Source organism: Paenibacillus sp. GCM10023252, from assembly GCF_042653305.1.
In the GTDB taxonomy this organism is placed as follows: Bacteria; Bacillota; Bacilli; order Paenibacillales; family Paenibacillaceae; genus Pristimantibacillus.
Map to the genome: position 1 here is coordinate 115,343 of NZ_JBHSHW010000003.1, position 115,343 is coordinate 230,685.

General features: G+C 54.5%; 98 protein-coding genes, 2 pseudogenes and 1 riboswitch (1 of these 101 cut by a window edge). Of the genes and pseudogenes, 69 read left to right on the forward strand and 31 right to left on the reverse strand.

Annotation, left to right across the window (positions count from 1 at the left end):
• The first annotated feature begins 102 nt into the window (after positions 1 to 102).
• The 4 genes from ACFO9Q_RS03155 (at position 103) to ACFO9Q_RS03170 (ending at position 2,136) form a co-directional block, all read left to right on the forward strand.
• Positions 103 to 474, forward strand: a complete 372-nt coding sequence (locus tag ACFO9Q_RS03155; RefSeq protein WP_379178588.1) for a GNAT family N-acetyltransferase — start codon at positions 103 to 105, stop codon at positions 472 to 474.
• Between the two features lie 456 nt (positions 475 to 930).
• A complete protein-coding gene (locus ACFO9Q_RS03160; RefSeq protein ID WP_379178590.1) occupies positions 931 to 1,347 on the forward strand; it encodes a DoxX family protein in 417 nt (138 codons plus the stop codon).
• Positions 1,348 to 1,390: 43 nt separating this feature from the next.
• On the forward strand, positions 1,391 to 1,720 hold the full coding sequence (locus ACFO9Q_RS03165) for an ArsR/SmtB family transcription factor (protein WP_379178592.1): 330 nt from the start codon (positions 1,391 to 1,393) through the stop codon (positions 1,718 to 1,720).
• Positions 1,717 to 2,136, forward strand: a complete 420-nt coding sequence (locus ACFO9Q_RS03170; protein ID WP_379178594.1) for an SRPBCC family protein — start codon at positions 1,717 to 1,719, stop codon at positions 2,134 to 2,136. The genes ACFO9Q_RS03165 and ACFO9Q_RS03170 overlap by 4 nt, the downstream gene beginning before the upstream one ends.
• 187 nt (positions 2,137 to 2,323) lie before the next feature.
• Here ACFO9Q_RS03170 and ACFO9Q_RS03175 read toward each other — a convergent pair whose 3' ends face one another.
• On the reverse strand, positions 2,324 to 3,919 hold the full coding sequence (locus ACFO9Q_RS03175; RefSeq protein ID WP_379178596.1) for a DUF5050 domain-containing protein: 1,596 nt from the start codon (positions 3,917 to 3,919) through the stop codon (positions 2,324 to 2,326).
• A gap of 463 nt (positions 3,920 to 4,382) precedes the next feature.
• On the opposite strand from ACFO9Q_RS03175, the gene ACFO9Q_RS03180 reads away from it, so the two are divergent.
• The 4 genes from ACFO9Q_RS03180 to ACFO9Q_RS03195 all read left to right on the forward strand — a co-directional run bounded on the left by ACFO9Q_RS03180 (position 4,383) and on the right by ACFO9Q_RS03195 (position 6,013).
• Positions 4,383 to 4,805, forward strand: a complete 423-nt coding sequence (locus ACFO9Q_RS03180) for a DoxX family protein (RefSeq protein ID WP_379178598.1) — start codon at positions 4,383 to 4,385, stop codon at positions 4,803 to 4,805.
• A gap of 87 nt (positions 4,806 to 4,892) precedes the next feature.
• Positions 4,893 to 5,222, forward strand: coding sequence for an ArsR/SmtB family transcription factor (locus ACFO9Q_RS03185; RefSeq protein ID WP_379178601.1), 330 nt, complete (start codon positions 4,893 to 4,895; stop codon positions 5,220 to 5,222).
• Positions 5,219 to 5,638, forward strand: coding sequence for an SRPBCC family protein (locus tag ACFO9Q_RS03190; protein ID WP_379178603.1), 420 nt, complete (start codon positions 5,219 to 5,221; stop codon positions 5,636 to 5,638). Before ACFO9Q_RS03185 ends, ACFO9Q_RS03190 begins: the two co-directional genes overlap by 4 nt.
• A gap of 24 nt (positions 5,639 to 5,662) precedes the next feature.
• The gene (locus ACFO9Q_RS03195) at positions 5,663 to 6,013 is read left to right on the forward strand and encodes a DoxX family protein (protein WP_379178605.1); all 351 of its coding nucleotides are present in this window, start codon (positions 5,663 to 5,665) and stop codon (positions 6,011 to 6,013) included.
• 56 nt (positions 6,014 to 6,069) lie between these two features.
• Here ACFO9Q_RS03195 and ACFO9Q_RS03200 read toward each other — a convergent pair whose 3' ends face one another.
• Positions 6,070 to 7,980, reverse strand: a complete 1,911-nt coding sequence (locus ACFO9Q_RS03200; RefSeq protein WP_379178607.1) for a copper amine oxidase N-terminal domain-containing protein — start codon at positions 7,978 to 7,980, stop codon at positions 6,070 to 6,072.
• A 244-nt stretch (positions 7,981 to 8,224) separates the two neighbouring features.
• On the opposite strand from ACFO9Q_RS03200, the gene ACFO9Q_RS03205 reads away from it, so the two are divergent.
• Positions 8,225 to 8,698: a 3D domain-containing protein gene (locus ACFO9Q_RS03205; RefSeq protein WP_379178609.1), complete on the forward strand. Its 474-nt coding sequence runs from the start codon at positions 8,225 to 8,227 to the stop codon at positions 8,696 to 8,698.
• A 142-nt stretch (positions 8,699 to 8,840) separates the two neighbouring features.
• Positions 8,841 to 8,940, forward strand: a riboswitch (purine riboswitch).
• Between the two features lie 60 nt (positions 8,941 to 9,000).
• Positions 9,001 to 10,299: an NCS2 family permease gene (locus ACFO9Q_RS03210; RefSeq protein WP_379178611.1), complete on the forward strand. Its 1,299-nt coding sequence runs from the start codon at positions 9,001 to 9,003 to the stop codon at positions 10,297 to 10,299.
• A gap of 413 nt (positions 10,300 to 10,712) precedes the next feature.
• Here the strand turns inward: ACFO9Q_RS03210 and ACFO9Q_RS03215 are convergent, their stop codons facing one another.
• Together ACFO9Q_RS03215 and ACFO9Q_RS03220 are read right to left on the reverse strand one after the other, a co-directional pair.
• The gene (locus ACFO9Q_RS03215; protein WP_379178613.1) at positions 10,713 to 12,923 is read right to left on the reverse strand and encodes a glycosyl hydrolase family 8; all 2,211 of its coding nucleotides are present in this window, start codon (positions 12,921 to 12,923) and stop codon (positions 10,713 to 10,715) included.
• Between the two features lie 261 nt (positions 12,924 to 13,184).
• Entirely contained in the window at positions 13,185 to 13,697 is a 513-nt protein-coding gene (locus ACFO9Q_RS03220; RefSeq protein WP_379178615.1) for an SRPBCC domain-containing protein, read from the reverse strand.
• Positions 13,698 to 13,930: 233 nt separating this feature from the next.
• Here ACFO9Q_RS03220 and ACFO9Q_RS03225 point away from each other — a divergent pair, with 233 nt between their 5' ends.
• Entirely contained in the window at positions 13,931 to 14,572 is a 642-nt protein-coding gene (locus ACFO9Q_RS03225; protein ID WP_379178617.1) for a copper amine oxidase N-terminal domain-containing protein, read from the forward strand.
• 94 nt (positions 14,573 to 14,666) lie between these two features.
• Here ACFO9Q_RS03225 and ACFO9Q_RS03230 read toward each other — a convergent pair whose 3' ends face one another.
• Positions 14,667 to 14,864 carry a hypothetical protein gene (locus tag ACFO9Q_RS03230; RefSeq protein WP_379178619.1) on the reverse strand — a complete coding sequence of 66 codons (198 nt, stop codon included), beginning with the start codon at positions 14,862 to 14,864 and terminating at the stop codon, positions 14,667 to 14,669.
• 42 nt (positions 14,865 to 14,906) lie between these two features.
• A complete protein-coding gene (locus ACFO9Q_RS03235) occupies positions 14,907 to 16,625 on the reverse strand; it encodes a hypothetical protein (protein ID WP_379178621.1) in 1,719 nt (572 codons plus the stop codon).
• A 169-nt stretch (positions 16,626 to 16,794) separates the two neighbouring features.
• Here ACFO9Q_RS03235 and ACFO9Q_RS03240 point away from each other — a divergent pair, with 169 nt between their 5' ends.
• Positions 16,795 to 17,619 (forward strand): protein-glutamine gamma-glutamyltransferase, encoded by an 825-nt coding sequence (locus ACFO9Q_RS03240; protein ID WP_379178623.1) that lies wholly within the window; start codon positions 16,795 to 16,797, stop codon positions 17,617 to 17,619.
• Here ACFO9Q_RS03240 and ACFO9Q_RS03245 read toward each other — a convergent pair.
• On the reverse strand, positions 17,609 to 19,306 hold the full coding sequence (locus tag ACFO9Q_RS03245) for a PucR family transcriptional regulator (RefSeq protein ID WP_379178625.1): 1,698 nt from the start codon (positions 19,304 to 19,306) through the stop codon (positions 17,609 to 17,611). The genes ACFO9Q_RS03240 and ACFO9Q_RS03245 overlap by 11 nt on opposite strands.
• Before the next feature lie 222 nt (positions 19,307 to 19,528).
• Here ACFO9Q_RS03245 and ggt point away from each other — a divergent pair, with 222 nt between their 5' ends.
• From ggt to ACFO9Q_RS03285, 8 genes are all read left to right on the forward strand, one after another.
• Positions 19,529 to 21,130 (forward strand): gamma-glutamyltransferase, encoded by a 1,602-nt coding sequence (gene ggt / locus ACFO9Q_RS03250; protein WP_379178627.1) that lies wholly within the window; start codon positions 19,529 to 19,531, stop codon positions 21,128 to 21,130.
• A 31-nt stretch (positions 21,131 to 21,161) separates the two neighbouring features.
• Positions 21,162 to 21,716, forward strand: coding sequence for a chromate transporter (locus tag ACFO9Q_RS03255; protein ID WP_379178629.1), 555 nt, complete (start codon positions 21,162 to 21,164; stop codon positions 21,714 to 21,716).
• Positions 21,717 to 21,793: 77 nt separating this feature from the next.
• Positions 21,794 to 23,251 (forward strand): amidohydrolase family protein, encoded by a 1,458-nt coding sequence (locus ACFO9Q_RS03260; protein ID WP_379178631.1) that lies wholly within the window; start codon positions 21,794 to 21,796, stop codon positions 23,249 to 23,251.
• Between the two features lie 18 nt (positions 23,252 to 23,269).
• Positions 23,270 to 24,568 carry an ABC transporter substrate-binding protein gene (locus ACFO9Q_RS03265; protein ID WP_379178633.1) on the forward strand — a complete coding sequence of 433 codons (1,299 nt, stop codon included), beginning with the start codon at positions 23,270 to 23,272 and terminating at the stop codon, positions 24,566 to 24,568.
• Positions 24,569 to 24,678: 110 nt separating this feature from the next.
• On the forward strand, positions 24,679 to 25,560 hold the full coding sequence (locus tag ACFO9Q_RS03270) for a branched-chain amino acid ABC transporter permease (RefSeq protein ID WP_379178635.1): 882 nt from the start codon (positions 24,679 to 24,681) through the stop codon (positions 25,558 to 25,560).
• Between the two features lie 28 nt (positions 25,561 to 25,588).
• Positions 25,589 to 27,526 carry an ABC transporter permease subunit gene (locus ACFO9Q_RS03275; protein ID WP_379178637.1) on the forward strand — a complete coding sequence of 646 codons (1,938 nt, stop codon included), beginning with the start codon at positions 25,589 to 25,591 and terminating at the stop codon, positions 27,524 to 27,526.
• A complete protein-coding gene (locus ACFO9Q_RS03280; protein ID WP_379178639.1) occupies positions 27,513 to 28,229 on the forward strand; it encodes an ABC transporter ATP-binding protein in 717 nt (238 codons plus the stop codon). Before ACFO9Q_RS03275 ends, ACFO9Q_RS03280 begins: the two co-directional genes overlap by 14 nt.
• A 21-nt stretch (positions 28,230 to 28,250) precedes the next feature.
• Positions 28,251 to 29,417 carry an amidohydrolase family protein gene (locus ACFO9Q_RS03285; RefSeq protein ID WP_379178641.1) on the forward strand — a complete coding sequence of 389 codons (1,167 nt, stop codon included), beginning with the start codon at positions 28,251 to 28,253 and terminating at the stop codon, positions 29,415 to 29,417.
• Positions 29,418 to 29,553: 136 nt separating this feature from the next.
• Here the strand turns inward: ACFO9Q_RS03285 and ACFO9Q_RS03290 are convergent, their stop codons facing one another.
• Positions 29,554 to 30,774, reverse strand: coding sequence for an SHOCT domain-containing protein (locus ACFO9Q_RS03290; RefSeq protein ID WP_379178643.1), 1,221 nt, complete (start codon positions 30,772 to 30,774; stop codon positions 29,554 to 29,556).
• 148 nt (positions 30,775 to 30,922) lie between these two features.
• Between ACFO9Q_RS03290 and ACFO9Q_RS03295 the strand changes: the two genes are divergently transcribed.
• On the forward strand, positions 30,923 to 31,237 hold the full coding sequence (locus ACFO9Q_RS03295) for a thioredoxin family protein (protein ID WP_379178645.1): 315 nt from the start codon (positions 30,923 to 30,925) through the stop codon (positions 31,235 to 31,237).
• Positions 31,238 to 31,664: 427 nt separating this feature from the next.
• Here ACFO9Q_RS03295 and ACFO9Q_RS03300 read toward each other — a convergent pair whose 3' ends face one another.
• From ACFO9Q_RS03300 to ACFO9Q_RS03310, 3 genes are all read right to left on the reverse strand, one after another.
• On the reverse strand, positions 31,665 to 32,360 hold the full coding sequence (locus ACFO9Q_RS03300; protein WP_379178647.1) for a class F sortase: 696 nt from the start codon (positions 32,358 to 32,360) through the stop codon (positions 31,665 to 31,667).
• A 75-nt stretch (positions 32,361 to 32,435) separates the two neighbouring features.
• Complete coding sequence (locus ACFO9Q_RS03305) at positions 32,436 to 33,815, reverse strand: copper amine oxidase (protein ID WP_379178649.1); 1,380 nt, start codon at positions 33,813 to 33,815, stop codon at positions 32,436 to 32,438.
• 85 nt (positions 33,816 to 33,900) lie between these two features.
• Positions 33,901 to 34,782, reverse strand: a complete 882-nt coding sequence (locus ACFO9Q_RS03310) for a hypothetical protein (RefSeq protein ID WP_379178651.1) — start codon at positions 34,780 to 34,782, stop codon at positions 33,901 to 33,903.
• Between the two features lie 284 nt (positions 34,783 to 35,066).
• On the opposite strand from ACFO9Q_RS03310, the gene ACFO9Q_RS03315 reads away from it, so the two are divergent.
• Complete coding sequence (locus ACFO9Q_RS03315; RefSeq protein WP_379178653.1) at positions 35,067 to 35,444, forward strand: hypothetical protein; 378 nt, start codon at positions 35,067 to 35,069, stop codon at positions 35,442 to 35,444.
• A gap of 61 nt (positions 35,445 to 35,505) precedes the next feature.
• Here ACFO9Q_RS03315 and ACFO9Q_RS03320 read toward each other — a convergent pair whose 3' ends face one another.
• The gene (locus tag ACFO9Q_RS03320; RefSeq protein ID WP_379179160.1) at positions 35,506 to 36,426 is read right to left on the reverse strand and encodes a DNA ligase; all 921 of its coding nucleotides are present in this window, start codon (positions 36,424 to 36,426) and stop codon (positions 35,506 to 35,508) included.
• Positions 36,427 to 37,265: 839 nt separating this feature from the next.
• Complete coding sequence (locus ACFO9Q_RS03325) at positions 37,266 to 37,757, reverse strand: hypothetical protein (protein ID WP_379178655.1); 492 nt, start codon at positions 37,755 to 37,757, stop codon at positions 37,266 to 37,268.
• Between the two features lie 227 nt (positions 37,758 to 37,984).
• Between ACFO9Q_RS03325 and ACFO9Q_RS03330 the strand changes: the two genes are divergently transcribed.
• Together ACFO9Q_RS03330 and ACFO9Q_RS03335 are read left to right on the forward strand one after the other, a co-directional pair.
• The gene (locus ACFO9Q_RS03330) at positions 37,985 to 38,689 is read left to right on the forward strand and encodes a MerR family transcriptional regulator (protein WP_379178657.1); all 705 of its coding nucleotides are present in this window, start codon (positions 37,985 to 37,987) and stop codon (positions 38,687 to 38,689) included.
• Positions 38,690 to 38,880: 191 nt separating this feature from the next.
• Entirely contained in the window at positions 38,881 to 39,057 is a 177-nt protein-coding gene (locus ACFO9Q_RS03335; protein WP_379178659.1) for a hypothetical protein, read from the forward strand.
• Positions 39,058 to 39,123: 66 nt separating this feature from the next.
• Here ACFO9Q_RS03335 and ACFO9Q_RS03340 read toward each other — a convergent pair whose 3' ends face one another.
• On the reverse strand, positions 39,124 to 40,392 hold the full coding sequence (locus tag ACFO9Q_RS03340; protein ID WP_379178661.1) for an MFS transporter: 1,269 nt from the start codon (positions 40,390 to 40,392) through the stop codon (positions 39,124 to 39,126).
• Between the two features lie 272 nt (positions 40,393 to 40,664).
• Here ACFO9Q_RS03340 and ACFO9Q_RS03345 point away from each other — a divergent pair, with 272 nt between their 5' ends.
• Both ACFO9Q_RS03345 and ACFO9Q_RS03350 read left to right on the forward strand, forming a co-directional pair.
• Entirely contained in the window at positions 40,665 to 42,449 is a 1,785-nt protein-coding gene (locus ACFO9Q_RS03345) for a stalk domain-containing protein (protein ID WP_379178663.1), read from the forward strand.
• A 63-nt stretch (positions 42,450 to 42,512) separates the two neighbouring features.
• A complete protein-coding gene (locus ACFO9Q_RS03350) occupies positions 42,513 to 43,664 on the forward strand; it encodes a hypothetical protein (protein WP_379178665.1) in 1,152 nt (383 codons plus the stop codon).
• 114 nt (positions 43,665 to 43,778) lie between these two features.
• Here the strand turns inward: ACFO9Q_RS03350 and ACFO9Q_RS03355 are convergent, their stop codons facing one another.
• From ACFO9Q_RS03355 to ACFO9Q_RS03375, 5 genes are all read right to left on the reverse strand, one after another.
• The gene (locus ACFO9Q_RS03355) at positions 43,779 to 44,810 is read right to left on the reverse strand and encodes a hypothetical protein (RefSeq protein ID WP_379178667.1); all 1,032 of its coding nucleotides are present in this window, start codon (positions 44,808 to 44,810) and stop codon (positions 43,779 to 43,781) included.
• A gap of 320 nt (positions 44,811 to 45,130) precedes the next feature.
• Complete coding sequence (locus ACFO9Q_RS03360; protein WP_379178669.1) at positions 45,131 to 45,433, reverse strand: helix-turn-helix domain-containing protein; 303 nt, start codon at positions 45,431 to 45,433, stop codon at positions 45,131 to 45,133.
• The gene (locus ACFO9Q_RS03365; protein WP_379178671.1) at positions 45,414 to 45,605 is read right to left on the reverse strand and encodes a YvrJ family protein; all 192 of its coding nucleotides are present in this window, start codon (positions 45,603 to 45,605) and stop codon (positions 45,414 to 45,416) included. The genes ACFO9Q_RS03360 and ACFO9Q_RS03365 overlap by 20 nt, the downstream gene beginning before the upstream one ends.
• Positions 45,606 to 45,611: 6 nt before the next feature.
• Positions 45,612 to 46,205, reverse strand: coding sequence for a hypothetical protein (locus ACFO9Q_RS03370; RefSeq protein WP_379178673.1), 594 nt, complete (start codon positions 46,203 to 46,205; stop codon positions 45,612 to 45,614).
• Positions 46,206 to 46,635: 430 nt separating this feature from the next.
• A complete protein-coding gene (locus tag ACFO9Q_RS03375) occupies positions 46,636 to 47,535 on the reverse strand; it encodes an AraC family transcriptional regulator (protein WP_379178675.1) in 900 nt (299 codons plus the stop codon).
• 297 nt (positions 47,536 to 47,832) lie between these two features.
• Between ACFO9Q_RS03375 and ACFO9Q_RS03380 the strand changes: the two genes are divergently transcribed.
• From ACFO9Q_RS03380 to ACFO9Q_RS03410, 7 genes are all read left to right on the forward strand, one after another.
• The gene (locus ACFO9Q_RS03380) at positions 47,833 to 48,999 is read left to right on the forward strand and encodes an LLM class flavin-dependent oxidoreductase (protein ID WP_379178677.1); all 1,167 of its coding nucleotides are present in this window, start codon (positions 47,833 to 47,835) and stop codon (positions 48,997 to 48,999) included.
• A 19-nt stretch (positions 49,000 to 49,018) separates the two neighbouring features.
• Positions 49,019 to 50,305, forward strand: a complete 1,287-nt coding sequence (locus ACFO9Q_RS03385) for an ABC transporter substrate-binding protein (protein WP_379178680.1) — start codon at positions 49,019 to 49,021, stop codon at positions 50,303 to 50,305.
• Positions 50,306 to 50,309: 4 nt separating this feature from the next.
• A complete protein-coding gene (locus ACFO9Q_RS03390) occupies positions 50,310 to 51,182 on the forward strand; it encodes a carbohydrate ABC transporter permease (RefSeq protein ID WP_379178682.1) in 873 nt (290 codons plus the stop codon).
• Positions 51,183 to 51,200: 18 nt separating this feature from the next.
• On the forward strand, positions 51,201 to 52,016 hold the full coding sequence (locus ACFO9Q_RS03395) for a carbohydrate ABC transporter permease (RefSeq protein WP_379178685.1): 816 nt from the start codon (positions 51,201 to 51,203) through the stop codon (positions 52,014 to 52,016).
• Between the two features lie 1,270 nt (positions 52,017 to 53,286).
• Complete coding sequence (locus tag ACFO9Q_RS03400; RefSeq protein ID WP_379178687.1) at positions 53,287 to 53,772, forward strand: hypothetical protein; 486 nt, start codon at positions 53,287 to 53,289, stop codon at positions 53,770 to 53,772.
• Positions 53,773 to 53,876: 104 nt separating this feature from the next.
• A complete protein-coding gene (locus ACFO9Q_RS03405) occupies positions 53,877 to 55,037 on the forward strand; it encodes a Gfo/Idh/MocA family protein (RefSeq protein ID WP_379178689.1) in 1,161 nt (386 codons plus the stop codon).
• A 93-nt stretch (positions 55,038 to 55,130) separates the two neighbouring features.
• Positions 55,131 to 55,565: a hypothetical protein gene (locus ACFO9Q_RS03410; RefSeq protein WP_379178691.1), complete on the forward strand. Its 435-nt coding sequence runs from the start codon at positions 55,131 to 55,133 to the stop codon at positions 55,563 to 55,565.
• A 131-nt stretch (positions 55,566 to 55,696) separates the two neighbouring features.
• Here the strand turns inward: ACFO9Q_RS03410 and ACFO9Q_RS03415 are convergent, their stop codons facing one another.
• Positions 55,697 to 55,954 carry a hypothetical protein gene (locus ACFO9Q_RS03415; protein ID WP_379178693.1) on the reverse strand — a complete coding sequence of 86 codons (258 nt, stop codon included), beginning with the start codon at positions 55,952 to 55,954 and terminating at the stop codon, positions 55,697 to 55,699.
• A gap of 128 nt (positions 55,955 to 56,082) precedes the next feature.
• On the opposite strand from ACFO9Q_RS03415, the gene ACFO9Q_RS03420 reads away from it, so the two are divergent.
• On the forward strand, positions 56,083 to 60,525 hold the full coding sequence (locus ACFO9Q_RS03420) for a sugar-binding protein (protein WP_379178695.1): 4,443 nt from the start codon (positions 56,083 to 56,085) through the stop codon (positions 60,523 to 60,525).
• A gap of 89 nt (positions 60,526 to 60,614) precedes the next feature.
• On the opposite strand, the gene ACFO9Q_RS03425 is transcribed toward ACFO9Q_RS03420, so the two are convergent.
• The 3 genes from ACFO9Q_RS03425 to uvsE form a co-directional block, all read right to left on the reverse strand.
• Positions 60,615 to 60,983 (reverse strand): hypothetical protein, encoded by a 369-nt coding sequence (locus ACFO9Q_RS03425; RefSeq protein ID WP_379178697.1) that lies wholly within the window; start codon positions 60,981 to 60,983, stop codon positions 60,615 to 60,617.
• Between the two features lie 667 nt (positions 60,984 to 61,650).
• Entirely contained in the window at positions 61,651 to 63,081 is a 1,431-nt protein-coding gene (locus ACFO9Q_RS03430; RefSeq protein ID WP_379178699.1) for an MFS transporter, read from the reverse strand.
• A gap of 130 nt (positions 63,082 to 63,211) precedes the next feature.
• Positions 63,212 to 64,159: a UV DNA damage repair endonuclease UvsE gene (gene uvsE, locus ACFO9Q_RS03435; protein WP_379178701.1), complete on the reverse strand. Its 948-nt coding sequence runs from the start codon at positions 64,157 to 64,159 to the stop codon at positions 63,212 to 63,214.
• A gap of 41 nt (positions 64,160 to 64,200) precedes the next feature.
• Here uvsE and ACFO9Q_RS03440 point away from each other — a divergent pair, with 41 nt between their 5' ends.
• Complete coding sequence (locus ACFO9Q_RS03440) at positions 64,201 to 64,374, forward strand: hypothetical protein (protein WP_379178704.1); 174 nt, start codon at positions 64,201 to 64,203, stop codon at positions 64,372 to 64,374.
• A 91-nt stretch (positions 64,375 to 64,465) separates the two neighbouring features.
• Here ACFO9Q_RS03440 and ACFO9Q_RS03445 read toward each other — a convergent pair whose 3' ends face one another.
• Positions 64,466 to 65,476 (reverse strand): LacI family DNA-binding transcriptional regulator, encoded by a 1,011-nt coding sequence (locus ACFO9Q_RS03445; protein ID WP_379178706.1) that lies wholly within the window; start codon positions 65,474 to 65,476, stop codon positions 64,466 to 64,468.
• Positions 65,477 to 65,728: 252 nt separating this feature from the next.
• On the opposite strand from ACFO9Q_RS03445, the gene ACFO9Q_RS03450 reads away from it, so the two are divergent.
• The 4 genes and pseudogenes from ACFO9Q_RS03450 (at position 65,729) to ACFO9Q_RS03465 (ending at position 71,083) form a co-directional block, all read left to right on the forward strand.
• The gene (locus tag ACFO9Q_RS03450; protein ID WP_379178708.1) at positions 65,729 to 67,852 is read left to right on the forward strand and encodes a glycogen debranching N-terminal domain-containing protein; all 2,124 of its coding nucleotides are present in this window, start codon (positions 65,729 to 65,731) and stop codon (positions 67,850 to 67,852) included.
• A 59-nt stretch (positions 67,853 to 67,911) separates the two neighbouring features.
• The gene (locus ACFO9Q_RS03455) at positions 67,912 to 69,237 is read left to right on the forward strand and encodes an ABC transporter substrate-binding protein (RefSeq protein WP_379178710.1); all 1,326 of its coding nucleotides are present in this window, start codon (positions 67,912 to 67,914) and stop codon (positions 69,235 to 69,237) included.
• Positions 69,238 to 69,326: 89 nt separating this feature from the next.
• A pseudogene (locus ACFO9Q_RS03460) lies at positions 69,327 to 70,239 on the forward strand (carbohydrate ABC transporter permease).
• Between the two features lie 13 nt (positions 70,240 to 70,252).
• Positions 70,253 to 71,083: a carbohydrate ABC transporter permease gene (locus ACFO9Q_RS03465; RefSeq protein ID WP_379178713.1), complete on the forward strand. Its 831-nt coding sequence runs from the start codon at positions 70,253 to 70,255 to the stop codon at positions 71,081 to 71,083.
• A 62-nt stretch (positions 71,084 to 71,145) separates the two neighbouring features.
• Here the strand turns inward: ACFO9Q_RS03465 and ACFO9Q_RS03470 are convergent, their stop codons facing one another.
• Entirely contained in the window at positions 71,146 to 71,895 is a 750-nt protein-coding gene (locus ACFO9Q_RS03470) for a peptidylprolyl isomerase (protein WP_379178715.1), read from the reverse strand.
• A 285-nt stretch (positions 71,896 to 72,180) separates the two neighbouring features.
• Between ACFO9Q_RS03470 and ACFO9Q_RS03475 the strand changes: the two genes are divergently transcribed.
• Positions 72,181 to 75,408: an Ig-like domain-containing protein gene (locus ACFO9Q_RS03475; protein WP_379178717.1), complete on the forward strand. Its 3,228-nt coding sequence runs from the start codon at positions 72,181 to 72,183 to the stop codon at positions 75,406 to 75,408.
• Positions 75,409 to 75,450: 42 nt separating this feature from the next.
• On the forward strand, positions 75,451 to 77,385 hold the full coding sequence (locus ACFO9Q_RS03480) for an Ig-like domain-containing protein (protein ID WP_379178720.1): 1,935 nt from the start codon (positions 75,451 to 75,453) through the stop codon (positions 77,383 to 77,385).
• Positions 77,386 to 77,743: 358 nt separating this feature from the next.
• Here ACFO9Q_RS03480 and ACFO9Q_RS03485 read toward each other — a convergent pair whose 3' ends face one another.
• Positions 77,744 to 79,852 (reverse strand): molybdopterin-containing oxidoreductase family protein, encoded by a 2,109-nt coding sequence (locus ACFO9Q_RS03485; RefSeq protein ID WP_379178722.1) that lies wholly within the window; start codon positions 79,850 to 79,852, stop codon positions 77,744 to 77,746.
• A gap of 177 nt (positions 79,853 to 80,029) precedes the next feature.
• Here ACFO9Q_RS03485 and ACFO9Q_RS03490 point away from each other — a divergent pair, with 177 nt between their 5' ends.
• Positions 80,030 to 80,266, forward strand: a complete 237-nt coding sequence (locus ACFO9Q_RS03490) for a DUF6953 family protein (protein WP_379178724.1) — start codon at positions 80,030 to 80,032, stop codon at positions 80,264 to 80,266.
• A 51-nt stretch (positions 80,267 to 80,317) separates the two neighbouring features.
• Here the strand turns inward: ACFO9Q_RS03490 and ACFO9Q_RS03495 are convergent, their stop codons facing one another.
• The 4 genes from ACFO9Q_RS03495 to ACFO9Q_RS03510 form a co-directional block, all read right to left on the reverse strand.
• Positions 80,318 to 80,788, reverse strand: a complete 471-nt coding sequence (locus tag ACFO9Q_RS03495; RefSeq protein ID WP_379178726.1) for a hypothetical protein — start codon at positions 80,786 to 80,788, stop codon at positions 80,318 to 80,320.
• Between the two features lie 451 nt (positions 80,789 to 81,239).
• A complete protein-coding gene (locus ACFO9Q_RS03500) occupies positions 81,240 to 82,232 on the reverse strand; it encodes a 2,3-diaminopropionate biosynthesis protein SbnB (protein ID WP_379178728.1) in 993 nt (330 codons plus the stop codon).
• 242 nt (positions 82,233 to 82,474) lie between these two features.
• Complete coding sequence (gene sbnA, locus ACFO9Q_RS03505) at positions 82,475 to 83,497, reverse strand: 2,3-diaminopropionate biosynthesis protein SbnA (RefSeq protein ID WP_379178731.1); 1,023 nt, start codon at positions 83,495 to 83,497, stop codon at positions 82,475 to 82,477.
• Positions 83,490 to 84,728, reverse strand: a complete 1,239-nt coding sequence (locus ACFO9Q_RS03510) for a hypothetical protein (RefSeq protein WP_379178733.1) — start codon at positions 84,726 to 84,728, stop codon at positions 83,490 to 83,492. The genes sbnA and ACFO9Q_RS03510 overlap by 8 nt, the downstream gene beginning before the upstream one ends.
• 147 nt (positions 84,729 to 84,875) lie before the next feature.
• Between ACFO9Q_RS03510 and ACFO9Q_RS03515 the strand changes: the two genes are divergently transcribed.
• The 6 genes from ACFO9Q_RS03515 to ACFO9Q_RS03540 all read left to right on the forward strand — a co-directional run bounded on the left by ACFO9Q_RS03515 (position 84,876) and on the right by ACFO9Q_RS03540 (position 90,508).
• The gene (locus ACFO9Q_RS03515; RefSeq protein WP_379178735.1) at positions 84,876 to 85,697 is read left to right on the forward strand and encodes a YheC/YheD family protein; all 822 of its coding nucleotides are present in this window, start codon (positions 84,876 to 84,878) and stop codon (positions 85,695 to 85,697) included.
• Positions 85,698 to 85,959: 262 nt separating this feature from the next.
• The gene (locus tag ACFO9Q_RS03520) at positions 85,960 to 86,091 is read left to right on the forward strand and encodes a hypothetical protein (RefSeq protein ID WP_379178737.1); all 132 of its coding nucleotides are present in this window, start codon (positions 85,960 to 85,962) and stop codon (positions 86,089 to 86,091) included.
• Positions 86,088 to 87,884 carry an alpha-L-rhamnosidase C-terminal domain-containing protein gene (locus ACFO9Q_RS03525; protein WP_379178739.1) on the forward strand — a complete coding sequence of 599 codons (1,797 nt, stop codon included), beginning with the start codon at positions 86,088 to 86,090 and terminating at the stop codon, positions 87,882 to 87,884. Before ACFO9Q_RS03520 ends, ACFO9Q_RS03525 begins: the two co-directional genes overlap by 4 nt.
• 214 nt (positions 87,885 to 88,098) lie before the next feature.
• Positions 88,099 to 88,923 carry a basic amino acid ABC transporter substrate-binding protein gene (locus tag ACFO9Q_RS03530; RefSeq protein ID WP_379178741.1) on the forward strand — a complete coding sequence of 275 codons (825 nt, stop codon included), beginning with the start codon at positions 88,099 to 88,101 and terminating at the stop codon, positions 88,921 to 88,923.
• 151 nt (positions 88,924 to 89,074) lie between these two features.
• Positions 89,075 to 89,731 (forward strand): amino acid ABC transporter permease, encoded by a 657-nt coding sequence (locus ACFO9Q_RS03535; RefSeq protein WP_379178743.1) that lies wholly within the window; start codon positions 89,075 to 89,077, stop codon positions 89,729 to 89,731.
• A 51-nt stretch (positions 89,732 to 89,782) separates the two neighbouring features.
• Positions 89,783 to 90,508: an amino acid ABC transporter ATP-binding protein gene (locus ACFO9Q_RS03540; RefSeq protein WP_379179162.1), complete on the forward strand. Its 726-nt coding sequence runs from the start codon at positions 89,783 to 89,785 to the stop codon at positions 90,506 to 90,508.
• Positions 90,509 to 90,512: 4 nt separating this feature from the next.
• On the opposite strand, the gene ACFO9Q_RS03545 is transcribed toward ACFO9Q_RS03540, so the two are convergent.
• The gene (locus ACFO9Q_RS03545) at positions 90,513 to 91,319 is read right to left on the reverse strand and encodes an alpha/beta fold hydrolase (RefSeq protein ID WP_379178745.1); all 807 of its coding nucleotides are present in this window, start codon (positions 91,317 to 91,319) and stop codon (positions 90,513 to 90,515) included.
• A gap of 991 nt (positions 91,320 to 92,310) precedes the next feature.
• Between ACFO9Q_RS03545 and ACFO9Q_RS03550 the strand changes: the two genes are divergently transcribed.
• From ACFO9Q_RS03550 to ACFO9Q_RS03650, 21 genes and pseudogenes are all read left to right on the forward strand, one after another.
• Positions 92,311 to 93,075, forward strand: a complete 765-nt coding sequence (locus tag ACFO9Q_RS03550) for a YveK family protein (protein WP_379178747.1) — start codon at positions 92,311 to 92,313, stop codon at positions 93,073 to 93,075.
• Positions 93,059 to 93,739 (forward strand): CpsD/CapB family tyrosine-protein kinase, encoded by a 681-nt coding sequence (locus tag ACFO9Q_RS03555; RefSeq protein WP_379178749.1) that lies wholly within the window; start codon positions 93,059 to 93,061, stop codon positions 93,737 to 93,739. The genes ACFO9Q_RS03550 and ACFO9Q_RS03555 overlap by 17 nt, the downstream gene beginning before the upstream one ends.
• 75 nt (positions 93,740 to 93,814) lie before the next feature.
• Positions 93,815 to 95,659 (forward strand): polysaccharide biosynthesis protein, encoded by a 1,845-nt coding sequence (locus ACFO9Q_RS03560; RefSeq protein WP_379178751.1) that lies wholly within the window; start codon positions 93,815 to 93,817, stop codon positions 95,657 to 95,659.
• 6 nt (positions 95,660 to 95,665) lie between these two features.
• Positions 95,666 to 97,141, forward strand: coding sequence for a flippase (locus tag ACFO9Q_RS03565; RefSeq protein ID WP_379178754.1), 1,476 nt, complete (start codon positions 95,666 to 95,668; stop codon positions 97,139 to 97,141).
• A complete protein-coding gene (locus ACFO9Q_RS03570; RefSeq protein WP_379178756.1) occupies positions 97,138 to 98,430 on the forward strand; it encodes a polysaccharide pyruvyl transferase family protein in 1,293 nt (430 codons plus the stop codon). Before ACFO9Q_RS03565 ends, ACFO9Q_RS03570 begins: the two co-directional genes overlap by 4 nt.
• Positions 98,427 to 99,593 carry a glycosyltransferase family 1 protein gene (locus tag ACFO9Q_RS03575; protein ID WP_379178758.1) on the forward strand — a complete coding sequence of 389 codons (1,167 nt, stop codon included), beginning with the start codon at positions 98,427 to 98,429 and terminating at the stop codon, positions 99,591 to 99,593. Before ACFO9Q_RS03570 ends, ACFO9Q_RS03575 begins: the two co-directional genes overlap by 4 nt.
• A complete protein-coding gene (locus tag ACFO9Q_RS03580; protein WP_379178760.1) occupies positions 99,583 to 101,091 on the forward strand; it encodes a hypothetical protein in 1,509 nt (502 codons plus the stop codon). The genes ACFO9Q_RS03575 and ACFO9Q_RS03580 overlap by 11 nt, the downstream gene beginning before the upstream one ends.
• 484 nt (positions 101,092 to 101,575) lie before the next feature.
• Positions 101,576 to 102,532, forward strand: a complete 957-nt coding sequence (locus ACFO9Q_RS03585; protein ID WP_379178763.1) for an acyltransferase — start codon at positions 101,576 to 101,578, stop codon at positions 102,530 to 102,532.
• Between the two features lie 52 nt (positions 102,533 to 102,584).
• A complete protein-coding gene (locus ACFO9Q_RS03590) occupies positions 102,585 to 103,835 on the forward strand; it encodes a glycosyltransferase (RefSeq protein ID WP_379178765.1) in 1,251 nt (416 codons plus the stop codon).
• Positions 103,832 to 104,878 (forward strand): NAD-dependent epimerase, encoded by a 1,047-nt coding sequence (locus ACFO9Q_RS03595; RefSeq protein ID WP_379178767.1) that lies wholly within the window; start codon positions 103,832 to 103,834, stop codon positions 104,876 to 104,878. Before ACFO9Q_RS03590 ends, ACFO9Q_RS03595 begins: the two co-directional genes overlap by 4 nt.
• A gap of 44 nt (positions 104,879 to 104,922) precedes the next feature.
• Positions 104,923 to 105,972: pseudogene (locus ACFO9Q_RS03600) on the forward strand (glycosyltransferase family 4 protein); the annotation flags it as partial.
• An 84-nt stretch (positions 105,973 to 106,056) separates the two neighbouring features.
• Positions 106,057 to 106,665 carry a sugar transferase gene (locus ACFO9Q_RS03605; RefSeq protein WP_379179164.1) on the forward strand — a complete coding sequence of 203 codons (609 nt, stop codon included), beginning with the start codon at positions 106,057 to 106,059 and terminating at the stop codon, positions 106,663 to 106,665.
• Positions 106,666 to 106,743: 78 nt separating this feature from the next.
• Entirely contained in the window at positions 106,744 to 106,905 is a 162-nt protein-coding gene (locus ACFO9Q_RS03610) for a hypothetical protein (RefSeq protein WP_379178769.1), read from the forward strand.
• Positions 106,906 to 106,907: 2 nt separating this feature from the next.
• Positions 106,908 to 107,546 (forward strand): acetyltransferase, encoded by a 639-nt coding sequence (locus ACFO9Q_RS03615; protein WP_379178771.1) that lies wholly within the window; start codon positions 106,908 to 106,910, stop codon positions 107,544 to 107,546.
• A 1,143-nt stretch (positions 107,547 to 108,689) separates the two neighbouring features.
• Positions 108,690 to 109,856 (forward strand): DegT/DnrJ/EryC1/StrS family aminotransferase, encoded by a 1,167-nt coding sequence (locus ACFO9Q_RS03620; protein WP_379178773.1) that lies wholly within the window; start codon positions 108,690 to 108,692, stop codon positions 109,854 to 109,856.
• Complete coding sequence (galU, locus tag ACFO9Q_RS03625) at positions 109,843 to 110,745, forward strand: UTP--glucose-1-phosphate uridylyltransferase GalU (protein WP_379178775.1); 903 nt, start codon at positions 109,843 to 109,845, stop codon at positions 110,743 to 110,745. Before ACFO9Q_RS03620 ends, galU begins: the two co-directional genes overlap by 14 nt.
• Before the next feature lies 1 nt (position 110,746).
• Positions 110,747 to 112,090 (forward strand): UDP-glucose 6-dehydrogenase TuaD, encoded by a 1,344-nt coding sequence (tuaD, locus tag ACFO9Q_RS03630; protein WP_379178778.1) that lies wholly within the window; start codon positions 110,747 to 110,749, stop codon positions 112,088 to 112,090.
• Between the two features lie 152 nt (positions 112,091 to 112,242).
• Positions 112,243 to 112,989 carry a hypothetical protein gene (locus tag ACFO9Q_RS03635; protein WP_379178780.1) on the forward strand — a complete coding sequence of 249 codons (747 nt, stop codon included), beginning with the start codon at positions 112,243 to 112,245 and terminating at the stop codon, positions 112,987 to 112,989.
• 98 nt (positions 112,990 to 113,087) lie between these two features.
• A complete protein-coding gene (locus tag ACFO9Q_RS03640; protein ID WP_379178782.1) occupies positions 113,088 to 113,516 on the forward strand; it encodes a hypothetical protein in 429 nt (142 codons plus the stop codon).
• A gap of 100 nt (positions 113,517 to 113,616) precedes the next feature.
• The gene (locus ACFO9Q_RS03645; RefSeq protein WP_379178784.1) at positions 113,617 to 114,030 is read left to right on the forward strand and encodes a helix-hairpin-helix domain-containing protein; all 414 of its coding nucleotides are present in this window, start codon (positions 113,617 to 113,619) and stop codon (positions 114,028 to 114,030) included.
• A 784-nt stretch (positions 114,031 to 114,814) separates the two neighbouring features.
• A protein-coding gene (locus tag ACFO9Q_RS03650; protein ID WP_379178786.1) for a methyl-accepting chemotaxis protein crosses the window boundary here: on the forward strand, positions 114,815 to 115,343 show its 5' end (the start). Its footprint extends 1,004 nt past the window's final position; the window shows 529 of its 1,533 coding nt (coding positions 1-529); the start codon lies at positions 114,815 to 114,817; the stop codon falls past the right edge of the window.

Below are 115,343 nucleotides of genomic sequence, written 5' to 3' on the forward strand. Positions count from 1 at the left end.
GGAGAGGGGCGGCAGGGATAGCGCGGGTTGGGGGCCTGCGTCATGCGTTGGCCGTTCGGGTAAGTAGAGGGCATACAAGAGATTCACAGGAGGTGCATGAACATGAGTCATGATACTCAGCATAATGAGCCGGAAGTGAAGGAAGAGATTATCGCGCAGAAGCAGGGCAACAGCTATGAGCTGATTGGCATCGGCGGTAAAATTGGTGAGATTACGTACCAGATGGTGGACGTCGACACGTGGATTATTGACCATACGTTCGTGGACCCTCGCTACCGGGGACGGAACCTGGCGCGCCAGCTGCTGGACTTCGTGGTGGACGAGGCGCGTGAGAAGGGACGCAAGATTATTCCATCCTGCTCCTACGTGCTGGCTGAGTTCAAACGCAATCCTGACAGGTATGGGGATGTGTGGCTTCGGGATTCGGGTGCGGAGTATGCCGATCCGTATAGCTCGAAGGGCGTGGGTTCTTAAGCCGTGGGAAGTCAGGCTGGGGAATAACATGCCGCAGCCTTCGAACCCCACAAGGGCGCGAATGAATAGATGGATATGCGGATTAAGCTAGACTAAGCTTCAGTACTCACGTGCTGGGGCTTTTTTGTTTGCCGCCATTAGGCTCTGTTTATGCTCGAAGAATCTCTTTTTCTCCTTTTGGACACTATCCCCTTCACTCAGTACCAACATTCTGAGCGAAGGGGATAGTGGAGCAAAGGAGCCCAAAAGCCGCACCACTCCTAGACTTAGACCAGATGGAGATTCGTTTCAAGATCTTTTTTTGTACTGGCTATTAAATAAGCTATTGACAGGACACCTAATGGTGTCATATTATAAACATGTCACCAAACGGTGTCTTATTAAAGCGAGTACGAGTCAACTAGGATAGTCCTTAGTCCAATGGAAGCAACTTGAAAAATAAAAGGAGGAATTAAAATGAGTACAATGATTGGTACGGAGAGAGCCGCAGGGAGAGCAGCAACAGGGTCGAGGAAGAAAGTCATTACCTACTGGGCAGTAACCGGATATTTCGCAGCTGCCCTCACCATGAGTGGAATTGGCCAGCTGGTGCCCCTCGAAGGGAATGTTGAGTTAGTAGCGAATATAGGCTACCCTGAATACATCCTGACGATTCTCGGGATATGGAAGCTGCTGGGGGTTATCGCCATCGTCATGCCAGGTGCTCCTCGGCTCAAGGAATGGGCATACGCAGGGTTCTTCTTCTTAATGACGGGTGCCGCTTTATCCCATATTATTGCAGGGGACAGCGCATTTGCGATTATCCTTCCGCTTGCCTATGCTGCATTAACGATCACCTCTTGGGCGCTGCGGCCGAGCAGCCGCAAGCTCTAGGGGGGTGATCCACTACTGACTAAGATCGATTAGAGGGGTTGCTATGAGCGAGAACAACCAGGACCGGGATGTGTTTGCCGCCATTGCAGATCCGACCAGACGCAAGCTGATGCGTCTGATTGCAGAGGCTCAGGAGATTCCGCTCCATGAATTAACATCACAGTTCGCGATGGGCCGCACAGCGGTATCCAAGCATCTGACCATCCTCAAGGAAGCGGGGCTCGTGCTTGATCGCAAGGTCGGCCGAGAGACGCGATATCGACTGAATGCATCACCGCTTGTAGAAGTAGAAGACTGGGTCTCTTTTTACCGCAAGTTCTGGACGGCCAATATGCTGCGCTTGCAGCAACTATTAGAGGAGGAAGAAGAATGAGCTTAACCTTAGATCTAGATTTCCAGTACAACACAACGGTAGAGAAGCTGTGGTCCGCGATTACCGATTCCAAGAAGCTGGCGAAGTGGGTGGTCAACATCCAGACGGACAAGGCGATGGACAATAACTTCGAGCCTGTTGTAGGATACCAGTTCCAGTTCCGTACGGAGCCGTCGGAGTATTGGGATGGTGTCATTGAAGGAGAAGTGCTGGTCGTGGATGAGCCGAACCGCTTGTCGTATACGTGGGCCAGCGGGTCAGAGAAGCATACGATTACTTGGACGCTGCAGGAGGTAGAGGGCGGTAAGGTCAACCTTCATCTGGAACAGACCGGCATCTCGAATGCTCCAGCCCTTAATGGAGCGAAGTACGGCTGGACCAAGTGGAGCAGCGAGCTTGATAAGGTATTGGCTTAATTATCGTTGCAAAACAAAGGAGAGCCCCACGCTAAGGGCTCTCCTTTGTTTCCTCTACTGCTATTCAGATTTTTTTACTGGAAATCTTAACACCGTTTTTAGCTTAGACGATTCCGTCTTACGGGGATCAGCGCTTCAGTTGCCAGAGCTACGATCTCCCATTAACAATATTTGCTTAATCTTGTCGTCAAAAATGAATAAATTTCACCGTTGAATCCTTGGAGGATTGGAGTAACACTTGATCGTCAGACATAAGTATGTGCGAGATCGGATCTGCCACTTTCACTAACAGGCTGCCTGAACCGTCTAGCACAACGACTCCGTTGTTGCCGCCAAGCTGACCTATAAGCCGGTTGTTCACCACTTGTACGCTGGTGACCGGCGTTGTCCATACGAGCTTATCTTCCCCGTCCGAATCGACCTTGTATAGCGCGAATTTATTTCCTTCTATCTTGGTTGTGTAGAATAGATTGCTTTCAATATGGCCAAACCATGACACAGCATGCTCTGACAGCTTGGTTTCATTCGTCCCGTTCAATGTAGAAGAATATAACGATTTGTTTTCGTCTTTAACATAGTAGAGCTTGTTATCCATTATCCAAAACCAGCTTACGCTTGTATCGAGGATTTTGTAGCTTTTATTTGTTTTGAGGTTGATTTTTAGAATTTTATTTATGTCCTTCTGACCGACTGAAGCCAGCACATAGACATCGTCTCCGATGACGGTAGTGGAGGAATCGGGGGCATAAGACTCGCCGCCGTTATAATTGGCATGTACACCATACCTCCCGTCGGAATCTCCGACACGCTTACTGTTCATCATGTCTTGCCCCGGAGGCCATATAGACAAGTTTCCGCCTTCGAACGCCGAAGTTCCTTGACGGATAATTAGTGTGCCATAAGGCGTGTCACGGAAGTCAAGAAAAGGTCCTTCGTGCATCAACTTCGTTGTCCCATCGTTCCCGATTTTTACGTAGAAGTCGCTCCCCGTAACACCTCCCCCGAGATGATAGGTATACCATAACGTGTTCTCGCGGATTTCAAAGGAAAATGGTCCAATCAAATCAGAGTCTCTGCGACTATCTGCGTGATCATAGGAATATATTTTTTGCTTGTTGGATGGCTGCTTCACAGGAGCACGGTATACATGGTTTGTTAGGTATGTAGTCTCTACGTAATAGTAATACCCCTTGAAAAGGACGACATCGTTCTCTAGCGCAAACGTAGGTAAGTCAACCTTGTCCACCTGCGGGTTATGGGAGGTGATGCTAAGTCCACTGGCAGCATTCCACTTATAATCCCATCCGAATTCGTCATGGGCGTACCGCCAGGTCAGCGGGAAATATCTAACGTTCCGAAAGCTCAATAACGGATATTGCTCCTTAGCGTTATTAATGACCTTGCCATTGACTGTGACGGCTGTTGTGGAGATCTGGGCAGAGTAAGATGTCGCATTGCGGCCCCCGGCCTTGTTAGGCTCATAGAAAGAAGTTACCTTGCTCTGCTTAATACTTAGACCAGCTGTCGGCGACCAATCCGTTTCTAATCCAAGAAGCCTGGTATCGTTCCAGGTCATTGGAATATAGGTAATATCACGATACACCAGCAGCGGATATTGCCGGTAGCGATTGTCAACCGTATGACCATTCAGACTCACCTTGAAAGCGGGCAGTGATACCTTTACACTTTCATCTTTGGCTTGAATTTGTCCTGTAGGTACCAGCAAGCTTGCAAAAAACGAAAAGGCCAGCGTGCATAAAATCCATCGTTTGCTTTTCCTCATACTCAAATCATCTCCTATCTTATTACTTTAAACGCAGGTTTTCACAAAAAGTTGTAGTATCTTGGGATGTCTTATTCCAGTTACCCCACCCCCACAAGTACCTTCAGAAGCTCGTATGGACCTTCGTCCAGCAATATGGGCAGGCGGTATGAGACGCGCAAGGACATCAGACTAAGCTTCAGTACTCACGTACTGGAGCTTTTTTGTCAATTGCCATTAGGCTCGGGCGCGCCTTTTCTTCTTTTGGACACTATCCCCTTCCGTCAGTAACAAGTTTCTGAGCGAAGGGAATAGTGAAGCAACGGAGTGCGATAGCCGCATCAATACTGGGGATAAGACCAGATCGAGGAATCGTCTCAGCGTTGTGCTGAATAAATTTATTAAAAGCTGTTGACAGGACACCTAATGGTGTCGTATTATAAAAGTGTCACCAAATGGTGTCCAATAGATGGGAGGAATACAAATGACAACGTCAACGATACTGAATTCGGAGAATGCCGTAGAAAAAGTTAGAACAGGGTCAAGAGGGAGAACGATTGCCTACTGGACGGTTACTGGGTTTTTCGCAGCCGCCCTCACTATGAGCGGAATTGGTCAGCTGGTGCCGCTCGAAGGAAATGTTGTATTGGTAGAGAATCTAGGCTACCCTGAATACATCCTAGCGATTCTCGGAATATGGAAGCTGCTCGGAGTTATCGCCATCGTCATTCCAGGTGTTCCACGGCTTAAGGAATGGGCCTACGCAGGGTTCTTCTTCTTAATGACAGGTGCCGCTCTATCACATGTGCTTGCAGGAGACGACGCATTTTCCATTATTCTTCCTCTTGCCTATGCTGCATTAGCGATCACCTCGTGGGCGCTGCGCCCGCAGAGCAGAAGGCTATAGGGGATGATTAAGTTAACGGCTGTCCCTTCCGCACATCATGAGAATCTATGACAGAACATTAATAAGTTAGAGGGGTTGCTATGACGCATGAGTGATAACAACCAAGATCGGGATGTGTTTGCCGCCATTGCAGATCCGACCAGGCGCCAGTTGATGCGTCTGATTGCTGAGGCAGATGAGATTCCGCTTCATGAATTAACATCACAATTTGCTATGGGCCGCACAGCGGTATCCAAGCATCTGACCATCCTCAAGGAAGCGGGGCTCGTACTCGATCGCAAGGTCGGCCGCGAGACGCGTTATCGTCTGAATGCATCACCGCTTGTAGAAGTGGAGGGCTGGGTCGCTTTTTACCGCAAGTTCTGGACGGCCAATATGCTGCACTTGCAGCAACTATTAGAGGAGGAAGAAGAATGAGCTTAACCTTAGATCTAGATTTCCAGTACAACACAACGGTGGAGAAGCTGTGGTCCGCGATTACGGATTCCAAGAAGCTGGCGAAGTGGGTGGTCAACATCCAGACGGACAAGGCGATGGACAATAACTTCGAGCCGGTTGTAGGTCACCAGTTCCAGTTCCGTACGGAGCCGTCGGAGTATTGGGATGGTGTCATAGAAGGAGAAGTGCTGGTCGTGGATGAGCCGAACCGCTTGTCTTATACGTGGTGCAGCGGGTCGGAGAAGCATACGATTACTTGGACGCTGCAGGAGGTAGAGGGCGGTAAGGTCAACCTTCATCTGGAACAGACCGGTATCTCGAATGCTCCAGCCCTTAATGGAGCGAAGTACGGCTGGACCAAGTGGAGCAGCGAGCTGGGTAAGGTACTGGCTTAATTGTAATCAGGAGAGGGGATCCATATGATTATTCTATTCACAATTTTGCAGAGCTTCCTGCTCGTCTCCATGGGCTTCGGCGGCGGCAGCAAGCTGGCGGGTGCGAAGAGCTTCGTTGACATGTTCGAGGAGATGAAGCTGCCGCAATGGTTCCGAGTGGTGACTGGAATCGTTCAATTAGCTGGCGCAGTCGGACTCGTCGTTGGATACTGGAATGCGATAGTGGCTGTATGGGCAGCCATCTGGATTGGGGTTACGATGCTCGTAGCTGTCCTTCTTCACTTCAGAGTGAAGGACCCTATTGGCAAGTCGGTACCGGCTATCATTATTACGTTGATTGCTGCGGCTCTAGTTGTTGTGTATCAAGCATTATGATAAAAAAAGAAGGAGAGCCTCCTGTATAGCGGGCTCTCCTTCTCTTCGTATGAATGTCACTGCCAATGCTTCACTTCCCAGTTCAGCTGAGCCTGGAGGCGATGCTTCTTAAGCTCAGCCTCTGGCAGGGCTGGCGGAGTGGTGCCGTCCGTTACCGTGTCAATAAGGACAAGTCGGGACGGGGCATTCCAGCCTACCTTGCCGCCCAGCGCTTCAGCTGCGAAGCGAAGCGGGACGTAGGTGCGGCCATTGGTCAACTGGGCCGGCACGCTTAGCGGGTAGGCCTTCCCATTAATGATCGCGGTCTTGCTGCCAATGGTAAGCACGATGTTATTGCTATCGGCCGATGCGGTTACCTTGCGGCTCTTGGCATCCCAAGTGAAGGTCGCGCCAAGGCTCTGCAGCAGCTCGCGGAATGGCATGAGCGTAGAGCCATTCTGGAGTATAGGCTCATCCTGGAGGTTCAGCAGCTTGCCGTTCAACACCACCGCGGCCTTATACATAATCCGCTTCGGCGAGGAGATGATATCGTTCAGCCAGTCGCTTGCTGGCGGGATGGGCTTGGTTACAGGTTCGGCTAGGTAGTTCCACCACTTCACTTGGTAGGCATCGAGGTAAGGAGGCTGGCCGGTGTAAAATAGCGGGGTATCAGGTTTAATTGCAATTCTATAGACCAGCCTTATCCCATCCTTCCCCCCATCTTCGTATCGAAGATCAATATCATACATAGAGAGAAGCAAGCGCTTGGCTCTCTCTTGAGAGATAGCTGGCTTGGCAGACACAGGGATAGTTCGTTTATTCAAGTAAGGTGAGAAACTTAAAAGCTTCCCTGTCACCGCATCAACCATCATGTCGACATATTCATAGGATATGAGAATTCCATCCGCTATTCGGACATATCGGAAATTATAGTAATTAGAATAATTGCCCTTATTAAATACCAAATAGGATGATTCCATCGACAATTGTGTATCGTAACCAGGCAGCTTCTGCTGGAGGTAGTGGAGCGCATTATTGCGAGCCGTCTTCTCGTCAATGGCAGGTTTGGTAACGAGCAAGTATTGCTCTTGGGTAAGGGAAGTATTTTTAAGCACGAGCTTACCGATAGGCTTTCCTAGAGGTTCTCTGCGCTCCGGCTTAGGCTTATACTCGCCAATCCATGTCCCGGTAATGGCATCAATACTACGATCTCTAAGAGATTCTAACGACCACACAAGTGGTGGAGTTAAGTTCTGCTCCATAACAGCCGAGTAGAACAGCTCTGGCTTCACCTGATCGAATACATAATTCCTGACTTGCTCTAACGGGACGGGTTTCACTTGACTCGGAGCCTTAACTTCAGACCATGAGGCGTAATAGCCTTCTAGCTTCCCTGTTACTCGGTCCACATATCCGGTAAAAAGAGGCTGATAAAAATCATAACGAATCCCATTCAAAGTTTTACTAATCTTAATTTTATGTAGGGATTGGTCTTCAAATCGGGTTTCATACTCAGTCTCCGGATTGGAATCGATTGTCCGCTCCAAGGAAGTAAGCCAAAGCTGCTCGTCCATGAACTCTTCTACGATAGTTGTTGCCTCTGCCTTGCTGACCTTCTCATTCTTAATGTCGAACACCTGTTGAGCCTGCCGCTTGTCCCACTTCTTGTCCACGTAGAACCAAGCTAGAGCACCATCGTCCTTTTTTACATTAACTTGTCCTTGATATATCAGCTCTTGTGCAGTATTCTTCTCCGCAGAAGCGAACGACACCTTCCATCCGACCCCGATGGCCTCCACCTTCGTCACCTTCGATCCATCCAGCAGGAAGCCAAGCTCCTTCACACGGGCAATCGCCTCATCCTTGTTCGCAATGATACTCTCCTTGTTGGCGGCGTCACCCCCAACAGCTGTTTCCGCGGACACAACGTGAGCCCCGCCTCCGCCGACCGCGATGATCATGACCATAAGCAGCTTTATCAGCTTCATCTGATTCCTCCTAATAAGGATATTTTTTCCTATGCTATGTAGACGCAGATAGATGACTAAGGTTGCGATTCTGCCCCAGTATATCGGCCTCACCTTATCCGTCTCTCACGGCTAGGAAGTTTAACTTCATTGGAATAGGTGTAATAGTTCTAGATACGCTTGCGGCGTGTGGACCCCGTTGATTCTGCACGAGGGTCGTTATCCGTAATCGAAAGGGACGATTCCTATTACAGAGATCATACTTATGTTCTTCTACCTATTCATGCATCCGAACGAGCCAGCTACTCCTCCTTATAAGGCGGCACTGCCCCATGTGGCCGCTGCCGCGATGACAGATTCGAAGCAGGCCCCGATTGTCCTGAGAAGGAATAATTCGGCTAACCTTAAGCCTGTACAACTAGCGAGTAAGCCAGCTGCACCGAAGCAGCATACATTCGTAGTAACTGCCTATTCCCTCGGGGACGGCTATACGCCCAGCCATGGGATAACCGCTAGCGGTGAGCGGGTGAGAGAGGGACGAACGCTTGCCTGCCCGAAGTCGATGCCATTCGGCACGAAGGTGTACCTGCCTAAGCTTAAGCATACCTATACCTGCACGGACCGAGGCGGGGCTATTAAGGGTAAGCGCCTGGATATCTATATGGAAGAGATAAGCGAAGCCTTAGTGTTCGGCCGGCAATCCTTGCAGGTCGAGATCATACACGGGTCCAAGAATTAATTTCACCAATAGCTTTGACCTTCTTGAAAAGCGAACATTTATTATTATTTTTCATATAAAGTTCGCCTATAACCCGATTTTTCTAACCAAATGCATTGACATGCCGCCATTCTTCGCTTATTCTAGCTAAGGTCAACCAATTAACCACATCAACTATTCACTTCGTATATCCTCAAGAATACGGTTTGAGGGTCTCTACTAGGAGCCAAAGAATCCTAACTACGAATATAGGACACGTGTATCTACACATCCTATGGGGTAGTTGGGATTTTTTACACTCAGGTAGATGGAGGCAGGGCATTATGGATAAGTTATTCAAGCTAACCGAACGGGGGACGACGGTCCCTAGAGAGATTATGGCGGGAGTCACGACGTTCCTCACGATGGTCTACATTGTCATTGTGAATCCAGGCATTCTGAGCGAGGCGGGCATGGACTTTCATGGCGTGTTCATCGCGACTGTGCTGGCCAGTATATTAGCTACCTTGATTATGGGGCTGGGGGCGAACTATCCGATCGTCATCGCACCGGGGATGGGGCTTAATGCGTACTTCGCGTTCAGCGTCGTCGGCGGAACCGGCGTCACATGGCAGACCGCGCTTGGAGCGGTGTTCGTTGCAGGCGTGCTGTTCGTGCTCCTATCTCTAACATCCTTCCGCTACATGCTTCTGGATGCCATCCCTACTTCCCTCAAGCACGCGATTACCGCGGGCATTGGCTTGTTCATTACCTTCATCGGTCTGCAAAATGCGAAAATCATCGTCGCTTCCCCCTCTACGCTGCTCACGCTGGGCAAGCTGTACGAGCCGATGACGGCGCTGACGATTATCGGACTCATTATCTCTCTCATCCTCATGGCTTATCGCGTGCGAGGCTACCTATTCGTAGGGATGCTGATTACCGCGGTGCTTGCCCTGCTGATGGGGGAGATGAAGCTGCCGGAGACGTTCATCTCGCTGCCGACCGGCCTTGCCTCTACCGCCTTCCAGATGGATATTGGCGGCGTGTTCTCGAACGGGCTGTATGCGGTGATCTTCACCTTCCTGCTCATTACCTTGTTCGATACGACGGGGACGATGCTGGGGGTGGCGGAGCAGGCGGGCCTGCTGAAGGACGGCAAGTTCCCGCGCTCCCGCGGGGCGCTGCTGGCTGATGCAGTAGGAACGACGACGGGTGCGGTGCTTGGAACGAGTCCAACCTCTGCTTACATTGAATCGAGTGCAGGGGTAGCGGTTGGCGGACGGACAGGGCTGACGGCGGTGACGGTAAGTGCGCTCCTGGCGCTGACGCTGTTCTTCTCTCCGGTCGTATCGGTGCTTGCCAGCATTCCGGCCATTACGGCTCCGTCGCTGATTATTGTAGGATTCTTGATGATCAATGTCCTTCGCAAGATCGACTGGAACGACCTCGAGGTCGCCTTCCCCGCGTTCCTCATCGTCGTGCTTATGCCGCTGACGTACAGCATCGCAACGGGCATCGGCATTGGCTTCATCGTGTATCCGGTGCTGAAGGTCGTCCGCGGCAAGTGGCGGGATGTCCACCCGATCTTCTATCTGTTCGCCGTGCTGTTCTTCCTTCAGATTGTGTTCTTTAGTCACTGAAGTTATATTGAGAAGAAATAACATGTTCGGACACGGAAGAACCGTGCTGACAGAGTGGACCTTACGAAGGGTCTGTTCTGTCCGGCGCGTTTTTTTCTGTTGTACCGTTGAGGAGGAGAATGAGATGTACGCACCAGTAACACCCCGATGGAATCAAGAAGGATCTAGCAGCCTATGAGCCGGAACTTAAGGTATTGCTGCAGGATCTGTGGGGGCCAATCGTTAACTATGACTTCACGGAGTTGAGGGGAGGCTGCCCTATACCGACGAAGAACTTAGGATATGCGATGGTGGTGCATACAACAGGACAATCAGCATGTATCGAGATATAAACTTGAAAACTCCCTCAAGGTCATATGACCTCGAGGGAGAGACTTACTTTCAACCTTCAGCAATTATAAGCACAGTTACACTTACGTCGTTTCTATTTCTTGCGTCTTTGTGTCATAAATGTAGCTTTCCTGCGTATTGCCTGCCGAGTCTTTTGCTATCACCTTAATGGAATATTCCGTATTGGACTGCAGGTTCGTCAAGGTGAACGCTGTGCTCGTAATTGGTTGTGCATTGACCTTCTGAGAGCCAATATACACATCGTAAGTTACTGTTCCAGATGGATTATCATCTGTTGATGCATTCCAAGCAAGTGCGATGCTGGTATAGGACGTGCTAGTTGCCCTCACATAGGAAGGTCTTGACGGCTTCGTGGTATCCGTTGTTGTCGTTGACGTTGTGAATACATCACTTGTAGAGGAATTACCTGTTTTATCTATTGCGACAATTTTGAAGTTGTACGCTGTCGCTGGCTGCAGATTTTTTATAACAAAGTCGCCTGGGTAATAGACCTTTGCCGTATTGACCTTGACGTCATTCATATACACATCATAAGCGATATCATTAATCGTATCGTTGTCTGCAGGTCGGCTCCACTTAAGTGTAATGCTCGTTAAGGACCTGGCTTGAGCCGTTATTCCAGTCGTCTTCGGCGGCGCGGTCGCATCTGCTGCAGTCGTGCCTATGATCTGGTTACTGGACGTACGGTTGCCTGCTAGATCTCTTGCTCTCACCGTATACGTATGAGATGTTCCAGGGCTCAAGTATTCCAGCTTAAAGGTTGTCGCAGATGTTACAACGAAGAGCTTGCCATCTCTCATGACTTCGTACACGACTTGTCCTTGATTATCGGTTGCTGCACTCCATGTTAGCTGCAGCGTGTTCAGTGTCGGATTCGTAGCCGTTACATTCGTAGGCTGCGTTGGTGGTATTGTGTCCGTCACTGGAAGCGGTACAGGCAAGGTGTTGTTCGGATAAGGAGCATAATCGTACAGGTTAGGCATGTTGCCAGTCAGCACCAGCATGCTCATCATCATCACCGCATCCTGATAATAGCCGCCCGGCCAATCTGAGGTTGGCTCCAGATTGCGTAAGTAATTGTACAAGAGATCGAGTGATGCTTGATTGGATGAGTCAACCATAGCTGCAACGGCCATCGGTCCAACCATATTACGAGGTGAAGGAGAAGCAGTTCTGACCGTACCGTCAATGTTATATGTCATTGCAACTGTAGCGGGGTTGCCGTTAATGGCCGTCATGAACCACTTGACATTGCGGTCTGGGAAGTCATGGGCTAGAGTATCGTTGGAAGTGCCGTTCCACAGGAAGTCTTGACCTACTCGCCATGGCAGGCGGCTTGGATCGAAGCCGTAGCTTGTTGAGTTCGAATCCGGTCCACTCGGACCTGTATAGGTAGGAACACCTGTTGATGACAACACCCATTTATAGGGAACCAACCCGGTTTGAGGATTCAAGTTGTAGAAGTGATTGAACATGCCGTACGCGGCATCCTCGGCTTTCTCCCAACGTTGATCTCCTGTTATTTCACCGAACAAGTTGAACCAGCCCGGAATTTCATAGGAGCTGATGACGGATGTAATCGCTGCTTGGCTCTGCTTCACGATATAAGACGGCTTATAGATCAGGAATTCCATAATATCTTTAATAATGAGTTTTGCTTCTTCCAGGTAATTAATCGCTCCGTCGCTGCCCCACTGTTTATGAGCCATTAAGAGGGAGATCGCAACGTCCAGATCCCCGTCTGGAGCGGAGTATGGATCGATGCTGTTGCCATCCTTGTCTATCTTCCAGCCCATGAAGTTATAACCCGGGGAGAGCCCGCGCTTGTAGTAGTGGAACAACCCGTCGAAGTCGCTTCGGGCGCTGTTGTTAGGATTCGCCATATAGACACTGATGAGCATGGCGAACCCCATGCCTTCCGAGCAGGTGCCGTTCTTATAGGTGGAATCATAGGAGCGAATACGGACTTCTCCCGGTTGTGTGCCTTCGGTTGTGATATACAAGTCATGCCACTTGGTATACATGTTCAGCATGTCCCGATTAAGCGTATCGCGACTCAAGCTGGGCATAATGCCATGCGGATACGATACGTTATGAGGGAATGGGTACTGCTCGCTGCCAGAGGACAGGTTAGTACTTACAGCAGCCGAAGCATTGGCTGACACGCTCGGAGTATGGTGTCCGTATGAAGCAGATGTTAGAACGATGGCGGTCACGACGGAGCAAGCCATCCATTTTGACACTTTCGTGAACTTCGATTTTGTAGTTAGCATTGATACAACTCCTTTTAGCGATTTTTATGATGACTGCTATTACGTAACGGAGCTCTCCCTTCTCATTAAAATAGAAGCGCTTACATTTATCACTCATCCAACATACCCCATTTCTCGTTTATCCGAATATAATATAGTTTTAAGATTCAAGTAGTTCTTTTAAGATGTTTGGTTTATAGTGAGTCAGCTCAGATAGTCATATAAAAAGCACCCCGTCTATACATCTTAGGGGTGCTCACGTTCATGATCGATTACTTAATCTTAACCCTGCTTAGCAGCCAGGTACTCCGACAGGCGGTCCCAAGTCTCGGTGATGCCTTGCTCCATGCCCATATCGATAACCTGCTGGAGAGCTTCCTTCGAGTCATACTCGGAGCGGCTGACTAGCTTCGTCTGACCGTCGTGCTCGAGGAATAGCATGGACACCTTCGTAGCCGGAAGGTCTGCGTTGACCGTGCCTTCAGCATCGGAGAAGTAATCGGTGTAGTCAATCTTCTCAGCTTGAACGATCTCTTGGTAGATGCCCTTGCCCCATGACTCATAGCCGAAGAAGTCGCCTTGGCCCTCATCCACACACTTCATACAGTAATGCCAGATGCCGCCTGGGCGGAAGTCGACGTTGCAGATGGTAAGCTCCCAGCCGCGCGGCCCCCACCAATGCTTAAGATGCTCGGCTTCAGAGAATACTTGGAAGACAAGCTCGCGCGGCGCTTGGAACACACGCTCCAGAATTAGGGTCTGTCCTTCGATACGGGATACCATGGAAGTAGACATAATAACATTCCTCCTCGATAGGTTGGGTTAGGCTGCTTCATTTCTGAGTAAAATATACCACTACGAGAATATTCCTGTCAAGGAATATAAATAATAATGTTTTGCTAAGATGTTTTGAGGAGGGCAGAGTCGGTAGGGGTGACCTGGCTTGCAACTTTTCACAGTGAATGTGAGTCATAGATACGAGACAGCATCACCATAAGCTAATCCACACCAACAAAGGAGCTAACCCGATGAACAAGGATACATGGAAAGGCCTGGTCGCAGGCGCAGTGGGCACCGCGATGTTAATGGCAGCAGGATCCGCTCTAGCTGCACCCGTCACGCAAAAAATCAATGCCGTCTACAGAGACATCAAGGTCATCATCCATGGGGAGCAGGCGGCTATGCCGACGGTGAACGGGAAGAAGGTGGAGCCCTTCATCAACAATGGGACGACCTATCTGCCCTTAAGAGCCGTAGCCGAGGCACTCCACTATGACGTCACTTGGGACGAGCAGAACAATCAGATCAGCATTAAGGATAAGAATCGGTATGAAGTTGCTGGGATTGATGATCCGAAGGCATTCGAAGCCTTCTACTCCGAGGTGCAGAAGCTGGTCGCGGCGGGAGAGAAGAGCAAGGTGGCAGACTACGTCAAGTATCCGCTAAGTGTGTACAAGGACGGCAAGGCAACGGTCTATGAGACGAAGGAGCAGTTCATCGCAGGCTACGACGACATTATGACGGACAAGGTGAAGCAGGCGCTAGCCGGTCAGAAGGCCGAAGACACATTCGTGAACTACAAGGGTGTCATGGTCGGCGACGGCGAGATCTGGTTCAATGTATCGCCATCGGGCCCGCATAAGTTCTACATCTACAGCATTAATCATTAACATGGTTGAAAAAGGGCTGTCCAGTCGATTTTCCGACTCGAGGACAGCCCTTGCTTGGTGTTGGCCTTAAGTACCAAACAAATGGGTAGAAAATCTATTTTTTTTGTAGACTTAACTTAATCAAGGAATATGTAGCATACAGCATCATTAGATATCCGACTAAACCTAATAAATAATCCATAATCGCACCCAACTCTCGAGTTATATCAATAGAGAGAACTATAGGAGTAGGTGAAGAGATCAAAAGGTATCCGACAATAAAAATCGCTAAAAGCAAAACAATTCTTTCCATAAGGGTACTCCTCCAAGTGAAAAATAGGTCTCAACCTGAACTCTATCGACGATAGCTCTCCCAATCTATCAGCCTTCCATTCACCCGTGCATCAGCCGATAGGGCTCCATACACAGCACCAGAGGTGCGCAAATGAAGCTTGTTCCCACGAAGACTAGTGTACTCCACTTCTACACCGGCAGCCCCGTCAACCTGCTGGAACACAGCAGGCGCCTTCCGGCTAGCCGCTGCGAATGCTTCCAGACTATCCACACCAAGTGCAGCCGCTTCCTCTGCGTGCAGCACCTCCACGACAACGCCGCCCGCTATACCCCGGCTGCTCACGAGCAGACCTCCAGCTTGCACCTTCACTTCATAGGGCAGCATCAGCTGCACGGACCAATACACCCCGCCCGCGAAGCCGTACAGCGCTCGCTCCTCATATTGCCAGTCGCCAAGCGGCAGGATGCCGCGAATCTCACCTTCGCTAGGCAGCGGGTACAGCGCCATCACGACATTCTCGTGCAGCAGCACCTCACAGTACTCGCTCTGATGGCGAGGATCGCCGTCCCATGAACCGTCGCCCGGGTTGAAGAAGTACCCCTGATTGCCAGATCCGCTCACCACGGCATCCAGAGGCAGCGTAATGTCCCAGCGATGCTGCTCATTATCGAACTCGGCTGCCCGCTCCCACATGCCGCCAACCGCATAGTGCTCCGTTATATACACATAACTGTGATGAGGGGAGCCAAGCAGCCCATCACCCGCCAGCCGAGGCACGAGCTTCTTCACTTCCACAGGCACCACCTCACGGCTGAGCGCCTTGCGGCGAGCAAGCTCCGGCGCTTCATAGAAGAGGAAGCCGGCATATTCCGTCCGCGGCATGGCAGCCGGCAGAGCGAAGTTGCCGAATTGCACATAATCCAGCAGGACGTTCGCATCCCGCGGAATATCATGCCCTTGGCCGCGGGAGTGAGGGCCAGCCCATGCTCCTCCCAGATAATAGTCGGAGCGTTCCTCCCACAGGAGATCCAGCAGCTCAGCTAACACAGCGCGCAGCTCTGACCCTTCCTCGGCCAGCTCCCATGCGCAGGTATAAGCCTGCACCCAATGCCAGAACCAAGGCAGCGAGCCATATTCCAGCATGCCATTCTCCTTCGTGAAGGCCAGCGTAGCGCGCAAGCTCTGCAGCCCGTCCTCCAGCAGCTCGGCATCCGCATACAACTGCCCATAGATGAGCTTCGCTGCGGTATACTTCGCTTCATGGTGATTGTACTGCTTGAGCGGCTTCCGGTAGTAGCCGCTCTTGTAGGCGTGATGAAGCGCGGTCTCGAAGGCGGAGCGGAGAGTCTCGTCCATTACAGCTCCATATTGCTTGTACAGGTAGACCATTAACAGCCCCATCAGCTCGACGGGGAGCGTGTTGTAAGGTGCTTCCGCAAGAGATGGCTCCAGGCGCAGCGGCCAGTGGCCGTAGGTGCTGCTCTCCGGGTTAACGTCCTGCAGGCGAAGCACCTCTAGCAGAATAGAGGAGGCAGCTCTCTTCGCTGCCTCGCGGTCCTCGCTGATAGAGGGCGAAGGTTCATCTTGCAGAGCGGCGGCAGCCAGCAGATAAGAGGCGTAGTAGAAGTTGTCGCGGATGTCATGATGGAACCACAGCTTGGAATCTAGCAGCGGCAGCTGGACAGCTGCTGCCGCGATTCGGTTCACTACTTCCTGTCGACGAAGATGATAGTCTGCCGGCATTGAAGATATGGAAGGCTTGGAAGGCAGGTTAGGCATGAGAGAGAGACACTCCTTTGGTTTAGGTATGATTTTCCATTGCTATTAGCTAGCTTCTATTCTATCGCTTAACCGCGCTGCTGCCTACAGCCCGGAAGCACCAACCAGCACCGCCTCACGTACAATGACCTATAGCCTCGCACCTTATGCCTATAACGGAGGAATGACCGTGATACTCATAGCAGGCAGTGATGCCGCGCAGCAGCTCGGGCAGCTGTCCCTAAGTCCGCTCGCCAGACAGATTCTCATGGATAAGCAGCAGAGCCCGTTCGTCTACAACTTCCCGTCCGTGGATGCGCTCCTATTCGAGCTCAACATGCGCAGCCATATCGTATCCGCCGCTCAGGCATTGAACGAGAGCGGAGCCACCTTCGCCAACTATCGGGAGTCCCGCGCTAACCCTAGATACTGGATTACCGAGCGCAATGGCGGCTTCCAGATGCGGCCCGACGTCACTGCGGCGGATGCCATCAATGACTTCTTCCGCAGCGGTCCGATGTATGCCTTCGAATGCTCGGCGGCCGTACTCATCGTCCTGTACAAGGCCGTCCTCGATTCCATTGGACCTGCGATGTTCAATCGGTATTATAGCAATATCTATCTCTACGATTGGAATTATGACAACGATCTTCGCCTGATCTCCACCGACCGCAATCCGCAGAACTTCCCCGGCGACATCCTGTACTTCCGCAATCCCGACCACCATCCGGCCGGTCCTGAGTGGCAGGGGGAGAACGTCATCGACATGGGAGGCGGCTACTACTACGGTCATGGCATTGGCATTACGACAGCACGGGACATTATAGCTAAGCTCAATGAGATGAGGTTCCCCGGCAGCCGCAGATCGGCGTACTTGACCAGGCAGGTCGTCTATCCGGACTTCGAATACTTGCGCCAGCTGTCGATGGGTGTGGGCGGGACCGGCACGAGGAAGATATACGCAACCCAAGATAGTGCCATTGCAGCCATCGGTTCGAAAATCTTCATCCGCTAACACCCGGCATCCCCGTCATAAGCAGAGCCAGACGAATGCGGAGGGAGATGGCCGGGGCATGAAGCTCCTGGCCGAACAGCTGCCGGCACTTGTCGAGCCGGTAGATGACGGTGTTGCGGTGCAGGAACAGCTGCTTCGAAGCGGCTGCAATGCTGCATTGCTGGTCGTAATACGCCTGCAGCGTGCGCAGCAGCTCGGCGCGTTCCTTCGGCTCCAGGACTTCGAGCGGGAGGAACGTATCCGACACGAAGGTGTGCAATTCCGCCGGGCTGATTAACCGGAACAGGTCGGTCAGCTCCCTCCCGTGATACGGCTGGGCGAATCGGCGCTTGCCGGCTTGGTAGCCGAATTCCAGCGCTTCGGCTGCTTCGCGGCAGGTAAGAGGGATGTCGAGCAGCTGCTCGACCTGCTTGCCGATTCCGAAGGAGATGCTGAGCCCGTGCAGCCGATACACCTCCTCTCCTATGGAGAGCAGTGTCTCGGAGAGCGAATGCCCGGATATCGGCGGGTCGAGGAGCAGGAGGATGACGGAATGGTTCTTGACGAAGCGGATACAAGGCAAGCCGTGCTTCTCCAAGGCAGGCTTCATCAGATCGTACAGCAGCTCCCGCTCGGAGAGCCGGTACTCCTCGCTGCGATGGCGGAGCGAGGCGGCAGCGGTGCCGTTAGAGGCAGAGCTGGCGGCCAGCTCGCCTGCAGGGCCGGCACCGGCAGGGGCGGGGTCTTCGCGTACGGTGACGCAGACGATCTCCTCGCTCCCGGTCAGGCCGTAGCGCCGTCCCTGATGGAGCAGCTCATGCTCCGAGGTGAAGACGCCTTCGGTCAGATTGGAGAAGTACTCATTCTTATATCGCCGGGAGCGCTCGCGGACGGCCTGCCGCTTCAGCATCTCGAAGCGGATGACATTAACAGCCTGCTCGACGGCTAGCAGCGGCAGGCTCTGCTCGTCCGCGTCCAGGGAGAAGGCGAGGAGGACGCCGTGCAATTGTATGGAATGAATCGGATAGACGAGCAGTGAGCTTCCTCTTAGCATTGGAGGGACAAGCAGTCCCAAGGTGAAGGGAGAGGGGGATGGATAGTGAAGCGGCAGCAGGTCCGTCAGGTGCTGCTTCATGCCCCTCAGCGGCTCGCTGCTGAAGTGGACAGACTCGGCTACCGGCGACAGCTTCGTGTCGAGCAGCAGGACGGGCTGGCCTAGCAGCTCGGACAGCGACTGTGTCATCTCGGGCAGACCCTGGCCGCGCAGGACGAGGCTTGTGAATTGACCATGAATATCAAGTGCGAATCGCAGCTCCTCGGTCTTCTGCTCCAGTATGACCGTCAGAGACTGATGGACAGTATCCCCGAGTGACTGCTGTCTTGCTGTCAGTTCAATAATAGGGAAGGAGAGGCGGTCGGCCTCTGCCATGACGATGTCTGGAATGGCATGGATGAATCGATTCGTCTTCACAGCGAGACCCGCGCAGCCAATCTCATCCATGGCACAGATGAGGGCAAGCATGGCCTGGGGGTCATCTCTTAGGAAGTAAGCATTCGTGAGCAGCAGCTCGCTGGGCTTCACGAATTCAATAATATCAGGTGCATCCATAATGTTCACGGATTGGACAACCCGTCCCAGCCCTTCTCTGCCAGCTGCAACGCGACAGCCTGTATAGGCAGGTATTTGCAGCAATTCCCCGATGTTCATGATCTGCCTCCTCCCACCTATTGCGTCATGTTAAGTGACATTAATTAGTGTAACTCGTATCATTTCCTGAAGTAAAGAGCTGTGTATGTTTAGGTTAACTAACATAGTCTGCTTTTTTCATACATAATGACTAATGACAATTACGCATCCCGGCTCTATGATGAGACTATTAGATCAAGATTGTTAGATATACTCACATTAACCGGATGAAGGAGTAGGCCTATGCACAATATTATGCCGCTCGGCTATCAAGCGATGGTCACTTCCCCTCACCATACAGCCAGTGCGGTTGGAAGCGCGATTCTGCAGCAGGGTGGGAATGCCTTCGACGCGGCGGTCGCCGTCAGCGCCGTGCTCGGCGTGGTCTATCCGCATATGACGGGCCTGGGCGGAGACAGCTTCTTCCTCCTCTACCCGGCACATGAACATAGGGTCATTGGGTATAACGGGAGCGGGAGAGCAGGCCGGAACGCTTCACAAGCTCATTACGAGGACAGAGGGCTGACGACGATCCCGGATCGTGGGATGGCCAGTGTGCTGACCGTGCCAGGGATGGTCGACGCCTGGTGGAACGTATGGAGCCGCTATGGCAAGCTTCCGTGGAAGCAACTACTCGAACCGGCTATACAGTATGCCGAGCAAGGCTTCCCCATTACGCGGAATCTGCATTATTGGATGATGAAGGACGAGACTCTGCTGCGTGCGGATGCCGGTCTGCTGGCAATCTGTACGAATGCGGAAGGCCGGCTGCTGGAGGAAGGCGAGCGGCTCATCCAGCCGCAGCTTGCGGAGACGCTTAGACTGATCGCGGATGGCGGGAGGGATGTTCTCTACACAGGGTCCATTGCCCTCTCCCTTGCGCATTCGGTTCAGCAGGCCGGCGGTCTGCTCACTGAAGAGGACTTCGCCGAGCATCGGGGGGAATGGGTGCAGCCTATCTCTACGAGGTACCGGGGGGCGGATGTCTATCAGATGCCTCCGAACTCGCAGGGCTTCTCGGTACTCATGATGCTGAACATTCTGGAGCATAAGAAGCTTCATGAGGTATCTCGGCATTCCGCCGAGTTCTACCACTTGGCAGCGGAAGCGGTGAAGGCCGCCTTCCGTTATCGGGACCGCTATCTGTCCGATCCGGCCTTCGTGCAGATTCCGGTGGGGGAGCTGATCAGCAAGCCGCTTGGGGCAGCGCTGTTCAAGGAGCCATCCTTCCATGCCTACCAGGCGGGAGCCTTCGAGTCCATGGCAATGGGGCAGGATACAGCCTATGCAGCGGTGGTGGATCAGGAAGGCAATGCGGTGTCGTTCATTCAGAGCCTGTACTATGACTTCGGCTCGGGCTGTACGGCAGGGGATACGGGCATTATTCTGCAGAATCGAGGATCATTCTTCTCCCTGCAGCCGGGCCATCCGAATGCCCTCATGCCTGGCAAGCGCAGCTTCCATACGCTCATGCCCGGCATGGTGCTGCGGGGCGGCAAGCCGTGCCTGCTGGCAGGAACGCAAGGGGGCGAAGGGCAGCCGCAGACGACGCTGTCGCTGCTGACCGGCGTGCTTGATTACGGCTGCAATATACAGGAGGCGATTGCTCTGCCTCGCTGGGTGTACGGCCGAACGTGGGGAGAGGACAGCGATACGCTGAAGCTGGAGAACCGGGCGCTCGATCCCGGAGCAGCTGGGCAGCTGCAGTCATGGGGGCATCAAGTGGAGCTGCTGCCTGCATGGAGCAGCGCAGTAGGGCAAGCGCAAGGCATACAGATTAGTCCGGATGGCGTGCTCGGCGGCGCGGCCGATCCGAGAGGCGACGGCCTTGCCATTGGATGGTAGCACATGAGCGAGGCGCGAGGAGGAAGCAGGAATGAGTAAGGATCTATGGGAGCTGTTCGTTGGATTCGGCCGATCCACCCTCATCGGGTATGGAGGAGGGCCGTCCATCATACCGCTCTATGAATACGAGACTGTGGAGCATTACCGTTGGATGGGCCAGGAGGAATTCGGGCAGGCACTCGCCTTCGGCAATGCGCTCCCTGGACCGATTGCTACGAAGCTAGCTGCTTATATCGGCTACAAGACCGCGGGATGGCTCGGCGCGGCGGTAGCGCTCAGCGCGGTGGTGCTGCCTACCGCTCTGCTCATGATCGTGCTCGTCTTCGTCATGAATAAGCTGCAGAAGAACCCCTATATTCAAGGGATGATTAAGGGGGTGCAGCCGGTCATCTTCGTCATGCTGGCAATGCTTGCGTATGACTTCGCCAAGTATGCCTTCGGCAAGGGCCCGGGTGTACTGCCCTATCTGCCTTTTGTCATTGGAGCCGCCTTCTTCGTCTCCGTGCAATACCTGGGCTTGAATGCGGTATGGGGCATTCTTGGGGCGCTCATTATAGGTGCAGTGTTCATGCGCAGCGGCGGTTGAGGCGGTCATTGGCCAAGAGCGGGGCTGAGAGATAGGGCTGTTAAGAGGAAAAATAAGCAAGGGAGGAGGGTTGATACATGGACTTAATTATTCATCATGCTAAGCTTCCAGGCCGCGAAGGGCTGTACGCCATCGGTGTCTTGGATGGGGTCATTGCCCGGCTGGAGCAGACACAGCAAGGAGACGGCTGGTTGGAAGGAGCACAGCCAGCTGGAGGCTTGACGGACCATCCAGGCATGGCTGGCTCGCCAAGCGAAGCGGGCAGATTGAGCGCTGCGGACTGCATGAGCGCCATGGGCAGCTTGAATACTGCGGACATCATGAGTGAAGCGGACCGTGTTCATTGGCCGGAGGCAAGCAGCGTGTTCGATGCAGAGGGTGGACTGCTCCTGCCGGGCTTCGTCGAGCCGCACATCCATCTGGACAAGGCGGAGCTGCTCGGCCGGATGCCATCGGATGCGGGCTCGCTGCAGGAAGCGATCCGAATGACGGCGGAGATGAAGCGAGGCTTCACCCGTGAAGACATCCGGCAGCGGTCCCTGTCCGTGCTGAACCGGGCGATTCGCAGCGGCGTTACCCATATGCGCTGCCATGCCGAGGTTGACCCGATCCTCGGGCTCACCGCCGTCGAGGCTGCGCTTGAGCTGAAGGAGCAGGTGAGAGAGCTGCTCGATCTGCAGGTGGTCGTATTCCCGCAGGAGGGCATTATGGCAAGTCCCGGAACAGCCGAGCTGATGGAGGAAGCGCTGCGGATGGGCGGAGATGTCGTTGGCGGCATCCCGTATCAGGATGGGGATGCGGCGGCGCATATCGAGCATGTATTCAGCTTGGCGCAGCGGTATGGGAAGCCGCTCGACTTCCACGTAGACTTCTCCGACCATCCGGAGCAGCTGGACATTCTGACCATTGCGGATCGTACGATTGCAGCTGGTATGGAAGGCAGAGTTGCAGCGGGTCATGTGACCTCGCTCGGTTCGGTGCCGTTGGAAGCCGCGGCAAGGGCAGCAAGCCTTATTAGCCGAGCTGGAATTTCCGTCATGTGCTTGCCGCAGACAGATCTGTACCTAGGCGGGCGCGGCGACAAGGAGCATCCGAGGCGCGGACTGACGCCGGTGAAGCTGCTCCAGGAGCACGGTGTGAATGTCGTCATTGGGGTGAACAATGTGCGCAACCCGTTCACGCCGTTCGGTACCGCAGACCCGCTCGAGGCGGGATGGCTTCTCGCCTCAACCGCCTACATGGGCAGTGATGAGGACGCGAGGCGGGTGCTTCATATGCTGACTCACGGGGCGGCACAGGCAATAGGAGCAGAGGAATACGGGGTAAGGCTTGGCGCGAATGCAGATCTCGTCCTGCTTCCGTCTCGGGACGAGCGGTCAGCGCTGCTGGACCGGCCGGCGCGCCGCGCGGTGTGGAAGCGAGGTCGGCTCACCGCAGAGACGATTGTTCAATCTTATACTTACGGGCTGGGACGACAGGCACAAGGGGCAGAGATGCCCGAACGACAGGCCGAGCCAATCTATATACAACCATAGGACAGGAGTGGAGAGAGAATGAGAGAGATCGGAATGCGCAGGGGATTGAAGTGGCATGGCTTAGTTGTAATGATGGTCCTCATGCTGGCGGCAATGGGGCTGTCCGCATGCGGCAGCAATGAAGGGACGGGGGCGAACAATACGCCGGCTGCGACGGACGGCGGCAATGCAGGTGGTAGTAAGGAAGGGAATAAGGACGCAGGCAAGGATGCGGAGGCAGCTGAGCCGATTCGGATCGGGATGTCTACGGAAGCGACAGGTGATAATGCGATGAACTCCGTCAACCTGTATCAGGGCGTACAGATCGCAGTGGACCACGTAAATGCGGCAGGGGGCATCGACGGCCGCAAGATCGAGCTAGTCGTTAGAGATACCGAGCAGAATCCAACGCGAGGCATCAGCATTATCCGCGACTTCGGTCAGAAGGAGAAGGTGCTTGCTGCAATTGGAGGCTTCTACAGCACGGTAATGCTAGCCCAGTCGCCTCTTATTAAGGAAGAGAAGTTCGCGTTCATGGTCGCGACGTCCAATGTTCCGGCTTCGGTCGAGAGCGGAATGCCGTACACGTTCGGCGTGAGGATGAATGCGAATATTACGGCGAAGTATGCTCTTTCTTTTATCAAGGAGCAGTGGGGGACAACTAAGGTAGCGATTCTCCATGAGAATGGCGGGTATGGCAAGGGTGCGGCGGCGGCGATGACGAAGGCGCTGGAGGAAGAAGGGCTGAAGCCGGTGGCGGTGGAATCGTTCGACAATGCCAAGGATAAGGACATGACGGCACAGGTGAACAATGCGAAGAAGGGCGGCGCGGAGGTCATCTACCTGTTCGGCCAAGGGGCGGGCAACGGCTACGTGCTGCAGGCGATGAACAAGCTGGGCTGGAAGGTGCCGATTGTCGGCGAGAATGGGATGGCGAACAAGGGTGTGCAGGAAGTCGGCAAGGAGCTGGCGGAGGGCACGTATGCCATTCAGACGGCGAACTTCAATGTCGAGCAGACGAGAGAGCCGGCGGCCAAGTTCCTAGAGGACTTCAAGGCGAAGTTCGGCCATATCCCGACGACGTTCGCCTCTGCTGCACAAGGATATGACGGGGCGATGATGCTGTTCCAAGCGATTGGGGATGCAGAGCTGTCGGGTGATCTGGCGAAGGATCGTGAGGCGGTCCGTGATGCGCTTGAAGCGGTTGGTCCGTACAGCGGAGTCATTAAGGATTGGGATAAGGTGTTCACACCTGACAATCATGATGCTATTGATGTGAATTCCTATCTGATGTGCATCTGGAAGGACGGCAAGCTGGTCGTCTCTGACGTTCAGTAAGGTGGGATGATTGGTTGCAGAGTGAAGCGTGAAGCAAGAAGCGTGAAGTGAAGCGTAAGTGAAGAGTGAAGCATGAAGTGAAGCGTAAGTGAAGAGGAAGGGGGAAGACCATGTCGCTTATCTTGCAGCTAGTAGTCAGCGGTCTGGCGGTTGGCTGTCTCTATGCGCTGATCGCCCTAGGGTACAGTCTTACGTACGTGGTGAACGGCACCCTTAATATGTCGCAGGGCCAGCTCGTTATGCTGGGAGGGGTGCTCACGTTCACGATGGCGGAGCTGTGGCACCTGCCCTTCCTGATTGCGGCGCTGCTAGCGGCGGTCAGCGTCGGGCTGCTCAGCATACTCGTGGAGCGGCTGGCGATACGGAAGTTCGACAAGAATGCGAACGCGGTGGAATGGGTGCTCAGTACGATCGCGGTCGGCATCATCATTCAGGATCTATCGCTCTTCGTCTTCGGGCCGGATGAGCGGGTCACGCCTTCACCGGTCGGCGAGGAGATTCTGCGAATTGGGGGAGCGGGCATCTATTGGAAGGAGCTCGTGTTCCTTCCGGTCGTTGCCTTGCTGCTGGCGGGGCTGCTGCTGTTCTACCAGCGCTCCCATTGGGGGCTGTGGCTCCGGGCAACGGCAGATAATCGGACGGCCGTCGAGATGATGGGCGTCAGCAGCAACCGTGTCGTCATGACGGCCTATGTGCTGAGCGGTCTGCTCGCGGGAATCGGCGGAGCGATGCTGTCCACCAGCTATGCTGTATCCGTCGATATCGGGCTGCCGCTGGGGCTGAAGGCCATCTCGGTCGCAATCTTGGCGGGCGTCAATAACCCGAAGGGAATCGTCATCTCCGGCCTCGCACTCGGCGTGGCGGAAGCCTTAATCGCACAATATATATCGACGGACTTCAGAGAGATGTTCGTATACGGCCTTGTCATCCTCATTCTCTATTGGAAGCCGATGGGGCTGTTCAACCGCAGGACGACCATAGTCAAGGTCTAAGCCAGGAGCTAAGGAGGGCATTATCATCATGTTCAGAGCAATCCTAACCAAAAGCAGGCCTGACAGCCTGCGAATGCCAGCCCGGCCGGGCTCCGCGCGGCTCGCGGCAGGGGCAGGTGCAGCCCTGCTGCTGGCGGCGGCTCCGCTGGTCGCGGATGTGTATTACCTCAATCTGCTGTTCATGATTGGCATCTACGTCATGACCTGCACGGGGCTGAATATCCTCGTTGGCTACTGCGGCATCGTGTCCATCGGCCATGCCGGCCTCATGGCGGCGGGAGCTTATGTGTCGGCGATCCTGACGACGAATCATGGCTTCAGCTTCTGGTTGGCGGCGGCGGCTGGCGTTGCGGTATCTCTTGTTGTGGGAATTGTAATTGCCATTCCGACGATTCGTGCTGGAGGTGTCTACCTCTCGATGATTACGATTGCCTTCGGCATCGTTGTGAGCGAAGTGCTCATGCGGTGGGACAGCTTCTCCGGCGGGCCGCTTGGCATCTCCGGCATTCCGAAGCCGGCTGTGGGAGGCTACACCTTCACGCTGACAGGAATGTACGAGCTTGTCCTCTTCCTTGCCGTCATCTCCCTGTTGGTCATGCGGAATCTGAGGCGGTCATCGTGGGGGAGAGCAATGATGGCGTCCAAGGAGAATGAGATTGCCGCAGCGTCACTGGGCATTCGCAAGCTTCCAGTTCAAGCGGCAGGCTTCGCGCTGAGTGCGGTGCTGGCCGGTCTGGCCGGGGCTTGCTACGCTCATGCGAACAGCTACATCTCGCCGGACACGTTCCACTTCCAGACCTCCGTTCAGCTGGTGCTGATCGTTATCCTCGGTGGGGCGGGACGGCTGATTGGTCCGGTCATCGGAGCGGTCATCCTAGTCTTCCTGCCTGAGCTGCTGGATATGGAGAAGCTGCGGCTCGCACTCTATGGCGCGATCATGTTCATTGTGCTGTATGTGATGCCTAAGGGTATTGCGGGCACCATTGCGGATGTCGCGGTGGTATGGGTGCGCAAGCGGTATCCGAATGGATTGTCTGGAGGAAGCTGGATTGGCCGTGGCCGAGGTGAACGTGGTGGCGGTGACGGTGGTGTTCGAGGTGGAAGCAGCGTTGTTCGGGAGCGAGGTGCGGGGCTCACTGGTCAGGGAGCTTCAAGCTCTTACCAAGGACCACCTCTAGTTGGTGCGAAGGGGAAGATCTCCTTGACAGCAGCCCGCGTAGATATGCGGTTCGGCGGACTGCATGCGCTCCGACAGGTGAAGCTGGATGTGAAGCCTGGAACGGTTCATTCGCTTGTCGGCCCGAATGGAGCCGGCAAGACGACGATGTTGAATGTCATCTCCGGCTTATATACACCTAGCGGAGGTGAATTCTTGTTAGACGGAGCTCGTTATGCTCCGCGCTCCTTGTCTCATGCATCGGAGCTGGGTATTGCACGGACGTTCCAGCATTCGCGGCTTTTCAAGGAGTTGACGGTGCTTGAGAATGTGATGACGGGGATGAGCTCCTCTGGCAATCTGGCGGCCTCCTTGCTGCGGACACCTGCTGTGCGGCGGCGGGAGCGGGAGATGCTTGCCCGAGCGCATGCTTATCTCGATCTAATCGGATATACGGGAGAACGGCGGGCAACCGCAGATCAATTGCCTTATGGTTATCAGCGCCTTGTTGAGATTGCTCGTGCCCTTGCGTCCTCGCCCCGTCTGCTGCTGCTGGACGAACCGGCAGCCGGCATGACGTCGGAGGAGATTGAGCAGCTAGAGAGTGTGCTGCGCAAGCTGCGAGCGCAAGGCCTGACGATTATACTGATTGAGCATCATATGGACTTCGTGCAGCGGGTGTCGGATACGATTACGGTGCTGGACTTCGGAGAAGTAATCGCGGACGGCAAGCCGCAGGACGTCATGAGCCATCCGCGTGTCATTGGAGCCTATCTGGGAGAGGAGGCGGCAGTACATGCTGACCATTGAGAATCTTGAGGTTCGTTACGGCGCCGTGCAAGCGGTGAAGGGAGTCAGTCTCGAGCTGCGCCAGGGCGAGACCGTTGCGGTCATCGGAGCCAATGGCGCAGGGAAGTCATCGCTGATGCAGGCCGTAGCAGGGTTAGTGAAGCCCGCGACTGGAAGGATTATATATGATGGGAAGGCGATTGGCGGCTGGCCTGCCCACCGCGTATCGAATGCCGGAATCTCGCTCGTGCCGGAGCGCCGAGAAGTATTCGGCTCGCTGACCGTCACGGAGAACCTGCGCATGGGACTGAAGACGGCCATCGGCAAGGTGCGCGGTGCCGCCTTCGAGCAAGAGCTGCAGCGTGCGTTCGACCGCTTCCCGCGGCTGGAGGAGCGACGCAATCAGCTTGCGTATACGCTCAGCGGCGGCGAGCAGCAGATGCTCGTGCTGTCCCGTGCCCTGATGAGCAAGCCGAAGCTGCTCTTGCTCGATGAGCCGTCGCTGGGGCTCGCGCCGATTATTGTGGCAGAGCTGTTCACCGCGATTGAGGGACTGAAGCAGGAAGGGGTCACCATTCTGCTTGTCGAGCAGCTCGCGCACAAGGCGCTTGCCGCAGCCGATCGGGGGTACGTCCTCGAGAACGGTCACCTCGTCATGGAGGGTCCGGCACACAAGCTGATGGAGGATAAGCGGATGATTCAGGCTTATCTTGGCGCATCGTAGATGGGGAGGATGATTACGTTCATGAGTGGGATTGGGTATGTGAGAAGAGTGCGCATCGGGAGTGAGTTGTACTCGCTAGCCATACAGGAAGGCAAGTTCGCTGAGATCGAACGAAGTGATGCTCCGCTGGCCGCGGGCGAGACAGGTTGGGATGCTCAAGGATTGTTGTACACTCCAACTATGGCGGATATGCACTGCCACTTGGATAAGCACTTCATCGGAGAGGGGTGGCGATCCCGCAAGCGGATTGACACCTTGCCTAACCAGCTTCGTCGGGAGCAGGAGCTGCTGGCCGAGCTGGAGGGCGATGTTGCCTCCCGTGCTCGCACGCTGCTCAATCGTATGCTGTCTTACGGCACGACCCGGGTTCGTACCCATGTGGATGTAGACCCTGACATCGGGCTTCGTCATCTGGAGGCGGTACTCCGCGTGCGTGAGGAATATCGGGATCGGATGGACATCGAGATCGTAGCCTTCCCGCAGCAAGGACTCATACGATCAGGCTCGATGGCAGTCATGCGTGAAGCAATGGGGATGGGGGCGGAGTACGTGGGAGCGGTTGACCCAGCTGGGCTGGATCGGTCGCTTGAGCCTTGTCTGGATGGGGTGTTCGAGCTGGCTTCGGAATATGATGCTGGCGTTGATATCCATCTCCATGACCCAGGGCATCTCGGTCTCTATACGATTGACCGTATTGCAGATTACACCGTGCAGTCCGGCAAGCAGGGGCGGGTCGCGGTTAGCCACGCTTGGGCTCTCGGAGAAGTAGGCGAGGGGGAGATACGCGGACTGGCGCCTAAGCTTAGCGACAGCGGCGTGGCGATTATTACGAGCGTCCCGATCGACCGCCAGATGCCGCCGGTTGCTCTGCTTGATGAGCTTGGTGTGCAGGTGATGCTCGGCACGGATAACGTGCTCGATGCTTGGTCCCCCTTCGGCAGCGGGGACTTGCTGGAGCGGGCATGCCGGCTTGCGGAGCGCTCCTATTGGGTGGAGGACGAGCAGCTGCTAGGTGCTTACCGCTATGCCTCTGCGGGTTCCACCGTACCGAGCGTTGGAGAGGCAGCGACCTTCATGCTGGTGGAGGCGATGAACTTGCAGCATGCGGTTGCCGCTCCTCCTGCACGGGAGTGGGTGTTCTATGGTGGGCGTCCGGTTGCCGGGCGGAAGTACGAACAATCCTGTTGAAAATAAGCCGAAAAAGCTCAGTCGGAAAGACTGGGCTTTTTCGGCCTTTGCATATAGGAGCGAAGCTAACGGTTGGGTGTTCGTCCGGGGTTCATGTACAGCCTCGCTCGGGAAGGTTAAGCTCGTTAACTATTAACTATACGGCATCGCCGTTGGTTGGAGCAGTGGTGCTGCTGTCAGGAGCTGCAGTGCCGCTGCCAGCGCCTTCGTCTGGCCCACCGCCGAACGGGCCGCCATGCCCGTGGTGGCCATGATGACCGCCGCGTCCTCCGCCAGGTCCACCTGCAGGACGCTTGAACTCACCATTCACGATATCCTTCGCTATCGTATCCAGCTCGGCCTTGCGCGTATCATATTCCGCTTGCGTGAGCTGGCCTTCGGCTAGTCTGGCGTCGAGGTCAGCCGTTAGTGTCTTCTTCACCTGAGCGGTGACGGTTGCGACAGCAACCTTCTTAACACCTGCGAGGTCGGCTAGAGACTTGCCGGAGTGAAGGGCCTCCGCCAGCTCATCCGCGGTCAACCCGAGCAGCTTCGCTAAGTCATCATCCTTGAAAAGCATAATTGGACCTCCCTTGCCGAGCTTGCCTCCGCCCTTGCCGAAGCTGCCGCTTCCGATAAGCTTGTCATTCACGACTGCGGAGGCCCAAGTGGTTATGTTCTTAAGCGCAGCATCATACTCGGATTGCGTCAGCTTGCCCGCCTTCAATTGCTCGGCTAACGAATTCTTAATAGCCGCGGCTTCGAGGTCGATGACCTTCTGCACGGCGACACCCTTCTCAGCTGCCAGATCGGAGAGGGACTTGCCAGATTGCAGGGCTGTCTTCAGCTCTGCTTGGGTTAAGCCCAGCAGCTTGGCTATGTCTGAATTGGTAAGTACATCTGCTTCGAACGGGCTATGTCCGGGTGCCATATCCTTGCGGAAGGCATGCTTCTTCGGAGTAGTATTCACCAAGGTCTTCGCAACCTCAGCTAACTTGGCCTTCTGCGCGTCATACTCGGACTGCGTCAGCTTGCTATCCTTCAGTCTCTGGTTCAGCTCAGCCGTCAGCAGCTTGACTTCCAGATCGATGACCTTCTGTACAGCGACACCCTTCTCACCAGCCAACTCGGCAAGTGACTTGCCTGACTTCAGTGAGGTATGCAGCTCCTCTTCCGTTACGCCCAGCAGCTTCAGCAGCTCCTCGTTCTGGAACGTGGTGCGAATGATGTCCTTACCACCCCCGCCTCCTCCGAAGCCGAGGTGTCCGGATAGCTTCTGCACCGTCTCGGCGGCGTTCACCTGGCCGGAGAGGAGCAGTCCGCTGCTGACCGTTACGGTTAGGGCGAGGACGCTTGCTGCCCATAGGGATTTTCTCATACTAATCTGCCTCCTTCATGGATCTATCTGGTAACACAACCATAGGATAGCCGGACAAGATGAAGCGAACCTGAGCCGAAGCTGAGAGTTGGTTGAATGCCGGGGCAAGGGTCCTGTATACTTGGGGCAATGAGGAGTGAAGCGGAAGATGGCTATTCAGGAGATTGGGGAAGACGAGTGGTTGAGAATGGTGCGGATTGGGCAGGGGAGGGATGCGATTCTGTTCTACACCCCATTCTGCGGCACCTGCAAGGTCGCCGAGCGGATGCTTGAAGTGGTGACGGCACTGCCCATTGGTGCGACGCTGTACCGGATGAACATCAACTTCGCTCCGCGGCTGCGCGACAGCTGGCAGATTAGGAGCGTTCCGTGTCTCGTGCTGCTGCAGGGCGGCAAGCCTCAGCGCTTCGAATACGCGATGCGTTCGGTGGATTATCTGTATGGATTGTTGAAGGAGGAGTAAGGGCGGCGGGTGTGCCCTACGCGAGCGACTTAACAAGGAGAATCCTTGTTAAGTCCGCAGTTGGTGGGCGAGCTAGCCGACTTAACGGGTAGAATCCTCGTTAAGTCGCGAAGGAGTGCCGAGCCTGGCCTGATTGTAGCAGCTTAACAAGGAATAACCTTGTTAAGTCCGCCATTAGAGGGCGAGCTAGCCGACTTAACGGGTAGAATCCTCGTTAAGTCGCGAAGGAGTGCCGAGCCTGGCCTGATTGTAGCAGCTTAACAAGGAATAACCTTGTTAAGTCCGCCATCAGAGGGCGAGCCAGCCGACTTAACGGGTAGAATCCTCGTTAAGTCGTTAGGAACGGCCGAGGTGAGAGCTTGTTTACCCAATGAAAACCACAACCAAGGCGAATGATATCTCGTCCTGCTTGGTTGTGGTTTTTTGTTTACTTCTTCAATTCTGTGTAGACAACAAGCCGCTCATCATGCGTCTTGGCCTCTCGATTGAACTCTCCTGTGCAGGTGATCAGATTAAGCTGACTCTGGTAGGAGAAGCCGAAGATATCCTCCATCGGCGCAGCTTCCCTTGGGTAACTCTCTATCTGTTGGACGATGAAGGTAAGTCTCTTGCCGTGCACATCTTCTACTATCACTTCATCGCCCTTCTCGAGCTGATCCAGCTTGTAGAAGACAGCAGGCCCCGTCTTGCTGTCTACATGTCCTGCTATTACCGCATTGCCGCGGTCCCCCGGCTTCGTGCCCGGCTCGAACCAGCCGACTCCGTCCATAGAGGCTGGGACACCCATCTCTCCACTCGCTGCGGTGCCCACCTGTTCGACGTCTGCCTTGACCCCGATTGCAGGAATCTCCAGCACCGCCGGAACGATGCCAAGATTCGCTTCCTTCAGCACAGCGGGAGGGGTTAGCGGAGTTGGGCTGGGGCTCGGGCTCGGTAAAGGGATGGTTGCATTAGCAGCATTAGCAGAGGTGTCTCTATCTTCCCCGGTTGTTGGCGCGGTTGTCGCTGCCGTTGCCTGCGGCCGACCAGACCCGCCAACGTTAGGATCGGCAGCGGAGGAGGAACAAGCCGATATCGTCACTAATAGAATCGCTAGCAGTAAGGTCCAAGTGGCCTTCCTCAATGCCCATCCACCTCCCATTCTGTGTCTGTTGCATCATGATGGAGGTCCGAAGGGGCGGCCCCCTTCGGGCGCTGATTATTTATTAGTAACCTTGCGACGGATAACGAGGAAGGACAATAAGGAAGCCATCGCAATCGCAAGGAGGGAGGCTGTTAGCCAGCCGTTGCCTTCGGCAGCTTCGTCACTCATGCCGCCGAGTCCGGTTCTTGGCATCTGAGCAGGCATCTTGCCCGCGAACTTATCCGGAAATTGATCTACGATGGCGCTAGTTAAGCCTAGGCCTACTCCGAACATATGCGCATAGGACTCACGCAGCGTTGGATACACCTTCGCATAATCCTTCGCTGTATAGCTGTTGAAGGCGAGCAGGAGCTCGTCGACGTGCACCTTCAACCCAGCCTCTAGATCAGCAGCCTTGAGGCGGCCTTCGGTTGCGGTATCAAGGAACTTCGCTTGCTCGACGCGGTATTCGTCCAGCTCCTCGAGGGCCTTCTTCTTGGCGGCTTCATCCATCGCACCGCTTGCCTTCACGTAGTCGACGAAGTAGCCAATATGAGAGCTCCAGATCTTCTTGAACGCTTCGCCGCCTTCCTTGCCATAGACGGAACCGACTGCTGCGGACAGTTCATCGGTGTTCTCGTTCAGCGCACCGGCAGAGGCTTCGAAGTCCTTAGCCCCGTCGATACCCTTCTGCATCGCCAGGACGGCTAGTGCCGCATGCTCGGAGAGCAAGTGATTCAGGTCTGCTCGCAGGTCAGCGGCTGGTGTGTCTACGACCTTCTTGTCGAACTTATCCGGGAACTGGTCGGTAATGGCCCAAGACAGCCCCTTGCCGACCCCGTACATATGATGAATCGCTTCGCGGACGCTGTCATACGCCTTGTCATAATCACCAGCCACATAGTTGTCAAAAGCCCACAGAAGCTGGTTGATATGCACCTTCAAGCCTTCCTCCAGCTCCTTCGCCTTCAGGCGGCTGCCTGTAGCGGTATCAAGGAAAGCGGCTTGTTCTGCGCGATACTCATCTAGCTCGGCAAGCGCGGCCTTCTTGGCCGTCTCGTCCTTGGCTGCCGTTGCCTTCACATAGTCGACGAAGTAGCCGATATGGGAGCTCCAGATCTCCTTGAACTTGCTGCCGGCCTCGTTGCCATAGACGGAAGCGACCGCCTTGCTCAGGTCTTCCGTGTTCTGATTCAAGGCGCCGGCTGCGGCTTCGAAGTCGCCCTTGCCGTCAATGCCCTTCTGCATCGCAACAACAGCTAAGTAAGCATGCTCGGATAGCAGGGCATCGAGTGCAGCGCGAAGGTCGACGGCTTTGTTGGACACCTCGGCTGGACCCTTCACAGCCATGGTGTGCCCGCTGGCGCCATGGTCATGGGCGCTTGCCAGTCCTGCTGTCGGGAGTAGTAGGGCGACGCTCAGCGGGATGGCGATGATGGTTTTTTTGATTTTCATACGATATACACTCCTCTACGATCTTGGTTATGGGTTAGTCATGGAGTGTCACGTAGAAGGCGAGGAGTTGGATCACATGTGTGGATTAAGAAGTTGGAGGAACTTGGATGCGGGCGCGGGCGATGATGGCGGTAATCTTCAGCTCAAGGTTGTAGATGCTCGTCTTCTTCGCGCTGATCTGCTTGGAGTAGGTCGTGAGGAGGGAGAAGGAATGAAGGGTGCTGGCGGTATCCCCCTTCTTAATAACCTGTCCGAGATACCTGGCTTCGGAGGTGAGGAGCTTGGTGGCGGCGCTGGCTGCACTCTTCTCGGCCTTAATCTGGATATAGATCGGATCGACTTCCTCCAGAGTTGCTCTGATGCGGGCGATGAGCTTGTTCGCACTGTCCTTGGCGGCCGTCAGGAGAGCTTCCTTGCTCCGAATGTCCTGACGGGCGAGCTGAACGGCGATACGTGTCAGGTCTAGCTGCGCATTCACGTAAGCGGTCAACTCCTTGCTCTTCGCCAGCCTGGCGACCTTGAGCTGCTGATTAAGCGACGCATAGTGCGCGAACAGCGTCTTGTACTTCTCCTTCGTCTGATTCACTTGCGCCTGCAGCTTGGCAATCTTAGCGGCGTCGATGAGCTTGATGTCCTTGCGGAGCAGCACAATCGCTTCCTCATTGCTGTAATGTAGCTTAGTCCCGCGAGTCTCCCACTCATCAATCTGCTTCTGCAGCGTGAGCAGCTCGGCGTGGGCATTCCGCAGCTTGTCCGCGGTCTGCTTGTCTGCGGCCCCAAGCATCTTGGTGAACGCCGTCTCGGTCGCAGCGGTAATGACGAGCGGTGAGGCGCTTGCCGAGATGGGGGAGAGCAGGGTGGTTAGAGTGACGGTGATGGTCAGCAGGAGCAGCACAAGGGTGTTGCAGGGACGGGTGGTGAAGGTTGTTAAGGTACGGGTAATGAAGGTACGGCGGTTGGTCATCATGAAGCGGTATTCCTCCTTAGAGTGAGTTATGCAATCCGCATACAACGGCATACAACATAAAAAAAGCACCCAGCAAGACAGGCCTCTCGGCCGTATCTTACGGGTGCTTCCGTCGTAAGTAGAATGCAAGATTTGGTTGATGTGTTCTAGGATACCTGATGGGAGGAGAGGGCGTCAAGCGAACAGATCGTTAGGTTTTGCTGTAGCTGTGCTGTATTCATTATGGTAAGGTAGGGATACCAGTCAACTGGAGCTTACTCTATATTTTAGGAGGTGTTATCCAGTTGCGAAGCCTACTTAACTCTGTTGGATATCTATTGTGGTCAGCCGCCCTGATTGGACTGTTGTTCGTTGCTTCCAGTGTGGAAGCGAGATTAACGGAGGTGTGGGAGTTCAATCCTGATACCGCGAACTTGCTGTTGCTCAGCAAGCTGCTGTACTTTGTCTTAGGCATCTTTATCTCCGTACTATTCATCCGAGGAAGGAAGCTGCAGCTTAATCTGCCCTTGCTCCTCTTCGCCTTCCTGCCCGTACTCATCGTTGCAATCTTCTCAGAGTGGTACTTGCACGAACTCATCCCCCGCAGCATCTCGTCGCTTGTTGCCGGGTTCCTGCTCTTATTCCTCTTCAGTGCGAAGCGGGGAGATAGTCCAACGGCTTAGCCTTGCAAAAAAAAACACCCAGCAAAATGGCCTATCTGCCGTTACTTGCGGGTGCTTTCCCTCACACCCAGGGTAGGCGGCAATCCTCAGGCGCCACTCCGACTAGCGCCTGAATAGAGGGCTGGCGCAGCGAGCGGCCTTCCTGCCAGCGCCATTCACTGTACTGCACCTTCACCGTGTGCAGTGGCTGCACCCAGTGGGCATCCTTGTAGCGGTCAGGCCGCTTCGCAAAAGGCCGCTCCGCCGCAACAGTCGGCGCCAGCAGCTCCGTCAGCCCCCGCCACTCTGCAGCGGTTAACCGGCCCGTGCCGGTGTGGCCGATGTACCACAGCTTGCCCTCGGCATCATATTGCCCGAGCAGCACGGCGTTCACGATCCCGTCCCGGAGCGTGAAGCCGCCGATGACGGCGACTGCGTCTCCGTAGTTTTTCACCTTGAGCCAGCGCTTGTCCTTCCCGTCCAGCACATAGGTGCTCCGCAGGTCCTTGCACACGATACCCTCCATGTCCTGCTGCTTCACCACGTTGAACAGCGCTTCCCCATCCGGATGGCTGGGTGCCAGCTGTACCAGTGCCGAAGGCCGAATCACCTCCTGCAGCAGCTGAAGCCGCTCCGACAGCGGCCTGCCCGTCACCCACTCCCCGTCCAAGTACAACAGATCGAACACCATATACGTCACCGCCACCGCCTGCCGAGCTTCCTTCACCCGGTCCAACCGCTTAATGAGATCCCGCCGCATCACCTCGTGAAAAGAAGGCCGCCCATTCGCCCCCAGCGCAATGACCTCCCCATCCAAAATGACCGAATTCGCGCGGCAATACGCGCTCACATCCAGCAGCTCCGGATAGTGATGCGTGCGCTCATTAAGCTTACGGTTGAGGAGCCGCGTCGCCGCCTCATTATGGTAAGTGAGAATTCGCGTGCCGTCCCACTTAATCTCATATCGCCAATAGTCCTGCTTCGGTATGGTGTCACTGCTCATCGGCTCGAACGGAATAATCGGCTCGAGAGGCAGCGGGGCAGACTTTAAGTTCACCGGAAAGTTCACCTCATTAATAACTGATGTTACTTAGGATTAACGGAATGAAGGAAGCGTAAACGACTTGTGTGGCAGGATGTTCGTTTTCATGAGGTTTTTCCACTGCAATCTAGAGGATGCTAGTACTTCGTACAAGAGTGGTCTAGTTCATCGGGCTGTAGTGGCTATTAAATATATCGGAAGCTTCCACTTGTGCTAGGTAAGGTTAGTTGAAGAGGGCGGAGAAGCTTGCTTGGCTAGCCTGTGAAGCATGCGAAGGGTGCTGATGGTGCAGGCTTGTGGGGCGATGGGCGTTGAACGCAAGTGTGGTTAATTGACTACGCCCAGGCAGATCATTCTACAGATCAGCGCGCAGAGGAGGCCAAGCGAGATAGAGGTCAAAAAGACCTCTATCTGAGCGATGTAGCCGAGTTTGAGTGAAATAGAGGTAAAAAGTACCTCTAATTGAGCGAAGTAGCAGAGTTTGAGTGAAATAGAGGTAAAAAGTACCTCTAAATGAGCTGAGCAGCTGGGTTTGAGTGAAATAGAGGTAAAAAGTACCTCTAAATGAGCTGAGTAGCTGGGTTTGAGTGAAATAGAGGTAAAAAGTACCTCTAAATGAGCTGAGTAGCTGGATATGAGTGAAATAGAGGTAAAAAGTACCTCTAAATGAGCTGAGTAGCTGGGTTTGAGTGAAATAGAGGTAAAAAGTACCTCTAAATGAGCTGAGTAGCTACTCTACGCTCCTCCTCAGCGCTGCACTGCTCGCGCTACGCGCTGCTCCCTTGTGCCAGCGCGAGCACTCACTTCTTCCGCGGGCGCTTCCGAGCCACGAGTACCCTGATCAGCACTAGTCCGCCGACGATGAGGGTATGCACATACGTCCATTCCTGCTCCGATTCACTACTCACCTGGTCCAGAGCCTTCATATCGTTGCCCGCCTTGCTAATCAACTTGTTGCCGCTGCATAGGTCCGTGTGCTCGACTCCCTTGTGGGCGTAGGTGTAGACAAGATACTTCTTCCCCTCTTCGAACTCTGTCCCGCACATACCGAAGAACCCGCTATGCACATAGCCGCCTGACGGATCTCCCTTCCACACCTTATCCACCTTGAAAATATTCCCGCCCTCAGCATCTCTGCTCACGACCGTCCCCGTAAATATAGCGCTTGCACCCTCATATCGTTCCTCTACACTCGCAGGCCCGCAGCTGCACGCATACACTCGATCCGCACTGCCAGTACTCAGCGACAACCACACGAGGACTATAACTAGCGAAGCCAACCATTTTTGCACAGCAGTCCCGCCTCTCCATCATCTCATTGATACAGTATACGAGGGATGACTTCAAATGTTGAGCGTTCTGTGTAGATAAGGTTCATGATATTTGCCCAGCCCGAGGCCAGAAAATATAGAGAAAACCACTTTATTTAGCGAATAGGCACTACCTTTGTCACCCTTGCAGGGACGAGCCTCCGCGGCAGCGAATACCCTATAACCAATCTACCTGTGAGGTGATTCTAATGAGTGTTGTGAAGACAAGGGAAGCAGCGGAGATGCTCGGCGTCAGCCAGACGACGATTAAGCGCTGGGCGTCAACTTATCCTCATTCGTTCTATAAGGATCCGAACGGTCATTATCTATTCAGCGACGAAGGCTTGGAGCGGCTCGTGCATATTAAGGAGCAGATCGACAAGGGCAAGACGATGGACCAGATCGAGCTGCCAAGTCTCGGGATGTCGCAGGCACAGCCAATGCCCCAGGCACAGCCGCACTCGGCACAACCGCAGGCACAGCCAATGCCCCAGGCACAGCCGCACTCGGCACAGCCGATGCCGCAGTCACCGTCCACGCTGCAGCAACAGCCGAGCCAACAGCTGCATCACCCCAGCGCGCAGCCCCAGCAGCAAGCGGCGAAGCTTGAGGCGGCAGCTTCCAGAGAGGAGACCTCGCCCCCTCCATCGAACGGTGAAGTAGAGGAGCTCATGGCTCGCATTCGGCAGATGGAGCTGCTGATCGACCAGAAGGCGAATGAGGTTGTGTCTATGCAGGTGCTGCAGCATCGCAAGGAGCTCGATGAGATTCGCAAGACCGTCGAGCAGATCGCAGCCTGTATCGAGACGCTCCAGGGCCAGCAGCCCATGATGCCGCAAGCAGAGGCGGCCGGGCAGAATAGCGGGCTGGATACGCGGGCTCGCAAGCGGGGATTTTTTAGAATTTTCCAATAGTGGATGGGAGGTCTATTCTCGGGCATGAGGGAGGAAGATTGCGAATCTCCTCCAATAGGTCTGACTAATCGCTAATCATCCTGGAACATTCCGGATAATCAGGTCTGAGCCGATTAGCCCCTTCAAGCAAGGTGCTCTATACTTAGAGGAGACTAAGAGAGACCATACTTGGAAGCAGGGAGAGGACTTACTTGACTTACACAGAATTGCTGGGACGCAGAAGCGAGATCTTGAAGAGGAATATCGGCAAGATGATTGTACAGGACAACCAGACGGGACTAGGCGGACAAGAGAGCCTCTTCCTCCAGCGGATGATTCGTGAGCTGCATCAGACTGAGCATGAACTCCAAGCGAGCCGATCCAATTAGACTACTGTGTGTGAAAAACATCAAACAAGGGCCACCCTGCTGCAAAACGGGGTGGCCCTTGTTATGTCATGCTTCGCCCTGCTCTTGCGAAGCCTCCGTGACAGCAGCCGGCATTCCGGCTTCGACCAGCGGCTTGCTGCGAATGAAGAAAATAGACAGGATAACGATGAACAATCCGGTCACGATGAGCAGCCATTCAATCTCAATAATATCCGCTAATGGGCCGAACAGCAGCATGCCGAGAGGCATCATCGACGTCGAGATCATACCGAATACACCGAATATGCGCCCCATGTAATTCTCGTCAACCTTCTCCTGCAGCAGGACGGTTGATGGGGTGCTGAATATCGGAATGGCCACTCCGAATACGGCCATTACCGCTAAGTAGATCCAGAATACGGGGACGATGCCTAGAGCAATGGTGCAGAGACCCATCATCAAGGTCGCGATGGTCATCGTATAGATTTTGTTACGGAAGCCGCCCCAAGATGCAATGAACGCTCCGCCTGCCATCATGCCTACAGAGAAGGCAATCTCAATAGCGGTCAGTCGCCAGTAATCATCGCCGAAGCTTCGGGTCACTTGCAGCGGGGTTAGGAAGGCTGCCGGTGCCATGAGCAGGAAGAAGATCGCAAGGAACAGGAAGAACGGCTTAAGGAAGCTATGGGTCTGAATGTAGCTTATGCCCTGTCGGAAGTCGTCCATATAGCTGGTCGTCTGCTGCTCAGCCGCCTTCTGATGCCGAGGGATTCGCAAGAATAACAATAGGATCAAGATTGCAATGAGCGCCGTTCCTACATCAATGAAGAAGATGGTCTCTATAGAAGCGACGGTGAGCAGTGTCGCACTGACAATAGGGGCAACGAACATCATGAGAGCTTGGAGGCTTCCGTTAATGCCGTTAATTCTAGTCAACTGCTCCTCGGGTACAATCTGGGGCAGGATCGCTCCGACCGCAGGGGTCTGTATGCCTGCTCCGAGCGCTCGAACGGCAGCAATGGCGAATAGCAGCCATAGCTCGTCATATCCGAGCATGAAGGTAATGGCGAGAAGCAGCGTAACGGAAGCGATCATGCCATCTGCAATCATAATGAGGAGCTTGCGATTGTAACGGTCCGCCCATACCCCTGCGAACGGGGACAACAGGAAGGTCGGGACGAATCCGCATATAATAAAGATAGCCATCATTAACCCTGACTTAGTAGTAAGCGTTACGTGCCACATAATCGCGTACTGAACCAGGGAGGAACCGAATAGGGAGAAGACTTGTCCGCTCAGGAAGAGGGTAATATTTCTTTTCCAATGCGGTTTTTCTAATTCAACGGAAGTTGTCATCTCTTACTCCTCTCCTACTGTATGTTCTATTATTCATTTATTACCTAATTCGAGGGTTTGAATGCAAACCCTGTTTGCTTGCTAATATTTAGGTCTAAGCTATTACTAGGTCTTTACCATTTCTTAACCTGTCACAGATTAGTAACATTTTCCCAGACAAGGGTGCAACTTTCTCGCAGGGATGACGTCTAACCAACGTAACGGAATATGGAAGAGCATCTGATATCATCCATCCCGCTAATAAACCAGTCAAGGGAGTAGAGAATACGCACATGATGTCCTTACACGCAAGCAAGAAGCTGATTGCCCTCATGCTAACGTTCCTATTGCTGCCGCTCGGAGCAGTGGCACAAGCGGTTGAAGAAGAAGAAGGGATCACCTCTGGTACCACTTACGTTGTGTTCTATGTCGACAAGCAGGATGCATTCCTGAATGGGGACCAGGTTAAGCTGGATGCAGCACCCGTCATTAAGAATGGCAAGACCTTCGTCCCGGCCAAGTTCCTCGGCGATGCCTTCGGCATGAAGGTGGAATGGATCGCGGAGAAGCAGCAGATTGAGATGGAGACACCGAAGTACAACATTATGCTGGATCTGAAGAACAAGTCAGCCTTCGTCAACGGCTACTGGTTCAAGCTTGATCAAGTGGCAACCATTGTGAACGGCCGCCTTATGATTAAGCTGACCTGGCTGTCCGATTATATGGATGCTACATACACGTACAACAATGAACTGAGAAGGATTGATGTCCTGCACGTCCGTCAGCCGTCAGGCGTCTACAACCCGGAGCTTGGCAATTCAAGACCGGTTGCGAAGTTCACCTTCGCTAAGCCCAGCTACCAGATCGGTGAGCCGATCAAGTATGTCGATTTGAGCTACGACCCGGATGCCGAGGGGCTGAAGTATGAGTGGGTCGGGAAGGAAGAGGCTTTTTTCAAGGCGGGTACTTACCCGATTACACTTAAGGTGTCCGATAAGAATGGCAATGTGAGTTCTCCCTACACTCGGCAGCTGGTTATCGAGGATAAGATCTACCTGAGCAAGGTAGAGTATCCGATCTACACGAAGCCGGTAGGCGGCTACATTAAGACGGATTGGAATACGCTGTACGGCAACTATCTGGATCTGCCTCAAGTGCCGAAGCAATCTGTCACGGAAGACAAGTCCCGCTCGCTCCTGCTAAGCGACAGCCCGGAGACGTTCAAGGAGCTGGGTATTCTGTATCAGGATAGTGTAGAGGGCAAGAGCCGTCTGTACGCGAATCATCAGAACGGGATGGACAAGAAGGTATCCTTCGCGATCCTGGCTAAGAATGAGACCGACGAGCCGGTCACGATCCGCACGACTAACAAGGGTGAGGTATACCCAACGATCTATGCGCATCTGATGGGGAGCGAGGGAACGGTAGACTTCCTACTGAACGACCCTGTTAGTGAGCGAATGACGATTCCGCCAGGCGAGACGTTCATCTACAAGCAGTTCCCTGACTTCTACCCGGCTCAAGGGGTTAACGTCATCTACGATGTAGAGACGGACGGCCAGGTGCAGTTCACCTTCGCTGTAGGGGATAAGGTATCCAAGGATATGCTCGACCTGCCGAAGCTGCCGTTCAACGGCCATATTCGCGGAACCTTCCCAGTGACCGGCTTCGACTGGAAGCTGGATCTGTCGGATAAGGCGATGCAGAAGCCACTGAGACTGGTCATTGGTGATGGCAAGAGTGATCTGTTCCAGCCGGGATACGATCCGCTCCGCGGTATGGAAGTGGTGAATCCAGGCAACTACGGCACTGTCTATAAGATTCACTCTGACAAGCCGCGCCGGATGGCGATTATGCTGCTAGCCAAGGGCGGCCCGTTCCGTGGTCCGTTCAAGATTAATGGCGACATGCGGATGACACCGGATTCTGGTGTATTGACAGCCTTTGATGGCATGATTATCCTTGCCAAAACAACGGGCAACGAAGATAGCTTAGATATTGAGTTCAGCCCTCCAGCTGGCTCGGCGTTCCCGATTAATTTAATTTTCTACCCGCTGGATGAGCGGGCGGATCAGTAATTGTAACTGAGGCATCACCGAATGTGGGTGGTGCCTTTAATTTAAATACAAGGAGAGCTGATTATGAACAAAAAAATGGTCCTAGCGCTAGCTTGCGGAGCAGTTGTAACTTTTGCTACAGGAGCTATTGCATCGCCGAAAATTCAAGCTGTTCTCTTCCCTAGTACGATTAAGGTGCACAAATATATGGGTGCCAACGAGATTGGTCAAACAGATGGAGAAGTCATCAATTATAACAAGAGAGTGTATGTACCTCTTCGCACCTTCGCACAGGCTATGGATGCAACCATTAGTTATGAGCCCCCGACGAAAAACAAACTTCCTCGTATTGATATTTACTCCAATCAACAAGATGATCCTATTCAGCTTTCAGAAAAGGAACTGAAGTATTCAGATCCAGATAATTATGTAAGTATCGGATACTTAGAGTCGTCGGGAGTAACCCCAGATATTCTGGATAGAGGGGTAATAAAGTTCCATAAAGATCTTAAGAATAAAAGGATTCTTATTACATCCCTTAATAAAGATGGGGGAACCACCATCTATAATTCACATTACGTATATATTCACCAAGAGAATTCGAGTCCGCCTAAAGCAGGTGATATTCGGTCATTTCGGACCAACTTAATGATGAATGAGTCTACTGCTTCCTATCAAATTTCTGTTATTGATAATTCTATGAAATGGTCATGGCCAGACTTTGATACAAATCAAAATGGGGGATCACCTATGGCATTTGACTTTAGTCTTGATAGCAGAGAATTGGAACATAAGGGTGAAAGTTCTCTCTATCCTATGATACCAGCAGATGTACCAAAGGATTCCTATGTAAATCAATATGCAGGACAAATCCGTCAAGGCAACATATTTACTATGAGTATGGTTGCCATTCATACTGCTAGTAACCCAGCTAAATATGAATCATTTCCAATTGAGCTAGTAGTGAGTAGAGTTCATGCTGACCGTAGTGAAACGGAGGTCTATCGCAAAAAGATAACAACTATTTCTGGCCTATGGAAACCATTTGATGCTAATACACCTAGAGAAATAAAATGGGATATGATGGGCAAAAATGGGAAGCCTCTTGCAGTAGGAACTTATAGTATTTATTGCAAGATTCCAAATACCGTCAACTATACGATCGAGGGTCAAACGAAGAAACAAAGCTTCCAGCCTTTTGTGAGGTTTTATAATTATATAGTTCAAATTGTGTAGACCTAAGGTAGCGCTACAAGAGATGTACATCAACATATTATAATGAAATGTAGACACCGATCTCGATGGAGATCGGTGTCTTTTAATTTATGTGATCTTATATACAATTTACTCTTAAGCCATTCTAGCGCCAATAACGAATGGTGTAGACGATACTGCAGGAATGACCAAGAAAAAGCTTACCGTCACCTCAGAGTTGGCTGGAACACTACCAGTGTCAATCATATCAACGTAAGTGTTACCTGCTTTCCATTTGTATGAGAGTGATACACCTGCCATATTAATTAGTGGGAATGAAAACCCTGGTCCGGTTTTACCCATATATATTTTAAAATTCTTAGCTGTAGAATAAGTGTTTTTAACTTTTAAGGTAACAGCCATTTGTTGCCCATATGAACCATGGTTAAGACCTGAGCATACTCCTGCAGGATCTGTAATATATACAAGATCATCTGTACCAAAGACACCAGGATAATCAGTAGAACCGCAGATTTGGTATGCAACTCCATTAACACTATCTGAAGGAGAAATTGCTGCCAGGCTGATGGTGTTGTAATACGTTGGCCCCTTTCCCCTACGCATAGTGGCAGATTTTTTTGCTGCATACCCTGTTGCTCCAATATAACTATTAACCCATGCAACATCGTAGAATGAGGCTGATGCTGCTGCAGATGTGCTGTTATTTGTTACATTCGTTTTAGCTATAATACCAAAGTTATTGCCAGTATTAATATTTTGCTGGAACAGCACACCGAATGATGTTGGGTTAATCACTACAGGAGCTTGGGTAACGGTTCCCGAGAAGTAGTCTAACCAAGCGCTGGAATCACTATCCCCAGAGGCGTTTGTTATTCCATGATTGCTTGAAGTCACTTTAATAGCAAAATTATTTGGGTTATAGACTAACAAGGCATGTTTTAAAGGTGCGCCAGTCGTATTATGATGCCATAGATACACAAACCCTGCACCGCTAACAGTATCTTTATTTAGCCATTTCCCTGCATCCACCAAGTCAGTGCTATCAACAGCTTCTGGGTTATCTGAGAAAAATACGTAACCGCCGCCTTTTGATACTGTACTTGTTCCTTTGCTTGCCCACTCTGGTGATCGAGATACTGCCGTGCTTCCTGTAATTAATGATGCCATTTATACCACTCCTTTTTTCTTAAGCTTGTTGCTTAAGTTATATCTATAAAGTGAACTTGAAAGTGAAAATAACAACCTTCTGAATTTAAGACAAGTAAAAAACAACAAAGGATTCCTACTTTGAGGCCTGCCCAAGGTAAGCCTTGAGGTCGGGTGGCTTTCGCTTGCCCACAATTTACTTAAAAAACCCGTAATAGACCGAAAGTCAAAAATGGCGATGCAGGGATAGCCCTCCTAGCATCGCCATTTTTCGTTTTTTGCTAACTATTCCATTTAGCGAGCTGTCTCCTTAAGTGAGCATACCTACTTTTGAGACAGCCTCATTGAGTCTTAAACCAATTATAGGCTTCAGTTGATTCGGCTACAGCCTGCAGCTTCTCATCATCAACTTCAATTAGCATCTGACAAAAAGAAGAAAAATTTGGAATGTGCTTTAAATCATAGGACATAATTTTTTGAATAAGAAGTTCAACAATGTTTTGTTTTAAATCATCCCTGTTATCATACTTAACCTTGTTTTGTGCATTTCTAATTAATGGAGTTATCGTTAAGAGAATTTTACTCATCGCTTCTTTGTCACCCTGCTGGGCTCTTAATACTAAATCAAATATTTCTTCTTCCATTAACCTCTTCATCCTTTCTGTTATTTGCTACTTCGATTAATCTCGTAATAGTGTCTGTTAAAATGTCTAGCTTCTTCTCAAAGCGAGTAAGCAGATAGCCGGTAAGGACTATTGGAAAGCCAACCTGACTTATAGCAGTTACTACAAAAGAAACCGTTTGTGAGCTATCCAATTGGAATCATCTCCTTTCTGTCATATATATTTTCAGCTTACGTAATGCTAGATTTCTTGTTTTGCCGATTGCTTGTGGTGATACCTTAATCATTTTTGCAATCTCATTATCTTGAAAGGAGAGTGCATAACAAAGGGTAGCTATAATCTTTTGTTTTTCAGTAAGTAATTGAAAGGCTTCTTCTAAAAGTGAATTTGTGAAGGATTCTAAGAAATACTTAGGATCTGCATTGATTGAACCTTCCTTGTAGGAACTATGCTTACTCTCTAATGAGTCTTTTAGAGTAATTCCGTTTTCAGAAATGGGCTTATCAAGAACAAGAAGAGACCTAGTATCGTATTTCTGTAATGCTCTCTGCTGTCCTATGGTATAAAACTTAATTGTCGATGACACATAGTTTATAAAACGGATGCGAAAATAATGTCTAAGAAATTTTTCCTCGATTTGTTTCTGTGCATCTGAATTACCGTCAGAGGCTAATATTAAAAGTTCGATATGAACTCCATCTTGGAAAAAGCTTTGAATGATACGATCGGAGAATATCCTTTTCTTATTCTTTTTGTATTCTTGGAAAATTCTTATTTGTTCAGCAGTAAGCATAGAACCACTCCTTCTTCTACTTATGTCTTTATTAAGTGAAAGTATTAAGTAAAAAATCAACCAAAATAAGAACACTTGTTCCTAAATCATTTGTTTTGAAGAATTTATACGATCATATGTTCGTATATTGTAGCACATAAATCCCTCACTTAGGAACAAAATGTAGTTGATTTAACGGTGGTTAAAGAATAGAGATGATAAGGAGGGGGGGGTAATCATTTATGTATCACGTCTAACTTGGAAACAAGATTAAAGGCCACTATATTACTGACTACAGTAAACTGTATTTTTTAATAAGTCGGGAGTTTATTCGTGCGAGGCTATCCTACTTTTCTTACTATGCATTCTTCGCGAAGCCACTGCCCTTGCGAGTATTAACGCTGGGAACGGTGTTGACACACCATTCCCTCAATAAAGTATAAACGCAACTTCAATGCTCGGAGTAGGATGAACCAGAATGGGAAGCCTCATGCAGCAGTAACCTATAGTGGGAAGGCGTCTTGCCCGTATGCTTCTTGAACGCCTTGGAGAAGGTGGGCAGGTCGCCGAATCCGACGGAGTAGGCAATTTCGGCAAGCTTGTAGTCGGTGCTCGCAAGCAGCGCGATGGCTTCGTCCATCCGCAGACGCTGCAAATATCTCATGGGCGATATTCCGTATGTCTTGTTAAATTCCTTAGTGAAATGGGCGCGGTCGATTCCGACGAAACGGGCGGTTCCTTCGATTGAGATGCCGTCCGCGTAGTGCAGGTCCAGGTAGTCCTTGCCTTTCTCTAGCCATTCGGCCGCCGGGGAGTCCCGCTCCAAGCCGGTGTCATCGCCTCGAGTTAATGCGGCGAACAATTGGTAGAGGAAGCCGAGCCGAGACAGATCCGTGTGGTCATGTCCACTGCCGGATACATGTTCGAAGAATCGCTCCATCGTCTCGACCGCTTCCTTCGTCACTCTGCCCGCCTCATAGGGATGCTGCGGCGACAGGCCAACCTTCTCCATGAGCCCGAGCGCGTGCTTGCCATCCAGCGTAAGAAATACTTTGCGCAGCGGCAAGTTCGGCACCGTGTAGTATTCGTGCGTGACCTTGGGGAACAGGCCGAACAGATCGCCGGGCTTGAGCGGATAATTGCGTCCCCCTTGCAGGAACATGCCCTCACCCTCTAGCACCAACACCAGATAGTAATAGGGAGAGGTGCCTGGACCCATATGATAGTTAGGTTTGGCTATCGTGGCACCTAGACGAATCGGCCAGGCTGGACCTGATTTCTCGATAGCTGACGGCGTGAAGTAATGGATTTCAAGCAGCTCGTGGTGATCCTCTCTTGTCGGATTAAACAAGGCCCGTTCCCCCTTTTTTGAATCTATTCTATCGCCAACTCCCCCATAAAACAATCGCTTATCTATTCTCTTACACACAAAATGACAAATCATTCTCCCAACGAATTGACATAGACATCCGGTATCCGATTCGATTATGATGCCAATAACAGATTAATCCGATTAAATTTGTTGGCTATCTACCGGACGACCGGAGAAGCAACGACGAAGCGCAATGCCACGACAGGCATGGCTTTGTTGTTGCTATTTTTTTATGCAGGCTACTAGGGCAATGAGGCACATGAGGAGACGATCATAATGAGCATAACAAGCATAGCAAGTGAAGTGGAATTCGGGTGGTTCATTCCGACTAACGGAGATGGCGAATTCGTCGGTGTGCCGGTGGAGAGAGAGCCGTCACAGCAATATTTCGTGGATGTCGCCAGAGCAGCCGAGAAAGCGGGCTACGAGTTCGCCTTGATTCCCGCGGGAGGCGATTGCTGGGACGGCTGGATCGTAGGCTCATGGGTGGCGTCGGCAACGACGCGGCTTAAGCCGTTGGTCGCTATGCGGCCAGGCTTAATTACGCCGGTGCTTGCGGCTAGAATGGCCGCGACGCTCGACCGGATGTCTGGAGGCAGGGCACTTGTCAATGTAGTCACGGGCCATTATCCCATTGATCTCAAGGCGACGGGTGATCCGCTTCACGGCAGCCATGACGAGCGTTACGAGAGAACCAGAGAATTCCTGGAAGTCGTGAAGGGCGTCTGGCATCACGAGGGTGGCTACGCGAACGGCTATACCTTCACCGGCAGCCACTACCAGGTCGAAGGAGGAGTCTGCTTGCCCGCGCCCGTGCAGAAGCCGCATCCGCCGCTATACTTCGGTGGCAGCTCGGAGGCGGGTAAGCGCGTCGCTGCGGAAGCGGCAGACGTATATCTCATGTGGGCGGAACCGCTGGATTGGATCAGCGGACAGATAGCGGAGATGGAAGGCTACCTCAAGGAGCTAGAAGCACGGAAGGGCATCAGGCGTCAGTTGAAATATGGGATTCGCGCACAGCTAGTTGTGAGAGAGACAGAAGAGGAAGCTTGGGCGGCGGCATGGCGCATTCTGAGCAAGGCCGATCCTGAGAAGGTGACATCCAGAGAAAAACTTCACGCAAATACGGACGCAACGAACCAGAAGAGGCAAATGGACTTGTGGCAGCAGTCGCAGCAGAACGATTATGTAATTGGACCCAATCTATGGTCAGGGTTATCCGCTATTCGGGGCGGCGGCGCGGTCGCGTTCGTGGGAACGCCGGAGCAAGTGTCGGACCGGCTTCTCGAGTTCATCGACGGAGGTGTTACCTCCTTCATTCTGTCGGGCTATCCGCATCTGGAGGAGGCCGAAATATCGGGAAGATTGCTGCTGCCGCTAGTGAAGCGGAAACTGTCGGAGAGAAGGCCCGGGCAGCAGCAAGGTATCGTACCAACTATATAAGCATACGGAGGTCATAGAAATGAAACCATTATTCCAAACATCCAAAATTGCGTTGCTAGCGGTCACTGCGCTGCTCGTTACGATGCTGGCTGCATGCGGCTCGAACGAAGATACAGTGGAAGAGACGAATCAAGGGAATTCAGGCACCAAAGATCCCGTTACAATTAGCTTCGTGCACTGGCGCGGGGAAGATCAAGCCGTCCTCGATGTCATCATCGACAAGTTCGAACAGGAGCATGAGGGCATTAAGGTGGAGACGCAGGTATTCCCATCTGACCAGTACCAATCTACGGTGCAAGCGAAGCTGCTCGACGGCTCTGTAGGCGATGTGTTCACTTCGTTCCCGGGCTCGCAGTTCGAGGCGATTGCCAAGGCAGGACTGTTCACGGATCTGTCAGACTCGTCATTCGTCGGTGCCTTCCAGCCGTCCCTCATCAAGGCAGGGCAGAAGGACGGCAAGCAATTGGCGATTCCGTATCAGCTCGTCTACAATATTCCGATCTACAACGTGGCGCTGTTCGAGAAGCACGGCATTGAGGTGCCGAAGGATTGGGAGGGCTTCCTTGCTGCGGCAGAGAAGCTCAAAGCTGCCGGCCTCACGCCGATTGCGTTCGCTGGCGCAGACATCGGGCCGGGCCAATTCATGAACCCGATGGTCATGAACAATGCTCCGGATGAAGATATCTTCGTCAAGCTGCAAGCGGGCGAGACGAAGCTGACCGAGGATTGGTGGGTGAAGACCCTGTCACAGTTCCAAGAATTGAACGATAAGGGCTACTTCCAGAAGGACGCGCTCGGCACGAAGGCCGACGCCGCCAACGCATTGTTCATTCAGGAGAAGGCGGCTATCTTGGCCAGCGGTTCGTACCAACTAGCGGGCAATAAGGCGAGCAACCCGAATCTGCGTCAGAAGCTTCTAGCGCCGATTACCGTTCCGGCCGATCAAGCTGTGTTCGAGGGCATTCATACGACAACGTATATGCTGGCCGTCAATGCTAAGTCGAAGCATCCGGAGGAAGCGAAGCAGTTTATTGAGTTTCTGAGCCGTAAGGATATCGCCTCGGAATACGCCAACGGTACCGGACAGAACGTTACGGTCAAGGATGTGGCGTATACAACGGAAGAGCTTCAAGCGGTGTCCGAGTGGACGGCTAAGAAAACCCGCTTCCAGCCGCGCTTCACCATTACGAACGCAGAGGTACAAAAGGCTGTGCTGAGCTCCATCCAGGCTGTTCTCGGGGGAACCGATCCGCAGAAAGCGGCGAAAGATGCGCAAGCGATCGTCGATCAGCAGATAGGGAAATAACCGCATGAAGAATTGGCTGAAGCTTCTGCCCTTCTGGGTGCCGGGATTGCTATTGTACGCCGGCCTGTTCATCTACCCTACGATTACCGGCTTCTATTATTCGTTCACCAACTGGGACGGCTTATCGCCGTCCTATCAGTTTATCGGCTTAGAGAACTACGTGACCGTCTCGCAAGACATTGTCTTTCAGAAATCGCTGATCAACAACTTGAAGTTTATGGTCGCGGTTGTGCTAAGCCAATCCGTTATCTCGCTCTTGCTGGCGGTGCAATTGACGAGACAATCGAAGGCCATCGTGGCACTCCGGGCACTGTATTTCCTTCCGACCATTCTATCGTCTGTGTCCGTAGGCTTTATCTGGACGTTCATATACGATCCAACGCTAGGTTCGTTGAACGGGTTGCTCGAACTAGTCGGCTTGTCCTCCTGGACGCATAATTGGATTGGCGATTCCACAATTGCCATCTTCTCCATCGCGGCCGTGCAGGCATGGGCGCATATTGGGCAGATGGTCATTCTATTCGTTGCCGGCCTGCAGTCGATTCCGAAGGAGCTGCTGGAATCGGCTCGGCTCGACGGGGCTGGCCGATTGGGTTTGTTCTTCCGCATTACCTGGCCGCTGCTGGCGCCTGCCGCCGCAATCGTTGTGTCGTATACGACGATTCAGTCATTTAAGGCTTTTGATCTTGTATTCACGATGACGGGCGGTGGTCCCGCCTACTCAACCGAGATCCTGTCGACCTACATTTACAGCTCGGCGTTCATGAGCTACACGTTCGGGAGAGCGGCGACGGGATCCGTCTTCTTCCTTGCGCTGATCTCGTTCATCACGTTCCTGCAGTTCCGCCTGCTGCGAACGGACCGAATATCCTACTAGCAGTCGGAGGTAACTGGCATGGTAATCAGATTGTTCGGCCGGCTCTTGCTGGTCGCCTTTGCGCTACTTATACTTGCGCCGCTCGTCATCGTCGTCTTAACGGCATTCAAGACAACGCCGGAATTCTACGCTGATCCGCTCGGTCTGCCCGCGAATTGGTCGTTCCATAACTTCGCGGCGCTGTTCGACGGGCAGCCCATGTGGACATACTTCCGCAACAGCTTCGTTGTAACGGTGTCGGCGGTGGCCGCGGAGCTGCTAATCGCAGGCTGCATCGCTTACGCGATTATGAGGTCGGGAAGACGAACGGCGAGGGCGTTGTTCGCCTTGTTCGCAGCGGGGCTCATGGTGCCTTCTCAGGTCAACATGATTCCCCTATATTCGCTGCTGCAGAAGCTCGGCTGGAGCAACAGCTTGACGGGGCTAGTACTGGTCACGGTGTCGGTGCTTCTGCCATTATCCGTCTTCATGCTGACGGGCTTCATGAAGACACTGCCCCGGGAGCTGCTAGAGGCGGGGGAGATAGACGGGGCGGGACACTGGACGACGCTGCTGCGCATCGTATTCCCCTTGTGCGCCCCGTTCCTTGCCGCCACGGCGGCGTTCCTGTTCGTCATCGTGTGGAACGATTTGCTGTTCCCAATGCTGCTCATCAACGGCAAGGACAAGCTGACGCTGCCGCTCGCTCTGCTGCGCTTTCGAGGCGAATACATTACGGATTATCCCTTGCTGCTGACGGGCGTTGTCGTGACGGCCGTGCCAATGGTTGCCATGTTCGTATTTCTGCAGCGTTACTTTATATCCGGCGCATTAGCCGGCTCGTTGAAGGGATAACTCAGCAACATACGAATGCAGTTGTTATAACGGGGGCTTAGGACTTACCCATGTGGTTCCTATTCAATATAATTACCATATTTGTTAATAGAATGACTGTAAGGGCGGTTGGTAATCTCCCCTGTAAGGGGGTGATGACTGTGATTGAAGTGAAGAACGCACTCATACTGATTGTTAGGGATGTTCATTACTCCCCTACTTAAAGAAAAAGTAGGCTGCCCCGACGAAGGATAGCCTACTTTTCCTTATGTTCGCACCCTTTGACCAAGCCAACCGCCCTTAAAAGCGGCTATTGACGCTGGGGACGGTGTTGTCGCACCGTTCCCTTAATTATGTATAATCATAGCATGAGGGAAAATATAACTTCAATGCTTGGGAGTAGGATGGATGGATAAAGAATGATCCAAGCGATACTATTAGTATATAGAATTAATCCAATGACAAGCAGTGCTCCTAGTAAGTTAAATGCTATGATCTTCAGATAGAATACACCAACCATACGGCCAACAAAATAATTAATGATGCTAATCAATACATGGACCAAATAATATAGGAACAAATATATAAAGAACTCTACAAAGCCGCCAGGTCCGCTGATATGTTGCACTGAGAATGAAGGAAGATACAATGACGTTCATTAGGAACTCTTTTTTTAGATTTTCCAAAGTACACATCCTTAACTGTTGTAGGAGGCTCTCCTATATAGTACACCCGTTTTGAGTTAACTAATGACTTGATCGGTATTTGTCAACTACTTGGTCAAGGGCTATGAGCCCTGAGCAAAAGGAAACGAGCAAAAGGAAGAGGTGCATTACAAACCCAATTGCGTTCGACCAGGACAGGTGTGCGAAACCTACATAAAGCCAAAAGAATAAAGCAGGAAGTTGGATAAGCACGATTATTAATAAGATGGGTAGTAAAATGATCTGAAACAATGTCTTAAACCACTTACTATTAATGAAGCCTCCAAGAGTTAAAACCAAAACAAGCACTCCTCCAGTAATTGACCAATAAGCCCATAACTCGGTATACATCTGAGCGCCATACGCTTCCTGTCCAAGACCGGGGATTGAGATGACATAGTTGTTAAAAGGCATATACAATAGTCCTAAAGCAATTGAAGAAAGGGCGCACAATCCAAACAAGAAACTTCTGTATCTAATCAAAGCAATCCTTCCTCTCTCAGGTCGTCTCGTTAGATTAAGACGGTAAATTCTAGAAAAAGTTGCAAAATGAGTCTGCTAGTCTTACGCCGGAAAGGATGAGCCCTGTGCCAGCAAATGAGATAAATAGGTCCCTCATACAGTACCAGAAGAAAGCAAGGAAGAAGATCGCGACTATTATCCTCATAAGTCTAGTTATATACGCAATTCTGCTGACACTAGTCATTAGCTTCCTTAAGAGCGACACGTTTATAGCTCTGATGCTGCAGAATTTTACGGTAACGGTTGAGAACGAGTCTGATCAAGACATTACCAGAATAGAATTCGGCGTACTCCATTCCGATGACCAAGCCAACGTGATAGAGGGCGATTCCAAGCTGGTATACGATCGTCCCCTGCGGAGCGGGAAGTCGGTTAGAATTACCCCGGACGTCAGCTCAGACGGGGAGATGTCCGTATTCATTAGATACACCACGGCACAAGGGGAAGTTCACGAGAAATCCGTCTGTTCCTATGCAGAAATGTCACCTAGAGGGCGAGCAACAATTATAATCGAGAATAATCAGGCTGTTGTAAAAGAGAAGTGCTTGTAACACCACCCGTTGATTCACCCCTCCCCTTGAACGGGTAATACTGTCCATATGTACCGATACTAGACACGGACGGCATTACTTGCTATTGAAGGAGAGTGGGACGAATGAAGACCATTAAGGTAGGAGTTATCGGGACCGGATTCTCGGCGAGCTTCCATCTGGAGTCGCTGAGACGGCTGCCGGATATTGAGGTCATTGCCATTGCAGGCAGTTCAGCGGATAAGGCCAAGGAGCTGGCAGAGCAGTATCGCGTGCCGAATTATTACGGAGATTACCAGGATCTGATCGCGCATCCGGACGTGGAAGTCATTCATAACTGCACGCCCAACTACCTCCACTTCGAGATTAATAAGGCTGTTATCCAGTCTGGCAAAAACCTGCTCTCAGAGAAGCCGCTGGCTATGAACGCTGAAGAGTCGGCGGAGCTGGTGAGATTGGCGGAGAGAAGCCAGAGTGTGACCGGCGTATGCTTCAACTATCGTCACTTCCCTATGGTGATGCAGGCTAGAGGTATGATTCAGAGCAGCAAGTACGGCAAGCCGCATCTCGTGTTCGGCAGCTATCTGCAGGATTGGCTGCTGTTCGATACCGATTACAGCTGGCGTCTGGAGACAGAGAAGAACGGTGCTTCGCGCGCAGTAGCGGATATCGGCTCCCACTGGTGCGACACCGTACAGTTCGTGCTGGGAAGACGAATTACTGAGGTGTTCGCTGACCTGAAGACCGTTCATTCCATTAGGCGTAAGCCGCTGGAAGAAGGAGCAACCTTCTCTGGAGCAGCCGAGGAGGAAGAGAGGGAAGCGAAGGACATCTCGACGGAGGATTGCGGCTCTATCTTGATTCACTTAGAAGGCGGAGTAACCGGTGTGTTCACGGTATCGCAGGTCAGCGCGGGGCGTAAGAACAAGCTGCAATTTGAGGTGTCAACGTCAGAGTCCTCCTTCTACTGGGATCAGGAGAATCCGAATAAGCTGTGGGAGGGCAAGCGGGACCAAGCGAATTCGCTTCTCATGCGAGATCCGACGCTGCTGTCGTCGAAGGCGGCGATGCTGGCGCATTTTCCAGGAGGGCATGAAGAGGGGTGGCCGGACGGCATGAAGAATCTGCTGATCGATTACTATAATGAAGTGAAGCGCAAGCGGTACAAGGAGCCTATACGCGGTATTCCGCAGTTCGCCTCGCTCGAGGAGGGGCATCACATCATGAAGGTCATCGACGCCGTCCTGCGGAGCGACCGTGAGCAGCGGTGGGTGAAGGTGGAGTAGATCTACCCATTATGCTAATCTCGACGTCATACGTCCAAGCTACCTCATAGGGTGATTCATATAATGGATGTAAAAAAAGGAGTGATTACATCCATGGCTAGTAGATTCCTAGACTCTAAAACCTCGCAAAATGCGAGCTTCGCTAACTCGATTGCTATACCGATTACGCTAATCAATACTCCCCAGCTTGTGGCCCAGCAGACGCTGGACCTATCTGGCGGAACGGCTAACCTGACAAGGGTAGAATTCAATGGGGTCGTTACCGTACAGCTGCCGCTGCTTCCTCTGGCTACAAACATTCTTGTTACGGTTGTAAGAGGTCTTACATCTGCAGATACTGTCGTATTCTCAGCTTCCCAGAACTTGAACCTGAATATACTAGGTGGCCAGCTCATCTCATTCTCCGGCTCCGACTTCAATGCCTTCAACATTCCTAACGCGGCTTACTCCGTATTCGTCCAATCGAGTGCGCTGGGAACGATTCGAGTTGGTCCAGAGAGCTTCAACTTTACGGCTTATTCGGACTAAGCAGCTATACGCCTATATTTCTCCAGATTAGACACCTTTGAGGTGTCTTTTTAATTTGCAGGGAAAAGCTCACCAAGAAAAGAGGGCATTGCGAAAGCTAAGCCACAACGCCTCATCCCCCTGCTACAACCTCATTCCAACACCCGCCGCATTCGCTGCAGCAGCGTGCCTTCCGGCACCGCATTCGTTCCCTTTACGAAGTCGGTCATGTAATAGGAGAGATAGCTTCCATATCCGCTATCCGTGCGGGTAAGGAGTTCGTCGACGTAATACAATCCGTTCGGCAGCTCATCAAGCAGCATCGTACAGACCGCCCCATAGATGAGGCATGCGACCTGCAGGTAGGTGGCATTCGTACCGAACTTGGCATAGACGATCGAATTGCCCATTACAGTAGAGAAGTCATAGAAGTGTCAGCAGGAGTATCCGAACTGTTAGACGCTGGATGAGCCCTGTCCCTATAATAGGTGAAAGCGGTTACCCGCAGCTTCGCTATTACAGGTTAGGAGGAAGGCTCATGCGACAACAAGCAAGGAAACGCCCGGTGCAGCTAAGGCGCGTGCTAAGCATCGTCTTAGCTCTATTATTGTGTATGCCCATTCTGCAAGGAACAGGGGGTATCTCTATTCAAGCGGCCGCTGCGACAACAGGAACAGAATACTACATGTCTCCGACAGGCAGCGATTCGAATGACGGGAGTGAGGCTAGTCCTTGGGCAACGGTAGCGCACTTCGACTCGATTGCTCAGCCAGGGGATACTCTATATATTCGTGAAGGAACCTATGAGCAGAGCACGGACATTACGGCGAAGGGAACGGCATCGGCCTGGATCACGATTCGGAACTATCCGGGTGAGACGGTTATCTTCGATGGTTCAGATTATTGGAATACGGGAAGCACGGCTAAGACTCGGTTCGCTGCCTTCTTCGGCAACGCGGGCTCAGGTTATATCGTCATCCAAGGTCTAATTATTCAGAATTATAGGATGTCGGGAATTACGGTAGGCTATCGGGAGAAGGATGCGAATGGAATTTACATTGGCGAGCCTGCGACACACTATAACATTCGGTACAACATGATTGACCGCTGCGGGCAGAACGGAATCTCCTCAGGTTCAGGGGCTTCCGATATGACGTATGAGTACAATCTGGTTGGCCGTACGGGCTATGACATGGCATTCGGCTCCTGGTCGAGCGGGCTGAACATGATTGAGATGGAGGGGATGGACAACTACGTTCGCGGCAACATCTCCTATCACAACATTGATGTCTCGGCTCGCCATACGGACGGCAACGGCATGATACTGGATACGAGTGCTCCTACTGCTGGAGCGGTGGTCGAGAACAACCTCTTCTTCCACAACGGCGGAGTTGGCATCGCATGGACAGATGCAAGCAATGCTACCATTCGGAACAATACGCTCTATGAGAATGGGCTTGAGCCGGATTATGTGAACGGACCGACGGGCATGGCCTTCTGGGAGGCACATGAGAACATCAATATTACGAACAACATTGTGTACCAGCGCAACAAGAACGGGTTGAAAACAAACATCCCCTTTGACGCGAACAGTGTCGTAGAAGCGAATAACATCTCTGGACAGACCGGGGCGCATAACCCACAGTTCACGGATCCTGCAAATGCAGACTTCACGCTTAAGTCCGACTCACCGGATGTTGACCGCGGCTTCAGCGACAAAGGGCCGATTGATACGATCTCGTTCGACCACAAGGCATTGAAGCGGGAGATAGCAGGCCAGCCAGTGGACTGGTATTCGTTCGCTCCCGACTTCGACTACATTAAGGCCCAAGGCGGGCTCGAGAATATCATTAAGCCGGCAACGCGTACGGCTGATAATGGCAGGGTCGATCTAGGCGCATTCACATCCGCATTTACAAATCCGAACCCGGATGCGGTCATCCCGGATGAAGTGCTGCCGCCGGAGCCGCCGAAGGCTGTCGAGCTGCTGACGAATCAGGGCTTCGAGACGGGGCTGAACGGCTGGACAGAGCTGGCTAGTACGCTGAAGAGCGTGAACAGTATTCAAGCTTGCCAGAGCGGCTACCAATGTATGGAGGTGTCCGGCCGGACCGCATTCTGGCATGGTGTCCTTCAATCCATCACACCGAAGGTGAAGAACGACAGGATCTACGATGTGAGTGGCCATGTGAAGCTTCCGGCAGGTGCAGCAGCGACGAACAAGGAGCTGGCTATCTATGTGAAGATTGTCATGGACTCCGATCCACTCGTTAACGGCGTTAAGGAAGGCAATACCTATACGATCGGTCATGTGAAGCCTACCGCGGATGCGTGGCAGTCGATTGCCGGGACAATCGCAACTCCGGCGACGGGCGTTATTGAAGAATTCCAGCTTCTCGTTCAAGGCTTCCCGGATTGGGCGAATGACCCGGATGCCTACAATGATTCGAATACGTTCCTGGTTGATAACTTGTCCATTAAGGAACAGCTGGGCGGAGTGAAGCAGGTGAAGCAGGCGCTGAACGGAACGCCAGCAAGCATTGACGGCGTGGCAGACAGCGCTTGGGATTCTCAGAATAAGGCGCTGGTGCCAGCTGCAGCAGCTAGTGCTGACGCAGCAGCGGGTTACAAGGTGCTGTGGAATGCCGATCATCTCTATGTCCTGGCTTCAGTGAAGGATGCGACGGCAGACAGCCGAGATAAGATTGAGCTCTATGTGAACGGCGATTATGACAAGAAATCCGATTACAGCGGTGCGAATGATCGGAAGATTAGTGTGACCCGTGCGGGTGTCGTGAGCGGCGGCGCGGGTGCTGTAGCCGCCGTGAAGGAAGGCACGGGCGGTTATGTGGTGGAAGTGAAGGTTCCTTTTGCAACGGGAATGTGGGCGAAGGGGGATGTAGCAGGCTTCGATGTGAAGGTGACTGACAATGACACCGTGAAGGCTTGGAACAACCAGGATCTGCTCCAGGATAGCGACAAGCAGACGCTTGGCAAGCTGGAGCTTGGGGAGTTCACCGGGGAGCTGGCTTATATCCCTCATGGAACACCGAATCTCGATGTGACGCAGGGAATGGATAGCCTGTGGAGCAAGGGAGCCGAGCTGAAGACGGAGATTCTAACCGGAACGAGCAGCAAGCAAGGGAACTTCCGCGTGCTATGGGATGAGACTTATCTGTACGTGCTGGCTCATGTGACCGGAGATAAGGCGCTGAACAAGGATAATACGAATGTGTACGAGCATGATTCGGTGGAGATTTTCAAGGATGAGAATAATGCCAAGACCACGACCTACCAGAATGATGACGGACAGTTCCGCATTAACTATGAGAACGAGCAGAGTGTGAACAGTAAGAAAGCGGAGGAGCTGACCTCGTTCGCCAAGGTAGATGGGACGAACTATTGGGTCGCGTCGAAGATTAAGTGGACGAATGCCCATGCGGCCGGGGATGTGCTCGGGTTCGATCTGCAGGTGAACGATACGAACGGTACGCCGGCCCGGACTGGCACGTTGAACTGGTCGGATGCAACGGGGCAAGGGTGGCAGAATACGTCGGGGTATGGACTGATTGTGCTGAATGCGCCGGTTGTAGATTCGGGAACTGGCGGTGGCGGTTCGGGCGGAACTGGCGGCGGTATAGGCGGTATAGGCGGTGGTTCGGGGACGGTGCCATACGGCGTTGTTGATGGGACGACGGTGAAGGTGACCGCGAAGGTGACGGATGGAATCGCGGCTGTAACGGTGGATTCCCAGCTGGCTAAGGAATGGCTCGCGAACGCGGTGAAGGACAAGAGCAAGGAAATAACGGTGCAGGTTGTTGGAGTGGATGGGGCAGCATCTGTTAAGGTCGAGCTCGATGCGGCTTGGCTGCAGGAAGCGGAGAAGGCGGGCGTTGGCACGGTAATTGTTAAGGCGGGATTGGCAAGCTTCAAGATCTCGATTAGTGGTGTGGCGGATGCGCTGCCTGCAGGTGCGAAGACGGTGAGCATCTCGGTGAGTAAGGTGGATGCTACAGCTGGGCTGAGTGAAGAGCTCGCCGAGCAGGTCGCTGGTGCTCTGGTGTATGAATTTGAGCTGCTGGTTGACGGCAAGCCTGCTGGCGAAGCTTCGTTCGAAGGCAAGGGCGTGGAGGTTCGGGTTCCTTATGTGCTGAAGGCTGGAGAGAAGGCTAACCAGGTCGTTGCGGCTTACCTCGATGAGAAGTCTGGCCAAGTGCAGATTGTGAAGCATGCGAAGTACGACAAGAAGACGCAGGAGGTTGTTATCTACGCGAAGCACTTCAGTAAGTATGCAGTCTACGCGGGGGATGCAGGTTCGTTCACGGACCTAGGCGGCGTGAAGTGGGCCGAGGAGAGCGTGCTCGCGCTGGCTGCGAGAGGTATTGTGAATGGCGTCAGTGAGGAGCGCTTCGCACCTGAGAAGTCGGTCACTCGGGCGCAATTCGTTCAGCTGCTGATTGGTGCGCTGGATCTGGATGGCGGTGCAGGAGCGGGAACGGAGGCTAGTGCGAATGCAGGTGCTGGAGCGGGTGTAAGTACGAGTGCAAGTGCAAGTGCAAGTGCAAGTGCAAGTGTAAGTGCAAGTGCAAGTGCGAGTGCAAGTGCGAGCAGTGCCTTCACCGATGTGGTGGAGGGTGCATGGTATTATGATGCGGTAGCGCAAGCTGAGCAGCTTGGCATCGTATCCGGTTACCCGGATGGCAGCTTCGGCGTGAACAAGAGCATCTCACGCGAAGAGATGGCGGTCATGGTCACAAAGGCGCTTAAGGCTGCGGGCTTGTCGGTTCCCGTTGGAACTGGAGATGAAGAGGCTGTTGCGTTCGTGGACGAAGCCGACATCTCAGAGTATGCTCTGGACAGTGTGCTGGCCTTGAGCGAGGCAGGCATCGTGACGGGACACAGCGACGGCCGCTTCGGGCCTTCCGGCAAGGCGTCCCGTGCCCAAGCAGCAGTTATCATCGCTCGTCTGCTGGAACTATAAGCTGCGAAAATTAAGAAGAGAGACCACCCTAGGCTAGGGTGGTCTCTTATTCGTTGAAGGGAGCAGCGGCTGTTGTGCTGAAGGGAAGCCTAGTTGCTTTTAAGCAGGGTGAAGCGCCAAGAGTCGGTGCGACTTAGGAATCGCGACTGTCGTGAGGTATTAATAGCACTGACGAGGAGGAAGAGGCGTATCTCTTCACTCGACCGGTTGCGGAACAATACGCGGTTAGGCGACAGGTCGCCAATCCCTCCGCGTACTGTATAGGTGCTCGAAGTAGGCTGAATCTCAATTCGGAACGCGAAGTCCTCATTGTTGAGCAGGAAGTTCACGTTCTTGAGCGTTAGTACGCCTCCTGCCGGTACCGTCACTACGTTCTGCTGCAGCTGCAGCGTCCGGCGCCCCTTCACCTCTATGAACCGCTGCGCCCCTCCTATAATGCCGTTGAATTGTAACCTCATTAACCTTCACCCTCTCGTGGATAGCCTATACTCTATGCAAGTACTCTATCTTATGCAGGAAGGTGGGGCTTGGCTTACCCATTCTAGTAGACGAGTGTTGATAATACTAGGGCAGTGGGGCGGAAAGCCCTCTGCAGGATCGAGAGCAGGCAAGTTAGGAGCCATAGCATCACAATGTGATGCTGCAGCAGTAGGAGTGGGCTAGTTCAGAGCAATAGCATCACAATGTGATGCTGCAGCAGTAGGAGTGGGCTGGTTCGAAGCTATAGCATCAGAATGTGATGCTGCAGCACTCGGAGCGGGCTGGTTCGGAGCTATAGCATCAGAATGTGATGCTACAGGTCTCGGAGCGGGCTGGTTCGGAGCTATAGCATCACAATGTGATGCTGCAGGTCCCGCGGAGCGGGCTGGTTCGGAGCTATAGCATCAGAATGTGATGCTACAGGTCTCGGAGTAGGCTGGTTCGGAGCAATAGCATCACAATGTGATGCTGCAGAGCTCGGAGTAGGCTAGTTCGGAGCTATAGCATCACAATGTGATGCTGCAGAGCTCGGAGTGGGCTTGTTCGAAGCTATAGCATCACAATGTGATGCTGCAGAGCTCGGAGTAGGCTAGTTCGGAGCTATAGCATCACAATGTGATGCTGCAGGTCCCGCGGAGCCCGCCCTCAATCCTTAGCCGCCTCGAACTTGCCTCGGCCGAAGAAGAGGTGGAACAGGATGGCGACGACAGTGTACAGGACGACTGTAATCGAGAAGGCATACATATAGCCGTAATACGAGCCGTAGTGGGCAACGAGTCCGGTTGAGATCGGCGCCGCAAGGAACCATCCGAGGTGGAACACCGCTTCGCCGGAGCTTGCAGCTAGTCCACGGAGGGAGCGGTGGACGAGGTTCATCTTAACCGTATTGTAGAACGGGTTGCCCGCGTTCATGAGCGCCTGTCGGAACAAGTATCCGGTGCAGGCGAGCAGGAAGTTGTTCGTGACAGCCGTCAGCAGCAGGAACGGGATGGAGCTGAGCTGCAGCAGGACGACTGCCTTGGGCTCTCCCAGCCGCCGAACAATCATGGGACCGATGAGATACGCCGCTGCCGTAGCTCCTTGGCCGAGCGAGACGACGATGCCGATTGCCGTGTTCGACGCGTCGAAGCGGTCGGAGAAGTACAGATTGAGGTAAGGGACGACCATGCCTCCGCCGATGGATGACAACAGGCCGACCAGCACGAACAGCCCAATCACGTGAAAAGAAGCCCGCTCCTCCCGCCACAATACCCCCATCGGGATACGTTCGGGAGGTGAAGGCTTGGCGGACCTAACTTGCCCATCGGGCCTAGATGACCTTGCCGGGTCTGCTGATACAGCGTATCCTGCAGCCCCAGCAGTGTTGGTGCCCTTAGCAGACTCGGCGTCTCCGCCACTCCCAGTGGCTCCCATCCCGCCGGGCAGCTCCTGCCGTCGCCTGTCAACCGAGCTGCGGCTGCCCGCAATCGGCTGGAACTGGAACACCGGCACGAGGCCGGCGGCCGCGATGCCGATGCCGATGAGCAGCGTATAGCGGAGGCTCACAGCCTCGCTAAGCCCTGCTAGCACCTGGAGCAGATCGCTCAGCACGCCGCCCAGGGCATTGCCAATTACGTTGGCGACCATCACGAGCGCCATGTTCAGACTGAAGAGGTGAACGCGCTGATTCGGTGCAGCGTTCGCGGTCATGAACGGCAGGATCGTCGCGGATACGATCGCGAACGGCACGCCGAACAGGAAGGCAGAGGTGAGCAGCGCACCCTCTGACACGAGCAGTGACCTCGCCGTCAAGGCGCCGAGCACCAGCACCATCCCAATCGTAATCATCCGCTTCGAGCCGAAGCGGTCATTCAGTATTCCCGCGGGCACAAGAATAATAGCCGAGGCCAGCGTCGTCATGGCGATAATATCGCCGACTACGGTCTGGCTGAAGCCTAGTGCGCGTATGTACAGATTGTAGTCGAGGCCGAACATGCCCAGCCCCATATTCCACAAGAAGTTGAACCATAAGAATAAGTGAATATTGCGATTGTAGCCCGCAAGCTGCAGCTTCCATTCCTGAATTAAGTTCGCCATAGTAAGTAGATTCCTTCTGTCAGTAGATAGTCTTCGCCAGCGGCCTGCGCGGGCTCTCTACTTAGGGTACCTCATATTCGCTGGAACGGGTATGGTAATGATTTAACAGATCTGACAGTGCCCACTACCATTACCACTGCAGCACGCCGCCGTCCAGCCGCTTCACCCCGCGAATCTTGCCGAGCTGCTCCGCCAGTTGGAATACCGCCAGATCCTTCAGCTTCGCCTCCACCATCACATCCACCTGAGGCAAGCCGGCTTCCCGACACCCGCGCAGGAATGCCGTCAGCTGCTCGGGGTCAATGTAGTCATGATGGGCACGGAAGTCCTTCTCATCCCTTGGCGAGGAGACGTGAATCTTCACAGGGACCTCCCCCCAGGACTGCTGAATGAACGCAATCATCTCCAGCGGAGTGACGCTCGAAGGGTTGCACCAGTCATGATGCAGGTCGAGCATGAGCGGTCTTCCCAGCACTCGGCACACCTCGGCGGTCTCTTCCAGCGTGTAGGTCTTATCATCATTCTCAAAAGTAACCCGACGCCGCAAACTCTCCGGCAGCTTCACAAAATTCTCAATCAGCCGTTCCGTCGCCGCGGCCTTATCACCATACACGCCACCAACATGAATGTTGATGATAGCGTCGTCTCCCAGCCCCATGCCGTCAAGGATGGCGGCATGGTACTTCAAGTCTTGAATGGCAGCGGCCACGACCGCATCGCTTCCATTCAAGAGCGTGTACTGATTCGGATGCATGCTCAGCCGAATCCCGTGCTTGCGGGCGAAGTCGCCGAGCTCACGCAGCTCCTCGCCGTATTCGGCGGCCACGTCGATGCCGACGTCGGGATGCGTGGCCAGCGGGATGAGGGAGGAAGACAGCCGGTGGAGCCGAATGCCATGAGCGGCGTTATAGTAGAGAATGCGCCGGGTCGCCTGCAGATTGCCGCGGCCAACAGCAATGGCCCGCGCCATCGCCTCCTCCCTCGACCGCTGGGAGAACAGCTTGTAAGTGAAGGTTGAACTGGGCGTATTGCCCCAGATGCCGAGAGCAATCGAGACGAAGCCTAGACGGATGAGCATAGTAGAGTAAGCCTCCTAAGAGTTGCGCGAATGGGGACCAGGTGCAGACGACCCGAAGTGTCGCCGATTGGGCGGAGCAGACCGCCGACGCAGCACGGACTGGTGGCCAGCTGCCCGTCGAGCCGAAGCGGCCCAGACTGGGGCCCAGCCGCCAGACGAGCCGAAGCGGCACGGACTGCGGACCAGCCGCCAGACCGCCGAAGCGTCGCCAATGAGCCCACCTGCCCGACGAGCCGAAGCGTCGCCGATTAGCTGGCCTCTTTTATGAACATTACCCATTCCAGTGTGCCCCACCGCAATCCCTGGTTAAACCTTCGCCACGCTCTCCCGAATCATCAGCTCCGTAGGCAGCACGAGATGGTGCTCCACCTCGCGTCCCTCCAGCATATCGATCAGCACCTGTGCCGCATGATGACCCATCCCGTACTTGTCCTGATGAACCGTCGTCAAAGCCGGTGTGCAGTAGCCCGTCAGACCAATATTGTCGAAGCCGATGATGGAGATATCCTCAGGCACCCGCTTCCCCAGCCCCTTAACTCCCTTCATAGCACCGAGCGCCATCAAGTCACTGGCACAGAATAGGGCCGTCACCTCGGGATGAGTCTGCAGCAGCCTGCGAGCCGCATCTTCCCCTCCGCCTTCCGAGAAGGAGCCGTCCAGCACGATCGAGCTGTCGAAGGACAGTCCCGACTCCTTCAGAGCCTGCCGATATCCCTCCAGCCGAAGCAAGCTGACATCCGCTTGAGCATGTCCGTTGATGAGCCCGATGTGCCGATGGCCATGGTCGATCAGATGCTGCACGGCCAGGAAGGCGCCCTTCGTATTATCCGAGGTCACATAGCTGACGTTAGGGCCTTCAAGCGGAATATCGATTAGCACGCAAGGGATGCTTGACGACACAATCTCCTTCAAGTAGGGGTCATCGAGGCGGATGCCCATAATAATGACGCCGTCGACGCCGCGCTCCTCGCACAGCGTCTTGTACGACTTCATCTTCTGCTTCTGCGGGGTTGTGCTGAATAGCACCAGGTCGTAATCAAGCTCTCCCGCCCGGTCATTCATCCCGCACAGCACCTCGAACGCTATATTATCCTTGGAGCTGTCCCTCGTCACATTCGAGAGGAGCAGCCCGAGCGTCTTCGTCTTCTTGGATACCAGCGATCTTGCCGCCATATTCGGACTGTAGCCGAGCTGGTCTGCGATCGTTCTAATCTTAACCCGGGTCGTCTCGTTCACATCGCTGTACCCGTTCAAGGCGCGCGATACGGTCGTAACCGATACCTTCGCGGCTCTTGCTATATCCTTAATGGTTGTCACCTTCATAACCTCCGCCAGCAAGTGATGTTCCCATCCCTGTGAAAAAAATAAAACCAACCCTCGTCCATTTTAATTTGAGTCTTGTAAATGCTTACATCATGTTCTATAATCCAATTATAACGGATCCGAAGCGTTTTGGAAATCTCTGACCGACGGCTTGCCGCATTTTTTTTGCAGATCGTCCGAAACGTTTCGGAAACCTTTCCTGAAAATATGAAGTCAATGACAGCAAGAGAAGAAGGAGTACACAGCATGAACTACCGAGTCATTAAGGAGAATAACCTCTTCCTCACAACCGACAAGGACGGTGATATTCCTGCAGGGGACTCCACCGGACTTGGGCTGTACACTTCGGATACCCGGTTCCTGAGCACGCTGGACATTCGAATGAACGGCCGCAAGCTCCTGCTGCTATCCTCTTCGGGTGAAGAGAACTACATCTCGACCATCCGCTTAACCAATCCGCATATGGAGGAGGAGGGACAGCTTGTCCTATGGCGCGAGTCCATCGAGGTGGAGAGAACAAGATTCATCTACGAGGGCGGGCTCTATGAGAGCTTCCGGCTGACCAGCTTCGCTCCGAAGCCGATCTCCTTCGACTTCTCCGTCTATATTGATGCCGACTTCGCCGACATGTTCGTCGTGCGCGGCTACGTCCATGGGGAGCTCGGGAGCAAGACGGGGGATATGACGGATGGCCGCACAAGGACGATCTCTTACCTGGGTGCTGATGGGATCCAGCGGCAGACGAAGATTCAGTGGAGTAAGGAGCCGAGCCGGACGAGTGACAGCGGTGAGCAGCATTACGAGGTCACACTGGCCCATCAGGAGACGTGTGAGATCGCTTACTTCATAGCCCCTGTCATCGATGGAGCCGGTCCTGTGCCTTACGAGCCGGCAGAGGCAAGAGTGAGGCTGAGCCAGTCCTATGCGGAGTGGAAGGAGCAGTCGACGGAGGTTCACAGTGATGACCAGCTGTTCAATCAGCTGTACGAGCGCGGTCTGGGGGACCTCCGCGTGCTGCTCACGGATCTGGGCTATGGCCGGTTCCCGGTAGCCGGGCTTCCTTGGTTCGCGGTGCCATTCGGCCGTGACAGCTTAATTGCCGCCTTGCAGATGCTCTCGGCTAGCCCGTCCATTGCCAAGGGAACACTCCGAACGATGGCGGCCTTCCAAGGTCGGGAGGTGAATGAGTGGAGGGATGAGCAGCCTGGCAAAATCATGCACGAAATTCGGTACGGCGAGCTGGCCCGTACGAATCAGATCCCGTTCACTCCGTACTACGGGACAATTGATGCCACGCCGCTGTTCCTGCTGCTAGCGGCCGAGTACGTTCACTGGACGGGAGACTTCGCCCTGCTGCAGGAGCTGCTCCCCTCCCTCGAGGGTGCGATTGCTTGGGTGCAGGAGCATGGAGATCTCGACGGAGACTTCTTCGTGGAGTACGACCGGAAGTCCGAGAAGGGAATTGCCAATCAAGGGTGGAAGGACTCCGCGGATTCCATCGTTCATCGAAGCGGGGACTATGCTCAGGCTCCCATCGCTCTAGTAGAAGTGCAGGGCTATGTGTATCAAGCCTTCAAGAGACTAGCTCCGCTGCTATGCAGCTTAGGTCTAGTGGAGCTGGCTCAGCAGCTTGAGTACCATGCCGGCCAGTTGAAGGAACGCTTCGAACAGTCCTTCTGGATGGAGGAGGAGCAGTATTACGCCATTGCGCTGGATAAGGATAAGCGCCAGGTGGAATCAGTCACCTCCAACCCCGGCCATATCCTCATGTCGGGCCTTGCAGCTCCGGAGAGGGCCGAAGCGATTGCGAAGCGGCTGGTCGCACCTGACATGTTCAGCGGCTATGGCATCCGCACGATGAGCACCGAGGTCTCGGGCTATAATCCGATGAGCTATCATGACGGCAGTGTATGGCCGCATGACAATTCGCTCAGTGTCATCGGATTAGCTGGGGCGGGCTTCGGGCAGGAAGCTGTTACCGTCATGCAAGGGCTGATGAAGGCGGCGGCGAAGTTCGAATATGGCCGTCTGCCCGAGCTGTTCTGCGGCTACCCGGATGATCTGGACTATCCGGTTCCGTATCCCGTAGCCTGCTCGCCGCAAGCCTGGGCAGCGGGCACGCCGCTCACCTTCGTGCAAGCCTTGCTCGCTATACAGACCGACGGGATCGCGAAGCAGGTGCATCTGAAGCCGGCCCTGCTTCCGTCCATGAGCGAGCTAACGGTACAACGGCTGCAGCTGGGAAGCGGAAGCCTAACCCTGCATCTCACGCGCGGCGATGGCGGCGCTGTGAAGGTGACCGTCATGGCCAATACGACGGGCTATGAGCTCGTTATTGCAGGGCAGCTGGAAGAGACATCGCGGCAGTGAGGGATTAGAGGAAGTATTTTATACCATTAATAGAAGAGATACTCTGGGAGGTTAACACGATGAAGAAGAAGTCAGGTACACTCGCACTGTCCATTATGCTATCCATCTTCCTCTTGCTGTCCGCTTGCAGCGGCAATAACTCCGGCACGAACGGCAACGAGCCGGCGGATACAGGGACGAATGAGCCTGCAGCGACCACGGAGCCTGCCAAGGATAAGAATCCGGTAACGGTCACGCTGGCCGGCTGGGGATCCTCGCCCGAGGAGCAGGATCTGCTGAAGCAGACGCTTAGCGAGTTCGAAGCGGAGCATCCGAACGTGAAGGTGAATTACGAGGTCATTGCCGACCAATACATGGACGTCATCAAGACGAGGCTGATCGGCGGAGAGGGCCCAGACGTCTTCTACCTGGACGCCTTCGAGGCGCCGGGCCTGATCGAGAAGGGCGTGCTCGAGCCGCTGGACAGCTACGTGACGCCGGAATTCGACGTGGCGGACTTCGAGCAGCCGATGGTGGACGCGTTCAAGCAAGACGGGGTCAGCTACGGCTTCCCGAAGGACTTCTCAACGCTTGCAATGTTCTACAACAAGAAGCACTTCGAGGAAGCAGGCATTACTGCGCCTCCTGCCACTTGGGAAGAGCTGCAGGCAGCGGCCAAGAAGCTGACGAAGCAAGAGGGCGGCAAGACCATTCGCTATGGCTTCGGAGTCGCACCTGAGCTTGCCCGCCAGATGTTCATGGTGAAGGCATTCGGCGGTCAAGTGTCCGATGACAAGGGGCAGGCCACCTTCGCTTCACCCGAGGCGCTGCAAGGACTGCAGCTCGTCGTTGATATGCATAATGTAGACAAGTCTTCCGGCGAGCCGAAGGAAGCAGGAGCTGGCTGGGGCGGCGAGATGTTCGGCCAAGGCAAGGCGTCCATTGTGTTCGAGGGGAACTGGGCGATTCCATTCCTGGAGAGCAATTACAAGGACTTAGAGTACGGCACAGCTGAGCTGCCAACGGTTAATGGCAAGAAGGGCACGATGGCCTTCACCGTTGCTTATGTGATGAACAAGGAGTCGAAGAAGAAGGAAGCGGCTTGGGAGCTGATCTCCTACCTGACTGGCAAGGAAGGGATGAAGACCTGGACGAGCAAGGGGTTCGCGCTGCCTACCCGCAAGTCCGTCTCCGCAGAGCTTGGTTATGACAAGGATGAGCTGCGCAGCGCCATTGTCGCTGGCGGAGCCTATGCGACCCCATGGCAGGCAGGCTCTACGCTGCCTACCGTCATGAGCAACTTCAACAACCAGTTCGTCGACACCTTCCTCGGCAAGTCGAAGCTCGAGGATGCGATGAAGAAGGCCGAGGCGACGGCGAACAAGGAGATTGATGCAGCGAAGTAAGGGAAGGGGGAGGGGAGAGCGGCTTATGCTCTCCCTCTCCTTCCTTCCGTTCATCCGCTGCCAGACATCATTAGAGGAGGAGTTGCTCCATGAACCGAACGACTAAGGGAGCTGCTGTGCGGAGCAGGAGATGGAGGAACAATGTGACGGGGTATCTCTTCCTGCTGCCCACCTTGCTCGTCCTCGGCACCTTCTTGTTCCTGCCGGTCTTCTATTCTCTCTATCTATCCGGGCATAAGGTCAATCTGCTGGGCGAAGTCAGCTACAAGTGGATAGGTGCAGATAACTTCACGAGGATGGCCGTGGACGAGCGAGCTTGGATCGCGCTGAAGAATACCGCGGAGTTCGCCTTGTTCGTCGTCCCGCTGCAGACGGCGTTCGCCATTCTGCTTGCGGTGCTGCTGAATGCGAAGCTGAGGTTTAAGAATGTGTTTCGGATTGTTTTTTTCATCCCGACGGTTACGTCTTCCGCAGTTCTATCCCTCATCTTCATGTGGATCTACAATACGAACGGACTGCTGAACCGGCTGCTCGAGCTCGTCGGTCTGAACGGGTATAACTGGCTGGGGGATCCTGCTGTTGCGATGAAGGCGATCATGATGATGAATATCTGGTCGACGGCGCCGTTCTTCATGGTCGTGTTCCTCGCTGCGCTGCAGGATATTCCGGAGTCTCTGTATGAATCCGCGATGCTGGATGGAGCCGGCGCCTGGCGCAGATTCCTGAGCATTACGCTTTCCGATGATTAAGCCTGCGACGTTCTTCACTGTGGTGATGGGCATCATCGGGACGTTCCAGCTGTTCGACCAGTCCTATATCTTCTCAGCAGGCTCCGGCGGACCGAACAACTCGACCCTGACGGTGGCGCTGCTCATCTACCAATACGCGTTCAAGAACCTCGACTTCGGCTACGCCTCCGCGCTGGCTGTCGTGCTGGCTGCCGTCATTATGCTCGCTACGCTCATTCAGCGCAAGCTGTTCACCGAAGAGAAATTGAACTAGAGGAGAGGATCTCATGGTATTCCAGCAATCCAGATGGGGGAAGGCACTGCTGTACGTCCTGTTATTCGCCTACGGCTGCATAACGGTTGCGCCCTTCCTATGGGCCTTGTCCTCCTCGTTCAAGCCGCTAAGCGAGATTGTGTCGGGAGGCATTAACTTCATTCCGAAGACGTTCACGTTCCAGAATTATTACGATATCTTCGTGAAGGAGCCGCTCTTCCTTCGCTGGATGTACAACAGCGCCCTCATTGCCATCCTGTCGACGGCGGGCAATATTCTGTTCAACTCAATGGCCGGCTACGCGCTGGCACGCATTGACTTCGCGGGCAATAAGGTCATGTTCATTCTGATCTTGGCCGTGCAGATGATTCCGGGACAGCTCACCATCGTGCCGGCTTATCTCATTATGAAGCAGCTGGATCTGCTGAACACGTATGCGGCGCTGACCCTTCCGATGCTCGCCAATGCGACCTTCACCTTCATGATGAGGCAGTTCTTCCTCAGCTTCCCGAAGGAGCTGGAGGAGGCGTCGGAGATGGATGGCCTGAGCCGCTTCGGCGTCTTCTTCCGCATCGCGCTGCCGCTGGCCGTGCCGGCGCTGGCTGCGCAGACGATCTTCGTCTTCATGGGCGCGTGGAATGAGTTCCTGAAGCCGCTCATGTTCATGTCCGACAAGTCGATGTTCACGCTGACGCTCGGACTGAACACGTTCAAGGGCCAGTACATCAGCAACTGGAACTACATTATGGCGGCTTCCATGGTGTTCACCTTGCCGGCCTTAATGATTTATGCGTTTTTCAATCGATTTTTTATTAAGGGTATTACTTTTACAGGTGGTAAGTGAAGTGGAGAAAGGCCCCAAGGTCGTGGATGACCTTGGGGCCTTGCCTTGCTTAACGTGGTTGGCTACTTAACCTTCTCCGGCTCGGGATACTCGTCGCCTAGCGTGTCGACGGTGACCTTCTTCATTACCGGCGGTGTAAGAGGCTTGTCGCTCGCGTCACGCTCGAGATTCACGATCTCGTCCACGACCTCAATGCCTTCCGTCACCTTGCCGAAGGCGGCATATTCATTGTCCAGGCTTGGCGCATCCGCGGCCATAATGAAGAACTGCGAGCCCGCGGAGTTCGGGTCATTCGTACGAGCCATCGACAGCACGCCCATCGTATGCTTTAGGTTGTTCTCGAAGCCATTGCTTCCGAACTCCCCAGCGATACTGTAGTCCGGACCGCCGGCACCCGTGCCGTCCGGGTCTCCGCCTTGAATCATGAACCCAGGAATCACCCTGTGGAAAATAACGCCGTCATAAAACCCCTTCTTCACGAGCGAGATGAAGTTGTTCACCGTGTTCGGCGCTACCTTCGGGTACAGCTCCATCTTAATAATCTTGCCGCTGTCCATCTCGATCGTCACGACTGGCTTGTTGCCGGACGTGTCTACACCGCCGTCTGCTGCCGGTGCATCGGTTGCCGGCGTCTGCGTCGCAGGCGTATCCGTTGCCTTGCCGCCATTCCCACCGCCGCCGGATGTGTCGTTCGCCTTGTTGCTTCCGCCGCCGCAGCCTGCAATAAGCAGGATAACCGCAAGCATAAGGACCATCATCATAGTCGTGCCCTTACGGCTGCTTCTCCACTTACTCATCAAGTTTCCGTTCATCACCTAGTATCCCCCTTGTCCAATGTACACCCGTATAATAGCACATGGATGCAGGGGATATCTACCAAGCGTCTGTGAGCGAATAGACTAACCGCTTTGTAAAAGTAAGGCTTTTTACATGTATTTGGTGATATGGAACTAGAAGGGATTTAAGGGGGTGGGGTACCTATATCTGTAGCTCCATCTAATCAGGCAGTTATGCTCATACCTATCTCTAACCACCCGTGGTACATTATGAGCGATTTAATCATTTGCGGCGTTCCGTCGCACGGAGGAGAATGGTTCATGGCCTTATGGCGCAGTAGTAAGACCTGGTTGTCTCTCGTTCTAACCGCGAGCTTAATGCTCCTGGCAATGACGAATGTGCATGCGGAGACAGCTGCAAATACAGCACCTGCAGCAGAGCTTACCGAAGTCTATCAGACGGGCGGAGAGATTCTTGACTTCAATACGGAGAAGGCGTTAGTCTACGACGCTCAGACACAGAAGGTGCTAATCAAGCCGTTGTATAGCGGTACAGCTACGGAGATTGCGCGCAATGTTTACTTGAAGCCGGATAAGGCGACCTTGACCATGGAAGGGGCTATCTATCAACTGCCGGGAAGTAGTGACTCTGCGCTTAATACGCTGTATGAGTATCGCAACGGGAGCCTTGAGACGCTGAATGCATCGGACTGGAAGGTCAATGGACCTTACCTCGTCTATTATGACAGATCCTATCCGGCTTATACGAACGGCCTACGCTTACGTTATAACGGAGAGATTAAATCCATTGTTAACCCCGCGTATGGTCATCCGCTGACTGACTACGAAGTGCTGGATAACGGGACGGTCGTGTACGCTTATGACCATCAAATATACCGTTATCGTGATGGGCAGAATACGGTGCTGACCAATACCCCAGAGAATGTGAGTCCATATTCGAGCAGTACCATGGATGTGGAGTCTGTCGACGGCAGCACGATTCTGTACACCCATTACGATTACTACCCTGACCAATCGATTAAGCTGTACACGGATGGACAAGGCTCGGCAACTGTTGCTGGACCATGGTCACATGGTCTTTTTGAACACTGGCACTATAGACCTGAAATAGCCTACGAAGGCAGCTGGATGGCTTATCCGAAGCTCATTCAGGAGGGACAAGAAACGCTGTGGATTCGTTCTGCAGATGGGGCAGAGATACAGATTGGCAGCGGGGTATCGGGCTATTATCTGCAGACCTTATCTCCAGAAGGCGAGGTCGTATACAGTCGCACGGAGGCTGGTACAACCCGGTATTACCTGAATCGAGCAGACAGCGTGACTGGCACACGTACAGATGTAGAAGTACCATCTGGCACGTCCAAGTGGCTGGATGGCGCTTGGTGGTTCGGGACAGCCTCGGCCATCTACAAGCTGTCTGAAGATGAGCCTGAGCGAGTGATTGAATCCCTAACGGCGGCGCCTTCCGCAGTAGATATAACCGTTGGAGGAGTGCAAGCGCTTGAGATTACAGCTAATTATGAGGGTGATCTGTCGAGAAGCGTGACAGATGTCAGCACGTACGCTTCATCCAATCCTTCTGTGGCAACCGTGACTCCAGACGGATCTATTAGGGCTATTGCTGCCGGAACAGCGGTCATTACCGCTTCCTATGGTGGCAAGCAGGCCGAGGTGCAGGTTACCGTGGCGGATGCAGCGGACCCTGGTGCATTGCCTGCAGCCCCGCTTACCGAAGTCTATCAGACGAGCCATGAGATTCTTGACTTCGATGGGGAGAGAGCATTAGTCTACGACGCTCAGACACAGAAGGTGCTCATCGAGCCGCTGAGCGGCGGTGCAGCTACGGAGATTGCTGCCAATGTTACCGTGAAGCCGTGGAAGGCGACCCTGACCATGGAAGGGGCCATCTATCAGCTGAGTCCGGCTAATGAAAGGCTGTATGAGTATCGCAATGGGACTCTGGAGACGCTGATCGCATCGGAGTGGAAGGTCAACGGACCTTACCTCGTCTATTATGACAGATCCGGCAAAAATGGTGGTGATGTAATTATAGGTACGAATGGTCTGCGCTTGCGCTATAACGGAGAGGTTCAGGTCATTGTTAACAGCCAGAACATAAATCATCCGATTGCTGACTTTGAAGTGCTGGATAACGGGACGGTCGTGTACGCTTATGACCATCAGGTATACCGTTACCGCGATGGGCAGAATACGAAGCTGACCAATAACCCTTCAGATTTTCCTATAGTTGAGGCAAGTACCATTAATGTCGAGTCTGTTGACGGCAGCAAGATTCTGTACACCAGCTACGACGACCCTGACGAGAATGCGATTATGCTGCACACAGATGGACAAGGATCAATAGCTATTTCTGGACCATTTCCATACGCTGGTTTTGATTCAAACATTGCCTATGAAGGCAGCTGGATGGCTTATCCGAAGAGAGATGAGGAGGGACAAGATACGCTGTGGCTTCGTGCTGCAGATGGGACAGAGACGAAGATTGGCAGCTGGGTATCGGGCTATAATGTGCAGACCCTATCTCCAGAAGGTGAGGTCGTGTACAGTCTTACGGAGGGGGATAACACGCAATATTACCTACTTAATAGAGTAGATAACGTGACTGGCACACGCACAGATGTGAGAGCTCCGTCTGGTACGTCCAGGTGGCTGGATGGCGCTTGGTGGTTCGGGACAGCCTCGGCCATCTACAAGCTGTCCGAAGGGGAGCCGGAGCCCGTTCTTGAATCCCTAACGGCTGCGCCTTCTGTACTAGATCTGACAGTTGGCGATGAGCAAGCGCTTGAGATTACAGCTAATTATGCGGGTGATCTGTCGAGAGGCGTGACAGCTGACAGCACGTTCGTCTCGTCCAAGCCTTCTGTGGCAACCGTGACTTCTGACGGATCTATAACAGCTGTCGCTGCAGGAACGGCAGTCATAACCGCTTCATTCGGAGGCCAGCAGGCCGAGGTGCAGGTTACGGTGGCGAATGCCCCTGCTACGCTGGAGCTGCTGTATTTTGGACCGGGTGATCTGTCCGTACCGGTTGGGGTGACGAAGACCTTCAAGCTGTATGCGGAATACAGCGACGGGACGGAGAGAGAAGTGACAGCCGAAGCAGAGCTTAGCTCATCGAAGCCTGCTGTGGCTGCCTTAACAGCTTCAGGTGACGGTGTGACCGGGATTGCGACAGGCTCGGCAACCATCCAAGCCGCCTTCGAGGGAGCAGCCGCTGTGCTTACGGTGAATGTCGCTCCTCCCAGTGGATATGTCGAGGAGCTGTACACGCTGGGAGACAAGTGGAAGATGTCTGAAGGCGAGGCTCGCGACATGCTCGTCTACGCGGACTACAGCGATGGAAGCTGGGAGAATGTAACGGACACAGCGACGTATACTTCCTCTAATTCGGCCGTAGCTACGGTTAATGCAGATGGTAGAGTAACGGCGGTGTCTCCTGGCACAGCTCACGTCATGATTATATTCGGAAGTGTAGTGAAGATGGTTAAGATCAAGGTGCTTAATTAACTCAAGTATGCGGCGTTCTGTCGCACAGGAGGAGAATGGTTCATGGCCTTATGGCGCAGTGGTAAGACCTGGTTGTCTCTCGCTCTAACCGCGAGCTTGATGTTGCCGGCAATGACAAGCATACAAGCCGAAGCAGGTGCAGTGCCTGCAGCCCCGCTTACCGAAGTCTATCAGACGGGCGGTGAGATTCTTGACTTTAATACTGAGAAGGCGGTAATCTACGACGCTCAGACACAGAAGGTGCTCATCGAGCCGCTGAGCGGGGGTGCAGCTACGGAGATTGCTGCCAACATCACTGTGAAGCCGGACAAGGCGGCTCTCACAACAGAAGGGGCTATTTTTCACCTACCGGGGGTGACCGATTCTTCGCAAGAGTATCGCAATGGGACACTTGAGACGCTTAAGGCTTACAGCTGGAAGGTGAATGGACCCTATCTCGTGTACTATGACAGCTCCGGTACGAACGGGTCTATGGATGGATACGGGACGAACGGGCTGCGCTTGCGTGATAACGGAGAGGTTCAGTCTATTGTCAATCCTCGCAACCGCTATTGGCCGCTTGGCGACTATGAAGTGCTGGACAACGGGACAGTCGTGTTCTCTTATGCCAGTCAGCTGTTCCGTTACCGTGACGGGCAGAATACGGAGCTGACACCGTCCCCTGACCAATCGGACCTGTACGATCAGGATCTCTCTAACGTGGAGTCTGTCGATGGCAGCTCGGTGCTGTACACCAGCTACAACAGCCCTAGTCCAGCGGTCAAGCTGTACACCGACGGTCAAGGAGCAACCGCATTGGCAGGGCCTTACGAAGACATCGTCGAGCGGTACCGTAACACTCTGAAAAACCTCAATCTTGCCTATGAAGGCAGCTGGATGGCTTATCCGAAGATAGATGAGGAGGGACAAGCGACGCTGTGGCTTCGTTCTGCTGAGGGTGCGGAGACGAAGATCGGCAGCGGCGTATCGGGCTATAAGGTACAAGCCCTATCTCCAGAAGGCGAGGTCGTGTACAGTCTTACTGACGAGGCAGGTACCACCCGGTATTACTTGAGTAGAGCGGACAGTGTAACTGGCACACGTACAGAGGTGGAAGTACCAGCTGGCGCGGCCAAGTGGCTGGATGGCGCTTGGTGGTTCAGTACAGCTGCGTCGATCTACAAGCTGTCTGAAGGGGAGCCGGAGCCCGTGCTCGAATCCGTAACGGCTGCGCCATCCGTTGTCAGCTTGTCTGTTGGAGGTGAGCAAGCCCTTGCGATTACGGCTAATTACGAGGGTGGCCAGTCGAAGGCTGTAACGGCGGACAGCACGTACGTCTCATCCGATCCTGCGATCGCAGCGGTGACGGCAGCTGGATTGGTGAAGGGTGTGGCTGCCGGAACAGCGGTTATTACCGCTTCCTATGGCGGCAAGGAGGCAGAGGTACAGGTTACGGTGACGAATGCAACTTCTGCGGTGGAACTGTTGTATTTTGTACCTGGTGAGCTGTCTGTGCCGGTTGGGGTGACGAAGTCCTTCAAGCTATATGCGGAATACAGCGACGGGTCGGAGAGAGAAGTGACAGCAGAAGCAGAGCTTCGCTCATCGAAGCCAGCTGTGGCTGCCTTAACGGCTTCAGGTGACGGAGTGACCGGGATTGCAACAGGCTCGGCAACCATTCAAGCCGTCTTCGAGGGAGCTGCCGCTGTGTTGACCGTGAATGTTGCTCCTGCCGGCGGATATGTCGAGAAGCTGTACACACTCGGCAACAAGTGGAAGCTGTCTGAAGGCGAGTCTCGCGACCTGCTCGTCTATGCGGACTACAGCGATGATAGCTGGGAGGATGTAACAGATGGAGCTACGTATACTTCTTCGAATTCGGCTGTAGCAGCAGTTGATGCAGATGGCAGAGTAACGGCGGTATCTCCTGGTGTGGCTTACGTCACGATTACGTTCGAGACGGTAGTTAAGGTGGTTAAGATCAAGGTGCTGAACTAATCCGATTAGAGAAAACCAAACAAGCTGGTCTCCATCTGGGGGCCAGCTTGCTTGTTGTTATCAGGTGAGCTGCGTTGGCTCAGACACACTCCTACACTTAACGCGGATCATGCTCGTTAACTCTCCAGACTCCCAACTCTGGGCTGAGTTAACACGGAATCTCCATGTTAACGCCGTCCCAGATGCCCGAACAAGTCGGTTTGTCGGTACTTAACACGGATTATCCTCGTTAACTCCGTCGGTTACTCCTATGTAAGCAGGCTTAACACAGATAATCCGTGTTAACGGACGATTCAGCCATACAACAAGAGGGCCTGTCCACATCCATGGACAGGCCCTAACAGATTAATTAACCCCGCTAACCCTCTACCTTGCGAAGCGCAACGCGCGCGGAGAAGAAGGTGGCGCCGCCGCCCATGTCGGACAGCTTCTGAGAGGTGAGCGCATTGACGGATTGCATTCCGTCATTGCCATTCTCCCACCACAGTCCCTGGCTGACGAGCACGCCAGGGAGGACATGATCCGCGGCGCGGACCGCCATCTCCACCTCGCCGCGCGCATTGTAGACGCGGACGCGGTCGCCGGTCTCGAGACCGAGGGCTGCCGCATCGACGGTGTGCATGTCGAGGAGGGGTTGTTTCTCGATTTTTTTGAGCCGGTCAATGTTGCCGAAGGTGGAGTTGATGAAGCTGTGATTCGGTCCTGTGATGAGGGTGAAGGGCAGGCCGCCGATGACGGATAAGCCCGCCTCTGCTTCCTCGTCCTGGATCGGCACGTACTCCGGCACCGGTGACAGACCAGCCTCCTGCATCGCAGGGGAATGAAGCTCAATCTTGCCTGACGGGGTCGGAATATGATACGGGAACGCCGAGCCGTCCACCTTCAGCTTCACCCAGCCCTCCTCCAGCAGCCGCTCGAACGTGACACCCTCCAGATAAGGATTGTCCGTGTCCAGCCCCTCGCGAATCATCTGCTCCTCCGTAATGCCGAACACCTCTGGCTCGAAGCCCATCCGCAGCCCCAGCTCCTTGAACAAGGTGAAGTTGGACTTGCACTCGCCCATCGGCTCAAGCACCGGCACATGCAGCTGCATATAGAGATGCCAATACGAGCTGAACAGGTCCATATTCTCCAGATGGCTCGTGGCAGGCAGGACAAGATCGGCATAGCGGCATGTATCGGTTAGGAAAAGGTCATGAACAACTGTATACAAGTCGTCCCTCATAAACCCTTCGCGAACCTTGTTCTGATCCGGAGCCACAATGGCCGGATTGCTGTTGTAGACGAATATCAGCTTCACCGGTGACTGCTCGTCCAGCAAGGCATCACCCAGTTGATTCATATTCACAGTACGAACATCTGGATCAGGCAGCAGGTCCGGCCGTTCGAGCTTCAGCGTATTCAAGCTGCTGTACCAGCCGTTGCCCTTCATCGCGCCGCCGCCGCGAACGCCCCACTGACCGGTGAGAGCAGGCAAGCAAGCAATCGCGCGAATGGTCATGCCGCCATTATCATGGTGCTGCAAGCCGTTGCCAATGCGAATATAAGAAGGCGTGGTAGAGCCGTAGAGGCGGGCTAGCTCGATAATGTCAGCTGCAGGTACACCCGTAATGTCAGACACCCGCTCGGGGTTGTACTGCTCGGCCTCGGCGAGGAGCTCCTCGTAGCCTTGGGTGTACTGGGCAACGAATTCATGATGAATGAGGTCTTCCTTCATTAATACATGCATCAGCCCAAGCGCAAGCGCGCCATCCGTGCCTGGCCGTACCGCGATGAATTGATCGGCCCAGGTCGAGGTCCGGTTGCGGTGGACATCGATATGGATAATCTTCGCCCCGCGCTTGCGAGCTTCATTCGCGTACATCACCTGGTGCATGTTCGTGGAGATGAGATTGCAGCCCCAGGCAATAATGAGCTTGGAGTGAATGGTGTCCTCGGGATCGATACCGGCGCCGGCACCCATCGTGTAGGTGTAGCCCGCTGCGCCAGCTGCATTGCAGATAGCACGATCAAGCTTGGTTGCGCCGAGACGATGCCAGAATCGGCGATCCATTCCCTCGGCGTTCAGTATGCCCATGTTGCCGTAGAAGGAATAGGGGAGAATTGCTTGTGCACCATGCGACTGGGTGGTGCTGTGCAAGCGGTGGGTAATCTCCTCGTACGCTTCCTCCCACGAGATTCGCTCGAACGAGGCAAAGGGATTATCGGGTGAATCTGAACCCTTGGGACGTATTCTTCGCATCGGGTAGAGAAGACGGTCCTTATGATAGATGCGGTCTGGGAGGTTGCGCACCTTGTTGCAGATGGCCCCCTTCGTGACAGGATGCTCGGGATTGCCGTCGATGCGGACGACTCGTCCATCCTCCAGATCGACATGCAGGCTGCAAGTATCTGGGCAGTCGAAGGGACAGACGGAGCGAAGGGTTGTTTTCACCGGGGTAGGGGCAGTAGTTGTATGAGTGTTCATCTATGTGGTCACGCTCCCTCTTCATAATGGGATTAGAGATAGACTAAGCTTAACGGCTAGGTAGGGAATATTCAACCTTATCCGTAATTAGCCAATTGGACATTATGTAAGGATCATGGTAAGACAGAGAGTAGCAATTAGTGGTCACAATTCAATAGTTGGGAAGTGGACAGAGGAATGGGTGTTAGTGCGAACGAAGTGGCGGAGTGGATGGTAGACAAGATCAGGAATGACGGCATTCTGTATCAGACGGATGCAGTGGCCTATATACGGGAGCACTTCGGGGAAACGTTCCTCTATGTGAACGAGAATGGCAACGAATCGATTGGCAAGGAGGTCAAGAAGATCTTCCGCAAGCTTCACGGAGGCCGCGCCGCTTGGGAGCGGGACGGATTCTTTTGGGGCTGGAGCTAGGATAGCGTTGGAGGGGGGGAGGGTGGTGTCGGATGCAGAAGGGTAATCTTCCTATGGCTTGGACCGGAACGGCTCGCCGAGCGCAATAGCGCCAGAATCTGGCGCTGCAGGCAAGCGGAGCGGCTCGCCGAGCGCAATAGCGCCAGAATCTGGCGCTGCAGGCGCGCGGAGCGGCTCGCCGAGCGCAATAGCGCCAGAATCTGGCGCTGCAGGCACGCGGAGCGGCCCGCCGGGCGCAATAGCGCCAGAATCTGGCGCTGCAGGCGCGCGGAGCGGCTCGCCGGGCGCAATAGCGCCAGAATCTGGCGCTGCAGGCACGCGGAGCGGCCCCCCGGGCGCAATAGCGCCAGAATCTGGCGCTGCAGGCGCGCGGAGCGGCCCGCCAGGCGCAATAGCGCCAGAATCTGGCGCTGCAGGCACGCGAAGTGGCCCGCCAGGTGCAATAGCGCCAGAATCTGGCGCTGCAGGCACGTGGAGAGGCTCGCCGGGTGCAATAGCGCCAGAATCTGGCGTTGCAGGCACGTGGAGAGGCTCGCCGAGTGCAATAGCGCCAGAATGTGATGCTGCGGCGATCTGGAGAGGTTAGTTTTGGTCTATAGCATCACAATGTGATGCTGCAGCGTTCTGGGGAGATTAGTTTTGGGCTATAGCATCACAATGTGATGCTGCAGCGATCTGGAGAGGTTAGTTTTGGGCTATAGCATCACAATGTGATGCTGCAGCGATCTGGAGAGGTTAGTTTTGCGCTATAGCATCACAATGTGATGCTGCAGCGATCTGAGTAGGTTGGTTTTGGACTATAGCATCACAATGTGATGCTGCAGCCGTCCGGAGCCGCCAGCCCGGAGCTATAGCATCACAATGTGGTGGTGAAGAGTTGAGCGAGGCTAGTTAGGGATTAAGAAAGTGACATAGAGGCGGGAATTTCCGCCTCTACTGTCCTTGGTCTGACCGGCCTAATGGGCCGGCTCAACTATAAGTTCAGGCCGATGCCCTGCTGGCGAGCGGCCCCGGTATAAAAGCGGGCGATGGCGATGTCGAAGGACGCCATGCCCATCGGGCAGAAGAGCACAGGGTCGCTCTCATCCCAAGCGGCCAGTGCTTCGCGGCACACGACATCGGCCAGAGACCGAGTGTCCGATTGAACGAGTCCGCGCTGGAGATGGAGCTGCTCGATGTCCGTGCCCTCACGGCACACCTCGGTCCAGTCATCGACGACGATAGCTCGCAAGCCATCTAGCGCTGCAACCTCATAATCGCGCAGCGATACATGGAGGAGCATGCTGCCTGCTGCGGGAGGTCTGTTGATGTAGCGTTCGCTCGAGACGGTGCAGGTGATAACTACATTGCTCGACGCATACACTTGCTGCCAGCTCCCAGCCATAATGGCAGGAGTGCCGCTTAAGGAGGCAGTGTGCTTATCTAGCTCCACCCCGCGAACATCATACAGACTAATCTGCTCCATCTGGTCGCCATACAACTGCTGGCACATCTCATGATGCAGCCGGCCAACCGGGCCGTAGCCGATAATACCAAGGCGAAGCGGTGAAGCTCCCCCGCGCGCCTTCAAGTAATGCCTCAGCATCAGCCCGCTTACAGCCGCTGTTCGTATGGCGCTCGGCAGAGTTGCGTTCAGGATGGCCTCCGGCTTCCCTGTAGCCGGGTTATTCAGCACCGTTACACTATGCGCTCTAGGCAGGCCAATCTCCAGATTCCCAGGGAAGCTGGCAATCCACTTCAGCCCAGCCGCCGCATCGCTCCCACCAATATAGGCTGGCATAGCAATGATACGGTTCCTAGGCTCGCCATAGCGCAGGTATGGCTTGAGCGGTTGATGATAGTCACCTCTGTCCATTGTTCGAACGGTCTGTTCAATGACATCAACCAGCTGCCCCCAGTCCATCCCTATGTTCCGAATATCCTCATCGGTTAAGTACAACAAGTGCAGTCCCACCTTCACCTTCACTAGCGCATAGCGCCATCCCCATACAGTCGTCCATTACCGAGCGCATAACGCCATCCTCATACAGTCACCTATCACCCAGCGCATAACGCCATCCTCATACAGTCACCTATCATCCAGCGCATAGCGCCATCCCCGTACAGTCGTCCATCACCCAGCGCATAGCGCCATCCCCATACTGTCCCACCTGCACTAACCCAGTAGCACCATCACCCGTATGCTCGCCCTCATTCTTTTACCCTAATCTACTCACTGCCTTCACTGCCCTCACTGCCTTCGCCACCCTCACTACCCCCGCCTACGAACATCTCCTCCACCCACACCTCACTGTACACCGTATCCAGATACCGCTCTCCGCGATCATGCGCGAGCAGCACGCAGCTCGACCCGTCTGGAATCTGCTCCCACAGCTTCCCGAGCGCCGCTACGACTGCCCCTGTCGAAGGTCCAGCCAGGATAGACTCCAAGCGCACCAGCTCGCGGCAGCCCAGCACCATATCGTAGTCAGGCACATGCACCGCATAGTCCATGAATCTCGTCTGACCGAAGGGAGGAACCAGACCCGCCCCCAGTCCGGGAAAAAGCCGCCGCCGCCCCTTCAAGCCGCCCTCCATAATAACACTGCCCACCGCATCGACCGCCACGATCTTCGTCGTAAGGCCATGCTCCTTCACATATTGCGCGCAGCCGTACATCGTGCCGCAGGTGCTTACACCGCCGACGACATAATCGACCCGGCCGCCAAGCGCCTCCACAATCTCCCGCATCGTCGTCTCTGCATGCGCCATATAATTGTTCGCATTGCCGTACTGATTCGGCCAGTAGCTGCCGGGAATCTCTGCGAGCAGCTCCTGCACCTTACTCAGCCGCGCCTGAAGGAATTCCCCACTCAATGGGTCGGGCTCCTCCACCAGCACGATCTCAGCGCCGTAGGCTTGCATGATCTTCACGTTCTGACTCGTCGTGCGAGGATCAATGACACAGATGAAGCGCATACCAAGTGAGGAACAGATAGAGGCGAGAGAGATCGCCATATTGCCCGAGCTGGACTCCACTACGACAGAGCCGGGGCCGATCATCCCACTTGCAAGCGCCTGCTCAATCATTCGCTTCGCCGGACGATCCTTCGCACTACCGCCCGGGTTCATCAGCTCGAGCTTCGCATAGACCTGAATTCCCCGATCATTGGCGAACAGCCTCCGAAGCCGGACAAGCGGCGTATTCCCGATTATTCCGAGCAAGCTTGCCCCACACGGCCTGTTAGTCATAGTACACCCGCTTGCCCTTCACCGAACGACGCTCGAACACTGAACTGTCCTCATTCACTAGCAGCACATTCATGCCGCTCAGCATGCCGCCGCGAATCATCTGCCCGATATCCGGAATTCGTTCCTCTACCGCTTGCTTCACCTCGGGTAGCCTGCCTTCCTCCAGCAGCTTACTTCTTATATAGATCGTTAGGACGTTGTCCTGCAGCTTCACCCGCACCTCCGCATCCGAAGCGAACGGATAGACAGCCTCCTCGATATCGTACAGACTAATCTTCTCCCCATGCTTCAGCTCCGGACCGATTCGCTTGGATACACATCGGAAGCTCTGGCGCGGCTTGCCGTCCACCATGATCGTCTCCAGACCTCGGACCACATCATAGGTTACATACCGCAGCGCGGGGAACCAATCTCTCACCCATGAAGTCAGCACCAGCACACGTTCATCCTCCTCCAGCAGCTCGAAGCCTTCGCCAAGCTCCTCCGCCTTCAGTCCTTCCGCATATAAGCCGTCCACGAGCAGGTAGCGTCCGTGAACATGCGAGTATGCCGCAATCGTGCCGATCTCAATGGAGCCCAGCGTGTCCAGTATGTCAGCCTTCTCAATGCCCAGCTGAGCCGCCTTCTGCGCCTGCCATTCGGGCGTGGCGAGCTCGCCAACGAGAATGACCTTGAGGATGCCAAGCGCCTTAGGTTCCGTACACTCCCGAATAATGGCATCCAGAATAGAGGGCATCGTATACAGCAGCTGCGGCCGGTACGCTTCCAATCTCCGCACATGCTCCTTAATCGGCAGCTCGAACGAGAGAGATTCTACCTCCAGCCCCAGCTTTTCGAAAATCACCACAGCCGTACTAGCCGCATGTCCCGTCCCCATATCCGACATGACACGGCTTACAGGCGGTCCGCCGCTGGCCAGGAGCCATTGTCGGAAGAGGGCGATTTTCACCGTGATGTAGTGCTCGTCATCCTCCGCTGAGTAGTAGATCGCCTTGCGCTTGCCGGTGCTCGTGCCGGAAGTGCGGTAGACCGACAAGCCGTTGTCCGCGGGAGGCACATCAGTATAGTAGAACTGCTCAAGGGCAGAGCGATTCATTAGAGGCAGATCGGCAAGAGATAGACTAGCCGGTGTGCCGCCAGGATGCAGGGGTCGAAGCAGCTGCTCATACCAGGGTAACCGGCTGGCTATGGTTGATAGCTTATGGCGTAGATCATTATCGTTAGGAAGCACTGCGTACGCACCTCTCCTCGGTCGTCCATTGCTATATTCATATGTGCCCCGGAAGCATTGGTTCTGGGAATTGGGGCAGCGGCCCAAGGCAAATGTGCGTTAGCACCGTATTGTAATGATAGGGGTGTTAATGAGGGAGGGGCTTACATGAAGACGAGCAGGAAGAAGGCGGCACTGCCGAACCGGGCGCGTGACAAGTGGACGAAGACGAAGGTGATGGTGCGGAGCAAGCTGCTGAAGGACGCGACGCCGGAGACGCAGCCACTGACGAAGGACGGCCTTCGCCGCATGCTGGGCAAGTATGGAATGGTGTATGTGAAGCCGGGCTACGGGTCGCAGGGGCGGGGGGTCACGCGGGTAATGAAGCAGTCCGCCGGCATTGGCCGCAGGGCGGGCTATGTGTATCAGGTCGGAGAGCGGGCATTGTCGTTCAGCAGCTTCGAGGGGTTGTACCAATCACTCTCCAAGACGACACGGAAGGAATCGCACATTGTTCAGCGTGGCATTCACCTGCTTAAGCATCGCGGCCGACCCTTCGACATCCGGGTCATGGTACAGCAGCGGCCGCGCGGGGGATGGGAGGTTACCGGAATGATAGGGCGGGCAGCCCATCCTCGCAAGATCGTCACCAACGGCAGCCAAGGCGGCACCATCTACGAAGTGCGCCAGCTGCTGAAGGACCACGCTGCGCCAGCGAAGCGGGCGGCGCTGCAGGGGAAGATGAATCGTCTCGGCCTCGCGACGATTCGGCAGCTGCACGCGGCTTACCCCGGCATTCGCGAGATCGGACTCGATCTCGCCATTGACCGCCGGCTGAAGCCGTGGATTCTCGAGGCGAACACGAAGCCGGACCCTTGTCCGTTCGCCATCATCAGGGACCAGACGATGCTCCGCCGCATCGTCCGGTACGGCCGCGCATACGGCCGGCACTACACGCTTCGCTGCGTCAAGGCGAAGCGGGGGGTGTAGCCTTCAAGTTGAACGGGTAGTATCCGGAGTCGAGATCGTCTCGCTTGAGGAAGGAGACCATCGGCTGTTACGGTGATTGAACTGAACAAGTAACAGAGAGTAGCATGCAAGAAGACGCCAGGCGGATACGCCTGAGCGTCTTCTTGTACGTTATCCCGTGAATCTAGACAAAAATGTACCCGAATGACAAGAGGATATTATTTATGAATCAGAGCCCACTATCTAAGATAAATAGGAGAAGACGATAACGAGGTGAGCATCCATGATTATTCAAATCTTAAAGTCCGTACGGGGGATGTCGGGAGAGATGAAACAGCAGTTCAAGCAGATGACCGCTGCTGGCTATGACCGCAACGACCCTACTCCTCTGGAGGGTGTGGAGGTGCGCACATGAGAATATCCTATTCACCAGTTAATAGAAAACTCGTTCCGGAAGGATTCGAACCGTTCGAGCTTCAGCCAGGACAGAAGGCTCGATTCGACTTCGGTCTCAAGCGAGCAGGGCTGCTTCATGTGGAGCTCAGCGGCTCAGCGGCTGCTGCACTCTCCCAGGTACGCTATACCTATACGAGCGATGAGAGACTGCTCTCCTCTCTGTATCGCTGCTTCGAGGATGAAGCGTGGGCTGCCGGAAGATTCCCGGCTTATGTAAGAATGCGTCCTTACGGCTATGCAGATCAATGGTTGCCCATGGGAGAGGGAGCTTATCTGCTGGAAGAGGACTTGACGGTTCTTCGTTATCTCGAGCTGGATAACCGCTCTAGTGAACCGCTGTCCATCCATCGAATATGGCTCGATTATACAGCTGCACCTTATCAATCCGTCGGAGGCTTCGAATGCGATGATAACCTGATTAACGAATGCTGGGCGATGGGGACGTATACGGTAGAGCTGTGTACACAGCCTTCGAGATATACGCAGCGACCGCTGCAGGGGCCCTATTCGGACTACGTCATCTGGGACGGCGTGCGCAGGGACAAGGACATCTGGGGTGGAGATCTCAGACCTGCTTCATTAACTGCGTTGTATGCATTCGACCAGCCTGAGATTGTCAAGAATACGATAGAGCTGCTCTTAACTCTCCAACATACAGAAGGTGAGGAGCAAGGCATTATTCCAGGCAGCGGCGCCTATGGCCAGATCTTCTATGAATGGACCATGTGGACAATCGTTAACTTATGGGAATACGTATTGCTGACTGGAGATCTGGCTTACCTTCGGGCTAATGTGGGCAGATTATGTGATGTCGTGGCCTGGATGAACAGGCGAATGGAATCGGACGGCTTAATTAGCGGCCTCAACAGCTGGATGTATTCAATAGACGCTCGGGGTAAGATTAGCGGCTTGGCCATGGCACAGAAGGCCGCTTGGGATGCGCTTGTTCAATTATTCGGGCTTGCGCAGCATCCTATGCAGGAGCATTGCAGGCAGCAAGCGGAGAGAACGAAGCGCTCTATCCTTGCTCAGTTCAGTGTGCCGGGCAATCCGCTGTTGACGATGATGCCGGCAGGGACGAAGGAACGAGATCGGTTCGCCATTGATGGCAACTTGTGGGCGATTCTGCATGATGTGGTCGAGCCCTCAAGAGGAGGACACATCTTGCAGGAGATTGAGAAGCAGTTCTGGACAGAACGCGGCTCCATTAATGTCGTTCCTGTATTCGATGAGGCATTGGACGGTGCATGGTGGTGGGACGTACTTCCGCAGCAATCGGCTGTCTGGCGGCACAATAACAATATATGGCCTTACATGTCTGCCTATGAAGTATTGGCGAGCTTCCACGCGGGTCAGACGGACCGCGGGCTAGAGGTCATGCGGCGTGTCGGACGAAGCCATCTGGAGCAAGGACACAAGACGTATTGGGAGATGATGAATGTGAACGGGGATCTTCCGATTGGCGATCAGGGAGACACGCTGTCGCTTACTCATGCTTGGGGAGGAACGGGCAGCTACGGCTTGCAGGCTTATGTTGCGGGTATTCAGCCCTTGACACCAGGATTCAAGAGCTTCTCCGTCCATCCATCTCTCGGTTCGCTTCAGTGGGTTAAGGCGGAGGTGCCAACTCCGCAAGGACTAATTGAAGTAGAGGCGGAGCGTACGAAGAGCGGCGAGATTAGAGGCACCGTTAAGGGTCCGGGTGAGACGCAATGCAGAGCAAGTGTGGGAATGGAGAAGCTCAGAGGATGATGGAGAAGCATACAGGATAACGGTATGGGCTAATGAGCAATGCAAGCTGGACTCTAATTGAACGACGTGACCTGTAACCCAGGTGAGCACGTCGTTCTTTATTTATAATGTTAGGTATAATGACACAACCCTCTAAATTACTGTTGTTCTCCTCCCTATAAGCTGATAGAATCGGAGACAAATAGCTCTACATAATGACTGAGGAGTTGGGCGAATGAAGCGTTGGATGATGGCAGGGTTGATGGCAGTACTGGTATTCGCGCTCGCAGCATGTGGTGCACAGAGTAATAATGAGAGTGCCAGCGGAGAGATCAGCGAGGGCGACAATAAGATTATGTTCGCTACTGATGCGGCCTACGCTCCGATGGAGAGCATGGACAAGGACAAGATTGTCGGCTTCGACATCGACTTCTTGGCTGCAGTTGCGAAGGAAGCCGGCATCAACTATGAAGTGAAGAACACAGGCTGGGATTCCATGCTGACGCTCGTTCAAGCGGGCAAGGAGTATCAAGCAGGCATCTCCTCGGTATCGATTACGGATGAGCGCAAGGAGACCTATGATTACAGCAGTCCTTACTTCGAATCTACGAATATGATTCTGACGAAGGAAGGCTCCCCTATTAAGTCGGCACTAGACTTGAAGGACAAGAAGGTAGCGGTGCAGCTAGGCACGACGGCTGACACCTTGATGTCGGACATTATGGGCAAGGACAGCACATCACTCAAGAAGTTCGAGAGCAACGCGCTTGCTCTGCTTGAGCTGGAGAACTCAGGCGTCGATGCGGTTGTGGCGGACGTAGCCATTGTTAAGGAATATATGAAGAATAATCCGGACAAGAAGTTCACCGGCATTCTCGACAAGGACAACTTCGGCGCCGAGTTCTACGGCATTCTGCTGCCGAAGGGCAGCGAGCTGAAGGCGAAGCTGGATCCAGCCATTAAGACCATTATTGAGAATGGCGAGTACGCGAAGATCTACGAGAAGTGGTTCGGCGAGCAGCCGAATACGGAGATTCTGCTGAACGCAGCGAAGGAGTAACCGGTCATTTTAATAGATGTTCTGCTTAACGACCCAATTCGGGCCACATTCTCTGGTTTTACACTCAACAAGCATGCGTAACGCTTTCTGCTGCGCATGCTGTTTTTTTTTACGACGCTCACGGCCACTAATAGAAGGGATGAGACCTCACATGCCAGACTTCTTCAGAATCGACATTGTCATCGACTACTTGCCCCTCCTGCTGAAGGGCACTCTCGTCACCATTGGCCTGTCCGTCGTGTCCATCCTGCTTGGATCCTTACTAGGACTCCCCATGGCCCTTGGCAAAATGTCCCGACGCTGGTTCCTCAAATATCCAGCCGTCTCCTACATTAACTTCTTCCGCGGAACGCCGCTCTACGTGCAGATTCTAATCGTCCACTTCGGACTCGTCCCCGCTCTGCTTGGACAGACCAACGTGTACGTGGCGGCTATTACTGCCCTGACCTTGAATGCGGCCGCTTACACCGCTGAGATCTATCGGGCTGGCATTCAATCTATTGACAAGGGGCAGACCGAAGCGGCACAATCGCTTGGTCTCACACAGCCTCAGATTATGAGATTCATCATTTTGCCTCAAGCCATCAAGCGCATGATTCCTGCGTTCGGCAACGAATTCATCGTCCTGGTGAAGGATTCGTCCCTAGTGGCGCTGATTGCAGCGCAGGAGATTATGTACTGGAGCAACGCCATGAGTAGACAGTATATGCGAATCTGGGAAGCTTACTTAACCGCAGCCTTCATCTACTTCATACTGACTTACTCCCTCAGCAAGCTGCTTGCTTACTTCGAGAGGAAGGTGGTGTAGCAGATGACAAGCACAGATATAAGCATGAGCACAACCGGACCTGCCTGTGCAATCATTGAAGTGTCAGGCATTACGAAGTCGTTCGGTGCGAACACCGTCCTTCGCGAAGTGAATCTTAACGTTACTCGAGGCGAAGTCGTCGTTATTATTGGGCCTTCGGGTTCAGGCAAGTCGACCTTGCTGCGATGCCTGAACTTGCTGGAGCGGCCGGAGAGCGGCGATATCCGCATACAGGGCAAGTCCTTGATGCAGGCTAAGCCTGCAGAGATTGCCGGCATTCGAACGGAGATCGGGATGGTGTTCCAGCATTTTCACCTGTTCCCTCATCGGAAGGTTATTGATAATATGACGTTGTCTCCTATTCAAGTGAGGAAGCTGTCTCCTGATCAGGCGCGGGCGAAGGCGATGGAGCTGCTGACTAAGGTGGGTATGGCACACAAGGCGGAGGACTATCCGGCATCCTTGTCGGGTGGACAATCGCAGCGGGCAGCCATTGCGAGGGCGCTAGCGATGGAGCCGAACATTATGCTGTTCGATGAGCCGACGTCGGCATTGGACCCAGAGATGGTGGGCGAGGTGCTGGCTGTCATGAAGCAGCTGGCGAAGGAAGGCATGACGATGGTCGTCGTCACCCATGAGATGGGCTTCGCCCGCGAAGTGGGAGATCGCGTCCTATTCATGGAGCAGGGGAAGATTGTGGAAGAGGGCTCTCCCCAGCAGCTGTTCGAGGAGCCGCAGACGGAGAGAGCCCGCGCGTTCCTATCCAAGATTCTATAGGATTCTATAGCTGCAGCTCGTATAGCAGATTGCGGTTGAACAGGTCTAGCTCATCGTACCATATTCCATGCCCGCTGCGGTCGAAGCGGATAAGCTTGGAATGAGGAATGCCTTGGTGCATTAGGGCGGCGAAGGGGAACGGGCAGATCTTGTCTAGCAGTCCGTGCATAATGGTCGTCCGAGTACGTATGAAGGGCAAGTCCTGGGCGAGAACCTCATCTCTAAGGGCTACTGAGCCAGCGATGGTCCCGTGGGGCGATGCGCTCAGGTTCACCAGATTGAACCAATGGCGGAAGGCAGGCGTCACCTCGCTTGCGAAGAAGTTCTTCCCGAAGTTGTCCAGCGCGGCCGGCCGATCCTTAGTCAAGGCCCTGATTAGCTCATCCACTTGATCGACCGGCATGCCATAGGGATAACCTGGCCGCTGCACGAAGGATGGAGCGGCAGCCGCAGCCAGGATGAGCTGGCACACCTTATGCCCGCGGTGCCTCGCCATGTATCGGATGGCGATGGCACCTCCCATCGAGAAGCCAACGAGGTGCACTTGCTCCAGGTGCAGCGTATCCATGACGACACGAACATCATCTGACATCCGATTATAGTCATATCCGTACCACGGGGCGTCCGACTTGCCGTAGCCACGCAAGTCCACCAGTATACACCGATAACCGTATTTCGGAAGCTGCGTGAACTGGTACTCCCACATGGCGTGCTGCAGGGGCCAGCCGTGAATGAAGATGACGGGCTTGCCCTCCCCGATATCCCGGACGTAGATCTTCACGCCAGGCTCCACTTCGATGTAATACCCCACCAGCTATTCCCCCTTACTCGTAGTTAGATCACAATCAGGTTGAGACAAGTCTCTATATAATAGAAGAAACACGATGCACACGACCTCAAGTCTACCGCCATTCACCCCCGCAAGCCCGCAATCGACATTGCGGGATCCACGCAACTCACATTGCGGTAACCCCGCAACCACGCAATGCGGAGGAGCTATTCCGCTACGCCCATCAGACTATATATATGAAGGGAAATATCCATTATTCGTTCGAAAATATTATTTTGAACCAACCCACCGAAAACGAGAGGCTATTCCGAAGGTCATGCGAGCGTGACTTTTGGGATAGCCTCTTGGGGATGAATCGCTTCAATCTCTCTATCAAATGACACAAAAAAGAACGCTTCCACAGGAAGCGCTCTATGTAAAAAAATTGTTAATTCGTTGGCCAATGCAGACCTAACTGGGACATATGAGCAAAAAAAGACGAAAAAGTAGGGCGTCGGGCACCTAACCGGGCATAATTGATGGCTCCTCTCTCCCATTAAGCCTATGTAAAGAGAAGGCCTTTTTCCCAAGTATGTACATTTCCTATGGCGAAAGTCCCTATACGTCCCAAGGATAGGCCTTTGTAACCCGTGATCATTATTCTCATAAACTCTCTCATAATAAACCGACATCCCTTACTCCATCATGCTCCCCGGTTATTATTGGCTTCTCGTAAAACATGATTCCTAAGTAACAAAGTCGGATTAAGCAAAAAATTAGAATTCTCATGGTAAATCCCAATAACAAGAAAATCAAGCGGTTACAATATAAAAAATTTCATTAAAATTACCATCTGCTACCTAAATATTTAGGCAGTGATGCTTATACATATACTCTAAGCCTGTTTATTTGTACCCAAATGTACCAATTAGAAAATCATACCTTGTCCCTCTTATTTGATTGCGTCATTCTGTGTCATACTCTAATCGACCAAAAACGAGCCTTAACGAAAAGGATGGAGGGTAATGTCGTTTTGAGTACAGAACTGGATATTAAACATATCGTATCGATCATCCGCAGAAAAATATGGCTTGTCGTTCTAATTGTCATCTTGGGTACGACGGCAGCGGGCGTCTACAGTACCGTCATCATGAAGCCTGTCTATCAAGCGTATACGAAGCTCATCGTGAATTCGACCGTCGGGAAGGCGGGCATGTTCCAGCTCGATCTGAACATGATTAATACGAATCTAAGCTTAATTAACACGTACAAGGAAATTATTCGGACCCCGTCCATTATGGATCTGGTCATTGAGCAGAATCCCAAGCTGGATGTAACGACTGACCAGCTCATGAAGAATATTCGCTTCAGCTCGGTGAACGGCACGCAGGTCGTGACGATCTCCTACCTGGACACGAACTACGAACGGGCGACTCAGATTGTCAACTCCGTCTCCCAAGTGTTCCAACAGCAGATTCCCAAGATTATGATGGTCGACAATGTGTATCTGCTCCATATGGCTGATGATGCAGAGGTGCCTGCACCGGTGAAGCCGGAGCCGAAGCTGAATATGGCTATCGGCGGCATCTTGTCCCTCTTAATCGGCATCGGACTCGTCCTGCTGCTCGACTACTTCGACGATACGATTCGCACGGAAGAGGATGTCACTCGCCATCTTGGCTTGTCCACACTCGTATCTGTTCCCCACATCAAGAATGGCGATCTGAAGCCGAGGGATACGAATCCGCGGCCAATACCGCAAGAGGGAGGAGAACGTACTCGTGTCAAAATCTCATAACGCCCGTCCAATCGTAACGGACGCCAATCCGATGTCCCCAATCTCCGAAGCCTATCGAACGCTGCGGACGAATCTGCAGTATGCACAGACGGAAGCGCCTCTTCAGCTGCTGATGGTAACCTCCGCGAATTCGAAGGAAGGCAAGACGACGACGCTGATGAATCTGGCCGTCACCTATGCTCAGTCAGAGCTTAAGGTACTTCTCGTCGATGCGGATATGAGGAAGCCAACCGCGCATCATACGTTCGGACTTAGCAATCGGACAGGGCTGTCGCATCTGCTGTCGGGGCAAGCGAGCTTCGGAGATACGGTGCAGCACAGCCGAATTCATGGACTGGATGTCGTCACATCCGGTCCTATTCCGCCCAATCCCTCCGAGCTGCTCGGTTCCTCGCGAATGGACAGTCTGCTAACCAGCCTTCGTCAGAAGTATGACATGGTACTCATCGATACCCCGCCGGTCCTTGCGGTCAGCGATGCACAGGTCGTGTCGGTCCGCTGTGACGGGGTGCTGCTAGTCGTGAATGCCAGGAGCGCGAAGCGTCAGCAAGCGGTGAAGGCGCGGAATGCGCTCGAGTTCGTGAATGCCCGCATTGTAGGCGTGGCGCTTAATCAGACGTCCTTACGAGAGGCTAACTCTTATTACGAATATATGGAACGCTAGCACGAGCCATATGGATCACAGATAACCAATCTATTCCATCGTTAACCCAAATTCAGAAGTGGAGGAAACTATTCTATGCGATTCCTGTTCCGAACGAAGCTGTCCATGACCTGGGATATGTTAGCGGTGCTGATCTCCCTAGCAGCTGCCTATGGCATGATGCATGCCTCTCTGGAGTCTGGCCCATTATCCGGCTGGCTCGGCAAGGCGATGTATGGAGCAGCGGCTGCGGCAGGCGGCTACTGGAGCATCGTGAAGCTTCGCTTGCACCGTCACATCTGGCAATACACTGGCGTGGAGGAGCTGCTGTCAATCATTAAGGCGGCTATTCCTTCCGCGGTCATTCCATTCCTCGTCTTCTCCCTAGTCGGCGGAGGAATGCTGCCAGCCATGCTGCTCGTTCATCACCTCATCGGTATTATGCTGCTCATGGCTGGACCGCGCCTCGCATGGCGAGTGTTCTGCGACAAGTACAGCTCCCGCAAGCCGGTGCACAGTCACCGCGCCCTTATTATCGGAGCAGGCAGCTGCGGCACGCTCATTGCGAAGGATATGCTGCAGAATGATGCCGTCAGCATCATTCCTGTCGGATTCATCGATGATGACCCGTACAAGCACCAGATGCATGTGCTCGGCCTGCCGGTATTCGGCGGACGCGATCACATTGCTTGCGTAGCGGAATCCCAGCATATTGACGAGATTATTATCGCGATGCCATCCGTATCGAAGACGCAGATCTCCGCACTCGTCAACCTGTGCAAGACGACGAAGGCGAAGCTCAAGATCGTGCCGGATCTGCAGGATATGATGAGCAGCTCCAATCGGAACGCCGCCTCCCGTGTAAGGGATGTGCAGGTTGAGGATCTGCTCGGCCGCGATCCGATTCGTACGGATCTCGAGCATATCGCGGGCTATGTACAAGACAAGGTTGTGCTGGTAACAGGAGCCGGAGGCTCTATTGGCTCTGAGCTATGCCGCCAGATTGCGCCGTTCGAGCCGAGCAAGCTGCTGCTGCTCGGACACGGCGAGAATAGTATCTACACGATCGAGATGGAGATGCGAGCGACCTTCCCTGACCTGCCGATTGAGACGGTCATTGCGGATGTGCAGGATCGCGCCAGGATTGATGCGGTATTCGCCGCTCATCGTCCGCAGGTTGTCTTCCATGCCGCAGCTCACAAGCATGTGCCTCTCATGGAGCGCAACCCGGCTGAAGCGATTAAGAACAATGTATTCGGCACGAAGAACGTGTCCGAATGTGCAGACCTGTACGGCGCAGACCGGTTCGTCCTCATCTCCACGGACAAGGCCGTTAACCCAACGAGCGTCATGGGCACAACGAAGCGAATCGCCGAGATGTTCATCCAGAGCTTGGACAAGCATAGCAAGACGAAGTTCACCGCGGTTCGCTTCGGCAACGTGCTCGGCAGCCGGGGCAGCGTTATTCCACGGTTCAAGGATCAGATTATGAAGGGCGGACCGGTGACGGTGACGCATCCGGAGATGGTCCGGTACTTCATGACGATTCCGGAAGCGGTGCAGCTGGTTATTCAGGCGGGTTCTTTTGCCAAGGGCGGGGAAGTGTTCATCCTGGATATGGGCAAGCCGGTGAAGATCTACGATCTAGCCGTCGACCTCATTCGCCTGTCCGGCTACGAGCCGCATCTGGACATTGACATTCAGTTCAGCGGTATTCGCGAAGGGGAGAAGCTCTACGAGGAGCTCCTGACGAGCGAAGAGGGACTGACGTCCACCGTGCATAACCGGATATTCATCGGCAAGCCGGTACAGCTGAACCGAACGGAGCTTGAATTCGAGATTCGCAAATTAGATAAAGTGCTGGCGCTGCAGCCGGATGAAATTCGTGCGGTGCTGAAGCACCTCGTGCCTTCCTATAGCAACGTATCTGCAACGGGGTAGTTATTCATGAGAGAAGTATCATCAGAAAAAAATCAAGCAGCAGGGCTCGAAGGGGCTGCAGGTGCTGCAAGCTTAGCTGGTAACATCGCAGCGGGGGCAAGCGCGGCAGCAGCAGCCGCGGCTGAAGCAAGTACGACAGCTGCTTCCCCTCCTGGCGCTCGCTCCGGACTGAGTAAGCGGCTGGCTAGAGGAGGGAGTATCTCCTTCCTTATCAACTCGGCCGGCATGGGGCTGGCCATGGTGCTCCAGATCGTGCTAGCCAGAATGCTGGGAGCAGCAGGCTACGGGATCTATGCCTTCGTCACGACGGTAGTCACGTTCATGACCTTCCCGGTGAAGCTGGGCTTCGATACAGCCATTCTGCGGTTGACGTCGGCTTATCGGGTGAACGGCCAATGGCCGCTCGTGAAGGGCTTGCTGCAGCGAAGCAACCAGATCTCGCTGGCGCTGTCTCTAACCGCATTAGCAGGTGGACTCCTCTATCTGTACGGGTTCGGAGATGAAGGCTGGACCGTACGCAATGTGACTTATGCCGTCGGATTCGCAACCATTCCGCTGCTGACGCTTGCGACTCTGCGTCAGAGCGCGCTTCAAGCGCTGAAGGATGTACTGTTCGCACAGATGCCGGAGAAGATTCTCCGTCCTGTGCTGACAATCGGCTTCCTGGTGGGAGCGGTCGCGATGGGGTGGAAGGCAGATGCCGGAGTCGCTATGATCTGCTTCGCCCTCGCCGTCATCGTCTCGTACGTGGTAGGAGCATTCGTGCTGAGCCGCCGTCTTCGCCCTCATACGGCTGGCATCGAGCCTGCCTATGAGACAAGAAGCTGGCTGAAGCTGTCGAACTCGCTCATGCTGAACGCCGGGATGTATCTCGTGCTAGGTCAGCTGAACGTGCTCATGATGGGAATCTTCGTAGGAGAGACCGAATCTGGTATCTTCTCAGCCGCCGTTAGGCTGGCGACGTTAGTATCCTTCATGCTGACGGCGATCAACATGACGGCCTCGCCGCTCATCTCGGAATCCTATGCCAAGCATGACTTCAGGACGCTTCAGCAAGTGTGTACTTCATCGGGCCGAGCAGGCTTCGCCTTCGCCGCTGTCGTGTTCCTGTACTTCGTCTTCCTCGGGAAGTGGACGCTTGGCCTGTTCGGCGCAGACTTCACCGCTGCCTACCCGGCTCTGCTAATCCTGGCCTTCGGTCAGCTGTTCAGCGCCTTCTGCGGACAGAGCGGCACGGTGGCGACGATGACTGGCAGGCAGAATGTGCTGACGAAGGTGCTAGCTGTCGCAGCGGTGATGAATGCGGCGCTTAACTTCCTGCTCATCCCGTGGCTGGGCATGACCGGCGGCGCACTGGCAGCCACGATCGCCATCCTGTTCTGGAAGACAGCCACCGTCTATCTCGTCCTGCAGAAGCCCGGGGTGCAGACGCTGGCCTTGGCACCAATACCGCAACGAAGAGGAGAGAACACGTCACAATGAGAAAAGTATTGCTCGCTGGTGTTCCCCAGTCTCCCAACTTAGGGGACGGACTGATCGCCCATACGATAAATCAATTAATCTCCATGCAAGGCAAGCATGAGGTCGTACACTTCGACCTGCTGCATGGCCTATGGGAGGACGAGCAGATGCATCAGCCGCTCGCCGCAGTATCTGGCGGAAGTGCTGCTGGGGCATTTGCAGCTGCGGCGGTGAAGCCGGCAGCTCAAGCGAGGCTGAACGAAGCCGGCACGCGCAAGAAGATGACGCCGGACGCGCTGCGCCGGCTGAAGGCTTACTGGCTTCACCGGCGCAAGGATCCGGTGATGAACGAGCAGCTTCGCCGCGCGGTCAGCGAAGCCGATGCCGTGTACATCGGCGGCGGACATCTGCTGATCGACACCTATTGGACGTTCCCGCTGGCGGTTCGCCGCGTAGCGATGGAAGCGAAGCGGCAGGGCAAGCCGCTTCATCTGCTGCTCGTCGGCGCCCGCGGACCTTGGAGCAGGCAAGCACAGTGGTGGCTGCTCGAGGTATGCCGCATAGCCGCCACGATCGCCGTCCGCGACGAGGATTCGAAGAAGTTCCTGCTCCAGCTCGATCCGAAGCTGGCGAGCAAGACCGTCGCGTTGGCTGATCCGGCGCTGTATACGCCGGAGGCCTTCAATCTGGCGATTGAGCCGGAGGGTCCGGCGGAGATTGAACTGTCTCCAGCTGAGCGCGTAATGGCATCGGGCACTGGCGCGGTTCGTCAGCGGGTCATAGGCCTTGGCATTATGGACCCGAATGAGATGAACCGCCACTGCGAGCATCGCTGGGAACGAGAGGATTGCGCGCAGTGGTGGAGCGACGCAGCTCAGGCGATTGTGTCGTCTGGGAGTACGGTTAGGATTTTCACCAATGGGGCTGGTACCGATAATGCCTTCGTCGAGCAGTATGTGAAGCCGCTCTGCAAGGGTAACCCTGCCATCGAGCTGATGCCTTATCCGGCAACGGTTCACCAGCTGGTGAATTCGATTGCGGGCTGTGATGCGGTCATCGCTCAGCGGCTGCATGCGTGCATGCCTGCTCTATCTATGAACAAGCCGACGTACGGCGTCATCTGGGACAAGAAGCTCGAGAGCATCTTCACCGACATCGGCCTCGGCAGCCATCTCATTGACTTCCGTGTTCCCGCTGAGCAGGCAGTCTTGGCTGCGGCGACGACGATCTCTCGTCCGGAAGCATACGTGAAGGCGATGAAGCGGAAGAAGCAGGAGCTGTTGGAGCATATGGGGAGAATTCTGCCATGAATGGATTCGGGACGAAGCTGAAGAAGAAGAAGATTCTGCATGTCGTTGGCCGGATGCATCCTGGCGGCATCGAGACCCTCCTCATGAATGTATATCGCAATATCGACCGCGATCGGTACGAATTCCACTTCGCGGTTCAGTCCGCGGAACCGTCGTTCTACGATGATGAGATTCGCGCGCTTGGCGGCACGATCTTCGTCCAGCCTCCGCCGAAGAAGGGCATTCGCTCCTTCAAGCGCGAGCTGATGGCGAACATGAAGAAGCATGGCCCGTACGACGCGGTGCACAGTCATGTGTTCGGCTTCAGCGGATACATCTTGAAGCTGGCTGAGGAGCTGGACGTGCCTGTGCGTATCTCGCACAGTCACAATACGCATGACAGCAAGAGCGGCGGCCTCCTGCGCCGCATGTACCGCAAGTACATGAGAGGGCTAATTCGCAGCCACTCCACCATGATGCTCGGCTGCTCACGCGAGGCTTGCGAGTCGTTGTTCGGCGAGGATTGCTGGCATGACAAGCGAGTGAATGTGTTCCCCAACGCGATCTCGCTTGAACCATACGCATCTCTGCCGGAAGATCGGACGGAGCTGCGCCGCAGGCTGGGCGCCTCGGATGATGAGCTGCTGATCGGCCATATCGGCCGCTTCAGCGCGCAGAAGAATCACGACCTGCTGCTCGATTCCTTCGCTCAGTTCAGCAGGAAGCATCCGCAGGCTCGGCTGCTGCTCGTCGGCGACGGACCGCTTCGCGCGGCGATGGAGCACAAGGCGAAGGAGCTCGGCGTTGCCCAGCAGGTGTCCTTCCTCGGCCTGCGCAAGGACATTCCCGAGCTGCTCGGTGCGCTGGACGGCTTCGTCCTTCCTTCGCTGTATGAAGGGCTCGGCATTGTGCTCATTGAAGCGCAGGCTGCCGGTGTACCTTGCCTTGTCTCAGATGTTGTTCCATCCGAAGCCGATCTGGAGCTGGGGCTCGTCGACCGGTTGACGCTGAACGCCTCGCCTGAGCGCTGGGCCGAAGCGCTGGCCGTTGTCTCCTCGGGTCATGAGGACGAGACGCGTGCTCGCCGTCGCATTGATTGGTCGCTGCGCGCCAGAGCGCTCGGTGACCGCGGCTATGACATTCGCGGAAGCGCGGCGAAGCTGGAGCGATTGTATGGAGGGTAGAGGAACGCAGGGGAGCAGCGGTGCTGGCGGTAACAGCGGCAACGACGGCTTTGGCGGCCGGGCACTTCGGCCGGGCATGGCGGGCCAGCTGGGCGCTGGTGGGCAAGCACGGACGCAGCCAGGCATGACCGGCCGGTTGGGCGGTACAGGTGCCCAGTTCCCGGAGCCAGTGCTCGGACCAGAGGGTCACACACCTTCTGCTCCTAAGTTGAACAACAGTATGCGTACCCTGCTGCTTCTCGTGTACGCACTCATCCTGCCGCTCACTGCTCGCTGGGTGTTCGCACTGGATGAGAGACTAGCCTTAGTCATCTACTTCGCCTTGCTGCTGCCGTTGTTCTTCTTGTTCAGGTGGCCGAATGCGCCAGGGATGCTTATGGCCGGATTCTTGACTATGCTGATAGGCAAACTCTCCTATGCAGTTACCGTTAATCCGCTCAATGGTCCCGACGAGACGCATTATTACGAGCAGGTGGTGTCGTTTGAGAGGCTGTCGCAATTTTTGCCTTATGCGATGGAGCATTTTCAGACGCAGTGGGCGAATATCTCGGCTTATCCCGTGTTCGGGATGCTGTACATGCCGTTCTACAAGTGGCTGGAGATTGAGGACCCGCTGGCGATTACCTTGCTCAACACGGTGCTGCTCATCCTGGTCGTGAATCGGACGTATCGGCTTAATGAGAAGTACTTCGGATATACGCTGCCAGACAGTGATAAGTCGAGACATCTGTTCTATGTGGTTGCCGTGTTCGGACTGCTCGTCAGCCCCTGCATGATGTTCATGTCCTCGCTGTTCGCGAAGGATGTGTTCTGCGTCCTGCTCGGCTTGTACGGAGCAACCTTGCTGCTGGAGCGGCGGTGGATCTTATTCCTACTAGTGCTCGCCTACTCGACGGGCCTGCGGGATTACGCGCTCGTGTACACCTTCGGATTCTACTTCCTGTATGCCGGCAAGCTTAAGACGTCGATTGGGGTGCTAGGCGCCGCGGCGCTGCTTATCGTCTGGCAGATCGGCCCGCTCGGAATGATTAATGCAGGCATGCTGTCGGTATTCCTATTCATGTCACCCAACCCGATGAATCCCGGCAACTGGGAGCCGAAGACGCTGCTGCGGACGATTGAAGCGGTGTATATGACGGTAGTGCTGATGCTGTCGGTCTACCAATTCGTCAAGTACAAGGAGACGAGGCGGTTCTATCTCATCGCGGCCATCATGCTGTTCACCTACGCTTGCGCGCTCGTCTTGGTCGGGTACGTTACGGTTACGGGGCGGGATCTGGAGTATGGCGTAGGCACAATCGGAGACAACATGGTTCGCAAAAAACTACCCGTCATCCCGCTGCTCTACACCATCAGCGCCTACACACTCGTCTGGTGCTTCAAGCCGTTCATGGTAAAACGTCAGAAGATTGCGACGACTCCGCATGGCGTAGACGGCGAGTTGGTGGAGGGGACGGGCGGAACGGCGAGTGGGGCTGCTGCCAGCAGTCTCCGCTGAGGCGGGGACGGCATGCAAGCCCCGGTAAGCGGGGCGGCCCGCCAGCTTGAAGCGAGTTAGGTGCATTTTTGCACCTAAATGAGCTCGCCGACGTGTGGTGGAGGCGAAATAGGTGCATTTTGCACCTAAATGGGCTCGCCGACGAGTGGATGGAGCGAAACTGGTGCATTTTTGCACCTAAATGAGATCGCCAGCGTGTAGATGGAGCGAAACTGGTGCATTTTTGCACCTAAATGGTCTAGCCGACGTGTGGAGGGAGCGAAACTGGTGCATTTTTGCACCTAAATGGACTCGCCAGCGTTTGGGTGGAGCGAATCTGGTGCATTTTTGCACCTATATGGTCTAGCAGACGTGTGGAGGGAGCGAATCTGGTGCATTTTTGCACCTAATTGTGCCCGTCAGCGAGTGGTTGGAGCGGCGGCAGGTAACTGGAGAAGTAATTGGTTGTTCATAATTAAGAGTTACGGAGGAGGAAGCACCCAGCATGCGCGGACGTGATCTATTCAGCAAGTTCCAGATTCCGCTTCGGCTCATGGAGGTCGTGTTCGGATTAATGCCGCGGCCGCTGCTGAAGTGGCTGTGGGCGCTCAGTGACGGCCTGCCGGATATCGTCGGAATCGCCTTCCGCTACGGTATTCTGAGACGGCTCGCTGCGAGATGCGGGAACAACGTCTTGGTTGGGCGGTCGGTTGAGCTGCGGTATCCAGAGCGGCTGACGATAGGCTCCAATGTGAGTATTCATAAGCAATGTTACTTGGATGCGTACGGAGGCATGACGATTGAGGATGATGTGTCGATTGCGCATCAATCATCACTCATCTCGTTCCAGCACACTTGGAGCGATGAGTCACTGCCGATTCGCGACAATCCGGTAACCAGCGCTCCCATCCGCATCGGGAGGGACGTATGGATCGGGTGCGGCGTTCGGGTGATGGCCGGGGTCGATATCGGCCAGCGTTCCGTCGTCGCCGCCGGCGCAGTCGTTACGAAGTCGGTCACTCCCGGCAGCATAGCGGCTGGAGTTCCCGCCCGCGTCGTGAAGCGAATTGCCGGAACCGCCGGCAGCCCGGGCCGTGGCCAAGCTCCCGCTGGAGTTGCCGCGAGCCGGGCACCGGTGGGAGCACCTGGTGCAACCGGCTTGCAAGCAGCCGGTCCCGGCCGTGGCCAAGCTCCGACTGGAGCTGCCGCGAGTCGTTCGCCGGTGGGAGCACCTGGTGCAACCGGCCCGCAAGCAGGTGGTCCCGGCCGCGGTCAAGCCGCGGCTGGAGGCGCCGCGAGCCGCTCGGCAGCGGCAGCTGGCACCGCCGGCCCGCAAGCCCCGGCCGTCAGCGGCACAGCCGCCAGCCGCACCGCGGCGAGCTCGGCCGCCGGCGCCACGCCGCAGCAACAGGCCGGCAATGTCGTGAACCTTCACCCATCGGAGGGGAAGGCGACCAGCTAACTCATTACATGTACTTATATGGAATTTCATCTCATGAAGGAGGGTATTGATCATGCACGTGCTATGGGCGCACGACCATACATTTTATTTCAACGAGTCGGGCAAGTTCTTCTCCGGAGGCAAGCTTCCGTACGCGGTATGGGAGAGGTACCTCGGGGTATTCGACTCCTTAACCGTCGCGTGCCGCGGCAAGCGGACGTCACTGGACGCGGACATGACAGGCAAGACGCTGTCGAGCGGACCGAACGTGGACTTCGTAGTCCTGCCGTCGCTGAGTAATCCCGTTAATATGCTTACTAAGAAAGGCTACGTAGAGCAGCTTCTCACCGAAGCCATCTCCAAAGCCGATGCCGTCATTGCCCGCGTACCGAGCGAGATCGGCGCCGAGGCAATCCGTGTAGCTCGCCAACTAGGCAAGCCTTACGCGGTGGAAGTCGTGGCCTGCGCATGGGACGGACTCTGGAACTACGGCAACGTGCAGGGCAAGCTGTACGCTCCGTTCGCTCTGAACCAGACGCGTAACCTGGTTCGCACCGCTCCTTACGCACTGTACGTAACGGAGCAATTCCTGCAGCAGCGCTATCCTTGCCCTGACGGCAGCCTAAGCTCCTGCTCCAATGTGGAGATTCCGGAGGCCGGTGCGGATGTACTAGCTCGCCGTCTGGAGCGAATCTCCTCTCTGACCGAGCCGGGCAAGACGCTGAACCTAGGCCTCATCGGCTCGCTGAACGGGCGGACGAAGGGCATCGACATCGCGCTCAAGGCGATTGCGAAGGTGCGTCAGGATCTGCCGTCCTTCAAGTTCCGCGTGCTCGGTGACGGTAACCAAGACCGCTGGAAGCAGATGGCGGCGAATCTAGGCATCGGCGCCGAGGTGTCCTTCGAAGGCGTGCTGCCTAGCGGCGGAGCGGTATTCGAATGGCTGGACAGCATCGATCTATACCTGCAGCCAAGCTATCAGGAAGGCCTGCCCCGCGCGACGATCGAGGCAATGAGCCGTGCTTGTCCGGTACTGGGCTCAACAGCAGGCGGCATTCCTGAGCTGATCAGCGAGAGCTGTCTGCACCGTCCAGGTCAGGTTAGCGTGCTGGCCGACCAGATTCGACGCAGCGCAGCCGGCATCGAGCGCGAGCAGTGGATGAAGGAGCAGGCGGAGCGCAACTATAACCGCTCGCACAACTATACGAAGCCTCGGCTCGATGCGAAGCGGCAAGCGTTCTGGCGGTCGTTCCGCGACTATGTCCAGACCGAAGCAGGCAAGACCAGTCCGAACTATACACGTGAAGGAGTAGAGGCGCTATGACAATCCTAGTTACCGGTGCAGCCGGGTTCATCGGTTATCACCTCAGTGAACGACTCTTGAAGGAGGGGCAGCGCGTTATCGGGATCGACAACTTCAATGACTACTACGAAGTCCAGTTGAAAAGAGATCGCTTCGCCAAGCTAACCGCCAATCCAGCCTTCATAGGTGCCGAGCTGGATGTCTCGAACTACGACGACGTGATTAATATTATACGCCGTGAAGGAATCACGAAGGTCGTCCATCTGGCGGCTCAAGCGGGCGTTCGCTACAGCTTGACGAATCCTTTTGCCTACCTGCAGACGAACTTGACCGGCTTCGGCAATGTGCTGGAAGCGTGCCGTCAGGCTGGTATCGAGCATCTGCTCTATGCATCATCAAGCTCCGTCTACGGCGCGAACGTAACGATGCCGTTCTCGGTGCATGACAACGTGGACCACCCGGTCTCCCTCTACGCGGCAACGAAGAAGGCGAATGAGCTGATGGCGCACACATATAGCCATTTGTATGGCTTGCCTACGACGGGGCTGCGGTTTTTCACCGTGTATGGGCCTTGGGGGCGTCCGGATATGGCCTACTTCGGCTTCACGCGCAAGATTGAGGCAGGGCAGCCGATCGACGTGTTCAACGAGGGCAAGATGCTGCGCGACTTCACCTACATCGACGACATTGTGGAAGGCATCTACCGGCTGATCGACCATGTGCCGCAGGCTGATCCGCAGTGGAATCGCGAGACGCCGGACCCGGCGACCAGCTACGCGCCTTACAAGGTGTTCAATATCGGGAACAACGAGCCGGTTGAGCTGATGACGTTCATCAAGACGATTGAGGACAAGCTCGGCATAGAAGCGAAGAAGGTGTTCAAGCCGATGCAGGCTGGCGATGTGCAAGCCACGTATGCGGATATCGATGATCTGACCCGTGAGGTCGGCTTCCGTCCGACGACGTCGATTGAAGAGGGGATAGGCAAGTTCGTGGATTGGTACCGCAGCTATTATGGACAAGCAGCTGCCGTGAGAGAGCCGGCTAAGGCGGTCGCACAATGAAGAAGGTAGCCCATATCTGTACCTCTGGCATCAGCCACCGAATTATGGGCGACAAGCTGCGGCTGCTCCACCAGAGCGGCTGCGAAGTGACCTTCATCTCCTCCAGCGAGGGGACGAGCGAGGAGCTATTGCAGGCGTACCCTTTCCGCTGGCTGATTGTGCCCATGGAGCGGACGGTTAAGCCAGTGGCGGATCTTCGCTCCATCTGGGCTATGTACAAGCTGCTGCGCCGCGAGCGCTTCGATATCGTGCACACGCACACCGCGAAGGCCGGTCTGATCGGCCGCATTGCCGCTAAGCTGGCTCGGGTGAAGGTCGTGATGCATACGAGCCATGGGCTCCCTTTCTACGAGGGGCAGTCGAAGAAGGCCTATACCGTGTACAGGCTGCTGGAGAAGTTAGGAGCTGTATTCTGTGATGCGCTAGCCTCGCAAAATGCCGAAGACGCCAAGGTGCTTCAGCACCTCGCGCCCTGGCAGCCGGTGTATACCGAGGGGAACGGCGTGGATATGGATCGGCTGGACCGGCTGGCCGCTCAAGTGACGCAGATTCAGCTGACTGGAATGAAGCAGGAATACGTCATTGATCCGAATCGGGGCGTGCTGTTCATGGCCGCTCGATTCGAGCCGGTGAAGGACCATCATCTGCTGCTGGATGCGCTCGTGAAGGTGAAGCGTCAGCATGGCGCCCTCGATTGGGTAACGGTGCTGGCTGGCAGCGGTCCGCTGGAGGATGAGATTCAGGAGCGTGTGCTGCGTGAAGGACTGGCTGCCGATGTCGTCTGCGTCGGACAGCAGAAGTCGATCGTGCCGTGGCTCGTCATGGCAGATGCCGCCATCCTAAGCTCGGAGAAGGAAGGCATTCCGCGCTCGCTCATGGAAGCGATGGCGCTCGGCAAGCCGGTCATCGCGACGGATGTGCTTGGAACGCGGGAGCTGGTGGCGCATGGCGAGACTGGCGTGCTTGTTCCTTACCGAGATGCTGGACGGCTGGCAGATGCGCTCGGCGGGCTGATGGCCCTGCCGGATGAACTCCGCAGGATGGGTGAGGCCGGACGCCGGCGTGTGGAAGCAGAATTCACGGAAGCTCGTGTCGTGGAGCGGCTGGGCCGCATGTACCGTGAGACGGAGCGCCGGGTGACGCGGGAGCGCAGGGTGTCTTGGCAGTTGAATGGGTTAGTGAAAAGACTGTTCGACCTCGCCGTCTGCGTACCCGCCGCACTGTTGTTGCTGCCGCTGTATGCGGGGCTTAGCTTGTTCGTGCGAGTGAAGCTGGGCACGCCGGTGTTGTTCAACCAGCAGCGTCCCGGCCGGTATGGCAAGCCGTTCTACGTGCACAAGTATCGCACGATGACGGACGGGGTGGACCGGCATGGCAATCCGCTGCCGGATGAGGTTCGGCTGACGACTGCAGGCAAGCTGCTGCGCAAGCTGAGCTTGGACGAGCTGCCGCAGCTGTGGAACGTCATTCGCGGGGATATGAGCCTCGTCGGACCAAGGCCGCTGCTGATGGAGTATCTGCCGCTGTACACCGAGGAGCAGGCTTGCCGCCATGATGTGCGGCCTGGCATTACCGGCTGGGCTCAAGTGAACGGCCGCAACGCGGTGTCTTGGGAAGAGAAGTTCCGCCTCGATGTGGAGTATGTAGAGAGACAATCATTCTGGTTCGACCTGCGCATCCTGGCGCTGACGGCTGTTAAGGTGCTGAAGCGCGACGGCATCGCCGCCGAAGGCCAGGCCACGGTTCATAAGTTCACAGGCAATAGAGAGATGGGGAGTGCATCATGAGTGGGTTGGATGGCTTCGGGTATCAGCCGAAGGCCGCTGGAGATGACGGCTTAGGCGGCGGTGCTGCGGGCAGTGGGGATGGCTGCGATAAGGCAGGCAGCGGCCGTCGTGATGCTGCTGCTAACGAGCGAAGCATGGGAGACGGAGCAGCGCTTAAGCATGGAGTTGGCCCGAGTGGCAGCAACGGCAGCGGCAGGGAGCTCCTCACCGGGCACTCTGCAGGCGACAGCCATCCGCTAGATATGCCGCTGCGCAGGCCCCTCATTGTCATTGGAGTCGGCGGCCACGGCCGAGTCCTGATGGACATCGTCCGTGTACGCCCTGACTTCCGCTTGGCGGCGGTCGTCGATGACCGATTCACCGAGCCCGAGCTTCGCGGCGGGCTGCTGTACGGTCCTATCTCCACCGTGCCATCGCTGCTGCTGGACGAGCCGGATGCCGAGCTGGTTATCGGCATCGGTGACAACCGCATCCGCCGCCAGATTGCGGAGCGGCTTGGTCTAGCGGACGAGCAGTATGCTGCGCTCGTCCATCCCGGCGCGTACGTGTCCTCGGACGCGCAGCTAGGGGCAGGCGCCGTGGTCATGCCCGGCGCCGTGATCGGCCCGGGCGCCGTGGTTGGCGCCCATGCCATCGTGAACTCCGGCGCCGTCGTCGAGCACGACGCCGTCGTCGGTGACTTCGCGCACGTCTCGCCGAACGCTACGCTGGCGGGCGGCGCGGTAGTAGAGGAAGGCGCCCACGTAGGCAGCGGCGCCGTCCTCATCCCGGGCGTGCGCCTCGGCCGCTGGTCCGTCCTCGGCGCAGGCGGCACCGCCATCCGCGATCTGCCTGACGGCATCACCGCCGTCGGCGTCCCCGCGGTGGCGCTGGCCCGCTGACGCAGAGGCTGGAGCAGGTGCTCGCGCTCGTGCAGGTGCTGTTGCACTAACGGGCCCAACGCCCGTTGCAGCACCCAAGCTAACTGGCATTTGCTGCTGTAAGAGTCCTGACGACCCTTACAGCACCCAAACTAACTAAAACTAAGTGCTGTAAGGGTCCTAACGACCCTTACAGCACCCAAACTAACCGAAACTGAGTGCTGTAAGAGTCCTAACGACCCTTACAGCACCCAAACTAACCAAAACTGAGTGCTGTAAGGGTCCTAACGACCCTTACAGCACCCAAACTAACCAAGACTGAGTGCTGTAAGGGTCCTAACGACCCTTACAGCGCCCAAACTAACCAAAACTGAGCGCTGTAAGGGTCCTAACGACCCTTACAGCAGCCCAACTAACCAAAACTGACTGCTCCAGCGGACTTAACAATCGCTGAAATACCTGAAACATAAAAATAGAGGTGAAAAATACCTCTATTTGCCTAAAGTAGCTAGTTTGAAACGAGATAGAGGTAAAAAGTACCTCTATTTGCCCAAAGTAGCTAGTTTGAAACGTGATAGAGGTAAAAAGTACCTCTATTTGCCCTAAGTAGTTAGTTTAAAGCGCAATAGAGGTAAAAAGTACCTCTATTTGCCCATAGTAGTTAGTTTGAAGCGCAATAGAGGTAAAAGGTACCTCTAATTACTTGAAGTAGCTAGCTAAGACGGTGGAAGCAAAGGGTGAGCACCAAAGTCAAAGTGGAGCGCTATAAGGTACGTAAGCATTTAGTTAATGCCCGGCCATTGTGCGACAAGCACCTGGCTCGAGACCTATATGCTCCAACCTACGGCCGGAAGGCGCCCCGGCCCTTCGCGCCCCAAGCGCGGCGCTCTTCGCGCCGGAAGGCGCCCCGGCCCTTCGCGCCCCAAGCGCGGCGCCCTTCGCGCCGGAAGGCGCCCAGCCCTTCGCGCCCCAAGCGCGGCGCTCTCCGCGCCGGAAGGCGCCCCAGCCCTTCGCGCCTCAAGCGCGGCGCCCTTCGCGCCTCAAGCGCGGCGCCCTTCGCGCCTCAAGCGCGGCGCCCTTCGCGCCGCAAGGCGCCAGGCCTTTCGCGCCCCAAGCGCGGGCTGCGCAGCACACACAACAACACAAGGAGGCTCGTGAGCCGCTATGAGTAAACGCATCTACCTCTCCCCCCCACACCTGGGGGAGAACGAACAATCCTTCGTCGCCGAAGCCTTCGCGACGAACTGGATCGCTCCGCTCGGCCCGAACGTCGACGAGTTCGAGCGTGAGCTCGCCGAGTACGTCGGCGCAAGAGGCGCCGTCGCGCTCAGCTCCGGCACAGCCGCGCTCCACATGGCGCTGCGCCTGCTCGGCGTCGGCCAAGGCGACCGCGTCTTCGTCTCGACGCTGACCTTCATCGCCAGCGTCAACCCGATTCTGTACCAAGGCGGCACGCCCGTCTTCATCGACTCCGATGAAGAGACGTGGAACATGTCGCCGAAGGCGCTGCACCGCGCGCTCGAGGATGCCCGCCGCAGCAACACGCTGCCGAAGGCCGTCATCGTCGTGAACCTGTACGGGCAGAGCGCCGACATGGAGCCTCTCGTGCAGCTGTGCGACAGCTACGGCGTGCCGATTGTCGAGGACGCAGCCGAGTCGCTCGGCGCCACCTATAACAACAAGATGAGCGGTGCCATTGGCAAGCTGGGCATCTACTCCTTCAACGGCAACAAGATCATTACAACCTCAGGAGGCGGCATGCTCGTCTCCGATGACATAGCCTTATTGGCGAAGGCGCGCTTCTGGGCGACCCAAGCCCGCGACACGGCCCTGCATTACGAGCACAGCGAGCTCGGCTACAACTACCGGATGAGCAACGTGCTCGCCGGCATCGGCCGCGGACAGCTTCAAGTCCTTAACTCAAGAGTCGACGCCCGCAGACGAGTCTTCGACACCTACGCATCCGCCTTCGCCCCAATCGAAGGCATGACCATGATGCCGGAGGCGGCATACGGCCGCTCCACCAGATGGCTCACCGCCCTAACAATGAACCCGCATATGACGGGAACGACGCCGGCGGAGCTTATCCACCAGCTGTCCGCAGAGAACATTGAGGCGCGTCCGGTCTGGAAGCCGATGCATCTGCAGCCGCTGCTTCGCTCTTATGAGTACTACACGCATGAGGAGCAGTACAGCGTATCGGACAAGCTTTTTGCCCACGGCATCTGCCTGCCTTCCGGCTCCTCCCTAGAGGCCGCCGAGCAGGATCGCGTCATCGACATTGCTCTACATCACTTGAATTCCAGGAGGTTGTCCCATGAAAGTGCGTAAAGCGATCATCCCAGCCGCAGGCCTTGGTACCCGGTTCCTGCCCGCAACGAAGGCCCAGCCGAAGGAAATGCTGCCTATCGTAGACAAGCCAACGATTCAATACATCATTGAAGAAGCGATTGCCTCCGGCATCGAGGACATTCTCATTATCAGCGGCCGCGGCAAGCGGGCGATTGAGGATCACTTCGACAAGTCCTTCGAGCTCGAAGAGACGCTCGCGCAGAAGGGCAAGCACAAGGAGCTTGAGCAGATCCGCAGCATCTCCGACATGGCCAACATCCACTATATTCGGCAGAAAGAGCCCAAAGGCCTCGGTCACGCCATCTGGTGTGCACGCAGCTTCGTCGGCAATGAGCCATTCGCTGTCCTGCTCGGCGATGATATCGTGCAATCCAAGGAGCCTTGCCTGAAGCAGCTCATCAAGGTTCACACGCGGTACTCCTCATCCGTTGTTGGTGTGCAGCATGTCAGCGACGATGATGTGTCCAAGTACGGGATTATCGCGCCGCGCGGCTCATCCATCGAGCCATCCGTGTTCTTCTTGGACGGACTCGTGGAGAAGCCTGCACGCAAGGCTGCCCCTTCCAACTATGCGATCATGGGGCGTTACGTCCTGACGCCGGAGATCTTCGACATTCTGGAGAATCAAGCTCCAGGCGCTGGCGGCGAGATTCAATTGACCGATGCGATTAAGAAGCTGAACGACCTGCGCAACGTGCTCGCCTACAACTTCGAAGGCACGCGGTACGACGTAGGGGACAAGTTCGGATTCGTGAAGGCTACGCTTGATTTTGCACTTCAGCGTGAAGATCTGCAGGCCGATGTCCTGAACTACATTCAGAGTGTATACGAGCAGCATATTCCAGTTCTAGCGAAGGTGGCGAAGTAAGATGCGGAAGATCACAGTTATTGGTACAGGTTATGTTGGGCTGGTGTCCGGCGCGTGCTTCGCGGAGATAGGCAACCGGGTTATCTGCTGCGACGTCGATGAGACGAAGATCGCGAAGCTGCAGAGAGGCGAGATTCCAATCTATGAGCCGGGTCTGCAGGAGATGGTTGCACGCAATGTGGAGCGGGGGCAGCTGCTTTTCACAACTGAGGTAGGCGAGGCCATTGAAGCTTCCGATATCGTCTACATCGCGGTAGGTACGCCAATGTCCGAGACCGGTGAAGCGGATATGCGCTATGTCATGTCGGCAGCGAAGAAGGTCGGCGAGCATCTGAACCGGTACAAGATTATTGTTAACAAAAGCACCGTGCCCGTCGGAACCGGCGAGCTCGTGCGCGAAGTCGTTAAGGCGAACAAGAAGTCCCCTTGGACCGACTTCGACGTCGTGTCCAATCCGGAATTCCTGCGCGAGGGCTCCGCTCTCTCCGACTGCATGAACATGGACCGTGCCATCATCGGCTCGGACAGCGACAAGGCGGCGCAGGAGATTGCAGACCTGCATGCGCCATTCCAGACGAAGATCTTCAAGACGGATCTCGAGAGCGCAGAGATGATCAAGTACGCGGCGAACACGTTCCTCGCGACGAAGATCTCCTTCATCAACGCAGTTGCGAATATCTGTGAGCGCGTAGGTGCGAACGTGACCGATGTAGCCGAAGGCATGGGCCTAGACAGCCGCATCGGCAGCAAGTTCCTGCAGGCAGGCATCGGCTATGGCGGCTCCTGCTTCCCTAAGGACACGTATGCGCTGGCTCATATTGCGGACAAGTCCGGGTACGACTTCGAGTTGTTAAAATCCGTCATTAAGACGAATCACCGTCAACGTCTAATTGTTCTAGACAAGCTGCGCGAAGCGGTAGGCGGGCTCGCTGGCAAGCAGATCGCGGTCCTCGGCCTGGCGTTCAAGCCGAATACCGACGACATGCGTGAAGCTCCGTCCTTGACCATCCTTCCGGAGCTGCTGAAGCAAGGCGCATCGATTCGCGCCTTCGATCCTATCGCGGAGGAAGCAGCGCGGAAGCTGCTGCCGGCGGAGGTGCAATATGCAGCCACGGTTGAACAGACCGTTGCGGGCGCAGATGCGGTCGTCATCCTGACGGAGTGGAGCGACATTACCGGTATGGACCTTGCAGCGATTCGCTCGCTGCTGAAGCAGCCAATCATCATTGACGGCCGCAACTGCTTCGCGCCAAGCGACATGGAGAAGAACGGCTATGTCTATCACTCGATCGGCCGTCAGCCCGTCAATCAGCCTGAGGCAAGCCGGCAGTCGGCGGTTCGTTAACCGAGCATCTGTGAGACCGCCGCTTCAGGCCCGCGTGAAGGGAGGTGACGAAGGAAGCATATAGCGGCCCCGGCCGGCAGATTGGCCATATACTTAATGACTATTGGAGCAAGGTGTAAGTAAGCCTGATCCACAAGGAGGAGAACAAGCACATGCGTAAGAGACTGAAGGTAGTCGCAGCAACAGCGTTAGTCGCTGTCATGATCCCGGCAATGTCGGTATCCGCTGCATCGTACGGCAGCAAGGGCAATAATATTTTCAACTTCAACTCGGGTTCCCAGAACATTACGGTGGACAGCTTCAAGCCGTTCGCGAACACGTTCCTGGAGAAGCTGAATGAGCAGTGGAAGGCGAAGTATGATCAGCAAGAGAAGGTCAAGGCTGAGAAGCCTGAGAAGCCTGAGAAGCCAGAGAAGCCAGAGAAGCCGGGTAACGGCAACAATGGTGGTAATGGCAACGGCAATGGCAACAATGGCGGTAATGGCAACAATGGCGGTAACGGCAATGGCAATGGCGGCGGCGACAAGCCAGACAAGCCAGAGAAGCCAGACAAGCCGGGCAAGGATGAGGAGAAGGAGAAGGCGAAGCAGACTCAGAAGATCTACAATGATACTTCTGCTGCAGCCTTCCAGCTTCGCAATGCGAGCCAATCCGAGTTGACAGGTTATGCGGTGCAATTCACTACACTGACATCAACTCATGACAAGACAGTCTTGTATGCTCAGGCAACAGCAGCCTTCAATGCGCGCGTAGCTCAGTTCCAAGCACTAATGAATGAGGCTGGCGCGAAGCTGTCTGCTATCGGTGCTAACGTATCCATCCTTGAGCCGATCCAGACTCGTTACGAGGAAGAGATCGTCGCTGGCCGCGCTCAACTGAACGCGATCGTGAACAAGTAATCCAGCTTTGCTCCAAAAAGGGAACCCCCGCGATAGGCAAGCGGGAGTTCCCTTTTTTCAATTCCAACCCATTCAATCGACTGCAGCATCACATTCCGATGCTACAGCCCGGAACCAACCGCCACAACGGTCTGCAGCATCACATTCCGTCGCTACAGCGCAGAACCAACTGCTTCAATGGTCTGCAGCATCACATTCCGATGCTACAGCGCAGAACCAACTGCTTCAATGGTCTGCAGCATCACATTCTGATGCTACAGCCCGGAACCAACCGCCACAATGGTCTGCAGCATCACATTCCGATGCTACAGCCCGGAACCAACCGCCACAACGGTCTGCAGCATCACATTCCGTCGCTACAGCGCAGAACCAACTGCTTCAATGGTCTGCAGCATCACATTCCGATGCTACAGCGCAGAACCAACCGCTTCAATGGTCTGCAGCATCACATTCTGATGCTACAGCCCGGAACCAACCGCCACAATGGTCTGCAGCATCACATTCTGATGCTATTATGGTCTCATTAGATCTAATGTGGTACCCTTGGAACTAACTATAGCCGAGGTGATCACAATGAGTACATCCACAGCTCCCAAGTTAGCCTTAACCGCAGAAGAGCGGCAGCACATGAAGTCAAGTAAGCTTAAGCTTAGCCACATCGCTAGCTTAACTGTTCAGCAGCTAACCCAGTTCCTGCAAGTTACGCCCGCTCGAGCCAGCTATCTCCGGGGACTAGCCCAGTTCCAGATCATACCATCCATCGGTCCCAAGATTGCAGAGCGGGTTGTCTCTATGGGTTACTTCTCCCTGGATGAGCTCCAAGGGGTTGACCCTGTAGACTTAACCAATCGAATGGAGCTTCACTTAGGCTGCTGGGAGGATCCTTGTGTGGAGGACGCCATGCGCTGCATCGTGCATCATGCCAGCCATCCCGGCAACGAGCTAAGCTGGTTCGACTTCACCGCCGAGCGGAAGCAGTACCGCTCCCAGCATGGCTACCCAGCAACTAGGCCAACAACGGCTTGGTATGACAAGAGGTAGAGAGGTGAGGATCCTGCTGTTCAGAATTTTGTTTTCTTGGATGATATCAAGCACTATTTTAGCAATCAGTTTTCCAGTTCAATTTTTCTTTTTATTTAATGGCCTAGTATGTTTGCTGTTCATACTGATTTTTATTTTACTTTTTTTCATAACAGACCTCATTCTCACGAAGTTAAGAGTCAGAGACCCATACATTTATTTAGTAATAAATGCTTCAACTACTCTACTACTCGGATGGCTGGTCGACGGTATAATCGCTTATGCTTTTGCACTAACAGTTGGTATTACTTATACAATAATGTCCATATTGTTCAAAGCAGGCTTCTTCGTAACTAAACAGTCCGTCACTGTGCTGCACAAAGAAGAAGTTGACGTCCCAACGATGAACGGCGGTCTCATGCGGTCTCATGCGGTCTAGAAGAGCAGAGGTACTGACAAGCGCTCAGCAGCACTAATGGATTAACCTACTAAGCAAGAGGACGTATGATCAGCTTATAATTGGTGAGTCCTACACCATATTAAGGGTCTTTACACTATGTCTACGTGCTATTCCAAAGTTAACTGACTAGTCAGACCAAAAGTACCCTGCGCTTGAGATCAAGTATCGAATATACTCCCACCCACCACAAGCAGCCGCGTGCTCCTTGTGGCTTTTTCATCCAAAACAAACATTATACAAACTACGTGCAACTATGTTACAATTCGTTAAAGTTGTATAAGGTTTGGGTAAGCTTAGAGGCGTGCCTAATCCGCTCTCCTATCTAACACAAAAGGAATGATCCTCATGCTGCTGGCTCAAAAGAACAAGTTAATGCTCTGGCTTACATTCGGTACCGTGCTACTATCCGTCATTGTTAATATCCTGGGAAGAGGCTATCACTTGTTCGATCAAGCGATGCAGGATTCCGGCATGGGCATGGCCCACCATACCAATCACTATGCCGATTACCGTGTGATTCTCACCATCCTGCTCTTCATTCCCATTGTCCTGATTGTATCCGCCTATCTGCTGTACCGCTCCAATCACGCGCATTCCACGGTTCCGCTCCTCAATACCTTGGCCTTAACCTTCGGAAGTGTGTCGATTACAACGGGCGGGGGAGGTTATGTTGAATTCCACTTCTCCATCTTCATGGTCGTTGCGTTCCTGGTCTTCTATGATAATATCCGCTTAGTCCTCATCATGACCGCCATCTCCGCCACGGTTCATCTCGTATCGTTCTTCTGGGCGCCTGCGCTGTACTTAGGATCCATGACCTACACCTTCCCCATGCTATTGCTGCATGCCATATTCCTGCTTCTAACGAGCGGAG

Excerpts from the sequence above, each read along its gene's own strand:
- ACFO9Q_RS03285 (WP_379178641.1), top strand. The coding sequence starts at position 28,251 with ATGAGTGGGATTGGGTATGTGAGAAGAGTGCGCATCGGGAGTGAGTTG.
- ACFO9Q_RS03275 (WP_379178637.1), top strand. The coding sequence starts at position 25,589 with ATGTTCAGAGCAATCCTAACCAAAAGCAGGCCTGACAGCCTGCGAATG.
- ACFO9Q_RS03290 (WP_379178643.1), bottom strand. The coding sequence starts at position 30,774 with ATGAGAAAATCCCTATGGGCAGCAAGCGTCCTCGCCCTAACCGTAACG.
- ACFO9Q_RS03560 (WP_379178751.1), top strand. The coding sequence starts at position 93,815 with ATGCGATTCCTGTTCCGAACGAAGCTGTCCATGACCTGGGATATGTTA.
- ACFO9Q_RS03200 (WP_379178607.1), bottom strand. The coding sequence starts at position 7,980 with ATGAAGCTGATAAAGCTGCTTATGGTCATGATCATCGCGGTCGGCGGA.
- ACFO9Q_RS03520 (WP_379178737.1), top strand. The coding sequence starts at position 85,960 with ATGATTATTCAAATCTTAAAGTCCGTACGGGGGATGTCGGGAGAGATG.
- ACFO9Q_RS03280 (WP_379178639.1), top strand. The coding sequence starts at position 27,513 with ATGCTGACCATTGAGAATCTTGAGGTTCGTTACGGCGCCGTGCAAGCG.
- ACFO9Q_RS03265 (WP_379178633.1), top strand. The coding sequence starts at position 23,270 with ATGAGAGAGATCGGAATGCGCAGGGGATTGAAGTGGCATGGCTTAGTT.
- ggt (WP_379178627.1), top strand. The coding sequence starts at position 19,529 with ATGCACAATATTATGCCGCTCGGCTATCAAGCGATGGTCACTTCCCCT.
- ACFO9Q_RS03645 (WP_379178784.1), top strand. The coding sequence starts at position 113,617 with ATGAAGTCAAGTAAGCTTAAGCTTAGCCACATCGCTAGCTTAACTGTT.
- ACFO9Q_RS03485 (WP_379178722.1), bottom strand. The coding sequence starts at position 79,852 with ATGAACACTCATACAACTACTGCCCCTACCCCGGTGAAAACAACCCTT.
- ACFO9Q_RS03415 (WP_379178693.1), bottom strand. The coding sequence starts at position 55,954 with ATGGGCAATTCGATCGTCTATGCCAAGTTCGGTACGAATGCCACCTAC.
- ACFO9Q_RS03210 (WP_379178611.1), top strand. The coding sequence starts at position 9,001 with ATGGATAAGTTATTCAAGCTAACCGAACGGGGGACGACGGTCCCTAGA.
- ACFO9Q_RS03585 (WP_379178763.1), top strand. The coding sequence starts at position 101,576 with ATGCGCGGACGTGATCTATTCAGCAAGTTCCAGATTCCGCTTCGGCTC.
- ACFO9Q_RS03390 (WP_379178682.1), top strand. The coding sequence starts at position 50,310 with ATGAAGAATTGGCTGAAGCTTCTGCCCTTCTGGGTGCCGGGATTGCTA.
- ACFO9Q_RS03515 (WP_379178735.1), top strand. The coding sequence starts at position 84,876 with ATGAAGACGAGCAGGAAGAAGGCGGCACTGCCGAACCGGGCGCGTGAC.
- ACFO9Q_RS03175 (WP_379178596.1), bottom strand. The coding sequence starts at position 3,919 with ATGAGGAAAAGCAAACGATGGATTTTATGCACGCTGGCCTTTTCGTTT.
- ACFO9Q_RS03380 (WP_379178677.1), top strand. The coding sequence starts at position 47,833 with ATGAGCATAACAAGCATAGCAAGTGAAGTGGAATTCGGGTGGTTCATT.
- ACFO9Q_RS03360 (WP_379178669.1), bottom strand. The coding sequence starts at position 45,433 with ATGGAAGAAGAAATATTTGATTTAGTATTAAGAGCCCAGCAGGGTGAC.
- ACFO9Q_RS03160 (WP_379178590.1), top strand. The coding sequence starts at position 931 with ATGAGTACAATGATTGGTACGGAGAGAGCCGCAGGGAGAGCAGCAACA.
- ACFO9Q_RS03370 (WP_379178673.1), bottom strand. The coding sequence starts at position 46,205 with ATGCTTACTGCTGAACAAATAAGAATTTTCCAAGAATACAAAAAGAAT.
- ACFO9Q_RS03455 (WP_379178710.1), top strand. The coding sequence starts at position 67,912 with ATGAAGAAGAAGTCAGGTACACTCGCACTGTCCATTATGCTATCCATC.
- ACFO9Q_RS03295 (WP_379178645.1), top strand. The coding sequence starts at position 30,923 with ATGGCTATTCAGGAGATTGGGGAAGACGAGTGGTTGAGAATGGTGCGG.
- ACFO9Q_RS03395 (WP_379178685.1), top strand. The coding sequence starts at position 51,201 with ATGGTAATCAGATTGTTCGGCCGGCTCTTGCTGGTCGCCTTTGCGCTA.
- ACFO9Q_RS03340 (WP_379178661.1), bottom strand. The coding sequence starts at position 40,392 with ATGACAACTTCCGTTGAATTAGAAAAACCGCATTGGAAAAGAAATATT.
- ACFO9Q_RS03170 (WP_379178594.1), top strand. The coding sequence starts at position 1,717 with ATGAGCTTAACCTTAGATCTAGATTTCCAGTACAACACAACGGTAGAG.
- ACFO9Q_RS03320 (WP_379179160.1), bottom strand. The coding sequence starts at position 36,426 with ATGAGCAGTGACACCATACCGAAGCAGGACTATTGGCGATATGAGATT.
- ACFO9Q_RS03430 (WP_379178699.1), bottom strand. The coding sequence starts at position 63,081 with ATGGCGAACTTAATTCAGGAATGGAAGCTGCAGCTTGCGGGCTACAAT.
- ACFO9Q_RS03225 (WP_379178617.1), top strand. The coding sequence starts at position 13,931 with ATGAACAAGGATACATGGAAAGGCCTGGTCGCAGGCGCAGTGGGCACC.
- ACFO9Q_RS03305 (WP_379178649.1), bottom strand. The coding sequence starts at position 33,815 with ATGAAAATCAAAAAAACCATCATCGCCATCCCGCTGAGCGTCGCCCTA.
- ACFO9Q_RS03635 (WP_379178780.1), top strand. The coding sequence starts at position 112,243 with ATGCGTAAGAGACTGAAGGTAGTCGCAGCAACAGCGTTAGTCGCTGTC.
- ACFO9Q_RS03525 (WP_379178739.1), top strand. The coding sequence starts at position 86,088 with ATGAGAATATCCTATTCACCAGTTAATAGAAAACTCGTTCCGGAAGGA.
- ACFO9Q_RS03580 (WP_379178760.1), top strand. The coding sequence starts at position 99,583 with ATGGAGGGTAGAGGAACGCAGGGGAGCAGCGGTGCTGGCGGTAACAGC.
- ACFO9Q_RS03475 (WP_379178717.1), top strand. The coding sequence starts at position 72,181 with ATGGCCTTATGGCGCAGTAGTAAGACCTGGTTGTCTCTCGTTCTAACC.
- ACFO9Q_RS03595 (WP_379178767.1), top strand. The coding sequence starts at position 103,832 with ATGACAATCCTAGTTACCGGTGCAGCCGGGTTCATCGGTTATCACCTC.
- ACFO9Q_RS03195 (WP_379178605.1), top strand. The coding sequence starts at position 5,663 with ATGATTATTCTATTCACAATTTTGCAGAGCTTCCTGCTCGTCTCCATG.
- ACFO9Q_RS03255 (WP_379178629.1), top strand. The coding sequence starts at position 21,162 with ATGAGTAAGGATCTATGGGAGCTGTTCGTTGGATTCGGCCGATCCACC.
- ACFO9Q_RS03565 (WP_379178754.1), top strand. The coding sequence starts at position 95,666 with ATGAGAGAAGTATCATCAGAAAAAAATCAAGCAGCAGGGCTCGAAGGG.
- ACFO9Q_RS03530 (WP_379178741.1), top strand. The coding sequence starts at position 88,099 with ATGAAGCGTTGGATGATGGCAGGGTTGATGGCAGTACTGGTATTCGCG.
- ACFO9Q_RS03220 (WP_379178615.1), bottom strand. The coding sequence starts at position 13,697 with ATGTCTACTTCCATGGTATCCCGTATCGAAGGACAGACCCTAATTCTG.
- ACFO9Q_RS03480 (WP_379178720.1), top strand. The coding sequence starts at position 75,451 with ATGGCCTTATGGCGCAGTGGTAAGACCTGGTTGTCTCTCGCTCTAACC.
- ACFO9Q_RS03180 (WP_379178598.1), top strand. The coding sequence starts at position 4,383 with ATGACAACGTCAACGATACTGAATTCGGAGAATGCCGTAGAAAAAGTT.
- ACFO9Q_RS03230 (WP_379178619.1), bottom strand. The coding sequence starts at position 14,864 with ATGGAAAGAATTGTTTTGCTTTTAGCGATTTTTATTGTCGGATACCTT.
- ACFO9Q_RS03590 (WP_379178765.1), top strand. The coding sequence starts at position 102,585 with ATGCACGTGCTATGGGCGCACGACCATACATTTTATTTCAACGAGTCG.
- ACFO9Q_RS03310 (WP_379178651.1), bottom strand. The coding sequence starts at position 34,782 with ATGATGACCAACCGCCGTACCTTCATTACCCGTACCTTAACAACCTTC.
- ACFO9Q_RS03345 (WP_379178663.1), top strand. The coding sequence starts at position 40,665 with ATGATGTCCTTACACGCAAGCAAGAAGCTGATTGCCCTCATGCTAACG.
- ACFO9Q_RS03190 (WP_379178603.1), top strand. The coding sequence starts at position 5,219 with ATGAGCTTAACCTTAGATCTAGATTTCCAGTACAACACAACGGTGGAG.
- ACFO9Q_RS03610 (WP_379178769.1), top strand. The coding sequence starts at position 106,744 with ATGGCTGCGATAAGGCAGGCAGCGGCCGTCGTGATGCTGCTGCTAACG.
- ACFO9Q_RS03620 (WP_379178773.1), top strand. The coding sequence starts at position 108,690 with ATGAGTAAACGCATCTACCTCTCCCCCCCACACCTGGGGGAGAACGAA.
- ACFO9Q_RS03570 (WP_379178756.1), top strand. The coding sequence starts at position 97,138 with ATGAGAAAAGTATTGCTCGCTGGTGTTCCCCAGTCTCCCAACTTAGGG.
- ACFO9Q_RS03235 (WP_379178621.1), bottom strand. The coding sequence starts at position 16,625 with ATGCCTAACCTGCCTTCCAAGCCTTCCATATCTTCAATGCCGGCAGAC.
- ACFO9Q_RS03215 (WP_379178613.1), bottom strand. The coding sequence starts at position 12,923 with ATGCTAACTACAAAATCGAAGTTCACGAAAGTGTCAAAATGGATGGCT.
- ACFO9Q_RS03465 (WP_379178713.1), top strand. The coding sequence starts at position 70,253 with ATGGTATTCCAGCAATCCAGATGGGGGAAGGCACTGCTGTACGTCCTG.
- uvsE (WP_379178701.1), bottom strand. The coding sequence starts at position 64,159 with ATGCTCATCCGTCTAGGCTTCGTCTCGATTGCTCTCGGCATCTGGGGC.
- tuaD (WP_379178778.1), top strand. The coding sequence starts at position 110,747 with ATGCGGAAGATCACAGTTATTGGTACAGGTTATGTTGGGCTGGTGTCC.
- ACFO9Q_RS03640 (WP_379178782.1), top strand. The coding sequence starts at position 113,088 with ATGCTACAGCCCGGAACCAACCGCCACAACGGTCTGCAGCATCACATT.
- ACFO9Q_RS03260 (WP_379178631.1), top strand. The coding sequence starts at position 21,794 with ATGGACTTAATTATTCATCATGCTAAGCTTCCAGGCCGCGAAGGGCTG.
- ACFO9Q_RS03615 (WP_379178771.1), top strand. The coding sequence starts at position 106,908 with ATGCCGCTGCGCAGGCCCCTCATTGTCATTGGAGTCGGCGGCCACGGC.
- ACFO9Q_RS03490 (WP_379178724.1), top strand. The coding sequence starts at position 80,030 with ATGGGTGTTAGTGCGAACGAAGTGGCGGAGTGGATGGTAGACAAGATC.
- ACFO9Q_RS03575 (WP_379178758.1), top strand. The coding sequence starts at position 98,427 with ATGAATGGATTCGGGACGAAGCTGAAGAAGAAGAAGATTCTGCATGTC.
- ACFO9Q_RS03420 (WP_379178695.1), top strand. The coding sequence starts at position 56,083 with ATGCGACAACAAGCAAGGAAACGCCCGGTGCAGCTAAGGCGCGTGCTA.
- ACFO9Q_RS03470 (WP_379178715.1), bottom strand. The coding sequence starts at position 71,895 with ATGAACGGAAACTTGATGAGTAAGTGGAGAAGCAGCCGTAAGGGCACG.
- ACFO9Q_RS03410 (WP_379178691.1), top strand. The coding sequence starts at position 55,131 with ATGGCTAGTAGATTCCTAGACTCTAAAACCTCGCAAAATGCGAGCTTC.
- ACFO9Q_RS03355 (WP_379178667.1), bottom strand. The coding sequence starts at position 44,810 with ATGGCATCATTAATTACAGGAAGCACGGCAGTATCTCGATCACCAGAG.
- ACFO9Q_RS03350 (WP_379178665.1), top strand. The coding sequence starts at position 42,513 with ATGAACAAAAAAATGGTCCTAGCGCTAGCTTGCGGAGCAGTTGTAACT.
- ACFO9Q_RS03155 (WP_379178588.1), top strand. The coding sequence starts at position 103 with ATGAGTCATGATACTCAGCATAATGAGCCGGAAGTGAAGGAAGAGATT.
- ACFO9Q_RS03535 (WP_379178743.1), top strand. The coding sequence starts at position 89,075 with ATGCCAGACTTCTTCAGAATCGACATTGTCATCGACTACTTGCCCCTC.
- ACFO9Q_RS03165 (WP_379178592.1), top strand. The coding sequence starts at position 1,391 with ATGAGCGAGAACAACCAGGACCGGGATGTGTTTGCCGCCATTGCAGAT.
- ACFO9Q_RS03330 (WP_379178657.1), top strand. The coding sequence starts at position 37,985 with ATGAGTGTTGTGAAGACAAGGGAAGCAGCGGAGATGCTCGGCGTCAGC.
- sbnA (WP_379178731.1), bottom strand. The coding sequence starts at position 83,497 with ATGACTAACAGGCCGTGTGGGGCAAGCTTGCTCGGAATAATCGGGAAT.
- ACFO9Q_RS03385 (WP_379178680.1), top strand. The coding sequence starts at position 49,019 with ATGAAACCATTATTCCAAACATCCAAAATTGCGTTGCTAGCGGTCACT.
- ACFO9Q_RS03185 (WP_379178601.1), top strand. The coding sequence starts at position 4,893 with ATGAGTGATAACAACCAAGATCGGGATGTGTTTGCCGCCATTGCAGAT.
- ACFO9Q_RS03205 (WP_379178609.1), top strand. The coding sequence starts at position 8,225 with ATGTTCTTCTACCTATTCATGCATCCGAACGAGCCAGCTACTCCTCCT.
- ACFO9Q_RS03405 (WP_379178689.1), top strand. The coding sequence starts at position 53,877 with ATGAAGACCATTAAGGTAGGAGTTATCGGGACCGGATTCTCGGCGAGC.
- galU (WP_379178775.1), top strand. The coding sequence starts at position 109,843 with ATGAAAGTGCGTAAAGCGATCATCCCAGCCGCAGGCCTTGGTACCCGG.
- ACFO9Q_RS03425 (WP_379178697.1), bottom strand. The coding sequence starts at position 60,983 with ATGAGGTTACAATTCAACGGCATTATAGGAGGGGCGCAGCGGTTCATA.
- ACFO9Q_RS03450 (WP_379178708.1), top strand. The coding sequence starts at position 65,729 with ATGAACTACCGAGTCATTAAGGAGAATAACCTCTTCCTCACAACCGAC.
- ACFO9Q_RS03245 (WP_379178625.1), bottom strand. The coding sequence starts at position 19,306 with ATGAACATCGGGGAATTGCTGCAAATACCTGCCTATACAGGCTGTCGC.
- ACFO9Q_RS03270 (WP_379178635.1), top strand. The coding sequence starts at position 24,679 with ATGTCGCTTATCTTGCAGCTAGTAGTCAGCGGTCTGGCGGTTGGCTGT.